The sequence below is a fragment of the Acinetobacter lwoffii genome, from assembly GCF_019048525.1.
GTDB lineage: Bacteria > Pseudomonadota > Gammaproteobacteria > Pseudomonadales > Moraxellaceae > Acinetobacter > Acinetobacter lwoffii_K.
On the sequence record NZ_CP077369.1, the window covers coordinates 2,247,170 to 2,362,512 of the forward strand.

A 115,343-nucleotide genomic window follows, 5' to 3' on the forward strand; every position below is an offset into this window, starting at 1 on the left:
TAACTGGAAAAATTCTGGCATTAGGTTTGGGCACCACAGGTATTCTTGTGGCAAGTTTACCAGCAGTGGTCGTATCGGCAGTAGCCGTCACCGCACTATCACGTTATAAGGCTGCTCATAAGTAATTAATCATTGAGATCTATCAATACAAAAAGGGAATCTGAAGATTCCTTTTTTTATCGTCGAGACTTTTAATTGAATAAAGTCAGTCCATAAAATTTGCTAAAATATACGGATAGTAAACAGATTGATTTTTATATGGCTTATCAACTTATTCAACTCTCGATTCAGGCCACCGATAATATTGCCTGTCCGCATTGTCAGCACAACGTGATTGATTGGGCAGAAGAGCAATATGTGCAACCTTGTGAACATACCCTGTTTATTGCCATGGATATAGGCTTTGAATATATGACCGATGAATTCGAGCACAGCATGCCGCGTTCTGTAGATGATTTGCATGCCAATGATGATCAGGTGAATATGCTGGATGAAATCACCCAAGCGACTTATTCAAATTATCTGATCTATAAGTCTGATCTGGGCATAGATGGGTATTTCCGCTATGTGGGTTTTACTGCATAGATCATCATCAATAAAAAAGCGCCAATCGGCGCTTTTTTATATGGAAAGATTAACTTTCTATTTCTTCTTCGATTTCATCATCCGTAGTATCCATGCCCAATTCTTTAAGCTTGCGCGTTAAAGTATTGCGACCCCAACCTAGAAGCTCTGCGGCATGACGTTTACGGCCACGGGTTTGTTGCAAGGCTGCATTGATCAAGGTGCGTTCAAACATTGGCGTCGCAACATCCAGAAGTTTCATTTCACCATTTTTGAGTTTCTGCATCGCCCATTGACCCAGCAATTCATCCCAGTGATGCGGTGCGATCTGGTTTAGCGTTGGAATTGGCGCACCCGGATCCTGCTGATGAATTGGAATCTGTTTCAGCTCAGGTGGCAAGTCTTCAGGATAGACTTCACGACCTGTGATCATGACAGTCAGCCAGCGACAGGTATTTTCAAGTTGACGCACATTACCTTGCCATGGCAATTTCTGCATATATTCTTGGGTTTCAGGACGTAATATCTTTGGGTTGACCCCAAGTTCTTTACCGGCACGTGCCAGAAAATGCTGCGCCAGCATCGGAATATCTTCACTGCGATGTGCCAGTTTTGGAATATGAATACGAATTACATTCAGGCGGTGATATAAGTCTTCACGGAAACGACCATCATGGACCAGTTTTTCCAAATCCTGATGTGTTGCAGCCACGATACGCACATCGACCTTAACCGGAATATGACCGCCAACTCGGTAGAACTCTCCATCGGCTAGGACACGCAATAAACGGGTCTGGGTCTCAAATGGCATATCGCCAATTTCATCTAAAAACAGCGTACCGCCATTTGCCTGTTCAAAACGACCTTGGCGCTGGGTATTAGCACCGGTAAATGCACCTTTCTCATGGCCGAAAAGTTCAGTTTCGATCAGGTCTTTTGGAATCGCCGCCATATTGAGGGCAATAAAAGGTTTTGAGCTGCGTGGTGAATGACGATGCAGGGCATGCGCTACCAGTTCTTTACCTGTACCAGACTCACCATTAATCAACACGGTAATATGCGATTGTGATAAACGGCCAATGGCACGAAACACTTCCTGCATGGCAGGCGATTCACCAATAATTTCGGTAGATTGAATTGGTGGAGCCGCTTTTGCTGATTCTTGTTGCTGTAGCTTGGTGATATGTAAAATTGCACGATTTACCAGCGCCAGTGCTTCATCAATATCAAAAGGCTTAGGCAGATATTCAAAAGCACCAGTTTGATAGCTAGAAACAGCCGATTCTAAGTCTGAATGCGCCGTCATAATAATGACAGGTAGGTCAGGATAACTGTGTTTAACCTTGCCCAGGAAGGTAAGTCCATCAATACCCGGCATGCGGATATCGGTCAAAATCACATCGGGTGCTTCCAGACTCAGTTGGTCTAGTGCAGATTGTGCTTCTTCAAAACTGGTCACATCCAGACCTTCCTCTTTAAAGGTCTTTTCCAGTACCCAGCGCATGGCGCGATCGTCATCAATCACCCATATTTTATTTCGCGACATGATTCGACTCCCAAGGTAAATATAAGCTAAAGACGGTTTTTCCAGCCACGGACTGACACTCGATCATGCCGTTGTGCTGATGAATAATATTTTGAGCAATACTGAGGCCCAGTCCGGTACCTTTTGCGCGACTGGTGACCAGCGGATAAAACACCGATTCGATAATCTCTTCCGGCACACCTGGACCGTTGTCTTCAATATCAATCCTTACTACAGAGCGGTGAATCACCCCGTTAATGGTAAAGAGACGCTGAATCCGGGTTCTTAAAATCAGTTCCGGTTGATGTTCGACAAAGAACTCCTTGTTCTCGGTCATGGCCTGTACGGCATTGGCGCAAATATTCAAAATGACCTGAATCAATTGGTCGCGGTCTGCCAGAACTTCCGGTAAGGACAGGTCGTAATCCCGGGTAATCTTGATTTTCTTTTTGGTCTGATTGGCAATCAGTGAACGCACCCGTTCCAGAGGTTCATGCACATTGACCAGTTCATAGCTCGGAAGCTGGCGTGAACCGAGCATGGTATCGGCCAGATTTCTGAGTCGATCCACTTCGCTAATAATAATGTCGGTAAATTCTTTGTATTGTGGATCATTCAAACTGCGTGCCAGGAGTTGAGTCGCCCCGCGAATGCCACCCAAGGGATTCTTGATTTCATGCGCAACACCGCGAATCAGCTGACGCGCTACCTGATGCTGTTGCAGCAGATTTTCTTCACGAGAGATTTTTAACATGCGATCGCGAGGATTGAGTTCGATGAGCAGTAGCGGATGATAAGGTTTGCCCAGATTTAGCTGAGAAACAGTGTAGTCAACATGAATGTCTTTAAAGTTGACCAGAATAGTGGCTTCGCGGCGTGTATAAGGCTGTCCCGTAGTTAAAGTATTATTCAGGGCTTCTTCGGTATTAAACTCATCTGTCGGGTTTTGCAAAATATTGAGCACGGATGTGCCGCTCGCGCGGAATAAGCTCACATCAAATAAGGCTTCACAGGCAGAATTCAGATAATAAATATTAAGATCGCGGTCTATCAATAAGATACACGTGGTCATATTGTCCACTAAAGCACGATAGTCGATCGGAATAATTTGATCCATTCGCGGGTTTGTTCCTGTATTAAAATGGCGCAATGGCATCTTCATAAAGCAATTTAATCAATTTTAAGTTCTGATTTGATGCAAGATGCACGCCAACTTTTATGACGAGAGATTATTTATTGCGATGAAATGCAGAAATGTGACAGAGCAACACAATTCATCTTAGATATAGCGGATTAAATTGAGGCTGTAAATCTAAAATGATTCATTTTGGTGCATGAGTGGGTATGTTGAATATTTTATGGCAATATTTTAGTGCATGATGCAAAGAGTCAGGTTTTCAACTATTTTTATGATGCGAAAAGACATACAATACGCGCATTCTAGTAGAGCGAAAATTCATGAAGTCCCCCAAAGTCGGTTTTGTATCTTTAGGTTGTCCTAAGGCATTGGTAGATTCTGAACGTATTTTAACCCAGTTAAAGACTGAAGGTTATGACGTCGCTTCGGATTATGACGGTGCTGATTTAGTTGTAGTAAATACCTGTGGTTTCATTGAATCCGCAGTGCAAGAATCGCTCGATGCGATTGGTGAGGCGATGAGCGCGAATGGTCGCGTGATCGTAACAGGTTGTCTAGGTAAAGACGAAGACAAGATTCGCCAAATGCATCCCAATGTCCTGAAAGTGACAGGTGCAGCGGCATATAAAGAAGTTATGGATGCGGTTCATCAATACGTACCTGAGCCGCCAAAACACAATCCATTTATTGATCTGGTTCCAGAGCAAGGCATCCGCCTGACGCCAAAACACTATGCTTATCTGAAAATATCTGAAGGCTGCAACCATCGTTGTACCTTCTGTATTATTCCAAGCATGCGTGGCGATCTGGTTTCACGTCCAGTTGGTTCTGTGCTTGAAGAAGCTGCAGCGCTGAAACGTGCCGGTGTAAAAGAAGTACTCGTGATCTCCCAGGATACTTCTGCTTATGGCCTGGACACGAAATACAAGCTGGATTTCTGGAATGGTCAGCCGGTTAAAACCAAATTCTATGACATGTGTGAAGCATTGGGTCAGTTGGGAATCTGGGTACGTTTGCACTATGTTTACCCATATCCGCATGTAGATGCAGTAATTGACCTGATGGCACAAGGCAAAATCCTGCCTTATCTGGATATTCCATTCCAGCACGCGAGTCCAAAAATTCTCAAACTGATGAAACGACCTGCGCACAGTGAAAATACACTGGAGCGTTTGAAAATCTGGCGCGAGAAATGTCCTGATCTGGTGTTGCGTTCAACATTTGTGGTGGGCTTCCCGGGTGAAACTGAAGAAGACTTCCAGATGTTACTGGACTGGCTGAAAGAAGCCCAGCTGGATCGTGTGGGATGTTTTACCTATTCGCCAGTTGAAGGTGCGACAGCAAATGATTTGCCAGATCACGTTCCTGAAGAAATTAAACAAGAGCGTTATGAGCGTTTCATGCAGGTTCAGCAAGAAATCTCGGCAGCCAAACTCCAAAAACGTATCGGTCAGACCATGACTGTGCTGGTAGATGACCTGGAAGATGAATTCCCGGTAGCGGTTGCGCGTTCTTATGCAGATGCACCTGAAATTGATGGTAATGTTTTTGTTGAAGATATCGATAAAAGCGTCATCAAGGCGGGGGATTTACTTGAAGTCGAAATTACTGATGCAGATGAATACGATCTGTATGCAAAACTCATTTCAATCAAGTCTGCTTAAGATTTTGAATTAAAAAAATTTAAATTGAATACTTTGGAGTTTGATGATGTTGGATTCTAAAAAGCCACGCTTTGGTCGCATCCTGTTAAAGCTTTCTGGTGAAGCGCTGGCAGGCAATAAAGACATGGGGATCGATGCACAAGTGCTCGATCAGATGTCACTTTCTATTGCGCACCTCGTGGGTTTAGGCGTACAAGTAGGTATTGTTGTGGGTGGTGGTAACCTGTATCGCGGTAGCCAGCTACAAAAAGATGGTCTAGTTGGTCGTGTAACTGGCGACCAGATGGGTATGCTGGCAACAGTCATGAACGGTTTGGCACTTCGCGACGCTTTGGTGCGCCGTAATATTAAAACCCGTTTAATGTCTGCATTGCCAATTGGTGCCGTGGTTGAGTCTTACTCAAGCCGTGATGCAATCCGTCACCTGACTCAGGGTGAAGTGTGTGTATTCGTGGCAGGTACAGGTAATCCGTTCTTTACGACAGATACAGCTGCCTGTTTACGTGGTATTGAAATCGAATCAGACTTGATCTTGAAAGCGACCAAAGTTGATGGCGTATATAATAAAGATCCAAGCAAATATGATGATGCGGTTAAATATGACACATTGACTTTTGACCAAGTTCTGGACGAAAAGCTGGGTGTGATGGACTTAACTGCAATCTGTTTATGTCGTGATCACAATGTGCCGCTACAAGTATTCGATATGAATAAATCTGGCGCATTGCTTTCCGTTGTGATGGGTGAAAAAGAAGGGACTCACGTTACCAATTAATGACGTGAGCACCAAAGCACTTTATACTACACGCTAATTTAGTAATAACCTCTTTTCAAGAATTAAGTAAGGAAGATCATATGATTAACGATCTTAAAAAAGACAGCGAAGACCGTATGAACAAAACTCTAGAATCTCTAGAGCATGGTTTTGCAAAAGTTCGTACCGGTCGTGCGCATCCATCAATTTTAAATAACGTGATGGTTTCTTACTATGGTTCAGACGTTCCATTGAACCAGGTGGCAAACGTAGGTGTTGAAGATTCACGTACTTTGTTAATCCAGCCTTTCGAACGTTCAATGGTTTCTGCAATTGATAAAGCGATTCGTGAATCTGATTTGGGTCTGAACCCAATTACAGCAGATGCGATTCGTGTACCAATGGCTGCGTTGACTGAAGAAACGCGTCGTGACATGCAGAAAGTGGCGCGTAATGAAGCAGAAAATGCCAAAGTGGCGATCCGTAACATTCGCCGTGATGTATTGGGCGATATCAAGGCTTTGTTGAAAGAAAAAGAAATTTCTGAAGATGAAGAGCGTCGTGCTGCTGACGAAATCCAGAAAATTACCGACAAATTTGTTGCTGAAGTTGACAAGCGCTTGGCTGCGAAAGAAGCTGAATTGATGAAGGTCTAATTCATCGATGACCGTTGCTGAAGAAAATCCCCGTCTTCCGAAACATGTTGCCATCATCATGGATGGCAACAATCGTTTTGCCAAAAAAAATCAGATGCAAAAAGGTGATGGACACCGTGAAGGAAAAACGGTTCTGGATCCGATTGTTGAACACTGTAAAAAAAGAAATATCCAGGCTTTAACTGTATTTGCCTTTTCAAGTGAAAACTGGAATCGTCCACAGTTTGAAGTTGAATTGCTCATGAAATTGCTGGTTGATACCATTCATGAACAATTGCCCCGCATGGAAAAATTCAATATTGCCTTACGCTTTATCGGTGATCGCAGCCGTTTGTCCCCAGAATTACAGGGACTTATGTTGCATGCCGAACAAAGGACTGCTAATTTCAATAGTATGACACTCACTATTGCAATCAGTTATGGTGGTATGTGGGATATGGCACAAGCTGCACAGCGAATTGCTAGCGATGTTTTAACAAATAAATTAGATCTTGATGCAATTAATACTGATGTATTTGGTCAATATGTCAGCCTCGGTGATTTACCTGCAGTTGATCTGCTGATTCGTACGGGTGGAGATTTCCGTCTTTCGAATTTCCTGTTATGGCAGGCAGCCTATGCAGAGCTTTATTTCACTGAGACGCTATGGCCAGAATTTACCGTTGAAGAACTTGATGATGCACTTGCCGTATTTGGTGGGCGTGAACGTCGTTTTGGTAAAACATCAGAACAGATTCATCAGGAAAAACTTGAGAATTAATACATGTTTGAGCGGATTATAACCGCATTGGTGTTGGTAGCAGTTGTACTGAGCTGTATGTTTGCTACCGAATCACATTATCCAATGTTTGTATTGATGGTTCTTGCTGCTGGGGTGGCCGGCTATGAGTGGTTCAAACTCATGCCGCGAAAATTTAAACATGTCATCAAACCTGTTGCTTGGGGATATGGAGTGCTCACTGCGGCACTTTCAGCTTTGGCATTGTATTTTGCCGAAGTTGCCTTATTGTTATGGGTAGCTTCTATAATTACCTGGTTGCTCAGTATTTACTGGGTTAAAACCTATCCTGAATATGATGGCTGGTACAACGCCAGCCTGCACGGAATCGGCGTAGTTCTGATCTCTGCTGCGGTTACTGCAATTTTCTCTGTCTGGCAAAGTTCACCGTGGTGGCTGATGTACCTGTTTTTACTGGTATGGGGCGCAGATAGTGGTGCATATTTTGTGGGTCGTAAATTTGGCAAGAAAAAGCTGGCGCCGAATGTTAGTCCTAATAAATCCGTAGAAGGGCTGTATGGCGGTATCGTTACTTCAATGCTGATCGTGACGGCAGTTGCCTTGCTTTATCTGGATATGACTTGGCCAGAACTGATTTTATTTCTGATTCTATCTGTCGTTACAGTATTTAGTTCGGTACTGGGTGACCTGTTTGAATCCATGATCAAACGTCGTGCCGGTATTAAGGATTCAGGTCGAATTTTGCCAGGACATGGCGGAGTACTGGATCGTATTGATTCTTTGCTTGCTGCAGCTCCAATCTTTGCAGCAGGTATGGCTGTTTTAAAACTTATTGGTGTAGATTTATAAATGTCACAAGCAGTTTGTATACTGGGTGCTACAGGTTCCATTGGTCAAAGTACTTTAAAAATCTTGCAGCGACATCCTGAAGCATACTCGGTTTTTGCTGTGACCGCGCAAAGTCGTATTGATGAGCTGGTCGAAATTTGCCAGCAATACCGTCCTAAAGTGGCGGTGGTACCGGCTGAAAAAGTAGATGAACTTTCAAAACTACTTCAGCAACATCATTTATCTGATATTGAAATTCTGCAAGATGAAGCCGGTTTAATTGCTGTGGCTGAACACGCGGATGTTGATATCGTCATGGCGGCAATCGTTGGTGCAGCAGGCTTGTTGCCGACACTGGCTGCAGTGAAAGCGGGTAAGCGCGTACTGCTGGCCAATAAAGAAGCTTTGGTGATGTCAGGTGACATCATGATGCAGGCAGCGCGCGATCATGGGGCATTACTGCTTCCCGTGGATTCCGAACACAATGCGATTTTCCAATGTCTGCCACAGCATTATTTTGAAGCAGAGCGTCATGGCAAGCCCAAACTGGGTGTGTCCCAGATTCTACTGACCGCTTCAGGTGGCCCATTTCTGAACCACAGCATGCAGCAACTTGAAGAGGTCACACCTGCCCAAGCTTGCAAGCATCCTAACTGGTCCATGGGTCAAAAAATTTCAGTCGATTCTGCTACCTTAATGAATAAAGGTTTAGAATTGATCGAAGCCTGTCATTTGTTTGCAGTTCAAGAACAATTTGTTACAGTTGTTGTGCATCCACAGAGTATTATTCACTCCATGGTTCAATACGTTGATGGTTCGACTTTGGCACAAATGGGTAATCCGGATATGGGCACGCCTATTGCACATGCATTGGCATGGCCTGAGCGTATCAGTACGCATGTGGCACCACTGGATCTGTTTATGCATTCACAACTTAATTTTCAAGAACCGGACATGCTCCGTTTCCCTGCATTAAAATTGGCCCGTCAGGCCATGCAGAGTGGCGGAATTGCACCTACGATTTTAAATGCGGCCAATGAAATTGCAGTTGCTGCATTTTTAAATCAACAGATCAGATTTACCCAAATTCCTCAGGTAGCTGAGCACGTCCTGAATCAGATGGACAATCAACCTGCACATGATCTGGAGGCTATCTTGCAAGCAGATCAAATGGCACGAGGTTTATCACAGCAATACGTTGTGAATAAAGGAAGTTAAGATATGAATGCCTTGTTTATGATTGCCGCTGCAATTCTCTTACTCGGTCCCTTAATTGCGATTCACGAGTTCGGTCACTATATTGTGGCGCGTAAACTGGGCGTTAAAGTATTGGTCTATTCGATTGGATTTGGGCCAACATTATTAAAATGGACCTCGAAAAAATCCGGAATTCAGTATCAGTTGTCTGCCTTACCTTTGGGTGGCTATGTCAAGATGCTGGATGAGCGTGAAGGTAATGTCGCTGAAGAGGACTTACCCAAAGCTTTCAATCGTCAGCATCCGTGGAAGCGGATTGCCATCGTGGCAGCGGGTCCATTCATCAACCTGATTTTTGCAGTTCTTCTATTTTGGGTGTTATTTTTACCAGCTCAAGAACAGCTCAATACCCGGGTAGGCAAAGTTTTACCAAATACACCTGCTGCAACAGTACAAATGCAGCCGGGCGACAAAATTATAGCTGTGGATGGTACTCAGGTAGAAACTTGGGAAAAACTCAGTTATGCCTTGGTGGATCGTGTTGGTGAAACTGGCGTGGTTTCTATTCAGGCAGATCGTGCTGGTGAAAACAAACTGTTCCAGTTGCCGATTCAAAACTATTTAAAAGATCAAAGTCAATCGCCACTTGAAAGTTTGGGTTTCTTGCCTTATCGGCCAGAAATTCCGGCTGTAATTAGCAAACTGAGTGAAGATGGTGCAGCCATCCGTCAAGGTTTGAAAGAAGGTGACAAGATTCTGGCTATTGACGGCGTTCAGATGAAAGACTGGTTTGATGTGGTGCAGGTGGTACAGGCATCTCCAGAAAAATTACTCAAAATGGATGTTTTACGCGAAAATAAGGTGGTTCAGCTAGAAGTCATGCCGCAAGGCAAACGTGACAATATGGGCAATGTGACCGGTATGCTGGGTGTACACAGTGATCCGGGTAAAATGACCATTCCTGCAGAATATAAACAGACCATTCATTACACGCCAGGTGAAGCGTTGGTAATGGCATTTGATAAAACAGCACATTTATCTTCGATGATTCTGAACTCGATTGTCAAAATGGTACGCGGTCTGATTGGTCTGGATAATTTATCAGGTCCAATTACCATTGCCAAAGTGGCAGGACAAAGCGCAGAAATGGGCTGGGAAACTTTTATTTCCTTTATGGCGCTAATGAGTGTAAGTTTAGGAATATTAAATCTACTGCCTATTCCAATGCTTGATGGCGGACATCTGGTTTACTATTTTGTTGAATTAATTCGTGGTAAACCTGTTTCCGAACAAATACAATTGGTTGGGTTAAAAATTGGTATGGTACTGCTCGGCAGTATGATGCTTCTGGCATTATTTAATGATTTTATGCGTTTATAACAACGTAAATGGAATAAATTAACAGCGGAAAAGACTGGCATGCAGCACACACATTTATTTATGCCTCTGGCACTCGTTAGTGCAATGGCAGTAGCACAACAAGTATATGCAGCAGATGAATTCATTGTACAAGATATAAAATTTGATGGATTAGTACGTTTAACTCCTGACAATGTGTATGGCCTAGTGCCAATTAACAGTGGTGATCGGGTCAATGATCCAATCATTGCCAATGCAATTCGTAGCATGTATGCATCAGGCCTATTTGATGACATTAAAGCCGTGCAGCAAGGCAATACTTTGGTTTTCCAAGTTGTTGAACGCCCGGTCATTTCAAAAATCGAATTGAAAGGCAATAAGTTGATTCCTAAGGAAGCACTTGAGGAAGGCCTGAAAAAAATGGGTCTGGCTGAAGGTGAAGTGCTGAAAAAATCAGCGCTGCAAACTATTGAAACTGAACTTGAACAGCAATACATGCAGCAAGGTCGTTATGATGCCGATATTACGGTCACCACGACGCCTCGACCAAATAACCGTGTTGAATTGCTAATTGATTTTATTGAAGGTAAAGCGGCCAAAGTTTTTGATATCAATATTATCGGGAATACCGTATTTAAAGAATCTGATATCAAGCAGGCCTTTGCAGTAAAAGAAAGTGGCTGGAGTTCAGTCATTTCGCGTAATGACCGTTATGCACGTGAAAAGATGGCGGCAAGTCTTGAAGCTTTGCGTGCCATGTATCTGAATCGCGGTTACATCAACTTTAATATTACCAATTCCAGTCTGAACTTGAGTGAAGATAAAAAAAATGTTTTTATCGAAGTTTCTGTGGATGAAGGCGAGCAATTTAAATTTGGTCAAACCAAATACTTAGGTGATGCGCTTTATAAGACTGAAGAATTGCAGGCTTTACAAATCTTCAAAGAAGGCGAAATTTATTCGCAGGAAAAAGTTAATGCGGTTAAGCAATTATTACAGCGTAAGTATGGTAATGCAGGCTACTACTATGCAGAAGTCAACATCGTTCCTCAAATTAACAACGAAACCAAACTGGTTGATCTAAATTACTATATTAATCCAGGTCAGCAAGTCACAGTACGACGTATTAATTTCACTGGTAATACTAAAACTGCAGATGAAGTACTACGTCGTGAAATGCGCCAAATGGAAGGTGCGCTTGCCAGTAATGAAAAAATTGACCTGTCTAAGGTTCGTCTGGAACGTACCGGTTTCTTTAAAACTGTCGATATCAAACCTGCACGTATTCCGGGTGCACCAGATCAGGTGGACTTGAATGTTGCTGTTGAAGAGCAGCATTCAGGGACCAGTACTCTTGCAGTTGGTTTCTCGCAAAGCGGTGGTGTAACTTTCCAGGCAGGTTTAAGTCAGACCAACTTCCTGGGTACAGGTAATAGTGTCTCAATCGATTTGTCGCGTTCTGAAACGCAAGATTACTATAACTTGAGCGTGATGGATCCGTACTTCACTATTGATGGTGTACGTCGCGGCTATAATATGTACTACCGTAAAACCAAGCTGGATGATGACTATAACGTCAACAACTATGTAACGGATAGTTTTGGTGGTGGGATTAACTTTGGTTATCCAATTGATGAAAACCAGAGTGTCAGCTTGGGTCTAAACGTCGATCAGACTGAAGTAACTACTGGTCCATATGTATCGACTTATGTACGGGATTATTTATTAGCTAATGGTGGTAAAAGTACTAGAGATGGTGCCTACTGTCCAAAAGACAGCGCTGGTAACTCACAATTAACTGTACCTATTTATGGACAAGATGGTACTACAGTAATTGGTTATGACTGCGCAGTGCCACAAATTACTTATGGAAATGAATTTAAAGGTGATTTCTTGACTTATAACCTGAATCTGGGTTGGTCTTATAATACCTTAAACCGTCCAATGTTCCCGACAACGGGCATGTCACACCGTGTTAATGCAGAAATTGCCTTGCCGGGTAGTGATGTGGAATATCAAAAAGTCACTTATGATGCGCAAGCTTTCTTCCCATTAGGTAAAGATTTTGTTCTGCGTGGATATGGTAAGTTGGGCTATGGTAATGACCTACCATTCTATAAGAATTTCTACGCTGGTGGTTATGGTTCAGTCCGTGGTTATGAAAACAGTACCTTAGGCCCTAAATATCCAGGTGTAACTTATAATGAATCACGAGAACAAGACTTTGGTCCAGAAGAAGTGGGTGGTAATGCCTTAGTCCAGTTTGGTACAGAATTAGTGCTTCCTGTGCCATTTAAAGGAGATTGGGCACGTCAGGTTCGCCCGGTACTTTTTGCAGAGGGAGCACAAGTTTTTGATACTCAGTGTGATGTGCCTCGCGGAAATTTATATCTCAATCCACAAAATACTGATGTAAATGCGAAGCAATACTGTAAAGATAACTTTGGTTTTGATGCAGGCAATATGCGTTATAGCGTAGGCGCAGGTTTCACCTGGATTACCATGATTGGGCCATTATCACTTAGCTATGCATACCCATTGAATGATAAAGATGGGGATGATACTCAAAATATCCAGTTTGAAATTGGACGTACTTTCTAAAATCGTTTTGACCTAGAAACTAAATTTTGCTCATAAAGCCTGCAGGTTTTGTGAGCAAATTTTTTTGAATGAGTAAGAATATGAAAAAAATGATTATGGCAATGAGCCTGGCTTTGGCAAGTGTTGCACCTTTAACTCAAGCGGCCAGTATGGGGGTAATTGACTTGGAGCGTGTGGTTGAAGGTAGTACTTATCTGAAACAACAAAACACGGCATTTCAGCAAAAAATTCAGCCACAAACCACCAAGATTGAGCAACTCAGCAAAGAGCTGGAAGCTTTGCAGCAACGTGCTCAATCCAATACCAAGCTCAGTGAGACTGAAAAACAGAAAATGTCTGCGCAATATCAGGCTAAGTTGCAAGAATTAAATCAGTTACAACAATCTGTACAGACGAATGTCCAAAGCTCGATTCAGCAGATCCGGACTGTATTTGATGCACGTGTAAAGCAAATTGCTGAACAATTACGTAGAGAAAATAACCTCGATGTGGTTTTAAATAAAAATTCAGCGCTTGCTTATGATGCTAAATATGATTTAACTGATAAAATGATTCAAAAGGTTAATGCAATTAAATAATCAATGAATCATCAACAGCTTCAGTTAGCTGATCTCGCTCGCCTGGTTCAGGGCGAGTGCATAGGTCAGACAGATTTACGTTTGAGCGCTTTGGCCAGTCTTGAACAGGCAACTTCACACGATCTGGCATTTGTGAATGCCGATAAATATGTAGAGCAGGCCAATCAAAGTCAGGCAGGTGCTTTAATTGTCACGGCTGAACTAAAACAACAGATAACTTCACATCAAAACTTTATTGTTGTGGCAAATCCCTATCTGGCTTTCGCGATTCTGACGCATGTCTTTGAGAAAAAACATCGCCAGCGCGGCATTGAGAGTACTGCTCAAATTCACCCGTCGGCAGTGATTGCGGACGATGCTTATATTGGTCATTATGTGGTGATTGGTGAGCATTGTGTCGTGGGTGCGAATACGATTGTTCAGGCGCATGTGCAGATCGATGATGATGTCGAGATCGGTCAGGACTGTTTTATTGACTCACATGTGACCCTCACCGGCGCAGCAAAAATTGGTAATCGGGTACGTATTCATGCCAATAGCGTGATTGGCAGCGAAGGGTTTGGTTTTGCACCTTATCAAGGGAAATGGCACCGTATTGCGCAATTAGGTTCTGTACGCATTGAGGATGATGTGCGTATTGGGTCAAATTGTAGCGTAGACCGTGGTGCGCTGGATGATACGATTTTGCAACAGGGTGTTATTATTGATAATCTTGTGCAAATCGCGCATAACGTTAAAATTGGTGCACATACCGCAATTGCTGCAAAAACTGCCGTTGCAGGAAGTGTTTCAATTGGCAAAAACTGTATCATTGGTGGTGCCTCTGCGATTTCTGGACACTTGAATATTGCCGATAATGTGACGTTGACCGGAATGTCAATGGTGACAAATAATATTTCTGAAGCTGGAAAATATTCATCCGGGATTGGTCTGTTTGAAAACCAGAAATGGAAACGTACCGTGGTTCGTCTCAGACAATTAGCAGATGTGCCATTGACCCAGGTGATCAAACGACTAGATCATATGCAATCTCAGATTGAGTCCATTGAATCAACATTTAAGTTGCGTAAATAATTATGATGACAGAGTCGAATTTGCCTACATTCACGAAGCCTGAATTGCCAATGAATATTCAAAAGATTCGTGAATATTTGCCCCATCGCTATCCATTTTTATTGGTTGATCGCGTCGTCGAAATTACCGATAATGGCATTGTTGGTTATAAAAACGTCTCAATTAATGAAGAGTTTTTACAAGGCCATTTTCCGAATTATCCAATTATGCCAGGTGTACTGATTGTTGAGGCACTGGCACAAATCTCTGGAATTCTGGGTTTTGTGATGAATAACGAAGTACCAAGTGAAGGTTCTTTGTTCTTGTTTGCCGGTGCGGAAAAAGTTAGATTTAAAAAACAGGTGGTTGCAGGTGACCAATTGGTTTTAAAATCTGAATTAGTGATGCAAAAGCGGGGCATTTACAAATATAATTGTATTGCCACTGTAGATGGCGTCGTCGCAACAACCGCGGAAATTATGGTTTCGCATCAAAAAGTCGAGCAGGCATGAGCAATAATCCCCTTATTCATCCAACTGCCATTATTGACCCGTCAGCAGTCATTGCTGCTGATGTAGAAATTGGCCCATATTGTATTATCGGGCCAAATGTCACTATTGGTGCGGGTAGCAAACTTCATTCACACGTGGTGGTGGGTGGCTATACGCGTATAGGTGAATATAATGAAATTTTCCAGTTCGCCAGTGTAGGCGAGGTGTGTCAGGATCTTAAGTATGCTGGTGAAGAAACCTGGCTTGAGATTGGCGATCACAACAAGATTCGTGAGCATTGCAGTCTGCATCGTGGTACGGTTCAGGACCAGAGCCTGACCAAGATCGGTAGTCATAACCTGCTCATGGTCAATACTCATATTGCACATGACTGTATGGTTGGAGATTATAATATCTTTGCCAATAACGTCGGTGTGGCTGGACATGTCCATGTCGGGGACTACGTCGTCATTGGCGGAAACTCGGGCATTCATCAGTTCTGTAAGATTGATTCTTATAGCATGATTGGTGGTGCATCACTGATTTTGAAAGATGTGCCGGCTTATGTGATGGTTTCAGGTAATCCTGCGCATGCATTTGCCATGAATATTGAAGGCATGCGTCGTAAAGGCTGGTCGAAGACCGTAATCAGCGGTTTACGTGATGCCTTTAAACTGATTTATAAATCAGGTTTAACGACTCAGGAAGCAATCGAGCAGATCCGTACAGGAATTTTGCCGGAAGTGGCTGAAGTACAACGTCTAATTGACTCTCTTGAACAGTCGAAGCGCGGCATTGTGCGCTAAATGTTTGAGGTAATAAAAAAGACACCTGAAGGTGTCTTTTTTATTTTGGGAATTTCTATTTTACTTAAGAAATTTAATTTCCTCAGCTTTCGGATAATTCTTCAATAGCTTTGTTTTGTATTGCGATGCAAGCGTAGTATTCTTTTCAACATCTTTGCTGATGTTATAAAGCTGATACAGGGCAGTGGAGGCTTTTGCAGAATTTGGGTAACGGTCAACGACAATCAGATAATTACGTTTCGCTTCAGTAAATTTTGGCGGGTCAATCGCCAGATTGAATTCCGCTAACCAGAAATAGGCATTGCTGATATAAACGCTATTCGGATTGTTTTTAATAAAGTTTTGCATCGGTGCAATGGCTTTGGCTGCACCGCCATTTTTATAAGCATCTAAAGCCACGGTATAAGCTGCTTTTTCCAGCTCAGCAGGTTGCTGTCCGCTGCTTGCTGTATTGACCTTATTTGTGTTTAGGCTGGGTGCAGTATCCTGTGGGTTTTCCTCCGTTGGATTGTCCTCAGCAGGTTCAATTTTTTGCTGTAACAGTTCAAGGCGCTGATCAAGATCGGCATAACGATTGGTCAGTTCATTTTTGAGCCGTTCAATCTCATTTTCCTGTTCTTCCATTTTACCGCGCAAAATCCGCAGGTCATTCTCGAGCTGCTGGTTCTTTTGCATGATTTGCCAGCTGGTATTGGTTTGAACGGCTGGAGTTGCACCAGCCGCAATTGCCGCTGGAGTATTCACTGCGGTCTGATTCGTAGCTTGGCTCAAGCCGCGCGATTCAATCGGAATATTGGCAAATAGAGGCATGGTAAAGAGTGCTGTCACTGCACACAATACGGTCTTTTTAAACATCATAAAATTTCCATAATTCTTTGTGAGATGCGGATCCGCTGCTCATCTTTTCAAAGTAGATCATTCATATACATTGCACACATTAAAAACGGCATTTTTAGAAAATGCAACAAGGTTTTACAAAGATCATGTGAATCTGAGTGTTGATGGATTGATTGTGAAGATCCCCTAAAAATCAGCAGAAATATCAATATTGTTTTTAAAATAATCAAACGGATAGCTTAAGGGATTATTTTGCGGAACAAGGCTTGCAACTTGATTAAAAATCTCTATAATCTGTTTTTGTAATGGTAGCCCTGCTGGTTACTTCGCAATTGTACTCTATGAACCCCGCCAGGACCGGAAGGTAGCAACGGTAATAGAACTATGATGTGCCGGAGCTTTGCTGGTAGGGTTGCCACCATATTCTTATTATAATAACAATACGAATTCATAGTTTTATTCTCAAGTCTCATTTCTTTCTAATATCGTCAAACAGCATTATCTTATTGTTTTAATGATTAAATCATCATTATCTTTTGCCGTGCTTTATTTTATTTTGCAGCTAATATTGAATTAAATATCCAATATGCTTATACATGCATTAAGACTTTCAAAGAATATAAGACTTAGTCTTCTGCTTTACGGTTAATCGCCTTGATAATCGCATCCATTTCAAAACCACGATACATTAAAAAACGGATCTGTTTGGCTTTGAGCTTAGGGTCTTTAGTGACTTCAATTCCATATTTTTTGACTTTTAGCTCGTAGGCCTGTTGTACCCAGTCAGTTTCTTTAAGTTCCTCCGAAATAAGCGCGGCATCAATCTTTTTGCTCTTGAGTTTCATTTTAATTTGATTGGGGCCTTTGCCTTTACGCTTTTGACTCGACAACATGGTTTCCGCCACGCGCTGATCACTTTGATAGTTCTCACGAGACAGTTCTTCCACTAAGTTAATGACTTCATCACGATGTTCTGCATAGAGTGCTAATTTCTCTATCAGTTCGGCTTTGGAATATTCCTTGCGCGTCATTACCGCAAAGGCATAAGAACGTAAGCGTGAGCCTGTCAGTCCCGGTTTCTTCTCATCCTGAGTTGGGGTAGAGGAAAACAAACGTTCTTCAGGATCAAATTCAGGAGCGTCTTGGATCGCACTTTTTGCAGGTTGAGCTTGATCTTCAGTATCACCAAATTGCTGTTTTAAAGTTTCATAATCGAGCAGTTTGCTGAATTTCGCGTCTGACATGATTCTCTCGGATTTTAGATTCCCTATATAATAACAAAACGCCCCGGAGGGCGCTGTGTATTGACGTTTAAAGATGATGCATCTAATAAGATCATGCATCTAAAAAGTCAGGTTCTTCCTTGCTATCGTCTTCTTCAACAACCACTGCTTTAGTCAGAAGCTGGTCACGAATCAGTTTTTCAATCGTCTGAGCCATTTCTTTATGCTCTTCCAGATAACGGATGGTGTTGTTCTTACCCTGGCCAATTTTGTCGCCTTGATAAGAATACCACGCACCAGCTTTCTGCACGATTTCTTGCTGTACAGCAAGGTCGATCAATTCACCTAGATGGTTAACACCTTTGCCATAAAGAATCTGGAATAAAGCTTCTTTAAACGGAGGCGCCATTTTGTTTTTCACGACTTTGACTTTGGTTTCAGAACCAACAATCTCGTCACCTTCTTTCACTTGGCCAATACGACGGATGTCCAAGCGAACAGAGGCATAGAATTTCAGTGCATTACCACCGGTTGTGGTTTCCGGGCTACCAAACATGACGCCAATCTTCATACGAATCTGGTTAATGAAGATCACCATACAGTTTGAGCGTTTGGCATTACCGGTAATTTTACGCAGTGCCTGGCTCATCAAACGGGCTTGCAGACCCATATGCGAGTCACCCATTTCGCCTTCAATTTCGGCACGTGGTGTCAATGCAGCAACAGAATCGACAACGATCATGTCGATCGCGCCAGAACGTACCAGCATGTCTGCAATTTCAAGTGCCTGTTCACCGTGATCCGGTTGCGATACCAGCAGATTGTCGATATCTACGCCAAGTTTGCGCGCATATTGAGGATCAAGTGCGTGTTCCGCATCGATAAATGCACACGTACCGCCTGCTTTCTGACACTCTGCAATTGCTTGCAATGTCATTGTGGTTTTACCTGAAGATTCAGGACCATAGATCTCGACGATACGACCTTTAGGTAAACCACCAATACCGAGTGCGATATCCAGCGTTAAAGAACCTGTAGACACGGCTTCAACTGCCTGAACGGTATTGTCACCAAGACGCATAACTGTATTTTTACCAAACTGTTTTTCAATCTGGCTTAAGGCAGCGTTGAGCGCCTTGTTTTTATTCTCATCCATCTTACAACCTCAATACGATGTCACTAAGTTAGTACTCAAGTGGATGTCTTAAATTAGAGCTTTGTTCCACAGGTGTATAGTGACAGAATTTTCCCTAGTGTTCTATAAAAGTCAGCGCATGTACGACATATTCTGACGCTTAAATTTATTCGTCATTATAGGACCATGACTGATCGAAATTCTGACTATTTTCATTTTTAAATCTACTGATGTCACGACGATCTTTCTTGCTTGGACGATGGTCGGGACGAGCTAGATTATGCAACTTTCTTTGTGACGTAATCAATTCCCGGCGCGCAATACTGACTTCGGTCTCTTCATACAGTTTTTGTGCCACGGGTGCAGGTCCACGAACATCAGAAAGTTCCTTAACCAGCACGGTTTTTTTGTCGATGCCTTGCTGAATCGTCAGTTCCATACCAACACGGACTTCGCGCGATACCTTGACACGTTCACCATTGTGATGGACTTTGCCACCTTCAATCGCATGTTTGGCAATCGAGCGGGTTTTAAAAAACCGTGCTGCCCACAGCCATTTGTCTATACGCATGCCTACCGCATCTTCGGGTAAAGACGATTTACGCATATTTTTTTTCTACCTCAGCCTGATTTAAATGAGTGATTAAATCTGTTAATTGGTGCAGCATCGGGTAATTACAAGTCTGACGTGCTAGTTTGGCTGAAGAGGGCTGCTGGATGCTGAACAGGTTCTGAATGCCATAGGCTTGAGCCCCATTCAGGACTTTTTCAGTATCATCAATAAAATAAGCATGTGCAGGATCAAATGGATGCAGTTCATTCAGGCCTTGCCAGAACTCGATAAATTCTTTGGCATGTCCGATCGTTTCTGAGCTGACGATGACATCGAAATAATCTCTTAAATTCAAATGATCCAGTTTAAATGCTAGACCCGCACAGTCAGCATTGGTGGCCAGCCAGATTGGATAGCCCTTATTTTTAAGATAATCGAGCAATTCGAGACAATGAGGGCGTAAGGCCACTTTATCTTTATGTTCAATTTGCATCGCCAGAACATCGACTTCGACTTTAGCCGTCCAGAAGCGTGAAGAGTACCAGTTTAAGGTATGATTATGTTCCTGATAGAATGCATAGAGTGTCGTCTGGCTGTGTTCCAGGCTACAGCCATGTGTGGCAGCATAACGCACAGGCAATAACTCGTTCCAGATGAAATCATCGTAGGCAAGATCAAGTAAAGTGCCATCCATATCGAAAATTATGGTAGGTTTTTCAGAGCATTTTGACATATTTAGGTTTTCTATGTTTAAAGCAACAGCAGCACCACAAGATCCAATGATTTTGCAGTTTGTGCCCATTTTGACACAAGCCTGTGAAATTTTGCGAGAAGAATATCAGCGTTATTGTTCTGGTGCGGCTTTTGATGTCATCAAAAAAAATGATAATTCTCCGGTGACTCAGGCAGATTTTCGGGTCAATACTTATCTGACCCAAGCTTTGGCAGAGATTTCCAGCTTGCCTTTACTGTCTGAAGAAGGACAGGAACATGAACGTCGCTCATGGTCAGAATTCTGGTTACTGGATCCGCTAGATGGCACTAAAGAGTTTTTGCACCAGCGACCCGAATTCACCATTAATTTGAGTCTAGTCAGAGGCAGTTTGACCACTTTTGCCATATTGGCGGTTCCGGAGCAGCAACTGATTTATTTCTGTCCTGAGCAGGGCTTGCCTTATAAATATGATATTCAAACTAGAACATGGTTTGCTTATGCAATGTCTTCGACATCTAAAATGATTGCTGTAGGGTTGAGCCAAAGTAGCCAGCAGAAACCGAAATATCTCGAATATTTACAAAGTTTGGCCAAGCTCACGGAATACACCGAATTTAAAGCGGGCAGTGCCTATAAATTTTGCATGATGCTGGAAGATCAGGTCGATATCTATCCACGCTTTCATCCGACCTCGGAATGGGATACCAGCGCTGGTCAATGTATGCTCGAACGGATTGGGGGTGGTCTGATCGATTTAGAAGGCCGTCCATTTATTTATAATCATCGGGATACCTTGCTGAATGGCGGATTCATTGCCTATAAGAATAATGATATGAAAATTATTGCATTGCAGGCAGTGTCTGATATGCAGGCCGAGCATTGAGCAAAATTCTGAGCGTGTTATAGTGGTGCTTAACCTATTACCAATCCAGAGTTGGCTGTAACGTGTCCCTGAAACTGCTTCCACCGAGTATGTTGAGTGCAATTGATTTATTGCCCGATGTACAGACGCCTGTTACCTTATTTACACGGCATTCGATTCGTGAAGATGTTCCGGGGCAGGGTTTGGCAGGCTATGATCTGCAACTGACCAGTCAGGGACGGGATCTGGCGCAGGAATGGGGTGCTTATCTAGCTGATCAAACCGATCGCGTGATTCATCACTGTATCTCGAGTCCGATTCAGCGTTGTATTGATACTGCTGCACTGATGATTGAAGGGGCAGATGCGGTTACCCCTGAGCAGAATACCCATCGTATTGAAATTATTGAACAGGGACTTCTGGTGGAGCCTGGCAGCTTTGTGCTAGATATTCAAAAAGCCGGACCTTATTTTGCCAAGCAGGGTGCGCTTGGTTTTATTAACAGTTTTGTCAATAATGCCTTGCCGGGGATGAAACAGCCGATTCATGGCGTAGTAGATGTACTGGAACTGATTTACAACACTCATCCACAAAATAAATATGGGCTGAGTTTGGCCGTTAGCCACGACACCATTTTGGCAGCAATGATTGCGGTGATGTCGGGACGTCAGGACGTCAGTCGGGAAGACTGGCCAAAAATGATGGAAGGTCTGTTTGTATGGTTTGAAGGTGATGTATTTTTAGAATCCAAACTGAAATGGATCTGGCGCGGTCAGGTACATGAACTGGATATTGCCGATTTTAAACGTTCCCAACTTTCTTAAATCAAATTGATCTATTCAAAACTCAATTGTTCGCAGCAATTGAGTTTTTTATTGGGGAGTTAGAAATTATGAAGATCGTATGGCGTTTCATATTGATCATTCAATAAAGTTCAGGCTAAAACGATAAAAATAAATTCTAAACTGCACCTTTTTACATTTATAGGGTGAAAATTCAATAATGTAAGTATAAAAATTATCTATGCTTAATAAATATAGAAATATTCATTTTGAGGAAAATTATGAAAGTTATCACAATTTTTAGCCTGATCGCGATTCTAGGTTTAACCGCATGCCAAAAACGGGATACTGATAATACGAAACAGGATAAGACTACTTCGCCATCCTCTATGGATAAAGATCAATAATCTAAAAAGGGAGGTGCGACTTATTTTTTTATCTCATCGTATTGGCAGGATGAGGGGCATCTAAACGGATTGTTTTTCTGATTTCTTGAAATTTCAGGCACAAAAAAAGCCCTAAAAAAGGGCTTTTTTCATTTGCGATTAGTTAGAAGCTAATGCTTTAACTTGCGCGTTCAAGCGGCTCTTATGACGAGCTGCTTTGTTTTTATGGATGATGCCTTTGTCAGCCATACGGTCGATTACTGGAACAAGCGATTTGTACGCTTCAGTAGCAACTGCATAGTCATTAGTGCTGATAGCAGCTAATGTACGTTTAAGATAGGTACGAACCATAGAACGCAAGCTTGCGTTGTGTTTGCGTGCTTTAACGTTTTGACGAGCACGTTTTTTAGCTTGAGCAGAGTTTGCCACTCGTGCACTCCTTGAAATAGATTGGTCTGGGCGGGCTGAAACTCAACTGAAAACCAACATCAGAGGAATTATCACCAGCCCGTAAACAAGTGCCATATTTTGATTAAACTAAGCACCGAAGTCAAGTCTTGACATGCTTTGACAACATTTTAGATGCAGAAAAATTCTAAAGAAAACGTTAGATTAGTATTCCACCTAGGAGATCGTATAAAAAATGACTAAATCACTGACTCATCCCATCGTGATAGGTGCCACCGGCTTGGTGGGAAAACAACTGATAAAACGTTTGCAAGCTGAGCCGACTTGCCAGCAGATTACTGCAGTGGTCAGAAAACATCAAAATGATCTGGATGCTTTGGATAAAGTTCAACAACTGGTACTGGAAGATTTCCTGATGTTGAATGATCAGGATGTCAGCAAGCATAGCCATGGTTTTAGCTGCCTGGGCAGCACCATGAAAAAAGCCGGATCCAAACAGGCATTTTATAGTATTGACTATACCATAAATGCTCACTTTGCAGAGCTATTACAGCAAACCTCAGCCCATTATCTTTTGCTAAGCGCAATGGGTGCCGATTCCCAATCACATTTTTACTATAATCGGGTTAAAGGTGAACTGGAGGAATATGTACAAACATTGACTCTGGACAGAATCAGCCTGATCCGACCTTCATTGCTCATTGGTGAACGTCCGGAGCAGCGTTTTTTGGAAGATATCGCGCAGCAGGTTTACCACAAAGTATCGCGTTTTATTCCAGATAGTTTTGCCTATAAGCCAGTGACAGCCGATCAGGTGGCTCATACTATGGTCGAGGCCGCGCTGACTCAGACGGTAAAATTTGAAATTTATGATAATTTACGCATACAAAAAATGAAATGAGGGGAAAACACCGTGTCTACAGCAGCATTTGTCACCTGTGACTTGTTAGATGATCATCCAGAATTAGAGCTTCAGGTAGTTACACCTTGCCTGGACGGTAAATTTTTCAAGAGTTATGGGGCGCGCAAAACCTTTGGCGGTCAGATTGTGACAGTAAAATGTTTTGAAGATAACTCACGGGTGAAAGAGTTATTGGCCACAGATGGAACAGGCAAGGTCCTGGTGGTGGATGGTGGTGCCTCCATGCGCTGTGCCTTGATGGGTGACCTGATTGCCGAATCAGCGGTAAAAAATCACTGGAATGGCGTCATTATTTACGGTTGTGTCCGTGATGTGGATGCGATTGCTGAACTTGATCTGGGAGTGCATGCATTGGCGGCTATTCCACAGAAGAGCAACCGTAAAGGCGTGGGTGAGGTCGATATCGCTCTCTGTTTTGGTGGGGTCACATTTAACTCTGGCGATTATGTCTATGCGGACAATAATGGTATTGTGGTGTCCAAAATAGCCTTAGTGGCTTAATCGGCCAGAATCTGCATTTCTGCATGAAAGAATAACAACAAAACTGATCTATACCCGAAAAGACAGAATGCTTACATTCTGTCTTTCAGTTTAATAAAACAAAAAACAGGAAAATAGTATGTTGGGTCATCAAATTAAAGTTGTACAAGCTTTGGCCTCTTCAATCGCTGAAGGTGGACGTGGGATGGTGGGTACACCGTTTCCAAATCAGCCTGAAAAAGCCTTGAAGCTCTATGAATACGAGGGTTCACCATTTTGTCGTCGGGTGCGTGAAGTCATGACCTTGCTAAATCTGGATTATGAAGTTTATCCATGTCCACGAGGGGGTACTCATTTCCGTCCTGAGGTGCAGCAATTGGGTGGAAAACTGCAATTTCCTTTTTTAGTTGATGAAAATACCGGTGATCGATTCTATGAGTCTCAGGATATTATCGATCATCTGTTCAAGCATTATGGCAAAACCGGCAAAACTCCCAAGAAATATGCTCACTATCCTAAAATTCCAGTGGCTGCAATTGCGGGAACCGTCCTCAATGGTTTACGCGGCGGAATGGTGAATCCCAAGATTAAGGATCGGCCAACACCTGAACTGTTATTAGAATTATGGGGCTTTGAGGCCAGTCCTTATACCCGAATTGTACGCGCCGTTTTGAGTGAACTGGAAGTGCCGTTTGTTTTTCATAATGTCGCTAAAGAGCGCTGGCAAGATTATGGACCGGCCAAATTGCGTTTAAAACCGGGAAAATATGAACCACTACCAGGCGGTAAGCGTGAACATTTGTTTGAAATGATGGGAAATAATATTCAGCTTCCCTATCTGGTCGATCCAAATACAGATACCAAAATGTTTGAATCGGCTGAGATTGTGAAATATTTAAAACAGCAATACGGTACTGCTTAAAGTAGACAGCTCGTATAACTTCAAAAGATTTTCTATCTTGAACTGCCATCTGCTAAACAGATGGCATTTTTTATGTCTATGATATGGAAAACGGGCGTAAGCGTTTCTCGCTGCTTAAAACTTCAGATAATAAAAAATAAATAAATCATGATTTTTAGTGTGATTTTGTTTATATTTTAATCTTAAAGGGGATATATAAAAATAAATATAAGGGGCGTGCTTATGACAGCATCGGAGGCAGTCTTGCCAGTACCAGTATTAATCGTTGAAGATGAATATGTCATCCAGCGCCGTTTAAAAATCATATTAAGCAATCTAGGTTATAACGAAGACGTTCTGCTATTTGCCAACACGGTTAAAGAAGCATATTCCATAGTTCATCAACAGCCGATTGCACTGGCCTTAGTAGATTTGGGGTTACCAGATGGGAATGGGATTTCAATTATTGAAAAAATCCGCGAACAGGACGCACAAGCGTTGATTCTGGTAGTGTCTGCCTGGAGTACCCAGGATAGTCTGTTTAGCGCAATTCAGGCCGGCGCAACCGGTTATGTGCTCAAAGAGCGGGATGATGTTGAAGTCGCTTTGGCTATTCGCAGTATTTTGCGTGGCGGTGCACCGATTGATCCCTTTGTTGCCCGTGAAATTTTAAAACAGATTTCTATTCCTGCCATTTCATTAACAGTAGAGCAGAACAGGCCAGCTGCGGATCAGGAAACGCTCACACAGCGGGAGCAGGAAATCCTGTCCTTGGTTGCGCAAGGTCTGAGTAATCGTGAAATTGCCGAGCAGCTCTGTGTATCACGCTATACCGTCGAAAGTCATATCAAGCATATTTACCGCAAACTCTCGGTCAGTAAACGTACCAAGGCGGTCAGTACCGCACGGCATCTGGGAATTCTGTAATGTCATCTGCCTGTTCCAGAAGCAGCAAACGGCAGCGACTGAAATGGATCGGTGTTTTTGTCCTGTGCAGCTGGCTTTGCTTGTTCTGTAGTATCAGTCAGGCACAAAACCATTTTCAGATTAATGATCTTTGTCAGGTGAAGATCGAATATATTCAGAAGGTTCAGGCTCAGGGTCCTACCGAGATGCCGACATCAGGCTGGCAAAGCGTACGTTTGCCGGATAACTGGCAGAATAACTGGAAGAATTATCATGGGGGTGCCTGGTACAAGATTGTCTGGCGTTGGTCATGTCAGGACAACATCCGCCTTGCAGAACCGGTTGCCTTTTCTATTGATTATATTAATTCGGCAGGTGCCGTGTTCCTGAATGGTGACTTGCTTTGGTCTGACCGGAACTTGCAAGAGCCCTTGTCGAAAAGCTGGAATATGCCGCGTTACTGGGTTTTCCCGATTAGCGGTTTGCGTAAAGACAGTAATGAAATCCTGATTTATGTAAATGGCTACAGTTTCCAAAGCGCGGGCCTGGGCAACATTCAATTTAATAATGTGCTGGTGAATAGCCAGCAGTATCTAGGCAAAATCTGGGATCGCCGTACTGTATTCCAGATTAATATGATTTTCTCTGCCACGATTGGGCTGATCTGTTTCATTATCTGGTTATTCCGGCGTTCAGAAACCACTTTTGGCTGGCTGGCACTCAGTTCACTGTTGTGGATTCTGTTTATTTCCAATGTCTTGACTACAGAAAATTTTCCATTTCGCTCCACGATTTCGGCAGCTAAAGCCAATATGCTTTTTTTTATTGCTTATATCCATTGTTTCTGTCTGTATCTGATCCGCTTTGTAAAACAGAAATTTAAGCAGTTGGAGCGAGGATTTATTCTGGTCAGCGTTCTGTCCAGCCTACTGGTGATGATCAGTCCCTTGAATTATCTGGAGCATGTGCTAGGTGGAGTGTTTATCTTCTATGTATTGTTCTTTGTTAGTTGTACTGTGTATATCAGCTATCAGGCCATCAGAACCCGAAATGGAGAATATCTCTTCCTGACCTTGTGTCTCTGGGGGATTCTGCTGTGTGTAATCATTGACCTGATCATGTTGAACCAAACCAAGGTCAATGAGTTTTCACCTTTATCTCCCTATACCTCACCAATTATTACCTTGTTTGTCGTGCTGATTATGGGCACACGCCTGAATCGTAATGTCAGGAAAATCGAAAAATTTAATACCCAGTTAGAACGTAAAGTCCAGCAGGTCAGTGCTGACCTGAATAAAAGCCTGAGCGATAAACATCAATTGGAGCTGACGAATGTTCGTCTGCAAGAGCGGATTAATCTGTCACATGAACTGCATGACGGGTTGGGAGGGTCTATTGTCCGTTCCATGATTCTGGTGGATCAAAGTAGCGAAACAGTTTCTAAACAGCAGTTTCTTTCCATGCTGAAACTGCTCAGAGATGATCTCAGACAAATCATTGACAGTGGTTCATCTATTGAAAATAAAGTCCCACAAACGCCGGTACTCTGGATCGCACCGGTACGTTATCGTTTTACCCAGCTGATGGAAGAAATGGGGATTGTAGTTGAATGGTCATTTCCAAAAGTCTGGCAGCGTGAACCGACGGCATTACAGTGTTTGACCTTGATCCGAGTAGTCGAAGAAAGTCTGACCAATATCATTAAGCATAGTCAGGCCAGTCAGGTAAAAGTCAGTCTGGAATATTCCCAGCCACATCAGCTTACTTTAAGCATTCAGGATAATGGCATCGGTTTCGATGCTGACATGGTGCAAAAAAATGGTCTGAGTATTGGAATGCGCAGCATGAAAATGCGGGTTGAGCGCATGGGAGGATTGTTCCAGATTGAATCTGAACAAGGAGATACGCTGATTCGTGTTGTATTAGAGCTGTATCAGCCTTAATTAGTTAGAATTCTAGACTCTAAAAATAAAAAAGAGGATCATGTGATCCTCTTAAAATTATTGCCTAAATAGAACCGTGGAAAGATTACTCGTCTTCTGGCGGTGGAACCAGCATCAACACGGCTTCATTTAATAATGCAGCAACATCTTCCAGAATTTCTTCATCAGCGAAGTCTTCACCGAATAACAGCGCTTCACCATCTGCAAGCTGTTTGAGTTTTGCGGTAAATGTCTCAGAGATGCACACACCCTCACCATTTGCCCAGAACAGAACGTCGCCGTCCGTTTCAGTATAAAGCAGGCGTGACGCAGGTTCGAGCATCAGGCTATAGCCCTGATCGAGTGCTTCTTCCAGATCACCTGTACCGATTTCTTCTGCTTCAGGCAGGTTTTCAGGATATTTAGGTTCGGACATCAAGCTCATGATGGCATCTTCGAGAACATTGGAATTATGCAGTTGCTGCATGATGTGTTCTTTCAGATATTCCAGCTCATTGCTGCTCACTTCACCGATAGCACCGACTTGATCACGGATGATATCCAGCAATGGGTTACGCAGCGTTTCATTTTCAGAGAATTTATCCCCGACACGATCCATCATGTCACTGATATTTGGCATGCGGAAACCGAATGAATAAGTCAGGCAGTCATCTTCAGCCACGCCGTAATGAGCCAGACCAGGCGGCACATAGAGCAAGTCGCCAGGTGCCAGCACTTCATCAAAGTTCACTTCTATTTCAGGCAATAATTTAAGCGGTTGACCCGGAACAAATGGAGTTTCGGTATCACACATTTGCCCAAGCTGCCAGCGACGATGGCCATAGCCTTGTACCAGAAACACATCATAGAAATCGAAATGCTTGCCGACTGAACCGCCTTGCGGTGCATAAGACACCATGATGTCATCGCGACGCCATTGTGGAATAAATGGGAATTTTTTCCAAAGTGCCGACAGGTCAAATGAATAGTGATCTACAGCCTGAACCAAAAGCGTCCAGAGCTTGGGCATTTTCTGGAAATCTGCTTTGAGCAAAGGTGAAGATTTCACGCTCCATTGATTCGGATCACGATCTTTCTGCTTGATGAGACGGGCAGTGACATGTTCTTCAAGCGCAAGTTCCATCACATCATTGGGTTCAAGCAAACTGGCGATTTCAGGCATTGCATTACGCACCAGTAAAGGTTTCTTTTGCCAGTATTCGCTAAGGAATTGTTCAGCGGTAATACCGCCTAGTACGTCTAAAGGTTGAGACATAGAGTAAAGCCTGAATTTAAAGGGAGAGATTAAGGAACCAAAATTTTTAATTCACGAAGAATATGACAGAGCTTGATCATTGGCATGCCCATCAGCGTGGTCTGATCTTGTCCGTTCATTTCTTCAAACAAGCTGATACCGAGGCTTTCACATTTGAAACTGCCTGCACAATGCAAAGGTTGTTCAATTTCGACATAACGCTCGATTTCGACCTGAGACAGTTTGCGGAACTTGACTTTATAGTGTTCAACCAGACTTTGTTCAAAACCGGTCGATAGCTGCTGCACACTGAGCGCAGTACTAAAATAGACAATCTTGTCCGAGTTGGCTTGTAGCTGGCGAATGGCCTTTTCAGTCGTTAACGGTTTACCAATAAAAATATCCGGCGCACCTTCACGCCATGCCACCTGATCTGAGCCGATCACAATCGCTTCTGGATTTTGTTCAGCAATATATCTGGCTTTCTCAAAAGCCAGTCGTTGTGCCAGATCATCTGCGTGATTTTCCCCGCGAGGAGATTCATCAATATCCGGTACCATGGAAATATAATTAATATGCAGACGATCCATCAGCGCTTTGCGGGTTTGACTGGACGATGCCAAGATAATCTGTGCAGAATTCATTAGACAGCATATTCCTCAAGAATATTTAACGGTACATACGCCAGAACAGCTTTGTGACAGGCTTGTAGCTTGATCGGTGGAGCTTGACCCGCTTCATAGGCTTCGACCCAGCGCGTTACGCAGATACACCAGAAATCGCCAGGTTGCAGGCCAGGGAAATCCAGTTCGGGCAAAGGCGTAATAAGGTCATTACCGACTTTTTGAGAAAAATTCAGAAATTCTGAGGTCATTTGCGCGCAAACCGTATGCTGGCCCAGATCGGTGGTCGCAGTATGGCAAAAGCCATTGCGGAAATATCCGGTAATCGGATCGAAGCAACAGCTGGACAAAGGCTCACCTAACACGTTCAAACGGTTAAGATTTGGATCAGGATGTATCGACATAGGGACTGAATCTAAAAGAGGCTTTTTTCTATCATAACAAAACTTTGGCATTCATAATGTTTTCTGCAAAAGATGCTAACCTTTTTCTGCATAATCATTTAAAATCGCCTGGTTTTAATATCTATAAAGTGAGCTCTACATGAACTTTCAGCGTATGACTGACCTCGATTTAGCAGGTAAACGTGTTCTGATCCGTGAAGATTTAAACGTTCCTGTTAAAAATGGTGTGATCACCAGCGATGCGCGTCTTCGTGCAGCATTGCCAACGATTAAAGCAGCACTAGAAAAAGGCGCTGCAGTCATGGTGTATTCTCATCTGGGTCGTCCGGTTGAAGGTGAGCCTAAAGCTGAACAGTCACTTGCTCCTGTAGCGGCTTACTTGACTGAAGCTTTGGGCCAAGAAGTGAAACTGTTTACTGACTATTTAGATGGCGTTGATGTTCAGCCAGGTCAGGTAGTTCTACTGGAAAATTGCCGTTTTAACGTCGGCGAGAAGAAAAACAATCCTGAACTTGCAGCAAAATATGCAGCATTGTGTGATGTATTCGTGATGGATGCCTTTGGTACAGCACACCGTGCAGAAGCATCTACTGAAGGCGTAGCGCGTCTGGCTAAAGTTGCAGCTGCAGGTCCTTTACTGGCAGCTGAACTTGATGCGCTTGGTCGTGCACTGCAAACCCCTGAAAAGCCAATGGTGGCGATTGTTGCAGGTTCTAAAGTCTCTACCAAGCTAGATGTTTTAACCTCACTTTCTGATATCTGTGATCAATTGATCGTTGGTGGCGGTATTGCCAACACTTTCCTTGCTGCGGCAGGCTATAACGTGGGCAAATCACTGTGTGAAAAGGATCTAATCGATACAGCAAAAGCCATTGCTGCAAAAGTATCAGTTCCACTTCCAACTGACGTAGTCGTTACAGATGCCTCTGAAATTAACTTTGAAGATTTCTTGGGTTCATTGGCTGCTGCGAAAGCGACGGTGAAAAACGTTGCAGATGTTGCTGATAACGACATGATTCTGGATGTAGGCCCGGAAACTGCGAAAGCATTTGCAGAAATCCTGAAAACCTCTAAAACCATTCTTTGGAATGGCCCAGTCGGCGTATTTGAAGTAGATCAATTCGGTGAAGGTACTAAAACTTTATCTTTAGCGATTGCTGAATCTGAAGGTTTTTCGATTGCGGGCGGTGGGGATACACTTGCTGCGATTGATAAATATGAAGTGGCTGACAAAATTGGTTATATCTCGACGGGTGGCGGTGCATTCCTTGAATTCGTTGAAGGTAAAACCCTTCCTGCTGTTGCAGTACTTCTAGAACGTGCTTAATTGTATGTCCTAAGCTAAAAAGCTGGCCCAGTGCCAGCTTTTTTTATGTCATTTTTTTGACAGTGAAAATTTACCCTTCATGGCTTCGTCATTAAAATGCAATAAATCTGTCATAAGATGCAGTCATTAAATCACCAAATGACGAGAATACGTGATGAAGAAACAGTTAACTATTGCAGTATTATTAGCAGCATCTCTGGCATTGACTGCGTGTGCAAAACAGGAAAGTGCACCAGAAGCTGAAGCAGAAAGCTCGGCAGCCGTGGCAGATCAGGCTGTAACTCCAGAACAGCAAGCTGCCATTGATGCCATTGACCAGCCAATTTTAGATGAAAAAAATACCGATATTCCAGCTGAAGTTGCCAATGCGCCAGCCGACGAAGCGACTGCAGACGAGTCAGTTGCTGCGACTTCAGAGCCTGTAGCACCTTAATCCGGTTAATGTGACACAAAATCCCTGCAAATGCAGGGATTTTTTTTAAATAGTGTTATTTGTTGCTGAATTGAAACCTTTGAACATGTAGAATATGTGGCATTCACTGGGAGGATATTATGGCTCTTATTTCATTGCGCCAGCTCTTGGATCACGCCGGCGAACATGCTTACGGCGTACCAGCATTTAACGTAAACAACTTAGAACAAATGCGTGCAATTATGCTTGCAGCAGATGCAACCAATTCACCTGTTATCGTACAAGCATCTGCGGGTGCGCGTAAATATGCAGGCGCTCCGTTCTTGCGTCACCTGATTTTGGCTGCAATTGAAGAATGGCCACATATTCCAGTGGTAATGCATCAAGACCACGGTACCAGCCCTGACATTTGTCAACGTTCAATCCAGTTAGGCTTTTCATCAGTAATGATGGACGGTTCACTGGGTGAAGACGGTAAAACACCAACTTCATATGAATATAACGTTGATGTGACTCGCCGTACAGTTCAAATGGCACATGCGTGTGGCGTATCTGTTGAAGGTGAAATCGGTTGTTTGGGTAGCCTTGAAACAGGTATGGCGGGTGAAGAAGATGGCGTAGGCGCAGAAGGCGTACTGGATCATTCTCAACTCCTGACTTCAGTTGAAGAAGCGCGTAGCTTCGTTGCTGATACCAATGTTGATGCGCTTGCAATTGCAGTAGGTACTTCACACGGTGCGTACAAGTTCACGCGTCCACCTACAGGTGATATTCTTGCGATTGACCGCATTAAAGAAATTCACGCAGCACTTCCAAACACACATCTTGTCATGCACGGTTCAAGCTCTGTGCCACAAGAATGGTTGGCAGTGATTAACCAGTATGGCGGCGACATCAAGGAAACTTACGGTGTTCCGGTTGAACAGCTGGTTGAAGCGATCAAACACGGCGTGCGCAAGATTAACATCGATACTGACTTGCGTTTAGCATCTACCGGTGCAATGCGTCGTATGATGGCAGAAAAACCAAGCGAATTCGATCCACGTAAATTCTTCAGCGCAACTGTAGACGCAATGAAGCAAATCTGTATCGATCGTTACGAAGCTTTTGGTACTGCAGGTAATGCAGACAAGATTCGCCCAATTTCTTTAGAGAAAATGGTGTCACACTATAAATAATTCCCAGTGAATCATTTATAAAAAAAGCCCACTGCAAATGTGGGCTTTTTTGTAGACTTATAAATACCAAGAATAAGAGCAGCATATGGAACTGATTTTCGCAGCAGCGCTATGTAGCGTTGCGGTCTCAATATTATTAAAAGTCGCCAAAAATAAGGGCTTGAGTCCGATACACATGATTAACTGGAACTATATGACAGCCAGTCTCTTATGTTTTTTCTGGTTCCAACCTGATATTCAACATATTTCAATGTCTCAGACGCCTTGGTTGCTTATTCTGGCTTTGGGTATTTTGCTTCCGAGTGTATTCCTGCTTCTGGCCAAGGCTTTGCAAACGGCTGGGATTTTAAAAACCGAAATTGCCCAGCGACTTTCTGTAGTCTTGTCACTGGCTGCGGCCTATTTTATTTTTCAGGAACAGTTTAATCAGCTGAAAATACTCGGGATCGCTTTAGGTATTGGCGCAGTGCTGTGCATCCTGTTTTCACATCGACAAAGTACAGGACAGGGCAGTCAGGGAATGTTATATCTGGGCTTAGTCTGGGTCGGTTATGCACTGATAGATGTATTGTTGAAATATACAACCAGTCTTGGCCTGCAATTCGCGGTGGCGCTGAATCTGATGTTTGTTTGCGCTCTGATCATTTCGATGGGCTATCTGTTACTCAAATATAAAAGCTTGGGCTCGATGCAGAATATCGGCGCTGGTCTGTTATTGGGTATCCTGAATTTTGCCAATATTGCTTTCTATGTCAAAGCCCATATGCTGCTCAAGGATTCACCGGCGATCGTCTTTGCCGGCATGAATATTCTGGTGGTGGTATTTGGTGTGATAGCAGGTCTGGTATTCTTTAAAGAGCGGCTCAAACCTGCAAGTACTCTAGGATTACTGCTAGGCTTGACTAGTGTGATTTGCCTAGCTTATGCAATGTCTGCTTGACATAAGAGGATGCAAATTCAATCGGATGTCGGAGCAGGTCACCTGCTTCGGCCAGTCCAAGCAATAAACCGGACTGTTGGCAGTCTGGACAGTGCGGATAACGATGCTGTTGCTCTTTATAGTGCTGGAGATAAATTTTATCGCAATGATGGCATTCAAATTTCAGGGATTTGGATGTAAGGAGCGACATAGATGACCTCTATTGTTATTCTATTAGATGTAAATTAAATAAAGCAAAAAATAGGCCCGAATTGACATGGAAAGGGGCGCTTGACCCCTTTTATAGCATAAATTCCTTACAGTTTGGTGAAAATATCTTCAGCGGCAAGACGTGATTTAGGGAGTTTGGCATTGAAATCATTTTCACTGCGATAGCCTAAAGTCAGCAATACAGAAGGGATCAAACCCTGTTCTGCAAGTTGTAATTCTTCACTAATCATCTCTTCGTCAAAGCCGCCAATTGGTGTGGCATCAACCCCTTCAATTCCGGCAGCCAAGAGCATTTGACCGAGTGCAATGAAGGTCTGGTTTTCAGCCCAACGCTGAATATCACCTTTTTCATTACGATAATAATGAATATAACCTGCACGGGTATTTTTCTGACCTTCTTTGGCTGATTCATCTTTAAAACGGCCACTGAGATCATCGCGGTTCAATAAGTTTTCTAGATGCAACTCATTAATATCGGCTTTGGTGCAGAATAAAATGGTATGGGATGAATCCAGAACTTTGGGTGCATTGTAGGCATAAGTACCAACCAACGCTTTGGCAATGCGCTGTTTGGCTGCATCATGATCGGCAATAAAAAAATGCCAAGGCTGAATATTGATTGAAGAGGGTGTCAGACGCAAAATTTCTAATAAGCGCTCGAACTGTTCTGCCGGGATTTTCTTGCTAGGATCATAGGCTTTAGTGGTATAGCGGGTCTGCGTGATCTTGAGTAAATCCATCAATGGGCTCCAATCTTTTTAAATAAACAGCGAGTAGAAGTTTTAAATATATACATTTTTCACATCCCCTGATTATTACAATAAAAAAGCATCAGGCAAAGCCTGTTTTGAGATGATCTTGAGCTGGATTCAAGCAAAACTTAGAGTTAAATCAGATTAAAATCCAGTTTTTGTCTATTGGCACTTTTAAGCGAGAAGCGTTTAATAAGAGGCATCGCCAGCAACATGCAAATAGGTTAGCGGATGCAAGTGACCAATTACTTTAAACACAAACTGAAAACCCAGCAGCAAATCGGCTTATGGATTGGATTGGCAGATGCCTATGGCACCGAGATTGCGGCAAATGCAGGTTATGACTGGCTGCTGATTGATGGTGAGCATGCACCCAGTGATTTGAGAACGACTTTGTCGCAACTGCAAAGTATTGCTGCTTATCCCTCGCAAGCAGTGGTACGACCACCCATTGGTAGCGTACAACTGATCAAGCAACTCCTTGATATCGGTGCACAAACGTTGTTGATTCCGATGGTAGAAACCGTGGAACAGGCCGAACTCATGGTCAGGGCAGTCCGTTATCCGCCTGAAGGAATTCGTGGCGTTGGTGCTGCACTGGCACGTGCCACCCGCTGGAACAGCATTCCAAATTATTATCAGACGGCACATGAAGAAATCTGTTTATTAATCCAGATTGAATCGGTCACAGGACTTGAAAATCTGGATGCTATTCTTCAGATCAACGGGATTGATGGCGTGTTTATTGGCGCCGTTGATCTATCTGCCACTATGGGTTATCAAGGTGATCCGAATCATCCTGAAGTACAAAAAGCTGTAATTGATGCAATCCAGCGGATTCGTTCTGCAGGCAAAGCTGCAGGAATTCTGTCAACCCAGCATGAAGTGACGCTAAAATATATCGAACTTGGCACTGAGTTTGTAGCAGTGGGCGTAGATACCAGTGTTTTGATGAATTCCTTGCGTGATCTATTGGGGAAATATAAAAAGGATATCAATGTGATTAATCCGACTAGCGGTTATTAATCAACAAGAGATTCTGAATGAATAGCTTGCTTAGATTTTTAGTTTATTTTTAACCGGAAATTCTTTAGATGAGCTATTCATTCAGCCATAAGAAAATCATAATGAACCTTCAAGAAGTAGAACAATTTTTACAAAAACAGCAGAACACCTTAAAGAATAAACGTCAGCAAAGAACTAGACGAGCGCAACAAGCTCTTTTATGATTCACGTACTGTTTGCAGCCTTAAATGCTATTCTTTTAATCCTTAATTATCAAAAGACAGGAGAGTGGAACTTGTTGTACCTCGCACTGAGTTTCATGTCTCTAATATTGATTTTCAAGTATTTAAAGACAGGTTTTGTTTATAAATATAAATGAAATAACATTAAAATGAATTTTAGATAATAAGAGTTAAAAGCCTAAAAATTAACAAAGCATGAGAAAAGTTCTTAAAAATCCCATTCTATTGTCATTACAATGTAATTTTGCTTTTGCTAGATAAATAGCTTACACTGGTTGCACTTCAAGCAAGTACTGTTCTTGCTTCTATTATTATTTTAAGCTGATTGTGATGTACTTTTCAGTTCAAGTATTTGAACTCAAATAAGATCTACTAACCATAGAACTATTATGTAAACTAGGTTGTTATTAATCTCTCTCCATATAGTCACAAAAAGCTCATATCGTGTGAGTAAATATTTTGATCAAAATCAATGAATGGCATATTGCCACTGCCGCTGATGGCAATGAAATTAACGTGAAACTGGTTCCATTAAAGCGTAAGCAAAATACAATGGACGGTTTTATCTGGGTTGAAGTCGGTAAAATGATTCAATTGCCAACGGGTGAGGAATTTCAGTTCAATCTCGATGGTAAAAGTTTCTATACTGGGGTAAACCAGCTTTATCGTCTGTGTTAAGCAGATCAATATCGTAAAAAAGTGGCTGATTAATATCGCCACTTTTTTAGTTTCAGGGTATCAAAACTCTGATCTTCCTGAATTTCCAGAATCTCTGCGCTGTCTTCTTTCCAGTCGCCCAGCACAATTCTTCTCTTTTGACCCAGTTCATGAATGGCTGCGCGATGCGTATGACCATGGATCAGTACATCTACATGCTGTAATGCCAGCTCAACTGCATGCGGGTTGACATCCATCACTTCATAGCTTTTAAACTGTTGTGCCTGATGGCTTTGCTGACGAAAGCGGTTGGCCAGTCTGGTTCGAAATGAAAGCGGGGTTTTTCTTAAGAAGCCCAGTAGCCAGGGATGACGAATAATCTTTTTAAAACGCTGATAAGAAATATCATCGGTGCATAGTGCATCGCCATGTTCCAGGCGAAAACGTGTTCCGGCAATAATCAGCTGATCGATTTCGGGAAGAAGCTGTCCGCCAAATCGAGCTAAAAATTTGCTTCCCAAGACAAAATCCCGGTTGCCGGCCTGAAAATAGACTTGATTCCCAGCCTGAGTAAACTGTTTTAATGCAGTGACAATTTCGTCCAGCCATGGAGAGGTATAGTCATCACCAATCCAGGCATTGAACCAGTCACCCAGAATATACAATTGGGTATTTTGATTTTGATATTCAGTTAATAAATCTAAAAACCCCCGAACAAGTCGAGGGTGATCAGGTGACAAATGTAAATCTGAGATAAACAGATAGGTCACGAATCTTTTCCTTTTATTCCTCTCTAGATCCCTCATTCATATGAGGGATTTTCCATTACACTGTTTTAAAGCGTTGCTTTAAAACTCATAAAAGAACGGAGAGGACGTTTTTTATTCAGAAATGATTTTTGCAGATTCGATTACTACGTTTTCTAGAGGAACGTCAGCGTGGTAGCCACGGTTGCCAGTACGTACGTTTTTGATTTCGTTCACAACGTCTATACCTTCAACGACTTTACCAAATACGGCATAACCCCAACCTTGAGCAGTTTTACCAGAGTGGTTAAGGAATGAGTTGTTTTTCACGTTAATGAAGAACTGAGCAGAAGCAGAATGCGGTGCTTGAGTACGCGCCATTGCAATCGTACCTTCGTCATTGGTCAAGCCGTTGTCTGCTTCGTTTTCGATTGCATCACGTGTTGCTTTTTCTTTGAAGTTTTCATCCATGCCGCCGCCTTGGATCATGAAACCATCAATAACACGGTGGAAAATTACGCCGTCATAAAAACCGTCACGTACGTATTCTAAAAAGTTAGCTACGGTTTTAGGTGCTTTTTCAGCATTGAGTTCTAGAACAATACGACCTTTATTGGTGTTTAATTCGACTTGAGGAAAACTCATTGTGTAATCTCCTGATCATGGACGAGTGCCATGGTTTTTTCTGAATGAGTGAAGCATAAGCAAACTACATTCGACAAGGCAAGTAAAAACATTATTTTCTTTGTTAAAAGCATAAAAATAATACCTTATTTATACGTTGATTTATCAAGGCATTTCAAATGCAGCTAGTCAGGGCGTTATATTTCGGACAGGCACTAATTGAATCATTTTCCAGTTTCGTAAAGTGTTGATATTTTAGTTTTGGGCAGCTTGCTGTATTTTCACTTTTTAAAATGAGTGAATTGAAATCAAATACCGTAGTTAGCGGTTGAGAGATTAAGCACCTATAGTTAAACTAAGGAACTTTGATAATGAATATACGTACAACTTGTACGATGAAATATTCGTTAATCCCTTTTTAACTTTAGAAGTGAATGATTGATCATGAAGCCAAATGATGTTGTGACATCTCTGCCCGAGAACCCGACCCAGAAGAACAATGCAGTCGATTCAGTGCAGCAGCAAGAACAACAACCAGGCTTGGACTTTGTACGTCAGGTCATTACTGATGATTTAGCCGCTGGTCGTACTCAACAGGTGGTGACGCGTTTTCCGCCTGAGCCGAATGGCTATTTACATATTGGCCATGTGAAAGCAATTTGCTTGAACTTCGGTATTGCTGAAGAATTTAAAGGTGTGTGTAACCTGCGTTTTGACGATACCAACCCGGATGCCGAAGAGCAGGAATATGTGGATGGTATTGCCAATGATGTGAAATGGCTGGGTTTCCAATGGGAAGGCGAGCCGCGTTATGCATCAAGCTATTTCGATCAACTTTATACCTGGGCAGTTCAGCTGATTGAGCAGGGCGATGCCTATGTGGATTTGCAAAGCCCTGAAGAGATCCGTTTGAACCGCGGTAATTTCGTTGAGCCAGGCAAAAACTCGCCACAACGCGATGCAACGGTTGCAGAAAACCTGGAGCGTTTTGAAAAAATGCGCAGCGGTGAATATGCAGAAGGTCAGGCTGTATTACGTGCCAAGATCGATATGACTTCACCGAACGTGCATATGCGTGATCCGATTCTGTATCGTATCCTGCATTCTGAACACCATCAGACTGGCGATAAATGGAAAATTTATCCAATGTATGACTATGCGCATCCACTTTCTGATGCGATTGAAGGCATTACGCATTCACTCTGTACCCTGGAATTCCAGGATCACCGTCCGTTCTATGACTGGGTGGTGGCAAAAGTTAAATCACCATCCGTGCCACGTCAGTATGAATCGAGCCGTTTGAATGTGGACTATACCATCACCTCAAAACGCAAATTGCGTAAGCTGGTTGAAGGTGGTCATGTAAATGGTTGGGATGATCCACGTATGCCAACTGTAGTGGGTATGCGTCGTCGTGGTTTCACACCTGAAGGTCTACGTGATTTCTGTCAACGTGTCGGTGTGTCGAAGGTTGATGGCAGTATCGTCGATGTAGCCATGCTGGAATACTGTATTCGCCAGTCTCTGGAAAATACCGCAGCTCGTGGTATGGCGGTGTTAAATCCATTAAAAGTGACTTTAACCAACTTGCCAGCCGATATGGACCTGACCCATTCACGTCATCCGAATGTCGATATGGGCGAGCGCGTTATTCCATTGACGACTGAGCTGTATATTGACCGTAAAGACTTTGAAGAAGAGCCACCAAAAGGCTTTAAACGTTTGATTCCAGGTGGTGAAGTCCGTTTACGTCATGCCTATGTGATCAAATGCGACGAAGTCATTAAAGATGAAAATGGCGAAGTGGTTGAGCTGAAATGTTCGATTGATCCTGAAACTTTGGGTAAAAATCCTGAAGGTCGTAAGGTCAAAGGTGTGATTCACTGGGTATCTGCGACAAAAGGCGTTCCTGCAGAAGTGCGTATTTACGACCGTCTGTTTACGGAGTCTGATCCAGAAGTGGGTGATGACTTCTTGGCAAACCTGAACCCTGAATCATTGAAGGTGGTTCAGGCCGTGATTGAGCCTCCATTAGCGCAAGCTCAGCCGGAGGATCGTTTCCAGTTTGAGCGTGAAGGTTATTTCGTGGCAGATCAATATGATCATTCCAGCGAAAAACCGGTATTTAACCGTATTCTGGATCTTAAGGACAGCTTTAAACCAGGCAAATAAGCTGGTTTAAGTCAGAATGTAAAAAGCCCAACTCTGGTTGGGCTTTTTCAATACAGCAGGGAAAATTGCATGATTGTGCGTGATAAGAATAATAGTTTGGGTTTACTGTTTGCCTGGCAGGGAACGATTCTGCCCAAGGTACTGCCAGCATTAATCTTGGTGGTTTTTATTTCAGCTTTGCTGGTGTATTTGAGTCAGGCGCATTTCGTCAGCCTTCCTGCTGTTCCGGCAATTGGCTTTACCATTTTTGGTGTCATTCTCTCGATTTTTTTAAGTTTTAGAAATACAGCCTGCTATGATCGCTGGTGGGAAGGGCGCAAACTTTGGGGCGCGCTGATTGCCACCACGCGTCATTTATGCCGTGATAGCCACGTTCTGGACGATCAAACCCGTGAAGTCTTATTGTACCGCATGATGTTGTTTACCCATCTATTACGTGACCGGTTGAGACAGCAAACGCCCAGTATTCAGACTTATCAAGCCACTACCGGTTTTGAACCCAAGTCATTCGAGCAATTGCCGATGCAAATCAATCCATCACAATGGGTGCTAGAACAGATGCAAATAGAGCTGGTACAACAGTATCAGCAGGGCAAGATCAGCGATATTATTTATAACAACCTGAATCAGCACACTGTGGCTTTGGGAGATATTCAGGCCGGTTGTGACCGGATTTTGTCAACGCCATTACCATTTTCTTATTCGGTATTGTTACATCGTGCGGTTTATTCTTTTTGCTTTATCCTGCCTTTCAGTTTGCAGGCGAATTTAGGCCTGTGGACGCCGATTCTGGTCGGGTTGATTGCTTATATGCTACTCGGGCTCGATGAGCTCAGTGCGGAGCTGGAAGAACCCTTTGGCTTGCAGGATAACGATCTACCGCTAGATTCAATTGTACGGCTGGTAGAGCGGGAAACCCTAAGCTCTTTAGGTAAAGCACTACCCGAGGCAATTCAAGCCAGAAAAGGCTATTTGACTTGATTCCTTATCAACATCATCAAAATGTAAAACACGAACTTAAAATTTCTTGCTCACAAAAAATCATCGGCAGGCTGAGCTTTAAATTAACGATGTTTAAGATTGGTCAGGTCTGACACTTTGGTTTTAGCCTGATCTTGCAATTCACGGTATTGTTGCAAACGCAGATTGGCTTTATCTCTGAGTTTTTTCTTGATGTACAGCGCCAATGCGAAACTGGTCGTGGTCAGGGTCAGGAACATGCTGTTCATAAAACTCATCATCGAGCTGATATAACCAATCGTCGTCAGGCGATTCATCATGTAAATTACTTGCGGACTACTTTCCATGCCGGTAATGGCCCAAGTACACAAATGCTCGCAATTATTAATAATCAGATGATAGTTATTTTCATGCATTCTGGACCGCATGCGGCGCACCACTTTACGACCTTTATATTTTGCCGAGTCATAATGCTGCATATGAATCGGTTTGCCATGACTGAATTTTTCAATCGAGGTGATTTCAATGGGGCGTTTCTTGAATAAATGCGCAAAGCCGGAATAATGAATGACACGACCACGTCCGGCGTAAATCCCATGATGGGTATAACCGAAATGTTTAACCATAAGATGTGCGCCTATGGGAAACCGTTTAGTCTGTTGCATATCAGAATTAAGCCATTTAAAAAAGCATTGTCGTTTAATAGGAAGTGTACTGTGTTTTGCTAAATTAATCGATGCCTTGCCTGAGTTTCAGATCAGAATTGAAGCGTTATTAAGCCAAGTTTAAAAGGATTAAAAGAAAGCAGAATTTAGAACATATTCTTCTGATGAAAGTGTTTGAATAGCCCAAGCAAGTACTAAAATTTCTTCAAAATTACAAGCAGGGATCAAATGAGTTGTTCAGCGTTTTCTGCCTGATCCCTCAGGCTTTAAAGTTGGAGTAAATGAATTATGATGAAATAGAGAAGACCAAACCCTTAAACTAAACTTTCAAGCATAAAAAAAGCACCTGACTACGCAAGTGCTTTTTTTATACGACTGTAACCTTGGCCGATTACTGCAATGGCAAGTGCTGAAGTTCATTCAGTTCTTTGCGGCTATAGCCGCGAGATACCAGAACCTTTTTAATTCCGATGATGATTTCTTCATCAGTGGCTTTAGAAAGTGCTGCAAGAAGCTGTTCATTTGTCTTGCAAGAGCAATCATTTTCAACACAAGCAATTTGATTCTTGTGTTCATTGTGTTGTTCATGAGAAAACAACTTTTGCCAAAAACTCATAGAGCCTTCATACAACAACCTAACATAGAGTGAAATATAGCCAATTAAATAAATAAAGCAATAGGACCTATGTGATAAAAGCAGCAGTTGGTCTTGAAAATTTCCGATAGAAGCCTGAAGGTCTAACGATATTTCTTGCTGTACAAGTCAGTATTCATTATTAAATACATGATTTGTAATATAAAAAATGGAGCTTCAAAAAGCTCCATTTTTGTAACAATATAATAAATTGAAACAAATTCTTTATACTTTTTCCAATAAGACACCTGTCTCAACATGGTGCGTATACGGGAATTGATCAAACATGGCGAACTTGCTGATTTTATGCGTTTGAGACAACTGTTTCAGATTGTCATATAAAGTATCTGGATTACAAGAAATGTAAATAATATGCTGGAAACACTGTAACAGTTTCAGCGTTTCATCATCAATACCAGCACGCGGTGGATCGACAAATACCGTATCAAAATCATAAGTCGAAATATCAATTTGTGCTTCCTGTAAGCGACGGAAAACACGTTCGCCATTATACGCTTGAGTGAATTCTTCAGCAGACAGACGCGCCACCTGAATATTTTCAATCTGGTTTTGCTCAATATTCCACTCAGCTGCATAGACTGAAGATTTGGCTAATTCAGTGGCCAAAACACGGCGGAATTTGGTCGAAAGCGGTAGGGTGAAGTTGCCATTGCCACAATAGAGTTCCAGCAAATCTTTATCTGATTGTTCCGCTGCATCACATGCCCATTCCAGCATTTTTTGGCAGACTTGTGCATTCGGCTGGGTAAAGCTGCTTTCGATCTGCTTATATTTATAGCGACGATCAAAAACAGACAGTTCTTCCACCACATATTCATCAGTCAGGACGAATTTCTGGCCACGGCTGCGGCCAATCAGTTTGATATTCAGCTTTTCCGCCAGGGCTTTCGCGGCAGGTTCCCAGCTTTCATCCAGCTTGCGGTGATAAATCAGGGATACCAGAACCTGACCACTTAAAGTCGCCAGAAAATGGACTTCAAATAAACGATGACCCAGATTGGCATCTGCCTTGAATGCTGCCAGTAGTTGCGGCATCAAGTCATTAATACTGCGGTCTGCAATTGGAAACTCATCAATCCGAATCACTTTTTTATTGTTGTTCTCGTCACGTTCAAACATGGCATAAAACAGATCATCTTCAGTATGCCAGATCCGGAATTCAGCACGCATGCGGAAATATTTTTCAGGAGACTGGAATACTTCTAAAGCAGGTGGTTGATATTCGGCAAACTGAGCGCTGATGCGTTCAATTTTGGCTTCAAGTTGTTGCTGATAAGATGAAGTCATATGCAGTAAGAAATCGCAAATATTTTAAAGCGCAAATGGTAGCAAAAAATTGCCGATCTGCCTAAGCCTATTGTAGTTGAGTCGCTTTAAAAGCTGCATAAAAAAGACCAAACCTTCTGAGGAGAGAGGTTTGGCCATCAAGAGGAAAGATTTAAGCTAAAAATGATGAGATGATTGGACTGATTTAGAGATTATCCATCGTCATCAAGCTGGCATTTCCGCCTGCCGCCGCCGTATTGATACTGATGGCGCGTTCAATCACAAATCGCTCGACCGGAATATCATAGTTGCCCGAACTTAAATGGGTGATACCAATAATTGCACCTTTTCGGCCTGCAATGCGTTTTTGAAAATCAATCAGTTCAGAAGAATCACCATGATGCAGGACGGCATCAAACGCGCCTGTTTCAATATCCCGGACCACTTTAAATTGCTTGCTGATCGCGGCTGGCATGGTTGGTAAATATTTCAGAATAAAAGTATTGTCAGCTAGGAATGCAGGACGACTGCCGACCGATAAAATTGCCAGAATTTGCTGAATCTGGTCTTGCTCCGTGTGTGCCAAAGATAGAACACTTTCTCGTGGCAAGATTAGGTACTGATTTTCCTCACCGGTTGGACCTTGCAGGCTAAAGCTTTGACCAGTCGCAATTTGCATAGGTGCTTTTAAAGATAAAGTTGGGAAAGTTTTAGCTACCCAGACTTTAAACTCCTGAACAAGTTTATTTTCAACAAGTGCTGGACCCGCTTGAACTGCATAAGGCTGCGCCAGTTTTTTCTCGGATACTTGATGCATTAAACGGTAGATATACAACGGGCCACCTGCTTTCGGGCCGGTGCCAGACAGACCTTCGCCACCAAAGGGCTGGACGCCCACGACCGCACCAACGATATTGCGGTTGATATACAGGTTGCCGACTTCCGCTCGTGCAATCACGGTTTGCATGGTTTCATCAATACGCGTGTGCAAGCCCATGGTCAGGCCATAACCCTTGCTATTGATCTGATCTAACAACTGTTCCAGTTCGCCATATTTATAGCTGATCAGATGCAGTACCGGGCCAAACACTTCACGTTCCAGATCATCCAGATTTGGCAGTTCAATCAGGGTTGGTGCAATGAATGTTCCTGGAGTTAATTCAGTCTGGTCCTGATTAAACATCAACTGATGAACTGTATGACCTTTGCTGCGCATCTGCTCAATATGCTTTTGGATATTTTGCTGGGCTTCTGCATCAATCACTGGACCAATATCGGTTTTCAGCAAGACCGGATTGCCAACGCGCAACTGTTGCATGGCACCTTTGAGCATGTTGCGAACAGCCTCCAGATTATCCTCTTGCACACAAAGGACACGCAGGGCAGAACAGCGCTGACCGGCACTGTCATAGGCAGAGCTCACAACATCCAACACCACCTGTTCAGTCAATGCAGATGAATCCACAATCATGGCATTTTGACCACCAGTTTCAGCAATTAGGGTGACGCTTTCTCCAAACTGGTTTATTCGTTCTGCCACGGTTTTTTGTAGAATTTGGGCGACCTCGGTGGAACCGGTAAACATGATGCCCTGAATACGTGGATCTGCACTGAGCTGTGCACCAATGGTTTCACCACGGCCCGGCAATAGCTGTAACACATCCTGCGGAATGCCGGCTTCCCATAAAATCTGTACGGCTTGTGCTGCAATGAGCGGTGTTTGTTCAGCCGGTTTGGCAATCACGGTATTGCCAGCGACCAGCGCTGCTGAAATCTGACCGGTAAAAATCGCCAGCGGGAAGTTCCATGGACTGATACACAGCACGGTGCCTAAAGGCTGGATCTGTACATTGTCACTGAGATCCAAAACTTGAGCTGCATAGTAACGCAAGAAATCTACCGCCTCACGTACTTCGGCAATCGCATTGGCATAGGTTTTACCTGCTTCGCGAGAAAGAAGAACCATGAGCGGAAGCAAACGCTGTTCCATCAGTTCTGCGGCTTTATTCAGGCAGGCAGCACGCTCATTTTTTGACAGATTAGCCCAGACACTTTGTGGATTGACGGCTTGAGTCAATGCAATTTCGGCCTGTTCAGAAGTTGCTTCATAGACTGTGCCGACCACATCCTGATGCTGCGCCGGATTGATTACGGGAACTGCATGGGTTGTATCCACGCTGCTAAATGCTGTTCCCATGGCTGCTGCCTGGAATTGGGTTGTCGCCAGACTGGATGCAACCTCATTTAAAACACTAAGTTCAGCATCATTGGCCAAATCGAGTCCTGAAGAGTTCATGCGTGCATCGGCATAAAGATCTTGCGGATAGGGAATATGAGGATGCTTGGCACCCATCACGCCTTCCTGTTTTGACGCCTTTAAAATGGTTTGCTGAGAATTTTCAATTAAATCTTCAATTTTCAAGGTCTTGTCGGCAATACGATTGACGAAGGACGTATTAGCACCATTTTCCAGTAAACGGCGCACCAGATAAGCCAATAAGGTTTCATGATTGCCGACTGGCGCATAGATCCGGCAGGGTACACCCAGTTTATTTTTCGATGGGTCGCCCACGACATTTTCATATAGCGGTTCGCCCATGCCATGCAGACATTGAAACTCATATTGGCCGGCATAGTATTGCTCGGGTTGCGCCAGTTGATAGATCGTCGCTACCGTTTGTGCATTGTGAGTGGCAAATTGCGGGTAGATGTAATCCGGTTCAGCTAGCAGCTTACGCGCACAGGCGATATAAGACAGATCGGTATGTACCTTACGGGTAAATACTGGATAATCCGACATTCCATCAATTTGGGCTTTCTTGATTTCGCTGTCCCAATATGCGCCTTTGACTAGACGAATCATCAAGCGTTTCTGGCTGCGCTTCGCCAGATCAATGATGTAATCCACGACATAGAAGCAGCGTTTTTGATAGGCTTGAATCACAAAGCCAATGCCTTTCCAGTCCTGCAATTGTGGTTCAAAACACAGGCGTTCTAACAGTTCCAGTGAAATCTCAAGGCGATCACTTTCTTCAGCATCGATATTTAAACCAATATTGTATTGCTTGGACAAGACCGCGAGTTTCAGTACTTTTGCATAGAGCTCATCATGCACGCGATCCATTTGCGAACGCTGATAACGGGGGTGCAGCGCAGAGAGTTTGATAGAAATGCCAGGCCCGTCATAAACATCTTTATCCTGTGATGCTTGACCAATGGCATGAATGGCTTGCTGATAATCCTGATAATAACGTTCAGCATCCGGATCGGTCAGTGCTGCTTCACCCAGCATGTCATAGGAATAGCGAAAGCCTTTTTCTTCCAGCGGCTCCGCATTTTTCAGTGCTTCATCAATGGTTTCACCCGTAACAAACTGCTCGCCCATCATGCGCATGGCAACATCGACGGCCTTACGGATAATCCCGCGGCCACTGCGTGCCAAAAGACCAGTCAACAAGCTAGACAGGCTCTTTTGCTGCGGGGTTTCCATCAGCTTGCCAGTCAGCATCAGTCCCCAGGCTGCCGCATTCACAAACATTAGCTGGCTCTGACCCAAATGTTCTTTCCAGTTACCTTGATTGATTTTGTCTCGAATCAGCAGGTCACGTGTGGCTTTGTCCGGAATCCGCAGCAAGGCTTCTGCCAGACACATCAGGGCAATGCCTTCCTGAGAGGATAAAGAAAATTCCTGCAATAAGCCTTGGACAATACCGGCTTTCCCAGTGGAACTTTTGCGTTCACGTAAGGAATGTGCGAGATCAAAGGCAAGCGCCTGAATCTTGTCACTCATTTCGGAAGAAATTTCACTATGGGCCAATAACTCTTCGACGCATTCAGTTTCAGCACGACGCCATGCCGTATTAATACGTTCTTCGTATTGGTTTTTGTGTTTAAATTCAGCAATATAATTCGAATGCTGGGCTGAATCTAAAATTGAATCTGGGCGGAGAGTGGTTGGCATAGTGACTTCCTGTACTGCGTCAATCAGTTCTTTGAGGTGAGTGAGTTTTAATCTATAATCACAGAATATTCGACAAATATCTCACTATAGTTTTCGCTTTTTTTAGAGAATAATTCTAATGCCAAGTCCTTATTTGAACCTTGACCGTATAGATATTCGTATACTGGGTTTATTGCAATCCGATGCCAAGCTGTCCAATATCAAACTGGCTGAACTGGTCAATCTGTCGCCTACGGCAGCCTTGGCGCGTGTACAAAAGCTGACCCGGGAAGGTTTTATTGTGGGCTATGAAGCGCGCCTCAATCCAGTCATGTTGAATAATGGTTTTGTGGTCTTTGTTGAAATTTTATTGGATAAAACCACACCGAATGTTTTAGATGAATTTTCCCATGCTGTGCGGCAGATTCCTGAAATTATCGAATGTCACATGATCAGTGGCGGTTTTGATTTTGTGGTAAAAATCCGATGTGCCAATATGGATGAGTTCCGGAAAATCTCTGGTCAGATCTTGTGGCAATTGCCCGGAATTAAAGAAACGCGCAGTTATCCGGTGATGGAAGTGATTAAAGAAAGTCAGCAGATCCATCTGAAAATGCCGGGAAAAGCCAAATAATTAGCAGTAAATTAAAATCAAAAAAAGGACTCGAAAGTCCCTTTAATTTATGCTGAAGAAAATATTTATTTTTTCATTTCCGCCATTTCTTTTTGATACTCGGCTTTAGCCATTTCAAAACGATGAACCACATCTTCGCTAGGTGCTTTATCCAGCAGGCTGACGATGATAATGCTGAGCGTGGCCAGAATAAAGCCCGGAATAATCTCATACAGACCGATATCACCCATATAATTTTTCCAGACAATTACAGTCACAGCACCAACAACCATACCCACAATTGCGCCGTTGAGGGTCATTCGTTTCCAGAAGAGAGACAGGATAATCAGTGGGCCAAATGCAGCACCAAAGCCGGCCCAGGCATAAGCCACTAGACCCAAAACCTTACTGTTCGGATTAATTGCCAGTGAAATGGCAATCAGGGCAATCACCAAGACCATGCCGCGACCGACCCAGATCAGTTCTTTTTGTGAAGCATTTTTACGCAGGAAACTCTTGTATAAATCTTCGGTCAAGGTCGTTGAACAGACTAGAAGCTGACAGCTTAAGGTACTCATGATTGCTGCCAGAATAGCAGCCAGAATGATTCCGGCAATCCACGGATTAAACAGGATTTTGGTCAACTCCATAAATACCGTTTCAGGGTTTTGATTCACCACCGAGGCCAATGTGGGATTGACACTGAAGTAGGCAATACCGATATAACCGGCAGCCACTGCACCGCCTAGGCATAGAATCATCCAGGTCATGCCAATACGGCGCGCAGCAGGAATGGTTTTGACCGAATCTGCTGCCATAAAACGCACCAGAATATGCGGCTGACCAAAATAACCCAAGCCCCAGGCCAGACTGGAAATAATCGCAACGGTGCTTAAACCTTCAAGCATACTGGAGGCATGTGGGCGAACCGATTCAAGGATGACACTCACTTGCTGGCTGTTGTCGCCCAGGGCCAAGAAGGTAATGATCGGAGTCAGCAATAAGGCAAAAATCATCAAACCGGCCTGGAATGTATCGGTCCAGCTGATCGCCAAAAAGCCACCAATACAGACATAAAGAATCGTCGCCATCGCACCAATCACAAGCGCCGTGGTGTAATCCCAGCCAAACAGGCTTTCAAACAGTCGTGCACCTGCGACCATGCCTGAGGCACAATAAATCGCAAAGAACACCAGAATCACCAAGGCAGACAAGACCCGTAAAATGCGTTTACGATCGGAAAAACGGCTGGTGAAATAATCCGGCAAGGTCAGGGCATTGTTCTGATATTCGGTATGGGCACGCAGTCGACCTGCCACCAGTAACCAGTTCAGCCATGCACCCATAATCAAACCGATCGCAATCCAGGCTTCTGACAGGCCAGACAGGTAAATGGCTCCCGGAAGACCCATTAGTAGCCAGCCACTCATATCCGATGCGCCCGCCGAAAGTGCAGTGACCACACTGCCCAGACTTCGTCCACCTAGAATATATTCGTCAAAATTGGAGGTGGCACGATAAGCATATAAACCGATTGCAATCATGGCGATAATATAAAACATGAAGGTAATCAGGGTGGGGTTTAAATAAGTCATAGGCAGGTCATCCTGTAAATATGGAAATCATCGTCCAAGATGATTTTTTGTACTGAGATCGCAAGGAGGTGATTCAAGCATGGTTTAAAAATTACACTCTGTAACAATTACACAGCTTTTATGTATGCCTATTGTAAACAGAGTGGTGATTCACTGAAATTGAATCAGGAATAACTTGAGCGGATAAAAGGTGATACGACGTCGAATTCAGGGGAAAAGTGGAAATTTTGAATAAATAATTAAAATATTTGAATTTTAGCCAGTTACTTACACAATCTTACAAAACTCACAGCTTTAGCGTATTGGTAATAAATCGTAGCAAATCTAGGTTAAAGTCTTCCTATTAGGCCTGTATTTGTTTGCTCATATTAATGTCACACCAAATACGGTGCATCGCCAAGAGTATTTTTTAGTGGACAATATGCTTCAAATCGAACTGACCCGCATTGAACGTGATTTATTGGGGGAAAAACAAATCCCGTTGCATAGCTATTATGGGATTCATACCTTACGTGCCATCGAAAATTTTAAGATTTCCGGATTGGCGGTAGGGCAACAAACGCATTTTATTCGTGCTTTGGCTCAAGTGAAAAAAGCTTCGGCACAGGCCAATCTGCATTTTCAGAAACTGTCCGAGCAGACCAGTACTGCCATTCAGAAAGCTTGTGATGAATTGATTCAGCATCCGGAAGCGTGGCAAGCGGCATTTCCACTCGATCCTTATCAGGGCGGTGCCGGAACCTCCATCAATATGAATGCCAATGAGGTGATTGCCAATATTGCCCTTGAAATGTCGGGCCATCAGAAAGGCAATTATCACATTCTGCATCCGAATGATCATGTCAATACTTCGCAATCAACCAATGATGTCTATCCAACGGCTTTGCGTCTGGCGACCTATAGCAGTCTGGATGAATTGTTGAGCGTGCTTAAAGCATTGATAGATTGTATTGATCATAAAGCTGCCGAATTTGAATATGTCATCAAGATGGGGCGTACCCAGTTACAAGATGCAGTTCCGATGACCATGGAACAGGAATTCCGGGCATTTGCCACCTTATTAAAAGAAGACCTGAAGCTGATTAGGCAGATGCGACAGTTGTTGCTAGAAGTCAATTTAGGCGCCACCGCCATTGGGACCGGGGTCAATACACCGCCGGGCTATGCCAAGCAGGTGGTGGAAATCTTGGCGCACCTGACAGGTTTGCCTTTAAAAGGTGCGGCAGATTATGTCGAGGCGACCAGCGATTGTGGCGTCTTTATTATCTTGTCGAGCAGTTTAAAACGTCTGGCAGTGAAACTGTCTAAAATCTGTAATGACTTGCGCCTGCTCAGCTCAGGGCCACGTACCGGTCTGGCTGAAATCCGTTTACCTGAATTACAGGCAGGTTCTTCGATCATGCCGGCAAAAATCAATCCGGTGATTCCAGAAGTGGTCAATCAGATTGCATTCCGGGTGATTGGTAATGACTTAACCATTACTATGGCTGCGGAAGCCGGGCAGCTACAATTGAATGTCATGGAACCTGTGATTGCCGTGGCGATGAATGAATCGATTCAGTTGTTGACCCAAGGCATGCAAACCTTGAATCAAAAATGTATTGCTGGTATTCAGGCCAACGAGCAGATTTGCTTAAGTTCCGTCATGCGCAGTGTCGGGATTGTGACCTTGCTTGAACCGATTCTGGGACATGCCAAATGTGATGAAATCGGCAAACAATGTATGCGCGAAAATAAAACTGTGCCACAAGTGGTATTAGAGTTAGGTTTATTGAGTGAAGCGCAATTAGAAGAGATTTTTGCATTTGAAAATCTGGTGTCTGAAATCCCTTCAGCAGAGAATCAGCTCGAACAGGTTTCTTAATATACATATAGCTATTAAATCGTCTGAAACAGCGAATTGCTGCTATTTTGATAATTTGCCTCAAGTTCAGGATGTGGATTTGAGGCATTTTCATCTAGACTATAAGCTGAACTATATTTGGCTGGGTAAATGGCGATGTTTGATAAAATCAGTGCATTATTTAAAAGTAATAAACCGACTACTGCACAGCTATATTTAGAAGAGCAGAATATCCAGTATGTAGAAGGTACAGGTTATATCGTCGATGGTATTCAACTCAATCAGGAATTGGGTGCACGATTAGAGTATTTGTCGAATCGCCGTTTAAAACAGTTTGATGATTTAAAAGCGTTATATGACACCGCGATGCTGATCAATGAAAAAATTGATCTGGAAATTGCCCATCAGCGTTTTAATGCAAGTTTGGGAAATACCGAAGAGAACCTGCTGCAATTTAAAATGATCCTCAAGAAGTTAAATGATTATTATCGTAACTTTCTGCGAGAGAAAAAATAAGTGTTAAAAGTGGCTTGAAATCGAAGCGTATGGATGTGGCAAGACTGCATAAAAATAACAAAATATCCTGAGATCATCGTGCTAGTATAAGCCTCAGGTTATTTAGACTTTAAAGCTATATCCATGTTCCAACAAGAAATTTCCCAACTCAATTTACCACAACTCAAAGCAGGCGAGAAACGCTGGTTAGGCAATCTGCAAGGTTCCTCGACGGCATTGTTGCTCAAAGAAATCGTGCAGCAGCAATCGCGTTTATTTATTGTGATTGCACGCAATAACCAGCATTTGGGTCAACTGGAAAGTGAACTGGAATTTTATGGGATTAAACCCACGATTTTTCCAGATTGGGAAATTTTGCCTTATGACCGCCTGTCTCCGCACCAGGATATTGTCTCGGAACGTCTGGCAATCTTATCCAATATGCCCAAAACTGGTGTACTGTTGTTGTCCGCCTCAACTTTGGCACAACGTGTGGCGCCAACCTCATGGATTCTGGGTGAGCATTTCGATATTCATGTCGGTCAGAAATTTGATCTGGAACAACAAAAGAAAAAGTTGATTCAGGCCGGTTATCATCTGGTCGATACCGTCTATGATCCAGGTGAATTCGCGGTACGCGGCAGTATCATGGATATCTACGCATCGGGACAGGAAGCACCGATTCGGATTGACCTGTTTGATGATGAAATTGAAAGCCTGAAATTTTTCGATGCCGAAACTCAGCGCACCACGCAAAGTTTGCAGCAGTTTACCGTATTGCCGGCACAGGAATTTCCGCTCAAGGAAGGTCGTGCCACTTTCCGTGACCGCTATGCCGAATTTTTCCCGACCGCGAATCCAAAGAAAAACCCGATCTATCAGGATGTGATGGATGGCATAGTCTCGCCGGGAATCGAGTTTTATTTGCCCTTGTTTTTCAGCGCGGAAGCCATGCAAGGCCAAAGTTCACTGATTTCGTACCTACCAAAGAATGGCATTGTCATTACAGATAAGGCTCTGGACGAAAGTCTCAGCCAGTTTTGGCAAGATGTGGTGCGCCGTTATGAAGATCGTCGCCACAATGTCGACCAACCGATCATGCCGCCTGAAAGCCTGTTTTTTCAGACCAATCAGGTGCTGGAGCAGCTGAACCAGTTTGCACGCATCATTGCCGCACAAACATCTTTTGATCAAAAAGCTGGGGTATTGAATCTTGATACCCAGTTGCCACCACGTCTGCCTGTCGATCCAAAACGTGAAAAACCATTTATTGAAGTCAAAAAATATATCGATCAGGCCAATCATCCGGTGCTGCTGGTGGCCGAGAGTGCCGGACGCCGTGAAAGCTTAAAAGATGCGTTACGACCAAGTCTGGGTGATATTCCGACGGTTGATAACTTTGAGAGTTTTATCACCTCCCTGTATGCGATTGCGATTACCAATGCGCCATTAGAGCGTGGTCTGGTGCTGACCGATCGTGTCAGCATCATTTCTGAAAACCAGCTCTATGAACATCGCGTGGTACAACGCCGCCGTAAACGTCAGCAGGAAGTTTCAGAAGAATTTCTGATTCGCAGTCTGACTGAACTGACCATGGGCGCGCCTGTGGTGCATATCGATTATGGAGTGGGGCGTTATGCCGGTCTGGTCACTTTAAGTATTGATGATCAGGATCATGAATTCTTGCAGCTGGATTATGCCGATGCGGCCAAAGTCTATGTGCCGGTGACCAATCTGCATTTAATCAGCCGATATAGCGGTGGTGATCCGGATCTGGCACCATTGCATAAGCTCGGGACAGATGCTTGGAATAAAGCCAAACATAAAGCGCTGGAACAGATTCATGATGTTGCGGCCGAGTTGCTGCATATTCAGGCACGCCGTGTCTCTAAACCCGGCATCAGTTTTGAAATTGATCAAAGTCTGTATATGCAGTTTGCCAGTGGCTTTGCCTATGAAGAAACACTGGATCAGGCCAATGCGATTGAAGCCACGCTGCATGACATGCAACAAGCCAAACCGATGGATCGACTGGTCTGTGGTGATGTCGGCTTTGGTAAAACGGAAGTGGCGATGCGTGCTGCATTTGTTGCGGTACAGAATAACCGGCAGGTGGCGATTCTGGTGCCAACCACCTTGCTGGCACAACAGCATTATGATTCATTCAAAGACCGCTTTGCCGATTGGCCAGTTCGGATTGAAGTGCTGTCACGTTTCGGTTCTTCCAAAGCACATACCAAGACCATTGACGACCTGATTGAAGGCAAAGTGGATATCGTGATTGGTACGCATAAAATTTTACAGGAAAATGTCCAGTTTAAAAATCTTGGCCTGATGATTGTCGATGAAGAACATCGTTTCGGGGTGCGCGATAAGGAACGGATTAAGGCCATGCGTGCCGATGTCGACATGCTGACACTGACTGCGACCCCAATTCCGCGTACGCTAAATATGGCCTTTAGTGGCATGCGTGATCTGTCGATTATCGCCACACCGCCGGCACGCCGTCTTGCGGTGAAAACCTTTGTGCAAGAACATACCGATGACACCATTAAAGAGGCAATCCTGCGTGAATTGCTGCGTGGTGGTCAGGTCTATTTCCTGCACAATGAAGTCGATACGATTGACCGTGCCGCAGCGCATATTCGTACATTGGTGCCGGAAGCCCGGGTGATTGTGGCACATGGCCAGATGCGTGAACGTGAACTGGAGCAGGTGATGCAACAGTTCTATCACAAGGAATACAATGTTCTGGTGTGTTCGACCATTATTGAAACCGGGATTGATGTCCCAAATGCCAATACCATTTTGATTGAACGTGCCGACAAGCTCGGACTGGCGCAACTTCATCAGTTGCGTGGCCGAGTCGGGCGCTCGCATCATCAGGCCTATGCCTATTTAATGGTGCCGTCTTTAAAAGCCTTAAAAGGCGATGCCGAAAAACGTCTGGATGCGATCCAGCGTGCTTCGACCTTGGGAGCCGGATTTATGCTGGCCACCGAAGATCTGGAAATTCGCGGGGCAGGTGAATTACTCGGTGAACAGCAGAGCGGTTCAATGCAGGCGATTGGTTATAGCCTGTATATGGAAATGCTGGAAAAAGCCACCAAAGCCATTCAAAAAGGCAAAACTCCAAATTTCGATGCACCCTTGTCACTGACTGCAGAAATTACCCTGCATATGCCAGCGCTCATTCCGGATGATTATCTCGGAGATGTGCATCAGCGTCTGTTGTTCTATAAGCGTATCAGTAATACTGATACTCAGGAGAAGCTGGACAATATCCGGATGGAATTGATCGACCGTTTTGGCATACCGCCACAACCAGTCAAACAGCTCTTTGCCGTACATCAAATTCGTCTCAAAGCCGAGCAGCTTGGCATCACCAAAATTGATATTAGTGCTCAAGGTGGGCATGTGGAATTCGCGCCAGATACCCCGGTTCAGGCCATGACCATTATCCAGATGATGCAGAAACATCCAACCTATTTCCGGATGAATGGCGGGCAACGTCTTAAGGTCATGGTCATGCTGGAAGATTACCAAAAGCGGATTCAGTTTATTCAGGATTTGCTGGACAGTCTATTGAAAGAAGTGGGCTAATTTGATTTAGACTAAATCAGTTTGAAACTTCATGATACATTTCATTTTCATTGAAATTTTCAGGAATGATAAACCAGATTTTTTAATGAAATGTTCGAACAAATTCTTGTGATGCGCCTTGCAACAAATCATGAGAATTTGTCTTTAAACCCATTGCTTTCAATATTCAGCTTCGGTTGGATATGTTAGTATTAGCCATCATTCTAATTTTGCATCATTTATAAAGATATGTTTAGTTTGCATCCACAACTTGCTCAAGATACTTTTTTTGTAGGCGACTTTCCTTTGTCAACATGTCGTTTGATGAATGATATGCAATTTCCCTGGCTGATCCTAATTCCACGTGTGCCGGGTGTCTCTGAATTATATGAATTGAGCCAAGCTGACCAAGAGCAGTTTTTACGTGAATCAAGCTGGTTATCAAGCCAGCTGGCACGTGTTTTCCGTGCGGATAAAATGAATGTCGCGGCATTGGGCAATATGGTTCCGCAATTGCATTTTCATCATGTGGTTCGTTATCAGAACGATGTAGCATGGCCGAAGCCTGTTTGGGGTACACCAGCTGTTCCTTATAGCAGTGAAGTATTAGCACATATGCGTCAAACACTCATGCTGGCGCTACGTGGTCAAGGCGATATGCCATTTGACTGGCGTATGGACTGATTAGCCCCAAGTATTCCGAGATCTATGAACGATTGCGGATTTCAGGGAGTGACTGAATGCAATTAGACGACTGGATTCAAAAAGAACCACAACAGTTTGAATATTTTCATCGCTTGATGGGCTATATCATGCTGTCTCTGGTTTTGGTCGTCTTTCATTACACTGAACCGGATACTCAGTATCAGCTCTTTGTTCCTGTGTTTTTATTCCTGATTTTATTGATTAGCTCGAAACTGTCGCGCTGGTTGATCTATCGCCATGATTATCGTATTCGGCGCAATGTTCTTTTTCTGATTGATGTTATTGTCATTGTAGTGGTTTTAGCCGCAGTACAGCTGGATTTGGTATTGTCCTTGCTGGGTTTGGTGGCAATACTCTATACCGCGATCAGTAATAAAATTTCATTGATGATGGCTTCTCTGGCCAGTCTGGTCGGGATCACCGTTTTTTATCTGGCCAATATTCTGGTCTTTGGTTTTGGGACTTATTTTGAACCGACAAGCAGTGAACTAACGGTTTTAGGCTTCATCTGCCTGATTACCTATTTTGGTGTCGGAAGTTTTTATCAGAGTGGTCGTGTGCAGTATATGACCCAGAAGAAAAATCATTATTTTGAACAGATGAACCGTTATATGGAATTTGCCAATCAGCTGAGTCGTTATGCGCCTGTGCAGTTGTGGCAATCCATCATGAAAGGTGAATCTGAAGCGAAAATTGAATATAAACGTAAAAAGTTAACAATTTTCTTCTCGGATATTCAAGGCTTTACAGAACTGTCTGAAACGCTTATTCCAGATGATTTAGCATTCTTGCTCAATGATTATTTGCGGCATATGACCGAAATCGCCAAAAATTATGAAGCGACTGTCGATAAATTTATGGGTGATGCCATCCTGATTTTCTTTGGTGATCCAAACTCTGAAGGCGTAGAGCAGGATGCCAAGAACTGTATGGAAATGGCGATTGCCATGCGTCAGCAAATGAAACTGCTGCGTGAGCGTTGGATTAAAATGGGTTATCCGCCACTGCATATCCGTATGGGTATTTCGACCGGTTATTGCCACGTCGGGAATTATGGTGCGACGCATCGGATGGCCTATACCATTGTAGGACGGGATGCCAATCTGGCAGCGCGCTTACAGAGCGCAGCTGAAGTGGATGAAATCCTGATTTCAGAAGATACTCATAATCTGATCAAAAATGATTATTTATGTGCGCCGAAGAAACCAATTTTCTTGAAAGGCATTAAAGCACCGGTAAGAACTTGGCAGCTAATGGAAAAATATGCATCGCAGAAAGTTGAGTATCAACGTTGGTTCGACTATGAATATAAAGGCTTTCATTTACTGCTGAATCTGGATGAAGTGCGAAACTTTGAATATCCTGAGCTGATTCATGTACTAGAAAAAATGATTAAACGCATTGAAACTCAGCAGAAAATGACCAATTCACAAGGTATTGTCAAATTGAAGCTTGAGGATGAAGTAATTGAACACATTTAAAGTTCATGTAAATTTACTTTAATTGTTTCTTATAAAGAGAAAAAACCACGCCTGAGCGTGGTTTTTTATTTTAGCCTGCAACGAAAATCTTAGTGATTTTCTGACGCATGGTTAATGGTGTATTTTGGAATTTCAATTTCCAGATCTTCATCGTCCAGTTTAACCTGACAAGAAAGACGTGAATCAGGTTCTAAACCCCAGGCACGATCGAGTAAGTCAGCTTCAACATCATCCATTTCTTCCAGGCTGTCAAAACCTTTGCGTACCACTACATGGCAGGTGGTACACGCTGCTGACATATCGCAAGCATGTTCGATTTTAATGCCATTTTTTAGCAGGCTTTCGCAAAGATTGGCATTTTGTTCGACTTCAAACTCAGCACCTTCGGGGCAAATCTGCGCATGTGGAAGAACTTTAATACGTGGCATAGTCGTTACCTTAAATTAGTTTGAGTTTGACCAGTCGTCGAGTTTAGTGCCCTTAAGAGCTGCATCAATATGTTGATTCATACGTGCTGCTGCAAAAGCATCACTATGTATTTTAAGCTGTTCAACGGCAGATTCAATCGCTTTGATATCTGAACCCTGAAGCTGAGTTTCAAGTTGTGCTTGCGCAGTTTGCAGTGCTGCAAGTTGATCTTCAGTCAACAGACCGGCATCCGCTTTGAGTGCCTGAACCAGTGCTTCCAGCTCACGCTGTGCTTCCACTTTGGTTTCATTCAAATGACGAAGATTCTTATCTTCTTCAGCGAACTTATAACCGTCTAGCAACAGACGTTCAGTATCTTCACCCGATAAACCATAAGATGGTTTGATATCGATTTGAGCCGTCACGCCAGAGGTGGTTTCTTTGGCAGATACAGTCAGCAAGCCATCTGCATCGACCTGGAACGTCACTTCAATACGTGCCTGACCGGCAGTCATTGGTGGAATGCCATGCAGGACAAAACGCCCTAAACTACGGCAATGCTCAACCAGATCACGTTCACCTTGAACCACATGAATCAACATGGCAGTCTGGCCATCTTGATAAGTCGTAAATTCCTGACGACGAGCGACTGGAATCGCAGTATTACGCGAAATTAATCGTTCAACCAGTCCGCCCATGGTTTCAAGACCAAGAGACAGAGGCGTCACGTCTAATAGTAATGAGCCATCAGTTGAGTTGCCAATCAATTGGTTCGCAGTAATTGATGCGCCAATCGCAACCACTTCATCCGGATTAATAGTGCATAGTGGTTCTTGATTGAATACTTCACGCACGGCTTTTTGTACTGCATAAGAACGGGTTGAGCCACCGACCAAAACGACATTTTGAATGTCATCCAGTTCAAGCTTGGCATCACGCATCACACGCTTACATACGCTGATGGTCTTATCCAAAGCAACTTTAATGATCTCTTCAAATGTCGGACGGTCAAGCGTCAATACCTGATCAAGCAATTTGAGTTGAACTGAATCTGCATCAGACAAAGCTTCTTTGGCTTTACGTGCTGCAACCACAAAATGTGCATATTCTGCATCATTCAAGGTGTCAATATTCAGTTGTTTCTTGGCCCATTTCAGGATCAAACGATCTAGGTCATCACCACCGAGGGCAGTGTGGCCACCGGTTGCCAGAACTTCAAACACACCTTGACTAAAACGCAGAATCGAAACGTCAAAGGTACCACCACCCAAGTCGTAGATCACATAGTTGCGATCTGTACTTAAGTTGCTTTCCTGATCGAGACCATAAGCAACAGCAGCAGCGGTTGGCTCATTCAACAAACGTAAAACATTCAAGCCAGCAAGTTGAGCAGCATCACGGGTTGCCTGACGCTGTGCTTCATCAAAGTAGGCCGGAACAGTAATAACGGCACCATTGACCGGATTTTGCAGACTGGCTTCAGCGCGGTCTTTCAACTGCTTTAAAATTTCTGCAGAAATCTCAACCGGCGTCTTACGGCCTTGTGCGGTTTCAAAAGCCGGCATTTCATTCGCTTCACCAACCAACGCATAAGGATGCTGGAATTTGATGTCAGCTTTCGAGCGACCCATAAAACGTTTTACAGAAACGATGGTGTTTTTAGGGTCAGTAGTAATGAAAGGCGCAGCTTCATTGCCGTATTGAGTCTGTTGTTCTGCATAATGCACGATAGAAGGAAGTAGCACACGACCTTGTTCGTCATTAAGTACTTTGGCTTTACCTGAAAGAACCGTGGCAACCAAAGAGTGGGTGGTGCCTAAATCGATACCAATCGCAATGCGGTGTTCATGTGGTGCACTTGATTGACCTGGTTCTGCAATTTGCAAGAGAGCCATAGTGTTACATCCTTTGCACGTTAAATATTAAATACTAAAAATTAGAAATCATCATCAAGATCAAAGCTGTCATCGTCCAGGAAGCGGTCTTCCGCTTTGTCGATATCGGCCATGACTTTAACGAAGAAGCGTAGTTTGCGCACTGTATCGCGTGCTTCGGCCCAATCTTCATCCGCATAATCAATTTTGAACTCGCGAACTAAGCCTTCAATCCATTGCTGGACTTCGACTTTTAGTGAAGTTAAATCTTCAGCAGAAGTTGCATCGTCAAGTTGTTCACGAATTTCCAGAGCGTCCTGCAAGAATTCAAAATCACTGATCGACTGATCTAAGTGATAATCCTGTTTCTTGAGAGACAGTAAATACGCTGCACGGCTATCGACCGCTGACAAGGCTTTAAATGCCTGATTGATATCACTTGATTTAATCAGAGCCTGATCTTTGTCTTCAGCTTTATCTGGGTGATATTGTTGCTGCAACTTTAAAAATTCAGTCTTTAAAGCCGCCAAATCAATATCGAGTGCTACAGGAAGGTTGAACAACTCAAAATGATTCATGGGAGATGGGATCCGCGATTAATGTGCAAAAATAACTGTATAAATGCAATTAAAACAGTGTGAAACACACTGTTTTAATGTCAAAAGAGAATAACTGCCGGGTTTATACAGTGAAGGATTCACCACAACCGCATTCGCCTTTTTTGTTAGGGTTGTTAAATTCGAAGCCTTCGTTCAAGCCGTTTTTAACATAGTCCATCTCCATACCTTCAAGATAAACTAGACTTTTCGGGTCAACGAATACTTTAACCCCAAACTGCTCAAAGGCTTGGTCATGTGTATCGACTTCATCGACGAACTCGAGCACATAGGCCAGACCAGAACAGCCTGAAGTTTTCACACCAACGCGAATGCCTTCACCCTTACCGCGATTTTTTAAATAATTGCTGATATGAGTTGCAGCATTTTCAGTTAAATGGATCATGAAAACTCCGTTAAAATTTCAAAACGTGGAACAATTAAGTTTTAACTTTCTTGCTACGGTAGTCTTCTACAGCTGCTTTGATTGCATCTTCAGCAAGAACAGAGCAGTGTACTTTTACTGGTGGAAGTGCAAGTTCAGTTGCAATATCAATGTTCTTGATCGCTTGAGCTTGATCCAAAGTTTTACCTTTGAGCCATTCGGTCACAAGTGAACTTGATGCAATGGCAGAACCACAACCATAAGTTTTGAAACGTGCTTCTTCAATCACACCTTCGTCGTTTACCTGAATCTGTAAACGCATCACGTCACCACATGCTGGCGCACCAACCATACCAGTACCAACGTTTTCAGCATTTTTGTCTAAAACGCCAACATTACGAGGGTTTTCGTAATGATCAATTACTTTTTCGCTATAAGCCATGTTGCTTCTCCAAACCTCGGGGTCAGCCTTAGTATTAAATATGGGGGTAAAAAAACTTTTCTCAATGAGATAGCAACGGATTTGTCACTATCTCAGAATGAAAATTAGTGCTCAGCCCACTCAACTTTAGAAAGGTCAATACCTTCCTTATACATATCCCAAAGCGGAGAAAGTTCACGTAACTTCTCAACAGCAGCTTTAGTGATAGTCAATACGTGATCGATATCTTCTTCAGTGGTGTATTTGCCGAAGCTGAAGCGGATCGAACTGTGTGCAAGTTCGTCTGAAAGACCCAATGCACGAAGTACATAAGATGGTTCAAGTGTTGCAGATGTACATGCCGAACCTGAAGATACCGCAGCATCTTTCAATGCCATCATCAATGATTCGCCTTCAACGAAGTTGAAGCTAATATTCAGGTAGTTCGCTACGTTTTGTGTTGGATGGCCGTTCAGGAACACTTGTTCAAGACCTTGTAAACCATTCCACAGCTTGTCGCGAAGTACACGTAAACGAGTCTGTTCAGCTTCCAGGTTTTTGCCTGCAAGTTCAAAGGCTTCACCCATACCTACAATCTGGTGAGTCGCAAGGGTACCTGAACGCATACCACGTTCGTGGCCGCCACCATGCATTTCAGCTTTAAGGCGTACACGTGGGCTACGACGTACAAACAGTGCGCCAATACCTTTAGGGCCATAGATCTTGTGCGCAGAGAAACTCATCAAGTCTACTTTTAAAGTTGAAAGATCAATTTCAACTTTACCTGCCGCCTGAGCTGCATCTACATGGAAGAAAATCTTGTTGGCGCGAGTGATTTCACCAATCGCTGCAACATCAGTCACAGTACCAATTTCATTGTTCACCATCATCAGGGAAACAAGAATCGTATCTGGACGGATCGCTGCCTGTACGATTTCTGGAGTAATTAAACCGGTTTGAGGTTGAGGCTCAATATAGGTAATTTCAAAACCTTCAGACTCAAGCTCACGACAGGTATCTAAAACTGCCTTATGTTCGATTTTAGAGGTAACGATATGTTTACCTTTAGATGCATAGAAATGAGCCACACCTTTAAGCGCAAGGTTGTCTGACTCGGTCGCACCCGAAGTCCATACGATTTCACGTGGATCAGCTTTAATTAAATTCGCAACTTGTTCACGTGCATATTCAACTTTTTCTTCTGCTTGCCAACCATACGCGTGTGAACGAGATGCCGCATTACCAAAGGTACCATCGAATGTTAAGCATTCCATCATACGTTCAGCAACCTGAGGATCTACAGGAGTTGTAGCTGCATAATCAAGATAAATCGGACGTTTCATGTCAAATACCTGTAACCGATAAAAGGGCTGAATCTAAAGGTGCTGATTTTTGGCGTAATGACACAGTCTGGACGTTGTCACGTGCAACCAGATCAGCAAGCGAGATTTTTTCTAAATAATCGGCGATGTGATGGGAGAGTTCCTGCCATAAATCATGAGTCAAGCACATCGCGCCATTCTGGCAATTGCCTTTATGGTCACAGCGAGTCGCATCAACTGTTTCGTTTACAGCTTCAATAATTGCTAACACAGTAATTTCATCTGCATTACGTGCTAAATGGTAACCACCATTTGCGCCACGAACACTAGAAACTAAACCATGACGCTTGAGCTTCGCAAATAACTGCTCAAGATAAGCAACAGAAATAGTTTGACGTGCTGCAATTTCAGCGAGCGTTATCGTTTTTTCAGAAGGCTGCAAAGCTAGATCAAGTAGAGCAGTCACAGCGTAGCGACCGCGAGTGGTTAGGCGCATGATTCGATACACATGGTTAGACTAGATGTGTAGATTTTATGAATCCCGACTAAATTAGTCAAGTTATTTTTAGTAGACCTTAGTGGGATTTAATTTTTGGAGAATGAAAGATTTACATGCTCAGCCAATTATACACTAATAACGTAATCAAAAGTACGCTGCTTAAGCCAAAAATGATGTTAATGCGCTTTTGACGGCGTTCAACCCGTTTCAGGCGGTTTTTATACTGTTTGACTTCCACTTGCAGGGTATTGATCTTGGAACGCTGCTCTTCAATTTTCTTTAGAAGCGGCGCAATACGCTTTTTAGAGGCAATAATTTCTGCTTCATTGGTCGGCACTTCAGATAGCCAGTGTCTCCAGTCAGCCAATACTTTTGGTAAGCTCAATACGGTTAACAGATCACGAAACTCATCTTTTAAAACTTGATGACCATCAATGCGCATGCTGCGAATGCTACGACGATTACCAAAAATGAAAATTTTAATCAGATCGGGCAGTGTAGTACGCACATCCAGGTCGACAATACGCCCCGGTGCTTTATGGTCAAATAACAGTCCATTCGGGGTGAATTGCACATAAAAGTCGAAATACGGAATATAGCTATTGATTTTAACCGAGATGTTTTCATCTACAAACTTTTTGGCCTGTAATGCAACGACATGATCATGCTTGAGAATGAAGGTAAATATTGTCTCTAAAACAATTAACGTCATCGTAAGCAACAAATGCGGTTGATTTTGACTTTGTTGCGATTCGCTCATATACAACCAATCCTTACCTGAAATATAAAGTGAAAAAGCTTCCTGCCTGTGAAGAGATTTCAGGGTTAAATCAAATTAGACTTGAAATAAATTGCTTTGTAGAACAGTTTATCAAATCTATCAAGTACTAAATTTGCTATTATGCAGTGGTTTTGTAGAAGAATTTATAATAATTGCGCAGAAAACAAACAGGAGCCGTGCACATGGACAAGTCAAAAACAGCACAAGACTCAGCTGAAGCTTCGAATGAGAAAATGCTGAAACCCAAGTCTAAATCTGCCTCGGAGCGCAAATCGGTTCTTGATTTTCGTAAATACACCAAACAGATCTGGCTGGCTGGACTCGGGGCATTTTCACGTGCAGAAGAAGAAGGCAATAAACTGTTTGACTCGCTGGTCAAGGTCGGGGAAGAACTTGAGTCTAAAACTGCAGATATTGCCGATCAAACTGTAGAGAAGGTTTCAGAAAAGGCCAAAGAGTCCGTCACAGACACCAAAGACAAAGTGGAAAAATTAATCGACAACTCTGTTCATCACTCATTGAATCGTATAGGATTAGTCACACTGAAGGATGTACAGTATTTGGAACGTTTAATTCTTCAGTTGCATACCAAGGTTGATCAGTTGACTGCGGAACAAGAAAAAATGAAAGAAGAATTGTCGAAAAAACTTAAATAAAATGACTTTATTTATTATTCAATGTTTTTTTCGCATATTTTTTGAAAAAAAAGAGGTTCTTAAGTATTGCGTTTATACCTAAAGCATTGCTATAAAGGCGTTATGGCATGTTAAACCAATTCTTGAACCTTAAATAAACGATATTAAGAGGACGTAATCTTCATGAATAAATCAGAATTAATTGATGCAATTGCAGAAAAAGGGGGATTATCTAAGGCTGACGCAGGTAAAGCTTTAGATGCTACAATTGCTTCTGTTACTGAAGCTTTAAAATCGGGTGATACAGTAACTTTAGTGGGTTTTGGTACTTTCGGTGTGAAAGAGCGCGCTGCACGTACTGGCCGTAATCCACAAACTGGTGCTACTCTTGAGATCAAAGCAAGCAAAGTACCTAGCTTCAAAGCAGGTAAAGGCTTAAAAGACGCTGTAGCTTAAGCTTACCCAGCGACGAAACGCGCCTTCTTTGGCGCGTTTTTTATTGATAAATTTAATTGTGATGATTAACACATTCATTCAATGGGTATTTTCGGTTAAAATCCTTTGCAAATAAAATATTGGAATACTTATGGAAGCTTTTCGTAAAGTTATTAAGGGTTGGTTGGGCAAAGTCTTGCTCGTTCTGTTTTTGACCCCGTTAGCACTTGTAGGTATTGAAGGATATTTTAGCAGCGGAAACTCTGATGCGGCAAAATCAGTGAACGGGACTGAAATATCTCAAAAAGAATTAGAGTCACTGACCAAATCATTTAAAGAACAATATCTCAGTTATGCCAATGGGGATGAAACTTTACTGAATCAAAGCTTCATTGACCAGAAAGCCATGGATACTCTGGTTGCACGTACTTTATTGCTGCAACAGGCTGAAGAATTAGGGATCAGTCTGAGTGACCAGCAAATTGAACAGATGATTGCTCAGCAGCCTACTTTCCAGCAAGATGGCAAGTTCTCGAATGCTTTATATGAAAATTATCTGAAATCAATTGGCATGACTAATCGTGCTTTGATTGAAAGTTTACGTAAAGATCATGCGCTGAAAATGCTGTCATCGACTTTCCTGGATTATCCGCTGGTAAGCCCAGTCGAAATGCAGCAGATTGCCGATTTACAAACTGAACAACGTCATATTCATATTTCCAGCATTAATCTGGACAGCTATAAAAAAGATGTCAAAGTCACTGATGCAGACATTGCTGCCTATTATGAAAAGCACAAAACACTGTTTAAGCAGCCGACCAGTGTAGATGTCGACTATGTCGTGTTAAAGCCAAGCGATATTCAGGTGCAGAGTTTAGCGGTTACAGATGCTGAGCTTCAGGAAGCCTATACCGCCTTTGTTGCGACACAAAAACAGGCAGTTAAACCAGATGTGAAGCATATTTTAATTACGGCGGACAGCCGTAGTGATGCTGAAGCAAAAAAACTGGCGAGCGACATTGCAGCCAAAATTAAAGCCGGTACCACTTTTGCTCAGGCAGCAGCACAATATTCTGAAGACCCTGATTCTAAGTCTCAAGGTGGTGCGCTTGCTGTCTATGAAGAAGGTGTATTCGGTACTGCATTTGACCAGACGGTTAGTTCTTTAAAATCGGGTCAGGTGTCTGCACCGGTGAAAACAGATTATGGATACCACATTATTTCTGTGCAAACGCCAGATGTTGCGGTTCCTTCTTTTGAATCACAAAAAGCACGTTTGTCTGAAGAAGCCTTAGCTGCTAAAAAATCCAATGCTTTCTCTGATACGGTCAATACGCTAAATGATATGGTAGTAGGAAGTGATTCTCTGGATGTCGTTACACAGGAAGTTAAAGGTGTACAAGTCCAGAAAGCCCAAGGAGTAAAACTTTCGACTCGTGATCCAGTGCTGAGCGATGCTAACCTCAAGGTTAAACTGTTTAATGACGATGTTAAAAATGGTGATCGTAATGCTTCATCAAGCATTCAGTTGGCCAATGGTGATGTAGCCTGGATCAAGGTGCGTAATTATCATGCTGCTGGCGAACAAACACTGGCAGAAGCAAAACCGCGTGTTAAGGCTCAGTTGATTGAAGACAAAGCAGCTGCTTTGGCAAAAGCAAAAATTCAGAAAGCTTTGGATGAGTTCAAAACCAAACCGGCTGCAGCAGTGGCGAAAGGTGATTTGATCTTTGAAGATGCTGGCGTTTACACACGTGCTGAAGGTTTACTAAAACGTGATGTACAGCGTGCGGCCTTTAGTCTGCCGACACCAAAAGCAGGCCATTGGTCAGTGACCACAGCGAAAATGCCGAATGAACTGGTTGTGGTTGCGGTATCAGAAGTGAAGAAAAATCCGGTGGATGTATTAAGTGCAGAACAGCGTAGTGAGTTGGTGAAGTTATATCAGCAACTTCGTGGTCAGCAGGAATTTGATGACTATACGCGTTACCTGAAATCTCAGGCAAAAATCAAATAAAATTGTTGTATAAAAAAACCAGCCTGCGGGCTGGTTTTTTGTTTTCTAGGCAAATAATGGTTTAAGCACGAATAATCAGTTGATAACCGGTATATTTGCGCATATTAATCACGCCAGTATCCAGAATTAAATACTGACCCTTGATGCCTTGTAATTTGCCACGAATCACAGGAGTTTTATCCAGATTATGCGATTTAATCTTTTCCGGATATTGTTCTACCGGATAAATAAATTCTCGTGCGAATTCATCTTCTAATACTTTAATATTTTCATTAAATTCTAGATTCTGATTAAATTCTTCACGAATGCTTTGAATTTTAGGCGCGAATTCTTCTAGCAGCTGTTCACGCACTTCAATCAGATTCAAAGGTTCTGCTTCACCTTTGAGCAGCTTGCGCCAATCAGTTTTATCAGCGACCTGCGTACCAAACATGACTTCGAGCTTTCCTGAAAGACGACGCGAGCCAACTTTCATAATCGGCAGGGCTTGGGTAGCACCCTGATCAAGCCAGCGAGTCGGCATTTGGCTGGTACGGGTAATGCCGACCTTTAATGCGCTAGAATTAGCCAAATAGACAATATGTGGCTGAAAGCAGACATTCTGTGCAAACTCATCTTCGCGGCAAGTGCCCAAATGATAATGGCAAGTCTCTGGTTTCATGATGCACATATCACATGAAGCATTGGTTTTAAAACATTTAAAACAGTGACCTTGCGAAAATGATTTGGAAGTTTTGTTGCCACAAGACACGCAGTAAATATTACCGGTCCATTCAATCTCGATTTCTTGGCCTAAATTAAACGGAAGATCAATTTCTGCACGATCTAAAATTAATTTATATTCAACATTTGCCCGCTGTATCTGTTGATCAGTTACACTAAGGTCCTTGAGGCCGACGTGCATTTTATGACAAATGCCCTGAAGTTCCATAAAAGTTACTCACTTAAATCATAAGGATGCAGTTATGGCTGAGCAGAATGTCATTACTTCGATGCTAGACGATTTCGCACAGGAACAGCCAATTCATACTGCTATTTGTATTGGGCAGGACTTGAGCCAAGTCCAGTTTCAGCCAGCTATTCAATGGTCCTATTTTAGCGTATCTGACTTTTTAAATCTGCCTTTTCAGCAACGTTATGACTTGGCTGTGGTGATGCTGGATACTGCAGAAACAGAACATTTGTCTGAACAGATCATGAGTCAAATTCTGGTGAAATTACGTGATTTGTTTGCCAAACGATTGGTAGTGATCAGTCGGCTACAAGATGAAAAGTTATTGAGACCTTTAGGATTTACCCAGTTGATTGACAAGACCACACATGAGGCCGATTTTGCGCTGTGGCAGTTTAATATTTTAACCTATAAACACGTGCCAGACTGGTTTAACTCCAAGTTTTGGGCCAATCCGGAAAACTGGGATAAATTTCGCTGGTAAGCCGAAAACCTGCTTAACTAAGATTGCAAATATTAACACAATCTTGCCTAGACAATATGAGGGCAGGCCGTATTCTGTAATTAAGATGCACATAGGATATAGGACATGACAAACCTGAGTAGTATTGTGGAAATATTAGCAAAGCATGCATTGGGTGACGGGCAGTCGCAGCAGAAATCCTCACAACAAGGTGGCTTGGCAGATATCCTGGGGTCTGTGCTAGGGCATTTAAACCAGTCAAATCCTCAGCAAAATCAAAATACTCAAAACCAGCAAAATCAAACCGGCCAGCAGAATCGACAAAATGGTCTGGGGGCAATTTTAGGTTCAGTACTAAGTCAGTTTGGTGGTAGCAATCAAGGATCTGCTCAGCCTCGTTCAGGACTAGGTGGTTCTACCGGTAAAACCTTATTAATTGCAGTACTGCCTTTGGTGCTGGCCTGGATTCAAAAACAGGGCGGTTTACAGGGTGCATTAGACAAGCTCAAAGGACAGGGGCTTAATAGCCAGGTCGATGATTGGGTGTCGACCGGTCCCGGTGAAAATGCAAATGTCGATCCGCAGCAGGTGCAAAAACTGTTTGATGAGCAAGAAGTTGAAGAAGTTGCACAGCAAACCCATGCACCGAAACAGGATGTTTATAGTGCGATTTCACAGGTCTTGCCGCAGATTATTGATTCGCTTACTCCACAAGGTGAGCAGACCAGTAAGCAAGAAGCCAATAATGATATTCAAAATGTATTGAATATGGTTTCAGGACTTCTTAAAAAATAAATCTAAACATTAAAAAAATCCCGATATCTGTCGGGATTTTTTAATAACTATTAAATGATTTAGAATTTAATCTAGATTCATGCTAAACAGCTGATTAGATTTACAAATTTTCTTGGCAACATAATGAGATTTTCTCATGCGAATCAGGATAATCTGCGACTGAAACCCGAGTTCACCAAACTCAGGTTCTACCTGTACATAATGTAGTTGTCCATACTCATCCCGTACCCGTGCTTGAGCAGAAAAACCGGGACGGGCATTGCCACTGGAAATCGTCGCCAGACGACCAAGTAGATTGACATTGTTCTTTTTATATTTAGGGGGAATGACCTGATCCAGACAGTGAATCATAAAAATAGTAAAAAAAGTCGCAATGATCAAAGCTGGAATAATCAGATAATAGGCAGGCAGAAATTTAAATTCCTGAGAATAGATCAGGAACTGTAAAACATAGCCGGCAAAGCTAAAATTCATCAGGAAGAAAAACACAATCAAAGTTTTGGAGAATTTGACGTTTAGTAGATCCATCTGCTGAAAGTCATAAGGTGAAATTTTTTGCAGAAACTTGCTGGGTCTGAGTCCAAAATAGAAACCAATGGTTTTCACCACACCAAACAGAATAATCGCCAATAAACTCAGATGAAAAGGCATCAGGTTATAGTCTAGAAAAAATGCAGGCATGGTGAAGTCCGTTTTCGTCTTATTCTGAGAGGTAAATTCCACCATCAGAATGCACGGTAATCTCTACTTTTTCAAGTGCTTGACCTTGGCAAGGCCCAGAAATGCATTCACCGCTTTCTACCAGAAACAAGGCGCCATGCGTGGAGCATTCAATAAATTCCTGATCACGATCCAAAAACTGGTTTTCCAGAAATTCCAGTTCAACCTGCAAATGCGGACACAGGTTTTGATAGGCATAGAAGGCACCGTCACGCTGTGTGATAAAGATATTGTCTCCATCAGGAAGCTCAAAAGAGCGTGCTTCGCGCTCTGGAACGTCTTCGGTCATGCAGATTTTAAACATTAAGCACATTCCTTTTGAAAGTCTTGTAATAATGCCGCATAGTCTTCAACTGCCAGGCGCGGACCAAATTGTGAAACCACTTGGCTCGAAATGAGAATCGCCAGTTCAGCCGCAGCTTGAAGACCCAAATTAGCATTCAATCCGTACAGGAAAGCCCCGGCAAAAGCATCACCGGCACCGTTGGCATCTACTGCAGGCACTTTACGGCCAGGAACAGTAAATGTATTTTGATAATCCGAAATCAGTGCGCCTTCAGCTGACAATGTAATGACAACGTGCTGACTGATTGTTTTTAATTTAAGCAGGGCTGCCTCAAGATTATCTGTTTCTGTATACATCAGCGCTTCTTGCTGGTTACATAACAGCAAGTCTACACCATCTGCAATCATTTCATCCAAACCGGCACGCGCGTATTGCACCATGGCAGGATCAGATAAAGTTAGGGCAATTTTAACGCCATTGGCACGGGCAATATCACGTGCTTGTTGTACGGCATGACGTGCTGTGTCAGAAGTTGATAAATAACCTTCGAGATATAGCCATTTCGCGCTATTTAGTGCGCTGAAATCAATTTGTTGATCAGTCAGTTCGGCCGTAATACCCAGATAGGTATGCATGGTACGTTCAGAATCAGGGCTGACCAGAACCATACATGTCCCTGTTACGCCTTCACTGATCGATTGGGTGGTGGTCTTAATACCTGCATCATTCAAACCCTTCAGGTAGATGTGCCCCAGTTCGTCATTTCCGACCCGACAGCCATAAAATGCAGAACCACCGAGCGCAGAAAATGCCACGGTAGTGTTGGCTGCTGAACCGCCTGAAGCCTGACCCTTATACACTTGAGTCGCTTGAAGATTTTGATAAAGAGTGGCCTGAGTCTCACCATCTGCAAGTTGCATGGTGCCTTTTTGCAAGTGATGTGCAGTTAAAAAGTCATCAGAAACTTTAAATTCTTGGTCAATCAGCGCATTACCAATCGCAAAAAGATCAACAGTTGCCATGTTCAAATATCACATTAAAAATGAAAGTCCTAAGTTTACACGATTGCTTGGGATAGCTGTAGTTTGCTGAATCATTTTCAAATAATTTAAAAAAATGCTGTATTTTGTTCAGCAGCTATCTTTGGTCTAAAAACTGACTTATTTTTATGCACTGGTGCGCCGCAGCATTGATTTAAGGATCATATTTTATTTATAAAGAGATATCGCTCCTGGCATGATACTTTAAGTCGCTTGGCAACAGTCATTCTTCACAACAATTTCAAATAGTGTGCGTATATGAATATTAAAATTGTAACAGCCGAACAACTCCCGGATCAGATCGAAACACTGGCAACTCTGGCACGTAAAGAAGGCTATAATTTGGTAGATAAGTTAATAGAAGAATATCGCACCGGGAAAAACTGCTTTAGTCACGCCAATGAATATCTGGTAGTGGCACATGATGGCAAGAAACTGGTTGCCTGTGGCGGCTTAAACCAGCAATGGGGAGATAACGGCATTGAAGAGCGGATTGGTCGGGTACGCCGTTTCTATGTGCATCCGAAATATCGTCAGCATGGCGTAGGCAAACAGCTTTTGGCTTATTTGGAACAGTTGGCACGTCCGCATTATTCAGCTTTATGCTTACAAACAGATACCCGACTGGCCGCCAGTTTTTATCAAAAGCAGAATTATGTATTTGTGGAAAACAATCCAAGCTATAACTATTTTAAATATCTGATTTCTTAAGCTTGTAAATACTTATCTAGATGCAGGAAGTAAATTTGATGATTTAATTTTCAAATGATCAAGTTTACTTAATTCGATCAAAATCCTCGGTTTTCAACGTGAATAATTTAGATAACTAAAGCTATAATGCGCTTAGTTATTTTAATTAAAGCATTAGGAGATCGCATGACTGTAGATGTCACTGAAACCATTTCTCAAACTGTACATCCTGCGTTTCAGTTGGTACGTCAACAACATGTTGAAGCTTTAGACATTTTCGTGTCTGAATATAAACATAAAGTGACTGGCGCCACACATTATCATCTGGCGACCAATCACGACGAAAATGTCTTTCTGGTGGCGTTTCGTACCCAGCCGATGGATTCTAAAGGCGAAGCACATATTCTGGAACATACTGCGCTGTGTGGTTCAGAAAAATTCCCGGTGCGTGATCCATTCTTCCTGATGATTCGCCGTTCACTGAATACTTTCATGAATGCCTTTACTGCGGCGGACTGGACTGCGTACCCATTTGCGACGCAGAACAGCAAGGATTTCCAGAACCTGCTTGAAGTGTATATGGATGCAGCATTTGCTGCGAACCTCAATCCACTAGATTTTGCCCAGGAAGGCATTCGCATTGAGCTGGAAAATGGCGAGCCTGTCTATAAAGGCGTGGTCTTTAATGAAATGAAAGGTGCGATGAGTTCGCCTTCAGATCAGTTGTATCACACGCTGGCGCATCATTTATTCCCAAATACGACCTATCACTATAATTCGGGTGGTGATCCTAAAGATATTCCTGACCTGACTTACCAAGAGTTGGTTGATTTCTATAAGTCACATTATCATCCAAGTAATGCAGTCTTCATGACCTTTGGCAATAAGACCGCATTCGAATTGCAAGAGCAGTTTGAACATCTGGCATTGTCTAAATTTGAAAAAGGTCAGACGCTGTATCCAACACCTGAAACCCGCCTGACTGCACCATTGACGGTTACAGACAGCTATGCGGTCGATGCCGAAGATCTACAGGACAAGACCTATCATGTGCTGTCATGGTTATTACCGGAAGCCAGTGACATTAAACTGCGTTTGGGCATGCGTTTAGTTGAAGGTATCTTATTAGAAGATTCAGCATCGCCACTGCGTCATTATCTGGAAACTTGTGGTTATGCAGATGCAACAGGTCCATTCATGGGCGTGGATGATTCTAATTTTGAAATGACTTTCTACTGCGCGGTACAGGGTTCAAATCCTGAACATGCAGAAGAATTTAAAAATGGTGTGTTTAAGGTTCTGGAAGATGTTGCCTCTAAACCAGTTGATCAGAGCATGGTCGATGCGATCCTGCATCAAATTGAATTGCATCAGCGTGAAATCAATGGCGATGGTACGCCGTATGGTTTGAGCTTGATTCTGAGCGGTCTGGGTAGCGCGATTCATCATCGTGATCCGGTCGAAGTTTGGGATGTGGACTCTGCGATTGCCGCAGTCAAAGAAGAGCTGCAAGATCCAATGTGGCTTTCCAATCTGATCAAAGAGCATTTGCTGGATAATCCGCATCGTGTCCAATTGACACTGGTTCCGGATGCGACTAAATCTGCCAAAGAAGCAGCGGATGAAAAAGCGCGTCTGGCTGAAATTGGCAAGAATCTGACTGAAGAACAGAAAGCTGAAATTATTGCGCAGACTGAAGCATTGAATGTGCGTCAGGACACGCCGGATGACTTGAATTTATTGCCGAAAGTCGGTCTGGAAGATGTCCCTGCGGAATTGCAAATTGTTCAAGGCCAGTTGCGTGAGATTATCTGTAACCGTGTTGATACGCCGTTGAACCTGTATCATGCCGGCACCAATGGGATTTATTATCAACAGGTTCTGGTCAATATTCCGGATGAAGTGGTGCAGTCGCCTTACTTTAACCTGCTTTCAATCCTGATGGGTGAGGTGGGTGCGGGTGAGTATGATTATCTTGAGTTCCAGCAACTGCAAACAGCGGTAAGTGGCGGTCTGGGCATGGGCGCATCTTTGCGTTCTAAAGTCGATGACAAAAACAAAATTACTGCCTGGTTGACGTTGACCACCAAATCTTTGGTGAATCATCTGGATGCAATTCGTCTGTTAAAGATCGGTTTTGAACAGCTTCGTTTTGATGAGAAAGACCGTATTGTTGAACTGTTACAACAGCGTAAAACGCGCTGGCAGTCACGTATTTCTGGTTCTGGACATAGCTATGCAATGCAAACGGCTTCACGTCAGCATAGTGCATTGGCTTTGCGTGATTATCACAATACCGGTTTGGGTGCATTAAACTGGCTGATCGAGCTGGTGTCTAAGATCGAAAAAGATCCGGCTGAATATGATCTGCTGATTGATGAATTAAAACGGATTCATCGAGTCTTGTTGCAAGCACCAAAGCAATTCCTGCTAGTGTGTGAAGAACCACAATCTGAGCATCTGATCGAAGAAATCCAGAATGTCTGGGACAAGCTTGCGGTGGATTCTGCACCAGTTGCCCTGACTCAAGTCGAAAAAGTAACCCATGATCAGCACGAAGCCTGGTTGATTCAAGCCAATGTCCAGTTCTGTGCGGCTGCTTATCCAGCAGTTGAAGTCTCACATCCTGATGCTGCTGCATTGATGGTACTGGCGGGTTATTTGCGTAATGGCTTCCTGCACAGCGCCATCCGTGAAAAAGGCGGTGCTTATGGTGGTGGTGCTAGCTATGACGGCAATGCCTGTTCGTTCCGTTTCTACAGCTATCGTGACCCACGTCTGGCAGAAACTTTCCAGGATTTTGATGCAAGTATTCAGTGGTTACTTAATGCACCACAACAGCCACACCAGTTGGAAGAAGCCATTCTGGGTCTGATTGCCAGCATGGATAAACCAGGTTCACCGGCAGGCGAAGCCATTACTGCATGTTATTCCTACCTGCATCAACGTACGCCAGCGTTCCGTAAAAAATTACGTGAACGTTTATTGAATGTCACACTGGATGATTTGCAGCGTGTTGCACAGACCTATCTGGTCGAGCAGCAGGCGACGAAAGCCATTGTAGCGCCAGTGGCAAAACGTGAAATGCTGGAACAGCTTGGTTTTGTAATTCAACAAGTTCTATAAATAAAAAAAAGAGGATAATGGATGGCGCTTAATTCGTTTAAGCGCTCAACTCTACAGCTGAGCGTTTTGCTGGGCTGTGCAGTTGGGACGCAAGTGAATGCGGAAGAAACAGTAGTCAACAGTCCCACGCCGGCAACGGCTGGAGCCTGTGCTGCACTGGAAATTAGTGCAGAGCGTCTGGCCTGTTATGATACTTTATTTAAAATTCCGGTTGCTGATAAGCCTGCAATCGTTTCTGAACGTCGTGCAGCAGCAGAAATTGCGCCTGAACCCGACAATTTAAAAGCGAAAATTGGTCAGACTGTTTCCAATATTTACGCTTCTGAAGGATCAAAGCTGACGCCGAATCTGTCTTTGCTGGATAGCCGCTGGGAACTCTCTCCGGAAAGTAAATTAGGCACCTGGAACATTCGTTCTTATCAGCCGGTGTATTTGATGCCAGGTTTCTGGACATCAAACAAGAATGAATTACCCGAGAGTGAAAATCCCAACAATATAGAGACAGAGAAACAGAATCTCACCTCAACTGAAGCTAAGTTTCAACTGTCTTTAAAGACCAAGGCGGTTGAAAATATCTTGGGAGATAATGGCGATCTCTGGCTTGGTTATACTCAGTCTTCGCGTTGGCAGGTGTATAACTCGGAAGAATCACGTCCGTTTCGTGAGACCAACTATGAACCCGAAGCCAGTTTAATCTTCCGTACCAACTATGATCTTTTGGGTCTGAATTGGCGTATGTTGGGATTGACCATCAATCATCAGTCCAATGGTCGTTCTGATCCGTTATCACGTAGCTGGAATCGGGTGATGCTGAATCTTGGTTTTGAAAAAGACAATTTTGCCTTGATGGTTCGTCCTTGGTATCGCTTTGAAGAGAAGCGAGAAGACGATAACAATCCAGAGATCAAGAACTATATCGGCCGTGGAGACATGACCGCATTTTATCGTTATAAGGAGCATGATTTTTCATTAATGCTGCGACATACCTTAAAAGGTGGAGATGAAAATCGTGGAGCCGTACAGTTCGATTGGTCATTCCCGATCAGTGGGCGTTTGCGTGGCCAATTCCAGCTATTTGATGGCTACGGAGAAAGTCTGATTGATTATAATCACCGTGCCACGTATGTCGGTTTAGGTGTCTCATTGATGAACTGGTTCTAAGATTCCAAGTTTCATGACCTTATAATGAAAATAAAAAACCATGCCGATGCATGGTTTTTTCTAGGTAGATTAACCAATCTGGATTTCTGAAGGCGGATGTTTGAGACGACTCTTTTTGGGAGTCGCAATAAAATAAGCAAGCGTCAGTGGCCCTAGACGCCCTGCGAACATTAACAGCATCAGAATGATCAAACTGGCAGGTTGTAGCTCCTCAGTTACCCCTCGGGACAAACCGACGGTACAGGCCGCAGACACGGCTTCAAACAACAGATCCAGAAAATCCTGCTCAGGTTCCAGGATTAATAAGCTCATAAAACCCATCATGATCAACGCTGCAGTAATACACACGACGGCCAATGCTTTAAACGTAGTTTTTTCAGGAATAGAGTGATTAAACAGCCGGATCTCATCTTCGCGTCTTAAAAAACTGATTACGCTGATGACCACAATAATAAACGTACCGACCTTAATGCCGCCCGCCGTACTTAAGGAACCTCCACCAATAAACATTAGAAATATGGTAACTAGAGTGGATGCATCACTCATTTGTTCCATTGGCAAGCTATGAAAACCTGAAGAGCGGGGAACGGTGGCATGGAACCAGGCATTCACGGCCTGATCGCCCAAACTCATGAGACCTAAGGTCTGTGGATTGGAAGCCTCCAATAGCCAAAGTACGATAAAAGCACTTAGGTTCAGACCCAGAATCGTTGAGAGGATTAGCTTGCTGTTGGTACTCAACTTACGCCAGCGCTTATGTTCTTTGACGTCCATCAGCACCAGAAAACCGATACCGCCAATGATATACAGCATACTGATGGTAAAGGTAATCAGATACTGTCCTGAAAAGCTCATCAAGCTATTTGGAAATAGTGAAAATCCACCATTATTAAAAGCGGAGACGCTATAAAAAGCTGCATAAAATAGTGCATCGCTAAACTGATATTCTTTGAGCCAAGCCAAAGTCAGAATCAGCGTACCGATTGCTTCAAATAATAGAGAATATAAAAACACGGCTTTAATGGTAAAACTGACTTTTTTCAGGCTAGTTTGTCCAATGGACTCCTGTGCCATGACTTGTTGTTTTAGCCCCAGTTGCGGTGCCAGACTCATCACTGCCAGAATGGCAAAGGTCATAAAACCCAAGCCGCCGCATTGCAACAAAAACATAATCACGATTTGACCAAATACGGTATAGGCTTCACCGACATTCACCACCGATAGCCCGGTAATGGTCACAGCAGAAGTTGCTGTAAAAATCGCCTCCAGCCAGCTGATTTCTCCATGATGTGCAATAGGCAGCATCAATAGCAGTGAGCCGATCAGAATTAATCCGAGAAAACCCAAAGCCAGTAAGCTTGGAGGACTGAGGTTAATCGTCCTGTGTTGCTTTAAATCAGAACTTTTCATAGATGTTTAAAATATTTAGCAAGACGGCGCAAAGGTTCCAGCAATCCTTCAACCAGTAAAATATCGCCTTCCTGAAGAATCTGATTGGCATCTACGTGATATTGCAATGTAGATCCGCGTTTATGTAATAAGGTCGTGATTTCAGGAGCATGCTTCATCAACTGATTCAGTGGCGTACCATGATGATCCGCATGAATTTCAATTTTGACAATATAATGATCATCCTCAAGCGCCATATAACGACTGACCATCGGATAGCTTAATGACTGGGCCACCCGAACGCCCATATCTTCTTCAGGGTGAATGATTTTTTCAACATTGAGATGGGTCAGAATCATGTGGTGGGATTTGGATTTGGCCTTTACCCAGATTTTCTTCACGCCCATATTTTTTAAATGCAATACACATAGAATGCTGGCCTCAATATCCTCTCCAATCGCAACGACAACGGCATCACAGCGCTGAATATTCAGCTCGTCTAGTACATGTTCATCGGTTGCATCGGCAATCACAGCATGGGTTAGTTGATCGGAAATATTTTCGACATATTTTTTATTCAGATCGATCCCTATCACTTCATGCTTCAGACTGATCAGTTGCGTGGCCACGGTCGCACCAAAACTACCAAGCCCAATGACTGCAAATAATGCCATTTGCTATCCTTAATTATTCTAAATAAAGTATTTTGAGTTATGTTAGCGTTAATCTAATCCAAGATGTTTGAAGTTTTACATAATTGATATAAATCGTTTATTTAGAAAGGAAAAGAACTAAATGGTTGATAATTGTGTGCTTGATTGGGGAGCTATAGCAACGATTGCTGCCGCAATTTTAACGGTTATCGTGGCTTACTGTATTTCAAAGCAATGGAAAACACAAAAGAGAGTTGAGAGAGTTTCAAATATTGCAAAGGAAGTCCATCTGGATATTACAAAATTTGATAAATATTTTGCCCAATATATTGCTTCGCATATTGATAATTTAAATGAAGGACCTAATGAGGGGAATGTATACTATGGTATTGAAAAAGAATTGAATCCGATTATTTATGATTTATATGTAGGTATGATTTCTAATTTAGAGATCATTCTTGAAGTAGAAAAAGATAAAGATCTTGAACAGCTAAAGGGAAGATTAATTAAAACTTACGAAAAACTTGATCAGCTTCAAAATGATATTTTACATTTAGCTATATTTAGTAAAGATAAAATTTTAGATGATGATCGCAGGAGATATCACAGTATTGATATTAAAGTTGCACACGAAGTTTTAACTACAACTCTAAATAGTTTAAAAAATCATTAATAAAATTTATTGTATATAAATAAAAAACCGCCTCGAAAGGCGGTTTATGTTTGAGAGAATTACTTCAAGAAACGTTGATAACCCAGATTATTGGTAATTTCCTGATATGGATAGGTAATGGTTTCGAGAGTTTCGATCAAACCGTCCGGATTTTGTTGTGCATCGGTCGCTTCAAGACCCACCAGAACACGTCCTTCAGCAGCGCCGTGGTTACGGTAGTGGAACAGGGTAATGTTATGGGTCGGGCCCAGACGTTCCAGGAACATCAGTAAAGCGCCAGGACGCTCCGGGAATTCCACTCGGAACAGGCGTTCATTTTCAATATCGGCATGACCACCGATCAGGTAACGGATATGCAGTTTGGCCACTTCGTCATCAGACAGATCATCAACGTCATACTGGAACTTTAAGGTTTCATAAATTTCTTGACGTTCTTTCTCGCCATTTTTTAGACTAATACCGACAAAGACCTGTGCCGCAGAAGCATCGCTGGCACGGTAGTTAAATTCAGTAATATTACGACCTTGCAAGGCACGGCAGAAGCTCAGGAATGAACCTTTCTGTTCTGGAATGGTTACGGCAAAAATCGCTTCTTTTCGTTCACCCAATTCGGTACGTTCAGCGATATAACGTAAACGGTCGAAGTTCATGTTGGCGCCGCAGACAATCGACACCATGTTTTTCCCTTCGATACCATGTTCAGCTACGTACTTTTTGATGCCGGCCAGTGCCATTGCACCAGATGGTTCGACAATGCTACGGCATTCGTCATAAGTGTCTTTAATCGCTGCACAGACTTCATCCGTATTCACCAGCACCACATTGGGTTCAACGATCGGGCCTGAATTGTCCGACTTTTGCAGACGAATCACATCAAATGGTTTTTCACCAATTTGGGCTACAGCTGTACCATCAGCAAATAAACCTACAGATGGAAGAATCACACGCTCATTGGCTTCTAAAGCAGCTTTTAAACAGGCAGATTCGTCGTATTCCACGGGAATGACTTTCACATGTGGTGCGACATCACCTAAATACGCTGCAACACCTGCGATCAGGCCGCCGCCGCCTACTGCAACGAAGACATAATCGACGTCGCGCCACTGACGCAGAATTTCATTAGCAATCGTACCTTGGCCAGCAATCACCAGTTCATCATCATAAGGCGGAATGAAGGTCATGCCATCTTCCTGGGCACGTTGAATCGCATACTTGTTGGCGACATCAAATGAATCACCATGCAAAACCACTTCGCCACCAAGACGCTTAACCGCCTGTACCTTGATATCAGGTGTGGTTTTAGGCATCACAATAATCGCGCGAATACCCAGCTTTTTCCCTGAGAGTGCCACGCCCTGTGCATGGTTACCCGCTGAAGCAGTAATAACGCCACGTTCCATTTGTGATTTCGGTAATTGACTAATACGGTTATAGGCACCGCGTAGCTTGAATGAAAAAACCGGTTGTAAATCTTCACGTTTAAAGCGGATATTATTATTGAGTCGTTCGCTAATTCGTGGCGCTGCTTCGAGTGGAGTTTCGATTGCAACATCGTAGACCGTTGCTTGTAAAATTTGTCGAACCAAACGAGACAGCATGTTAATTTTCCATCTAACAGTTTAAAATAGGGGCTTATTGTAACAAACCACACGGCTTTGCGGTTTAAAAAAGCTGCAAAAGTCCAAAATAGTTGAGTGAAGCCATGAGTCTATATGCAACCCAAGATGAGAAAAAACAAGCAGCAGCCAAAGCCGCTTTAAAACACTTGCCAAAAGGGGGCATTTTAGGCGTAGGTACAGGCAGTACTGTAAACTTTTTAATTGACTTATTGCCTGAGCTGCAATTGGAAGCTGCGGTAGCCAGTTCAGAAGCAACTGCACAACGCTTGAAAAAACTCGGCATTGAAGTGGTAGATATGAACTCTGTCAGTGGTCTGGATGCTTATGTTGATGGTGCAGATGAAATTGATCGTCATATGCATATGATCAAAGGTGGCGGTGCAGCGCTGACACGTGAAAAGATTGTTGCCTCTATTGCGAAAAAATTTGTGTGTATCGTGGATGATTCTAAATGGGTTGGACAATTAGGGCGTGAGTTCCCGCTTCCTGTAGAAGTGATTCCAATGGCGCGTTCTGCAGTCGCGCGTAAAATCGTATCTTTAGGTGGCGATCCTGCGTACCGTGAAGGTGTGGTCACTGACAACGGTAATGTGATTTTAGATGTGTACAACCTGAATATTCTAAATGCACTTGAACTGGAAAAAACCTTAAACGATATTCCGGGCGTGGTATGTAACGGTATCTTTGCGATCAACAAAGCAGATATCGCCATTGTCGCGACTGATAACGGAATTGAAGAGCGTACAGCGGTTTAATTAAACTTTCTAGAAAAAATCCCTCTAAATCTCCCTGAGCGAAGTTTTGAAGCACTGCTTTAAAACAAGTGCAAGAGGGGAGACTTTTAAAAGCCCCTCTTTGAAAAAGAGGGGGTTGGGGAGATTAAAAAAACTATAATGACCTTATCCGATCTACCCGAAATCCAAATCACCCGAAATGTCCGTTCAACCCGGTTACGTTTGCGTGTCGATGCGACCCAGATTCGCCTCACAGCCCCGGTTTTTTGCAGCAAAAAACAGATACGGCATTTTATTGAACAATCTGAAAGCTGGCTGATTAAAACCTGGCAATCCCAGCAGGAAAAAATCGAAAATATTGACCGGACGCTACCGAGTGAGCTGCGGTTATTCAATCTAAAAGCACCATTAAAAATTTCTTATCAAAGCCAGAAGAACAACTTCATTTTTGATCATGAAGATCTACAGCTTTGGATCAGTGACCGACATCCTGAAGAATATTTAAAAGCTTTCGTGATTGCCTACGCAAAAGAACATCTTCCTTCATATTTAAATCTCGTCTCACAGCAATGTCATTTGCCTTTTAAAAACTGCAACATTAGACATCCCAAAACCCGATGGGGCAGTTGTTCTGCCAAACATGACATTATGTTGAACAGCGCGCTGGTATTATTTCCTGAACAAGTCGCGCGTTATGTCGCTGTCCATGAACTGGTACATACAAAGCATTTTGATCATAGTCCACGGTTTTGGGCAGAAGTTGCCAAGCATGATCAGCATTTCCAGCAGCATCGTATAACGCTGAAAAATACGCCGTTGCCATATTGGTGGGGTGCCTAAAAGCATAATTAATAAGTCCATATAACTCTATTAAAATAGCCTAAGCAAATTAAAAGTTTCATGATCAAAATCGGACTTATCCTACTGATCAATTAAAAAACCAGCAAACCCCAGTGAAATGGTTTAGAAAACCTCAACTTCCTGTCATACTAGGCTGTATAAAGGAAACATTTATTTGAGGTAATCATCGTGATTTCAGTGGGTATTGTGGGTGGTACGGGTTATACAGGCGTTGAACTTTTGCGTCTTTTGCTACGACATCCAGATGTAAATGTAACAGCACTGACATCACGTACTGAAGCAGGCCGTCGTGTAGATGACATGTTCCCGAGCTTGCGCGGGCATACCGATCTTAAATTTTCCGATTTAAGTCTGGATTTATTAAAATCATGCGATGTGGTGTTCTTTGCAACGCCGCATGGTGTCGCAATGAAACATGCCGAAGAGCTGGTTGCTGCAAATACAAAAGTGATCGACCTAGCTGCTGATTTTCGTTTACAAGATCTTGAACATTTTGAAAAATGGTATGGCATGCAACATGCATGTCCAGAACTGTTAAAAGATTCTGTATACGGTTTATCTGAATTGAATCGTGAAGAGATTAAAAAAGCCAATGTGATCGGGAATCCGGGGTGTTATCCAACCACAGTTCAGTTAGGTCTGGCGCCAGTTTTAAAAGCGGCTGAAGTATTGGTGAAACCTGAAAGCATTATTATCGATGCCAAGTCGGGTGTATCAGGTGCAGGTCGTAAAGCTAGTCTGGGCATGATTTATTCTGAAAATGCTGATAACTTTAAGGCCTATGGTGTAGCGGGTCATCGCCATCATCCTGAAATTGTCGAAGCACTGGAAAATATTTCAGGTCAAAAAAATGTGTTTGATCATATTTTATTTGTACCGCATTTGGTGCCAATGATCCGTGGTATGTTGTCGACCATCTATATCGATTTAACTGAAGCAGGCCAAGCAGCAGATTTACAAGCGCTATATGAGCAGTTCTATGCCAATGAAGCATTTGTGGATGTTATGCCGGCGGGTAGCTCACCAGAAACCCGTTCAGTGCGTGGAGCGAATCAGTTACGTATTGCCTTGTATAAGCCACAGCCAACGAAACTGGTAATCCTGGTTGTACAAGACAATCTGGTAAAAGGCGCAGCAGGTCAGGCTGTGCAGAACATGAACCTGATGTTTGGTTTTGCTGAAGACGCTGGCTTAAATAATATTGGTTTATTACCATAAAAAACGTATTAGAACTTCACACACATTTAGATTTGGATTTAAATGTGTGTCTTGATTAAAGCAAACAAGAGATCAAAATGCCGAATAACGAGTCAAATACGACGCTTCCTCAGGAACCCGGTACTAAGAAACCATTCATGAAAGGCAATACGCCCTTGGCCATTGGTGCTGCTGTATTGATCTTAAGCAGTGGCGTACTCGGATATACCGTAGGACATCGTCAGGGTTTGACTGCGGCGGGTTATGATGCAGATGCAGAGCAACTGGTCGATGTAGTACAGACTCAGAAAGCCAGTCTGGAAACACTGAACAAGACGCTGAATACTGCGGTTCAGGAGCGTGATCTGGCGGTTAGCAATGCCAATGATCTGTATCTGGCTATGACCAAGGCACGCGATGAACAGGTTCAGGCTGAAAGTGTAGGAACCATTTATCGCGAGATTTTGCGTCAGCGTGGCGGTTTGGCATTGGCGGTTCAAAACCTGTCGATTAAACCTTTGCCGGAAAATGCCTTTGAATATCAGATTGATCTGGTTCAGGTCAGTCCGGGCAAAAGCCGTGCTTCAGGTAGTGTGGAATTGCGCCTGATTAAAGGGACTGAAATTCTGGTGGTGCCACTGGAAGATAAAAACTTTAATTTCGAAAATTATGAGCGACTCACTGGCCGCTGGAGCATGCCTAAGGGCTTTAAGCCAGAATTTATTGAAGTGCGTCTTACTGGTGCCAAACCTGTGATTCGTCGTTTTAGTTGGGAACAGGGCAAAGCAGTAGAAAATCAGTCTGCCACCTTGTCAGAAATCCCGAAAACCGAAGCAAATGCAAATTAAGTGTGAAATATAAATCTTATGCCAAGCAATAAACGTCAAATGTGTTTAAGTGATATTAAAAATTCTTTTAATGAGTCTGGAATCGTTGATTGGCATATCAGCCCACGTTTAGCAAATGAACCCTCTGAAGACGGCGATTCTGACCTAGCTGTACAGACCGCACCGCCAGAACTAAAACGTCCACCGTTCTATGCTGTTGTTTTATTAAATGACGACTATACGCCGATGGAGTTTGTAATTGAAATTTTACAACAATACTTTGCAATGAATCTTGACCAAGCTACACAAGTAATGCTAACTGTACATTATGAAGGAAAGGGTGTAGCTGGGGTTTATCCTCGAGACATTGCGGAGACCAAAGCGAACCAAGTCAATAATTATGCTCGATCACAAGGTCATCCGTTACTTTGCCAAATAGAGCCTAAAGATTAAGGGGGTTACATGCTCAGTCGTCAATTAGAAGTATCACTACGTTTGGCTGTCAGCATGGCTCGTCAAAAGAGACATGAGTTCCTGACCGTAGAACATTTATTGTTAGCCTTGCTCGACAACGATTCTGCCGTGAATGCACTCAAAGCATGTGGTGCGGACATCATCGTGTTGCGTAAGGAATTAGAAGAGTACGTAGAACAACATACCCCTAAACTTGGTGAAAATAGTGATCAGGCACCACACCCTACAGAAAGCTTCGACCGGATCTTGCAACGCGCGATTTTTCACGTGCAATCAAGCGGTGGCGATCGTACTGTAGAAGGTGCTGATATTCTGGTTGCCATGTATTCTGAGCGTGACTCATTTGCAGTCTATCTGCTTAAACGTCATCAAATTAACCGTCTGACCCTGACTCAGTACCTGTCTCATGGTACGCGTAAAGAAGATGTACAGTCTGAAGAAGAAATCGAAGATCTAGATGGCGAATCAGCATCTTCAGCAAGTTCAGGTCCACTTGAACTTTATACCACTAACCTGAATATTGAAGCACAAAAAGGTAAGACCGATCCACTGATTGGTCGTGAAAAAGAAATCGAGCGTGCCGCGCAAATTCTTTGCCGCCGTCGTAAAAATAACCCACTCCTTGTCGGTGATCCAGGTGTCGGTAAAACCTCGATTGCTGAAGGGCTGGCTTGGTTAATTGTCAATGGTAAAGCGCCAAAACCACTGGAAAATGCTGAAATTTTCAGTCTGGACATTGGTGCTTTGGTGGCAGGAACCAAATACCGTGGCGACTTTGAAAAACGCTTGAAACAGCTTTTAAATGCGTTGAAAAAGAAACCTGAAGCAGTGCTGTTTATTGATGAAATTCACATGATTATTGGTGCAGGCTCGAGTATGGGCAGTACCATGGATGCATCGAATCTGATCAAACCGGCGCTGGCAAATGGTTCTTTACGCTGCATTGGGTCAACCACATTCCAGGAATACCGTCAGGTCTTTGAGAAAGATCATGCTTTATCGCGTCGTTTCCAGAAAATTGATGTGAATGAGCCATCTATTTCTGAAACTATTGATATCCTACGTGGTCTGAAATCGAAGTTTGAAGATTTCCATCATGTGGAATATGAAGATCAAGCCTTAGTGTCTGCGGTAGAACTTTCTGCGAAATTTATCAACGACCGTTTCTTGCCAGATAAGGCGATTGATGTCATTGATGAGGCCGGTGCTCAGCGCCGTTTAAAAGCGGAGCAAGACGACAGTTTGATTACTGTGGAAAATATTGAAGACATCGTCTCTAAAATTGCGCGTATTCCACCAAAAACTGTTTCTAAAGATGATAAGAGCGTGCTGGAAAATCTTGAGCGCGATCTGAAACGTGTGGTCTTTAGTCAGGATGAAGCGATTGAGGCCTTGGCATCTGCGATTAAACTGTCACGTGCCGGTTTGAAGTCTCCAGATAAGCCTGTAGGTAGTTTTGTCTTTGCGGGTCCTACAGGTGTTGGTAAAACCGAAGTGACCAAGCAGCTCGCGAAACAGATGGGTGTGGAACTGGTTCGTTTTGATATGTCGGAATATATGGAACGCCATGCAGTGTCTCGTTTAATCGGTGCACCTCCGGGCTATGTCGGTTTTGATCAAGGTGGCCTGCTCACCGATGCGATTCACAAAAATCCGCATTGTGTGCTGTTGCTAGACGAGATCGAAAAAGCGCATCCAGATGTGTTTAATCTGTTATTGCAGATTATGGATCATGGTTCATTGACTGATAACAACGGGCGTAAATCTGATTTCCGTAACGTGGTCTTGGTACTCACCACCAATATTGGGGCTGAAAGTATTTCGCGTGTCAGCATTGGTTTTATGGAACAGGACAATAGTAACGATAATCAGGAAGCGATGAAGAAAGCCTTCTCGCCGGAATTCCGTAACCGTCTCGACGGCGTGATTCAGTTCAAGGCATTGCCAAGCAGCATTATTGAAAATGTCGTGGATAAATTCCTGACTGAACTTCAAGCACAACTGGATGACAAAAAAGTCATACTGGAAGTGGATCAGAGCGCACGTGAATGGATGTCTGAACATGGCTATGACCGTTTGATGGGTGCACGTCCAATGCAGCGTCTGATTCAGGAACACCTGAAAAAACCGCTGGCTGAGATGATCCTGTTTGGTGAACTGGCTGAAAATGGCGGCAATGTTGCAGTATCGGTGAAAAAAGAAAATGGTAAAGCGGTTGGCTTAAAACTTGAGGTTTTTGAAGATCAGACTGCTGAACCAGCCTAATTAAAAAGAAGGATCAAACCCGTGCTTGCACGGGTTTTTTCATGCACTCATATTTTAAATTATCAAATTTATATCATTTAAAAGATAAATTATGGATATTCAAGTTACCAAGCTGTTCACGACATTTTTACTGTTTTTAGTCACGGCATTGATGGAAATTTTAGGCTGTTATTTTCCCTACCTGATTTTAAATCAGGGGAGAAGCCACTGGTTATGGATTCCGACAACTCTGGCTTTGGCGGCTTTTGTCTGGCTGTTAACCTTGCATCCAGCTGCTTCAGGACGAATCTATGCCGCTTATGGCGGTATCTATATTTTTTCAGCGCTAATGTGGTTGCGCTTCGTTGATCAAGTGACTCTATCGCGTTGGGATCTGCTTGGTGGCATGGTGGTGATACTGGGTGCGTTGATTATTATTTTGCAGCCGCAGGGTCTGGTGCGTTAGCAGGATATAACAACAAACCTTATCAAAAAGGTAGCCACGGCTACCTTTTGTTTTCAGGATTTTTGAATCCTGAATCGAAATAAATGTCTTATGTGTTTAGATTATTTTAATTTGCAATCTTTCTGGGAAATATCCGTTTTATATGTTTGTGTCTGCGAGTTCAGGCTGAGTTCAACCTTGTAAGGGTTCTCAATCTGATAGCGATGCTCAAAGAAAATTTCACAATTATTGAGCAGATTATTGCGAATGACTTTCATCACTTCTTTGCGCCCCAAGTCTTTTTCAAACTGGCTAAAATCGGGCGTGATGATCATGCCTTTCAGTGTGGTTTTATTGGCACTTAACTGTAATTGTTCAATAATCGTATTTTGATCAATCTGCAATGGTAAAGTTCTGGAATCCTCTGCACTGAGCACTGCGAGCAATTCATTCAGCTCAGCTTTTTTCTGAATTTTAAATTTGCTGTCAATAATATTTTTTTCTTGAAGATATTGGTCAAATTCAGAAGCATGCACCGGTAAGGCGACACTGCTAAAACCAGTCAAGAGTGCCAAAGCCCAATATTTTTTTTGCATTGTATAAAATCACTTTTTATTCCATTTCAACAATGATTATAAGAGCTGAGACAAAAAAAGCACCAGAGATTGGTGCTTAATTTGTGAAGATTCATCTTAAAAAATTAGTCTTTTTTCAGATTTTCATTAATCAGGAATTCAACCAAAGCTTTTTGCGCGTGCAAGCGGTTTTCAGCTTCATCCCAAACTACGGCATTTTTATGGTCAAGCAGATTTTCTGAAATCTCTTCGCCACGATGCGCAGGCAAGCAGTGCATAAACAAGCAATCCGGATGTGCAAGATCCATCAGACGTTCATTCACCTGATAATCTGCAAAGGCTTTTTCACGGATCTTTTGTTCTTCTTCCTGGCCCATGCTTGCCCAAACGTCAGTCACGATCAGATCAGCATTCACCGCTGCATCTTCAGCAGAAGGAACCAGTTCCACACAATGGGCAAATTCAGACAGGAATTTTTCTTGTGGCTCATAGCCTTTTGGCGCTGCAATTTTCAGATTAAAGCCCCACATATGTGCAGCTTCAATATAAGAGTTACACATATTGTTGCCATCACCAATCCAGGCAACAGTTTTACCTTCGATTGAGCCACGTTGCTCTACATAGGTTTGCATGTCAGCAAGTAACTGGCAAGGGTGGTGGTCATCAGTCAACGCATTAATCACTGGAACTTTTGAATAAGATGCAAAACGCTCCACGATATCATGGCCGAAAGTACGGATCATCACAATATCCAGCATGCTTGAAATCACACGTGCAGAATCTTCAATCGGTTCACCACGACCTAACTGGGTATCGCGTGAAGACAGGAAAATCGCGCTACCACCAAATTGGCTCATGCCAGCTTCAAACGAAACACGCGTACGGGTACTCGATTTTTCAAAAATCATGCCCATCACTTTACCAACAAATGGTTGGAACACTTCATTGTTATGCTGTTTGCGCTTAAGCTCAATTGCGCGTTGCAAAATCTGGTTAAGTTCTAAAGTTGATAAATCGCGTAAGGTGAGAAAGTGACGGAGAGCCATTCGTTACTCCACAATAATTGCCGAAAAACTCGATCAACAATCAGTTGTTGGTTAGTTTAAGAAAAAATACGGAATCGGCTAATATACTATAAGCAATGAAAAATGCAAAAAAACTAGACTTTTTGATGACCGTCTAAAAAGCGATCCACACAATAACTGATGTATTTGTCGATTTCCTGATCATCTTCCTGTACCGGAATTCCCATCAGAATACGCCATTCCAGATTGCGCAAAATACCAAAATACAGCTGCGCCGAATATTGTGGATTTTCGCAATGCAATAAACCTTGCGCATCTGCCTGTTCTAAAGCCTTGGCAATGGCACTTTGCACATGCACTGGGCCTCGCTCATGAATATGCTGAGCAAGTTCAGGATTACGCTGGCTTTGTTCCAGCACCAGACGCATAAAGGCCGAGTTTTCCGGTTGCATAATCTGGTGATAAAAATTAAGCAACGTGTGTACTAAATAACTACGAAAATCCAGTGCCATCAGTTCGATCGGAATACTGTTATCTTCAAAAAACTTGATACGACGATAATCGCAAATGGCTTTAAACAAGCCTTCTTTATTGCCAAAGTACTTATAAATAGAGGCTTTAGAGCCACCGGCATGCTGGACGATATCATCCAGAGACACAGCATCATAACCCCGTTCCAGAAATAGCTCGGTTGCACTGATCAGCAGCGCAATACAACGCTCATGACCACGTTTGGTCTGTGGCAGATCTTTGGCGAGCGGTTCTAGGGCGAGGTCTTGCATAGGAGATAGTACATCAACATGTCAATAGAGATTGAAACGCCATCATAGCAAATATATGCACATATTTCATAATTGCGCCAGATAAGTGCGCCAGATAAGTGCGCTATTTGCTAATTAGGTAAAGCAAAACTTAAAAATTTGACTAAAGTTTTAGAGTATTTGTTCTATCGGGTTATGGAATGAGCAAGCCAAATGAGTATACTCGAATTTCAATAATTATAGCCAAGACTGTGGAAAAGGAAGATGACAGAACAAATGTCTGCAGGTTTAAGATTTAGACAAGCGCTTGAAGTCGAGAAACCATTGCAAATTATGGGCACAGTAAATGCCTATGCTGCCATGATGGCCAAACAGGTCGGTTATAAAGCCATTTATTTATCAGGTGCGGGTGTCGCGAATTATTCTTATGGTTTGCCTGATCTGGGCATGACCAGCCTAGATAATGTTCTTGAAGATGTACGCCGGATCACTGAGCGTGTGGATACACCTTTGCTGGTCGATATCGATACCGGTTGGGGCGGTGCATTAAATATTGCCCGCACGATCAAACAGATGACTGCTGCAGGAGCCGCTGCGGTTCATATTGAAGATCAGGTGGCACAGAAGCGTTGTGGTCATCGTCCAAATAAAGAAATCGTATCGCAGCAGGAAATGGTCGATCGTATCAAAGCGGCTGTAGATGCGAAAACCGATTCAAACTTCGTGGTGATGGCGCGTACCGATGCGCTACAAAAAGAAGGCTTGCAAGCAGTGATTGATCGTGCTTCTGCCTGTGTTGAAGCGGGTGCAGATGCGATCTTTGCTGAGGCGATGACCGATATCACCATGTACCGTACAGTGTGTGATGCGGTCGGTGTGCCAGTCTTGGCAAATATTACCGAATTTGGTGATACACCGTATTATACGGTTGATGAACTGGCGGAGCAGGGCATTGGCATGGTGCTGTATCCGTTATCAGCGACACGTGCAATGCAAAAAGCCGCACTTGAAGTGATGCGTTCAGTACGCGAACATGGTACTCAGGTAAATGTGCTGGATATTATGCAACAACGAAAAGAACTCTACGAATTTTTAGATTATCACAGCTTCGAAGACACATTAGATAAACTGTTTAAACAGGAGAATTAAAAAAATGGCTGAAGGAAAAGTACTCACTGGCGCAGGATTGCGCGGACAAGTGGCAGGTAAAACCTCACTTTCAACAGTAGGCAAAAGTGGCGCAGGTCTGACCTATCGCGGTTATGACGTGCAGGAGCTGGCTGAACATTGCCAGTTTGAAGAAGTCGCTTATCTGATTTTCTTCGGAGAATTGCCGACAGCAGAGCAATTGGCAGCCTACAAAGCCAAACTGAAATCCTTGCGCACTTTACCTCAGGCATTAAAAGAAGTCCTTGAGCGTATTCCAGCCGATTCCCACCCAATGGATGTGATGCGTACAGGCGTTTCCATGCTGGGCAATCTTGAAACTGAGCAGTCTTTTGAGCGGCAACAGGATATCGCAGACCGTATTTTGGCGACGCTACCGGCCATCATTTGTTACTGGTATCGTTATAGCCATGACGGCGTGCGTATTGAAGAAAATACCAATGACGATTCAATCGGTGCACAGTTCCTGCATCTTCTGCATGGTGAAAAACCAAATGAGCTACATGAACAGGTAATGAATGTTTCCTTGATTCTGTATGCAGAGCATGAATTCAATGCTTCGACTTTTACCGCTCGTGTGTGTGCATCAACGCTGTCAGATATGCATTCCTGTATTACCGGTGCAATCGGTTCCTTGCGTGGCCCTCTACATGGCGGTGCCAACGAAGCTGCGATGGACATGATCGAAAACTGGACGTCGCCTGAAGAAGCTGAACGTGAAATGCTGGGCATGCTGGAACGTAAAGAAAAAATCATGGGCTTCGGTCATGCGATCTATAAGGACAATGATCCGCGTAATGGCATTATTAAAGTCTGGTCGGAGCGTTTAGCCAAAGATGTCGGTGATACCGTACTTTATCCAGTGTCAGTGCGCTGCGAAGAAGTCATGTGGCGCGAGAAGAAATTATTCTGTAATGCCGATTTCTTCCATGCGTCTGCTTATCACTTTATGGGCATTCCAACCAAGTTGTTTACCCCGATCTTTGTTATGTCACGTGTGACAGGCTGGGCAGCGCATGTGATGGAACAGCGTGCTGACAACCGTATTATCCGTCCAAGCGCAGACTATACCGGACCAGAACTACGTAAAGTAGTGCCAATCGCTGAGCGTTCTACAGCGGCTTAATCCGTAAATGTCCTAGAATAAAAATAAGGTCTCAATTGAGACCTTATTTTTTTAGTGAATTCTGTTATCGGCTTAACAGTGCCGGATCTTCAATGCTATAACCTGTTTCAAAAGGAATACCCAGATACTTTACTACTACTAGGGTCTTATTGTGTCGCGGGACTTTATAGGCCTGGCTAATTTTCAAGCCTTGCTGATAACTGACTGCTTGCTGAACCGGACTTTTTTGTGAGCCAGATTTCACTTGATATTGATAGGTCCATTTTGGCACTTTTTCCTGAGGATCATGCCAAGCAGGTGCGCTACCTTTTGTTGTCTTTAAAACCTTAAGCTGTGGCTTTGATTTTTGAATCGGATTTAATGGAACTAAACGTTTTTTGATTTTGGCAATGTCCTGATCAAACTTGCGACTGTCTTGATCATAATCGATGCGCTTGGTTTTAGGATTGATATATAAGGAACTGACCTGAATCAATTGATTTGGTTTTTGGGATTTAAAATTATAATAATACAGTTGAGGCAAGCGTCCACGACCATCAAGATAGTGACGCATGATATAAAGCTTCTGTTCTTTAACTTCATAGCCTAGAACTTCAATATTTTGTGGGCCGCCTACGGTAGCGAAAGTCAGAGTGGGCAAGATCAGAGGGAGCAGAAGCAGTGCGGTTTTAATATTCATGGTCATTCCACCCTCAAAAAAAATAGATTGGCATTTGATCATGCCAATCTATCTTAAAATACGGTAGAAATAATGAAGCTTATTCAAGCTACACAGTAACTTTGAAAGCTTAGCTGTTATTCAACAGATTGATCATGTCATGTGCAACCACAGCTGACAGTTTGTTGAGGCGTTCAAGTGGCGAGCCTTTGAGATAATACTGGAACTGATGGATTTGCGTGCCATCATTAATGGCCACAAAAAATGTTCCTTCCGGTTTCTCTGGTGTCGCGCTACCACCTGATTTAAGCAATCCTGTACAGGCGATAATCCAGTCAGCATCACGGAACATTTTTTTACCTGCTTCCGCCAGAGCAACCGTTACCGGCATAGATTCCGCGGTATGACTATTGATCAGATTCTTGGAAATGCCCAATACAGAAGTCTTGACACTTACATCGTAGCAGATCAAACCACCAATCAGAATTTCGGCACCTTCTCCTTTACAAATGGAGAACTGGCTACTGAGATATCCAGAACTTGCGCTTTCGATAAAGGCAATTTTTATGTTTTTCTCTTCGAGTAAGCCGCAACAGGTTTTTATCATAGTCTCTATATTTTCTTTTCTTTGTGGGAGTGATTTTAGATCAATTTAGACAGATTTTTTCTGTCGATCAACTCCAAGTATATTTATATTTTTATGAAAGTTAAAATTTTTTTCATAGATTAGTGTAATTTCATGTTGATCTGATCGCAAAATCTGAATGGTTAAAGCTTGGGCTATTTTCAAAAATAGAGGTTTCTTCTCAGGCGGAACAGTGGTAAAAATAAAAATAAAGTGCTTAGTGAAAGTAGGGTGTTGGAATGAAAACCACAGTAAAATATGTAGTCTTAAAAAGTCTTGACTATCAATTGGGTACACCATTATTTCAGGAAGAAATTGACGCTGATGGTCAATATTTTGATCAGATACCAAGCACAATTTCTTATCAGAACTTGCAGTTCAAAGTAAAAAGCAAAGAGCTTAAACGTTTGCATCTGGCCGAAGAGCAGGAAGATACTCAAACAATTATCGTCAAAGTGGTCAATATCTAATAAAAACTGAATAGAATAAGCCTCTTTTAAAGGGGCTTATTTATTATAAATAGATTAATAAATATAATTACAAACAATGATTTGATCTAAGTTTATACCAAAATAATAAGTAAAAATATTTGAATTAAAGTCAAGGTAAATTCGAAACAGCTTAAGTTTTATTGGTGAGGTCATGTTAAGTATCGTATTTCTTCACAGTTAATAATATTCAAAAAGAATTGTATTTTTAATGTTTTATTTAATTTTTTAAAAATATAGAAGATTTAGATTTATTTGTATATATTTATAAATATCAATAGTATAGTTATTAAGTGGTTCTGTTTAATAACGCTTTTTAAATTTTATTAAAAATTTTCCTATATATGAAATAGGACTTAAGTTATTCCTTTTATTGGATAATAAATTTTTGACCTATAAAGTCTTTCATTATGTTTCTGTTGCATTATATCAGGTAATTTATGTTGCGCATTAATCTCCACTTCAAGTACTTATCTTACTATTTTTTACATTGAATTAATCTGTAACAGGTTAAAGGTTGGCGAAATCTGAAAAATGCGTAGAGTAGATATTAAGTCGAAACCTATCGGCTTTTAATTTAAAGCAAATAGTAAGGAATACCACCATGGCTAATAATCAACAGCAAGACCAACAGAAACAGCAGCAACAACAGCAACAGCAAAATCAACAGCGCAATCAAGATCAGCAGCGTCAACAAAACAACCAGCAAAACCCAAATCAGCAACAAAATAACCAGCAACAACAACAGCCGCAGGGTGGTCAACACAACCAGCAACAGCGCGACCAGCAGCAACAAAACCAGCAAGGCCAACAGCAACAACAGCCACAGCAAAACAGTAACCAGCAACAACAACGTTCACGTAATCAATAAGATCAGTGAAAGCCACAGCGTTAATCTTTTTTAAGATATATGCTCTTCATAAAAAAACCGCCTGATTCAGGCGGTTTTTTTTATATTTCATTGCACGATTAGACTAAGTATTTATTAACACTGAATATTGGCTTTTAGCTTGTAGAAATTCAAGGCATTGTCTAGGTCTGTGAGCAACTCTTTTTCTGTATATTCCTTGGGTGCAAGTTTTAGCAGAGCAGGCATGTAGTTATTTTTATATTCTTTAGGATATTGTTCACACAGGATGCGTGTTCTTTCTTCCAGACTAATTGTTGAAGAGTCGAGTTTGTCCAGATAAGCACTGAGTTGATTATCTGACTGTTCAAACTGCGCTTTAATATTTGCAGCAGCCTCGGCTGAATTCTCTGCTTGCTGTTTTTGGCAGCCGCTTATTGCCAGACTCATCAATAAAGTAATTAGTATGCGATTTTTCATGCTGCCAAAATATTGTTATTGCTCATATGAAAACTTATAGAGAGAAAAGACTAAAAAGAAAGCAATGATCTATAAACTTTATGAGACATTGAACATTCATAACATCCGATATTGACTGAAATAAGGAATTTTCTTCTAAAAATCTAAATTAACCCATTCTCACTTATAGGTTTAGCAATTCTTCTTGGGTTTTGGTTATTTAGTAATCTTATTTTCTCATTAAAAATATTTTTGGATAAATTACAGTCATTTAATTAACAAAAGTAATGGTTTTTTCATATTTTGAAACATTGCATCTATATATCCTACACAGATCGGCTGCATGGCTAGTGATATCTTGGCGTCATTCTAAGAACTTAATGAAAATAATTAAAAATCAGCACATTATAAGGCCTGTTTAATTTAGGAGAGTTAAACAGGCTTTTTCTTTTCCGTCTTAAATCTGGTTTTTTCTTTGCTGATTGTATTTTTTGCTCACTCTCTTTCACATAAGTTTTCATACACAACATAAAGCCTGAAAATTCCCTCAGGAGAGATACATGAATAGATGTTATTTATATATCTCTTTTCACGAAAAGACAGGACAAAGCTATGATGAGATGTATATGCGCATTTGGCATGGGCGTAATGGTTGGCTGTTGTTTTAAATCTTGCAAAGAGAAAATGTGTCAGATGATGAGCAGCAAGCATTGTAAAAGTGATCATTGTAAAAAGGATCAGACGACTCAAGCTGAAGAGCCTGTACGAACTTAGTCCAAAAGCTTCAATTTTACTGAAGGGCTAAGAGAGCTGAGTACTGAAGTTGTTCTAGATCGCTGATCCAATCATTTTGTATTGAGTCATTCTATATTTAAAGCAATAAGGCTTGATCCTGAATCGAGCCTTGTACACTCAGGAGAAAAACATGATGCAATTTATATTTTGTTTATTTGGTCTTCATGGTGCGACTGAAATTAACTACACGTGTGACCATGATGAGGTCAAACAGTGTCGTGATTGCTTGAAAAATATTGAATAATGTGCCAAATCATCAGACATCTTAATGAAGATCAATCCCCGTTCAATCATCAGTTGGCGGGGTTTTTCTTTACTGATGAAATTTTTGGATCTAAACATAATTTCTCACAAGGAATACTTTATAAAAGAATCATTTCAATAGGATTACGTTTTGATAAATTCTTAGCTGCTTAGAACTGGAATACAATAAAATTTATGCGTGTGATCACCCATGCTCGAATTCTTGAAGCAATTCAAAAGAGGCCACAGGCTGAAACTGCATTAGCTGGTGGGGATTGACTGATTAAGGCCAAGCATCCTAAAGGTTTTGCTGAGATGAAAAGACTTTTTCCGGCAGTGGGTAAGGTTAGAAAATTTCATGTATTTGATATCGGCGCGCACGCGAATTCATATTCTCTGCTGTACCGTCTACGATCAGGCTGAATAGCTTATTTGCTCAGATGGACTTCAGGAATTATGTAATGTAAAAGAGCACTTGAAGGAAAGTTTGTTTCTTTAGAAAACTGAATGTACAACATAAATAACATTGATGTTTAGCAGCAGATGTCATATTTATCTCTTAATAGATATATGAAGGAGATACATATGACAAATAAGCCAGAGCAAGAATCAAATCCGCATAAAGAATCAAATGATGACAAGGGTAATCAGGCATCTTATAAGCATGTCAAACCAGAGAAGAAACCCAATGCAGAACCGGAAAATCCATTGAGAGAGCAAAAATAGCTTTTTCACATGGACGAAGCCCTAACTTGGTTTAGGGCTTTTTAATTTCCCGATAAACGTTGATCTCTAGGCTTTGCAATAAACTCATCTTTCATTTCAAAGAAAAATTCATGGGCTTGTTCATGATCGCAGTGCAACCAGTCATGTCGTGATTCTTCCGGAATTACAATAATCGAGCGTTTTTCGTCATTCGGGTCATGAAACTGTTTCATAAAGGGATGTTGATCTGAATTTATGGTTAGCATCGAAAATGATCTGATCTTCTCACCATCAATGTGTGCGTCATCATAAATCGCCGCAACGGTAAAAGGATTGCCATCTTCACGTGAAATACCAAACCAGTGCGGTTTACCCTCTATATATTTAGGTTCATAGAATGTATCGACCGGTACTAAAGCAAACTGGTTGTTTTTCCAGGCATGTCGAAAACTTGGTTTGGATGCTACTGTTTCTGTCCGTGCATTATAAGTATGCCGGCCATATTTTAGTTCTTTCGCCCAGGTTGGAATCAGTCCGAAACGTGCGATATCCAGCTCATACTCGTCAGCACCACGCATAATGATTGGTGCGGGTGCTAAAGGATAAATATGCGTTTTCATGCCCAGTTCGAGTTGCTCTTCATGAATATCTAATAAGGAAAGACGTTTTTTTGAGGGGAATTCATAGTTCGAGCACATAAATAACCTCTTTCATTCTAATTATTGTCTGCTAAAGAACTAAGGTATAAAAATGATGGGCTCAAAACAATTCGAAAGCGTAAGTGTAGTTTTAACACAAAGTAAGAATACGGATTAACATTAGTTTATCTTCTTTATAGAATAGTATTCCTTTAAAGGACTATTCTATAAATATGAAGATTAAAATATTTACGTTTTTAATGATTAAATGCAAAAGCTCACCAAGTTATTTTGTAGGGCAGGTGCTCAAAGCTTTTCCTTGTCCAACTGAATTGATAAAGTTTCCAATCAGAAATTCACTCTGTCTTAAGGAATCACGATGATCTCCATTTTTGACGAGATGGAAGACGATAGATTTTTGCTTTGTACATACCTGCTGGTAGTAAGCATAAGTACCACGATAATCGACCAGTTGATCTTTCTCACCTTGTACCAGCAGAACCGGCACAGTCGGTATCATATTCTCAATAGACTGTTCTTTTAAATAATTTGTCAAAGGTGCCAGATTTACATTTGATTTAAAGACAGTCTTAGGTGCTTGTTTTAGGTCCGATTGTAATTCTGACAAACAGCGACTGCGTGCATGATTAAGAATTTCTCCCATTTCTAGGCTAACTAAATTTGCTGGAGCAAGCATCGGGTCTGCAGCTTCTGCTCCTAAAAGCACAATTGGAAAAAATGCGGCGACATCAGTCGTGATTTGCGAATTGCTAGCAACATATTCAGCGATTCCTTCATATTGATAACCGCCTGGTGCCAGTGCAATTGCCCCGCGAAGATCAAATTCAGGCGCATCTTTTTGACCGGATGCTGCAACTTTAAGAGATGCTGCACCTCCTTGACTATGACCCATAACATACCAATTTTTACTAAAGTTATAAGGCTTTAAATGGTGGATCGCTCGTACAGCATCAACGACAGTATGCAACTGGCTTCGCGCATTCATATAAGGATGACCGCCCGGAGTGCCTAAACCTTGATAATCAGGTGCAACGACTGCATAGCCGCGAGCGAGCCAGGCATTCAATGCCTTAGCTGCGATTTGTTGATAGACATGGACTGGCCCACCCATATAATCGCCAGAGGGTGCACATGTATCAGCAACGCCAGTTGTACCATGCGCCCAAGCCAGAACAGGCCATCCATCTTTAGGGACTTTGCCTTTAGGTAACAGGATATAGCCTGAAGTGACGATGGGCTCGGATTTTGTGCCACGACTGCGATAATTAATTAAGAAACGTTGTGAGGCATTCGTAAACAGATCAGTATCTTGTTCTTGTATAGATAATATTGTACCCGGTATTTTTTCCGAAATATGAGATGCTTGGATTTTGCTGTTATCGGGAAGTGGAGGAGAGGCTATTGCATATGTTGAACCTAAACATAAACAGCTCATGATCAATTTAATAATAGGAGGTTTAATTTTCATCACTGAAACCATTTTCCTTTTTATAATGTCATTTTTAATGTAACAGCTTTATTTATGTTTCTAAATTAACTCTGCACAAAGTTTGTAAATTAAAGCTTTTAAGTTAAGGCGAATGAGCAGTACAACTGGTTATTTTAGTCTAGCTGATAGCTTCATATAAGCACTTATATTTTAATGTGGTTCTGATCTGTGAGTAGAATTCAAATCATGTCTAAGCTGACTAATACGATCATAAATCACTTTTCGCATTCTGTTTATTACTCCTAGAGGTTTGTGCTCTGGTAGTGTATGCCATGGTGTAAAAGAGAGGTTTTCACAAAACTTGTTTTGTTCAGGCGTATCAAAAACTTGTTGAGGAATCCGGATAGTGGCTACCTTGTAAAAAGGTGCCTCACTTTCTTGCCATTCAGTCATGGAATCTTCGACCGACATGCTGTTTGATGTTCTAGGCTGTACCAGAAACTCCATACATGCTTCACTTTTTTGCAAATGTTGGCGCAGTTTTTCTCTTAGAAAATTATGATGCGGAGCATGTGGAAGAGGATCTGTCACTGTCGAACATGCTTGAGCTGAATACTTTATAGCTTGACGATCAGTGCCAATTCCTAATTGATAGGGCACCATAGACCAATATCTAGTTTGCAAAGGATTAGAAATTTTATTTCTCGTATTTAAGGCAATCCAGGTTCCTTTAGCTCCTAATGCAAAAGGAATATGGAGCTTATTGAAAAATCTATCGCTATTTATATCTTGCATAAATGATATATATCGGACTGGATCATTCACAAAAAAGACAGGATGATTGATCATAATGAAATCTTGAGTAGAGGTTTCATCATCTAAAAGCTTTTCTCCCGGTACAGCCAGAAGTTTTATCGCCATGCCACGGGCATCTTTTTTAATATCTGCTTGTTGGCCATCTTTAGAACCATTAGAGAAACGAATCCAGGCTTGATATGTTTTTCCCGGAATAAAAACACCTTGAACCAAGTTTTTAGGAAGAACTTCATCTACTTTGAATTCTGCACGTACACAACCATGTGCTTTGGGATGGGCATCACGTAGCGCGATACCTGTGGAATATTCTTTCCGAATCGATATCTCAATTATATCTGCGATTTTTTCAGTTATGTTTGCTTCATCAGGATAAAGACTTTCACTTAAATGATGATCTATATTGGGATGAATATTATCTTTTGGAGAGTTAGATACTATAGGGGAAGTGTTAGCATATGCAGCACTACAAATACTTATTGCCATTAGAGGGAGGAAGACTAGACCCGAGCATATAGGTTTTATAAAGTTAGGCATTGATTTTCTCCTTGCTATAAAGCTAGAGTTAGTTTTAATTTTTTAGCCTATGATCTGAAAATTCTTTGGACATACTTTAGCCATAAAATAATGATAATGTCTGTGTAATTATCGATCTTCAGATTTAAAGTCCATCCAACTCCTTTCTAAAAATGTTTCCATTCTTTATCGTGTGCTCAATATAGAAGCCGATTTATGTTCTTACTTTAATTTAACTCAGCACAGAGTTTTTTACTTTAGCAAAATTTAGCCATAAACTTATGAAAATTTATTTTTAGAATAATGCGAGATGCTCGTAGAAAAATCAAGAGTCGTCGAATACAGTGCTATAGAAATTTATTGAGTTTAAAATTTTGAAAATATTAGGATATATAAATCAATGCCAGTTCTAGCAATCCAGCATAGACTCAGTGGATTTTACTTTTTTTACTATGCCATTGTTGGGGCATTCATGCCTTTTTGGAGTCTGTATCTTGAAGATCAAGGCTTCAATTATCAGGAAATCGGGATTTTATCTTCTATTGCGATTGTTACCCGATTCTTTGCTCCCTTAATTTGGGGCTGGATTGCAGATAAATCCGGTAAACGCATGCTGCTGGTGCGTATTGCCACCTGGATGGAAGCCTGTATCTGGTTCATGATTTTTATCATTCCCAATAGCTTTCAGTCCGTAGCTTTACTGATGCTGATTTTTAGTTTCTTTCAGAATGCCATTCTGGCACAGTTTGAAGGGGTGACTTTGTTCTGGCTCGGGGAAAAAAGAGCAGAACTCTATGGCAAAGTACGAAAATGGGGATCTGTCGGTTTTATTATTGGTGTATTCGGCTTAGGCGCCGTCTTTGAAATTATTAGTATCAGTATGTTGCCAGTGTTGTTGCTGTGTATTTCATTTCTGGCCTTTCTCTGGTCATTTACCATTAAAGAACCCACGACAGCACCTACCGCACAGAAACAGCTCGAACCCTTATGGCCGATATTCAAACGCCCAGTCGTCTATAGCTTTTTCCTGATTGAATTGATTCTGCTATTTTCACATGCGCCGTTTTATAGTTTTTATAGCAATTATCTCAGTCAGGCGGGATTTAGCACCACTCAGATCGGCTTGCTGTGGTCAGTCGGGGTCATTACGGAAATTATCATGTTTGCCTATGCGACGTTCTTTCTGACACGCTGGTCATGGCGTCATCTGGTCACGCTATGCTTGTTAATGACTGGATTAAGATGGTTAATCGTCGGGGTCTTTCCTACTTCATTCATGGCACAGTTTTTTGCTCAAACGATTCACGCTTTAAGTTTTGGTTTATTTCATATGATCGCGATGCGGGTGATTTTTCAGAACTTCTCTGCAGGGCAGCAAGGGCGTGGACAAGCGCTATATAGCACGATGTGGGGCATTGGTGTGGCGAGTGGCAGTATTCTGGCCGGCCATTATTGGGATCAAGTCGGCGGCACATCTATTTTTATCGCTGCTGCAGCATTGACCTTGCTTGGCTTGTTACTGATTTTCGGATTGCCAAATAAAGTCGAACTGCAAAAACAGGCTTGAAAATATTATCTCAACATTAAATACGGATTTTGGCGTATTGCCCAAACCACGGTTGTGCCTGCTCCAATTGGGCTGCCAGTTGTAGTAGCAGATCCTCACGGGCAAATGGTGCAATAAACTGTGAACCGAGCGGCAGGTTTTGTTCATTCCAGTACAGCGGTACAGACATCGCCGGGAGTCCGGTAATATTGGCCAGTTGCGTGAAAGGCACCCATTTTAGATTTTCTTTCACAATCTGGTTTACTAGTTTCCCTTGCGCCAGCAAATGTGCTTTATTTAGTTTCAATAAAGCTTTAAGAATCGGTTTCTGCCAGTTTGGTGTTTTGACCTCACCATTTTTCGGCGCCACTGTCGCCGTTGCAGGCGTTAGATAGAGGTCATAATTATCAAAGAAATGATTCATCTGGGTCACATACTGGCCCCAGTTATTCAGGTTCTGGATATAATCAATCGCGCTGGTTTTGGCCCCAAAAGCCGCCAGTGCTAAAGAGTCCAATTCAAAATCATTTGTTTTAGACGGATAGCCTTTCTGGATTTCATCCAGCATAAATGAAAATTGGCTAAACCAGGTGGTAATAAAATCCTTGGCCAGTTGCATTCCATCAATGGCTGGGCGGTCTTCGACCACCTCATGGCCCAAAGATTCTAGCAATTTGGCTGTTTTTTCAATGGCTTTAATGGCATCCTGGGAAACAGGTGTGCCAATCGTAGAATAAGTGCTAAACGCAATTTTCAGTTTTTTTGGCGGTTGCTGAATCACATCCAGATAATGATGCTGTGGACGCTGAATCTTAAACAGTGAACTATGATCTTCACCATGGGTGGCATCCAGCATTGCAGCACTATCACGCACCGTTTTGGTTAATACATGCTGAATCGCAGCGCCATGCATAGCTTCACTCATTTGCGGTCCCCAAGGCGTGCGGCCACGACTCGGTTTTAGGCCAAACAGGCCACAATAGGAGGCAGGGATACGGATCGAACCGCCACCATCACCAGCACCCGCAATTGGTACAATTCCGGCCGCCACAGCAGAAGCTGAACCACCTGATGAGCCGCCGCTATTATGCTGTAAATTCCACGGATTTTTACAGCTGCCCCAGGCATCCGGTTCAGTAATCCCTTTAATGCCAAATTCAGGGGTATTGGTACGTCCAAAAGTCACAATCCCGGCTTTTTCCCAGCGATTGACAATCTCGGCATTGGTTTCGGCAATATAACCGATCCGTTTTAAGCCCTGACAGCCATAAGAAGTCGGATAACCGGCATATTCCTGAAACAGGTCTTTAACCAGAAAAGGCACACCGGCAAAAGGTCCGGACAGATTTTGCTGGCTCCGTTTCAATGCATGCTCATGCATCGGAATAATAATTGCATTTAGCTCGGGATTGGCAATTGAGCTACGCTCTAGTGCAGCAGATAAAAGTTCACTTGAATGTACTTGTTTATTGGCGACCAGATCAGCCAGTCCTAAACCGTCATATTGCAGATATTCTTCAAATTTCATTGCCATTCCCTAGTGTTGCTGATTCAAGGTTGTAGATCATTTAGGCTCAAGATGCAAGCACCACCTGATTTCGCCCACGATGTTTGGCCTGATACAAGGCTTGATCTGCAATATTGATCAGGTTTTGCAGGTCTTGGGCCTGCGGTTCATTTTGATGAGTGATGCCCACACTCACGGTAATATACAGGGGCGATCCATCTGATTGATAAATCGGGGTTTTTTCCACCAGATCACGAATCCGTTCTGCAATAAGACGTGCTTCTGATGGTTCGGTATTCCAGAGTAACAGCACAAATTCTTCCCCACCAATTCGTGCAAACAGATCTTCAGCACGTAAATTGCAGCGAATGATTTCCGCAAAATGTTGCAGCACCTTGTCACCGACATGATGGCCAAAATCATCGTTCAGACGTTTGAAATGATCAATATCCAGCATGATGACCGAAAATTCCATTCTGTTGGCATATTGCAGTAAATATTCACCTTTCTGAAAGAAAAAATGACGGTTCATGGTGCGGGTCAGACTGTCATGATTGGCCAGATAGAGAACCCGTTTAAACAGCTCATTGCGGTTTTGACTAATAATACAAAGAATAAGCGGCGATAAGGCCAGCATAAACAGCCCGATCCGGAGCGAAATATAAATCGTAGAATCTGCCAAGATGTCATGCGTTGTGGCATAAAACCGCGTCAGGCTGTAATAGGTTAAAATAGTCACAAACGCATTAATCAGTGTCATGCTAAACAGGCGATAGGTTAATGCGGCCCAGATCAGCGCAGCCAAAGGATAGAGCAGGGTGCCCGGACCTGAAAAAATATTGGTGATGATGACACAGAGTACGACTGTAGCTGCGGGCAGAAAATAACTGAAATGATGACGCTTTTGACGGCGGTTTTTAAACAGATACTGCATATCCTTGATTCTGGGAAAGGCCAGAAGCAAAGGTAATACCACGATATAATTGACCATCTCGCCCGTCCACCATAGACCAAAATTAATCCATAAGTTTTCTTTGGTCATGAATGTATTGGGTAAGTTTGGCAGGGTGGCAACTGCAAAAGCAGCGCTGGCCAGACAGCCCGCAAAAGCGAAGATGCCAAATAAATGAACGAATGTATAACCAGTATTATAGTATTTGTAATTAATCTTGAAATATCGAATAAAAAATATCGAGACAATAGTGCTGATCAGATTAGACAGGGTAAGAAACAAGCTTTGTAATAGGCTGTTTCCGGTGACGAGATCTGCAAACATAAAAGCACTGAATGCACCAAGCCAACCTCCCACATTATTTAAATGTGGAAAGCGTAAGAACAGGGCTAACAAGGCAGCATTGGCCGGCCACAATAAGGCCAGGTACTCAATCGGTCTGGTTGCGATCCCAATAAAACAACAGACTAAAACAGCGAAAACAATGACAAAATAAGCATAGGTTTCATGATTTAATTGTTGTTCTGTTATTCGAGCTAATTGCAAATTTAAAATCCTATTCAAATTTCTAAGTGTGAATGATCACTTTGTTCAGCAACTAAGTTTGACCTAAAATATAATTTTATTGTTTGATTAATCTGTTATTAATACGAACTATTAAGATTCTTATATACGAAATATATACAAAAACAGTCAGAAAGGAAATCCATGTTTTTAAACAATGTGATAAATAATTTCTGACTCTGTATTGAAATTGCGTTAGAGCGGGACACGATCCCAAAAAATATGATAATTTAGAATCAATTGTTAACAAGATGCCGGTAAATATGAAAAAAATATGTCTTAGCCTTATCTTACTCATGAGCTCACCTTGGCTAATGGCGACAGAAAATAAAAAACCAGCGAATGCTCCTGCTAAAGCTGCTGAAATCCCAAATACATTTACTGTGAAAACCCGTCCGGAAATTGTCGGATTGTGGGGAATGGAAATCCCGAATAATAAAAAATGTATCGAATATTATAATTTTAAAGGCAATAATAATGTGGTGATTAAAAGTGGCGATGAGTGGACGTCGGGGCTATATGACTATCAGCCGGCACAGGATCCTTCGCAGCAGATTCCAGCGCTGATTCTGCAAGTAAAATATGACAATAATGAAAAAGACTGTTCAGGCAATCAGGTGGATCAGTCTGGTGAAATTTCGCAGTATTTTGTCAAATGGCAAAACCCTTATACCATTAACTTCTGTGCCAATGAAAAAGCCGAGCAATGTTTTGCCGTGCTCAGACGCGTATTGCCTTAAATTGCACACAATAAAAAACCGCTGAATGACAGCGGTTTTTTATGAGCTTTGATTTAAGCTTTGTCTTCAGCACCTTCAAGCTGCTTTAATAAATGCTTCTCTAGGTAATGAATATCCATTGCCTGTTTGCAGAAGTTTTTATCCTGAAGGATTAAATCTTTGTGTAAAGGAATATTGGTTTTAACGCCAGTCAAAATCATTTCTTCCAAAGCATTTCTCATTCGAGAAATAGACGTCTCACGATCCTTACCATGCGAAATCAGTTTGGCAATCATTGAATCATAATACGGTGGAATGCTGTAGCCTGGATAAACATGCGAATCTAAACGGATACCTGCGCCGCCTGGTGCATAGAAGTTGTCAATCTTGCCTGGTGAAGGCAGGAAGGTCGATGGATCTTCTGCGTTAATACGGCATTCAATCGCATGTCCTAAAACCTTGACGTCTTCTTGCTGAATATCGAGACCTAAGCCGCCAGCAATACGCAATTGCTGTTCGATAATATCGATCCCCGTGACCATTTCAGTCACCGGATGCTCAACCTGAACACGCGTATTCATTTCAATGAAGAAGAACTCATCATCTTCAAACAGGAATTCGAATGTACCTGCACCACGGTATTGCATCAATTTACACGCATTGACACAGGCTTCTAGAATATCAGCACGTGCTTGCTCTGGTAAGTTCGGTGCTGGTGCTTCTTCCAGTACTTTTTGATGGCGACGCTGTAGCGAACAGTCACGATCATACAGATGAATCGCATGGCCATTACCATCAGCCAGTACTTGCACTTCGACGTGACGTGGCTTTTGCAGGAAACGTTCCATATAGACCGTATCATCACCAAACCACATTTCCGCATCACGCTGTGCAGCCTGAACAGATTCAAGCAGGGTATCGACATTTTCTACGATACGCATACCACGACCACCACCGCCAGAAGCAGCTTTTACAATCAGTGGAAAACCGATCTCTTTGGCTTCAGCGAGTGCATTGTGAATCGTTACGGCATGGTCGCAGCCTGGTACTGTTGGTACACCAGCTTTTTTCATGGCAATAATGGCAGAAACCTTGTTCCCCATTAAACGGATATGTTCCGGACGTGGACCAATAAAGATAAAACCAGAATTTTCCACGATTTCTGCAAATTCTGCATTTTCAGCGAGGAATCCATAACCAGGATGGATTGCATCTGCGCCGGTAATTTCAGCAGCTGTAATAATCGCAGGAATATTCAGGTAGCTGTCACTGCTCGCACCAGGGCCGATACATACTGCTTCATCACAGAAACGTAAATGCATCAGGTCCTTGTCTGCGTCAGAATAGACACCTACAGTTTTGATCCCTAAAGTTCTGCAAGCACGGGTGATGCGTAACGCAATTTCACCACGGTTTGCAATTAAAACTTTTTGCAACATTATAAATCCCCGGGGTGATTAAGCGCGGTAGCGGAAAAGTGGTTGACCGAATTGAATCACTTCACCATTTTTCACCAGAATTTCTTCAATCACACCGCTTTGAGTTGCTTCTATCGGGTTCATGATTTTCATTGCTTCGATAATACCGAGCGTATCGCCTGCAGAAACGGTCTGGCCAACTTTAACAAAGGTCGGCTCACCTGGGCTTGGTGCTGCATAGAACACGCCGACCATTGGTGAAGTTTCAACAGCACCGCGAGGAGATTTTGCTGCTGGCGCTTCGGCTGCTGGTGCAGGCATCGCAGGAACAGCTGCTGCAACCACTGGATTACGACGAGTTAATGCAATCGATTGATCGCCTTCTTTAACTTCGATCGCCTGTAAGTCAGATTCAATCATCAAGTCGATGAGTTTCTTGATTTTACGGATATCCATGAGACAGTATTCCTAATTAAGATTGTGTAGAAGGTTGTATTTTTTCAATGATATAGTCGAGGGCAGCAGCATAGCCTTTTGCACCTAGACCACAGATCACGCCGATGGCTTTATCGGACAAGTATGAATGATGTCGGAATGCCTCACGTGCATGCACATTAGACAGATGGACTTCAATGAAAGGAATGGCAACGCCAAGGAGGGCATCGCGAACAGCAACAGAGGTATGGGTCAATGCTGCTGGATTAATAATGATATATTGAATGCCGTCTTGCTGGGCTTGATGAATTCGGTCAACAATGGCACCTTCCCAGTTGCTCTGGAAAGTATCGAGTTGTAAGGTAGCTTGTTGAGCCTGAGCAATCAGCTGCTGGTTAATATCGTCAAGACTAAGGTGACCATAAACTTCCGGTTCGCGCTTCCCAAGCAAGTTTAAATTCGGTCCATGAATAACCAAAATGGTCGAACTCATCCAGCATGCTCCAATTAAAAAGTATCGGGGTTTGTTTGCAAGATGTCTGCAAACTCTGCTTATTATTGCATGATTTTCTACATTACTATTTATAATTTCTTTGAATTAACGTAGAAAGCATATAGCAAACAGTGGCGCTATAATGAAAACTTTGCAGAGATTTGGCAATGTTAAAAAATTACAATTCGCTGGGTATTCAGATTATTTTCATTGTAAACCCAATTGGCAAAAACAGTTAATATCCTTTATGTAACTGTATCTTCATGTTAACGCTAAATTCTTCCTTTTAGTGATATTTTTAGTTTTGAACAAGAGTTGTCTGGCTGATTTTACTGCAATGTTCGACTTCTATAGCATAGAAAACTCTTTACATTCTGACTTTAGAGTTGTGCTGATGATCCTCTTTATATATAAGCTATCGACCGTTTCTCAAAACTTGACGAAAATTTAAAAATATAAGATAAGACAATATGTTAATGATATTTTCTCTTATTGTACTTGGATTTTCCTAGGTCTATTCTTCCAATATATTGGAATTAATTACATCATTTTCAATTCAAGTATTCATGACAGACACTGTACAAGAATCTATTTCTTCTTCCGGAGATAAAGGTTAAATCTCAGCGGGTTTAAGATAAAACGCTCGACTTATATGCCTCGTATTTATAGACGCATGAAATGACGAATGTGTTCATCTTCAAGCCTTCTACACAGTGAAGCCATTAATCGCCTAACGCTTAGATAGTGGCAAAAACACATACATTTGTTGATATTTTGCTCGTCATCATCTTTGCAGAAGAGTTCAAAAGTATTGAAGAGCGTAAAGATTGAACCAAATAGGTCTGATTGAAGCGGAATACGGGCTTAAAGCAAAATTTGCTCTGTAGTTGCCTCATCTAAATTAACTTCTTGAGCTAATCTTTATATAATCATGCGATTCATCTCAAACAAGACTTTCTATGACACCTGCATGCAAACTATTAAAAGCCAATAAAATTGAATACAGCATTCATGAATATGAACATGATGCCAATGCCAAAAGTTTCGGGCTAGAAGCTGCTGAGAAATTGGGGCTTTCGGTGGAAGAAGTCTTTAAAACTTTATTAGTCACGGATGATAAACAGTATTTTGTTGCCATATTGCCGGTACATCATCAGTTAAATCTGAAAAAAGTAGCCCAGGCTGTGGGATGTAAAAAACTCCAGATGGCAGATCCTAAACATGCAGAACGTTTGACCGGTTATCTGGTTGGCGGAATTAGTCCCATTGGCCAAAAGAAACGTTTAAAAACAGTGATTTGTAGTAGTGCAAATCGACTTGAAAAAATGTATGTAAGCGGTGGAAAAAGGGGACTTGATATTGGATTAAAACCGGCTGATCTTGCCAAAGTGCTCAATGCACAGTTCGTCGATGTGCTGGATACATAAAATCAAAGTACGATGATCACCTAAATTCATAGAACCTGAAGTAATAAATTTAAAATAGCTGCATATTTTTTGGTCGGAAATAACAGTAAATCATTTTATACGTTTGTATATTAGATAAGTTAAAACACAGCCTGGCTGTGTACACAACAAGGAATGAAAACAAAAATATAAATTATTATGCAGAGCATAATGGATGAAAATTCAAAATAAAAAATGGCCACGGTTCTGTCTGACATTATCTGCGATGGCGATGCTATCTGCGTTGCCAAGTGTACAGGCCGCTTCTGCGCCTTCAGCTGTACCTGCCAATTCACAGCAGGTTTTCTTTGTCGGAAATAATTGGGATGGCACGGTAACCGTGATTCGTCCATCGGGTGATTTTGGCAAAATTGGCGTCATTAACATGATTCCTGATCGTAAAGAGCGCCTTAAAGAAATTCACCTGAATCCAATCAAACTGATTGCTTATACTTATATCCAGACCACAGCCGGTGAAGGCAATGACCAACTGGTAGATGATATCTACTCGACACCAGACGGGCAGTCAGTCGTTGCATCACGCCCAAGTTTCGCCGATGTGGTATCGATTAATATCAAAACCGGCAAGATTAACTGGCGGACGCCTGTAGAAGGCTTCCGTGCCGACCATATGGCGGTATCACCAGATGGGCAGCGGGTCGCCGTATCTGCATCTTCAGGAAATGTGGTGCATGTATTGGATATCCATACCGGTAAAGAGTTGGGCCGTTTCAGCACTGGCGACAAACCGCATGAAAACATTTACTTCGATGGAGGCAACAAGATTCTGAACTCTGCTATCGGCAATGTGGAAACATCGATGGATGCACAGTGGCAAGATTTTACTAAAGGTAAGCGTTTTATCACTATCGCAGATGCCAATACGCATCAGGTGGTAAGAAAAATCGATTTCAGACCTGCACTGGATGCATTTGGCCGCAAAGATTTATCCAATTCAGTGAGACCGATGGTATTTAGTAAGGATGAAACCAAACTGTATGCCCAGGTTTCATTTTTTAATGGTCTGATTGAATATGATCTGAATCAGAACAAGATTAGCCGGATCGGACAACTCTCTGGCAGTGACAGTATTCCGAAAGACCGGACAAAATGGGTCAATGATTCGCGTCATCATGGCCTATCAATCAGTGCTGATGGTGAAAAGCTCTGTGTCGCTGGTACCATGGATAACTACGCTACGATTGTAGATCGCAAGACGCTGACTGCCGGGAAACTGATTTCTGCAGGTAAACCTTATTGGGCAACACGAAGCCCGGATGGTCGTAGCTGTGTGATTTCAGAAAGTGAAACCGATGTGGTCACAGTGATTGATTTTGCCACAGGCAATAAAGTGCTGAGTGTGCCTGTAGGAAATCATCCACAACGCGTCCGGATTGGATATGCACCAGCAGACTGGTCAACGCCGTAGTCAATCGTCGATTAGCGAAAAAGACAGCTTTTTGATAAAGGTTGTCTTTGTTGAGCTGAGGACATAAAAATGAATGATAAAACAATTCTGTTCTATGTAATACTCGGATTGCTATTGTTTGGGACTTTAGTCGGTATTGGCTATCAGGTACGACAAGAAATCTATCGGACGAATTTTACTGATCAGACCCATTCTGATCCGGTCCTGCCAGCTGAAAAATCGGCAAGCTATATATCTGTTAACTCTCCTGAGAATAGTCAAACTACGAATAAGGAACAGAATGATACGGTTGCAAAGCAAAGCGAATTATCAAAGCAACAAGAACAGTTATATCTGGACTTTACTCAGATCATTAACGCTTTAAGTGAGGGACAACGACCAGATCCTCACCAAGTCAGTTTGTTGATCACTCAGCAGCAAAAACTGGTAGAGGCCCAACTGGTGAGCAAGGCCGAAGCGAAAGCACAAATTGATTTTCTGATTAAGGTTCTGCCTGAAATGGATCATGAATTGCATCGGGCATTGCGAGTATTAGAACAAACTCGAATTTGAAAAATTAGATCCAGATGCATCTTTCATTATTCTAAGCCTAAAAATTGCTCTCATAAAAAAGCCCAAAATATGATTTGGGCCTTTAAATACATACTTTAAAAAGCTAAGTATCTTTATAAACAGTTCGCAGGCTTGGGTACACCAGCCAAACGGCTTAAGTGACGGGCCACCAGACCAGTATTAAACTTTTCTTGAAGCATGGCATTATTGATATCGGCACTGACAGTTTTCATTAAAAATTTAATCAGTGGTCGTGTTGCTGGTGAATGACCAAACTGCTGATAGAACTGACGTACCGCTTGCAGAATTTCAAAATGCCAAGGAGTTAAGCTCAGTTTCAGACTATCGGCCAGCACTTGAGCGACTTCTTCATTCCAGATGGTATAGTCAACCAGATGGCCATCTTGATCCAATTCTAAATTCATATCTAACTCATTTATTATTTCATTGAAATGCAGCGATTAAACTCGAGGCAAAGATCTGCAAAATCCGCATAATTCAAAAGCTTTATCTGATCAGGCAAAGGCTGTACTAATAACTCCGCATCATTTTTCAGTATGTGAATTTTCGGCAAGCTTTGAAGAAATGAATGCTCTAGCAGCAAAACCGCTTCACCCATCAGCACGACCTGATCACCCATTGTATAAGTTTGAGCCAGTTGCTCTAGGATCTGCGCTGTTGCCGAATAGCTGGATTGGATCAGGTAAAGTGTATGATTTGACATTTGTATATCCTTCTTACCAATACAACACATGATCAAAGCTTTGAATAAATTCAGAATTAAGCTCAATAAATTCGATTTCTTGTTCGCTCTGTGTCACAAATGGGGAATTCTGGTTTTTCTGCTCAATCAGAAATGGAGTGAGATCATAAAACTCGAAACTGTCGACCATATTTGATGCCAGTTTGAATGCATGATGCACCTGGTCAAATTGCAGCTCTGAACGCAGCAGACTAAGGGCAGCACCTTGTAGCAGGACTTTAACTTCTGCGCCAAAGGTTGCCAGGACCATGGTAGCTGACAGGCTTTCATGCACCTGCAGGCTGGTCAGATTGGCTTGGGTTAATATAACAAGTACAGATTTCACACAAGATTCCTTGGAAAAGCAACACATTCTAAAAAATGAAACATCTAGAATTGAATGAGACGTTGTGAGGACTGAACAGCATCGGCAAGTTCACCTAAACCGACCAATTCAAAGGCATCTGCCAGATTATGCTGCTGAATATTGTGACGTCGAGCATTGTCCAGATCTGTAATTCCACGTGCCAATGCTGCACTTACACAGACCGGGAGGCGAATCTGTAGCGCTTGCCATGCATGTGTAAGATGACGTTGATCGTCGGGTACCCATTGCAGTGCATTTGCGACCGATACGCCGTCCTGATAGAAGAATACACGGAATGCTTCCTGTTTATCTTGCAAGGCCTGAGCCAAACCCAGGGCATGCCAGGCATAAATGGAAGTCGGTGCGGAGGTAACAAGAATTAAGGTGCTCATCGAAATTCACTACAGGCTTGATCAATAGCAACAGATTGATCTTGGCTTCATCAGAAAGTAGGTAGTATAAATGATTTTAGTGACGGGTGGATTAGGCTTTTTAGGCTCACATATTGCTTTAAGTCTGTTAGCACAAGGACTAGAGGTCATTGTGGTCGATAATTTGGCCAATGCTAACTTACAGATTCTGGAGCGCCTCGAATTTATTTCTGGTATGTATGTACCTTTTATCAAAATTGATATTCGCAATACGCCAGCATTGAACAAAGTCTTTGAGCAGCATTCGATTCAGGCTGTGGTGCATACCGCAAGTTTTAAATCATTGGAAGAATCAGTATTAAAACCACTTGAATATTATAATGATAATGTTAGCTGTATTATGAGTCTCATGCGTGCCATGCAGCGTACCGGCGTGCGTCATCTGGTACATTTATCCAGTCTGGCGGTATATGGACAATCTGGTGCAGACTTAAGCGAAGATCTGCCTTTTAACTTCACTTATCCGAATCCCTATATCAAATCGCAACAAATGGTTGAGGAAATTATCCGGGATACTGCCAAAACTGATAATGAATGGCGGATTGCGATCCTACGTCTGTCCAATATCGCCGGCGCCTTTGAACACGGTGTGCTGGGGGAAGCGGTGCCACCTTTACCGAAAAATATTTTGCCTTTGGCGATGCAGGTCGCTGCACAGCAACGTGAATATCTGGAATTACGCCGTCAGGCCCATACTGCGGATGGCACAGTAGAACGCAGTTTTCTGCATGTCGCAGACTGTTGTGATGCCGTGATCAAGTCCTTGCAATGGCTATCACAACAGCAGGAATTAAAATGTGAAGCCTTTAATATTGCCGGTGAATTGATTTCCATACAGGATTTACTAGATCAGCTGGCTGAAGTGACTCAGTCTGCAATCAAAACCATGGATGCTCTGCCATACCCACATGCGGAAATGGATCAATTGGGGGCGAACATTGGAAAAGCGCGAAATATCCTACATTGGCAACCTCAGCGTTCACTCAGAAAGATGCTTGAGGATGAATGGTTGTTTTATCAGAATATGCTCAGAGGGCAGTAAGTAAGAGTATTCAACTCATATTTGATAATAATTATCATTTACATGGTTGCTGTAATCAATTACTTTAAATAAATAGATTAAATCATTGATATAGAAATTCCTAAGATCAGTAACAGGCAAGAAGAATTGAGGTTGAACATGCAAACACGTATTGAACATGACACGATGGGAGAAGTAGCTGTACCGAGCGAGGCTTTATGGGGCGCTCAGACTCAGCGTAGCTTGCAAAATTTCAAAATTGGAAATGAGCGTTTGCCACGTCCAATGATTCGTGCCATGGGACTCGTCAAAAAAGCTGCGGCTTTAACCAATGCTGAGCTGAACCAGATTCCCCCAGAACTGTCACGCTACATCGTAGATGCTGCAGATGAAGTCATTAGCGGAAAATGGGACAGTCAATTTCCACTGGTGGTCTGGCAAACCGGTTCAGGTACGCAAAGTAATATGAACTGTAATGAGGTGATTGCCAATATTGCCAACCAGAAACTGGGTAATCATTTAGGCGCGCAAAAGCCTGTTCATCCGAATGATCATGTCAACCGTGCCCAATCTACTAACGATTCATTTCCGACGGCGATTCATGTGGCTGCGAGCTTGCAGATCAATGAACTCTTAATTCCGGCTGTCACACGTTTACGCGATACCTTATATGCCAAATCTCAGGATTTTGCCGATATTGTAAAAATTGGCCGGACACATCTACAAGATGCTACGCCTTTAACCTTGGGGCAGGAATTCAGCGGTTATGTCTCTCAG

Annotated in this window: 117 protein-coding genes and 1 other RNA gene (2 of these 118 running past the window's edge); 65 read left to right on the forward strand and 53 right to left on the reverse strand. The window is 42.5% G+C overall.

Annotated features, from left to right (window positions below):
* Positions 1-125 carry the end of a 3-(3-hydroxy-phenyl)propionate transporter MhpT gene (mhpT, locus tag I6L24_RS10560; RefSeq protein WP_005263070.1) on the forward strand. Its footprint begins 1,081 nt before the window's first position, so the window shows 125 of its 1,206 coding nt (coding positions 1,082-1,206); its start codon lies off the left edge, out of view; it ends in the stop codon at positions 123-125.
* 133 nt (positions 126-258) lie between these two features.
* On the forward strand, positions 259-585 hold the full coding sequence (locus I6L24_RS10565; protein ID WP_005246639.1) for a hypothetical protein: 327 nt from the start codon (positions 259-261) through the stop codon (positions 583-585).
* A 49-nt stretch (positions 586-634) separates the two neighbouring features.
* Here I6L24_RS10565 and glnG read toward each other — a convergent pair whose 3' ends face one another.
* Together glnG and glnL are read right to left on the reverse strand one after the other, a co-directional pair.
* Complete coding sequence (gene glnG, locus I6L24_RS10570) at positions 635-2,110, reverse strand: nitrogen regulation protein NR(I) (RefSeq protein WP_004279889.1); 1,476 nt, start codon at positions 2,108-2,110, stop codon at positions 635-637.
* On the reverse strand, positions 2,097-3,206 hold the full coding sequence (gene glnL / locus I6L24_RS10575) for a nitrogen regulation protein NR(II) (protein WP_005107202.1): 1,110 nt from the start codon (positions 3,204-3,206) through the stop codon (positions 2,097-2,099). Before glnL ends, glnG begins: the two co-directional genes overlap by 14 nt.
* Positions 3,207-3,547: 341 nt before the next feature.
* Here glnL and rimO point away from each other — a divergent pair, with 341 nt between their 5' ends.
* The 12 genes from rimO to lpxA all read left to right on the forward strand — a co-directional run bounded on the left by rimO (position 3,548) and on the right by lpxA (position 15,953).
* The gene (gene rimO, locus I6L24_RS10580) at positions 3,548-4,891 is read left to right on the forward strand and encodes a 30S ribosomal protein S12 methylthiotransferase RimO (RefSeq protein ID WP_005263068.1); all 1,344 of its coding nucleotides are present in this window, start codon (positions 3,548-3,550) and stop codon (positions 4,889-4,891) included.
* A gap of 46 nt (positions 4,892-4,937) precedes the next feature.
* Positions 4,938-5,666: a UMP kinase gene (gene pyrH / locus I6L24_RS10585; protein ID WP_004279886.1), complete on the forward strand. Its 729-nt coding sequence runs from the start codon at positions 4,938-4,940 to the stop codon at positions 5,664-5,666.
* Positions 5,667-5,746: 80 nt separating this feature from the next.
* Positions 5,747-6,301, forward strand: a complete 555-nt coding sequence (frr, locus tag I6L24_RS10590; RefSeq protein WP_004279885.1) for a ribosome recycling factor — start codon at positions 5,747-5,749, stop codon at positions 6,299-6,301.
* Between the two features lie 7 nt (positions 6,302-6,308).
* A complete protein-coding gene (uppS, locus tag I6L24_RS10595) occupies positions 6,309-7,061 on the forward strand; it encodes a polyprenyl diphosphate synthase (protein ID WP_005263065.1) in 753 nt (250 codons plus the stop codon).
* A 3-nt stretch (positions 7,062-7,064) separates the two neighbouring features.
* Positions 7,065-7,889 carry a phosphatidate cytidylyltransferase gene (locus I6L24_RS10600; protein ID WP_004279883.1) on the forward strand — a complete coding sequence of 275 codons (825 nt, stop codon included), beginning with the start codon at positions 7,065-7,067 and terminating at the stop codon, positions 7,887-7,889.
* Complete coding sequence (ispC, locus tag I6L24_RS10605; protein ID WP_004279882.1) at positions 7,890-9,086, forward strand: 1-deoxy-D-xylulose-5-phosphate reductoisomerase; 1,197 nt, start codon at positions 7,890-7,892, stop codon at positions 9,084-9,086.
* Between the two features lie 3 nt (positions 9,087-9,089).
* Positions 9,090-10,445: an RIP metalloprotease RseP gene (gene rseP, locus I6L24_RS10610; RefSeq protein ID WP_085064675.1), complete on the forward strand. Its 1,356-nt coding sequence runs from the start codon at positions 9,090-9,092 to the stop codon at positions 10,443-10,445.
* 84 nt (positions 10,446-10,529) lie between these two features.
* Positions 10,530-13,025, forward strand: coding sequence for an outer membrane protein assembly factor BamA (bamA, locus tag I6L24_RS10615; RefSeq protein ID WP_392389744.1), 2,496 nt, complete (start codon positions 10,530-10,532; stop codon positions 13,023-13,025).
* Positions 13,026-13,105: 80 nt separating this feature from the next.
* Complete coding sequence (locus tag I6L24_RS10620; protein ID WP_216985963.1) at positions 13,106-13,603, forward strand: OmpH/Skp family outer membrane protein; 498 nt, start codon at positions 13,106-13,108, stop codon at positions 13,601-13,603.
* 3 nt (positions 13,604-13,606) lie between these two features.
* Positions 13,607-14,677 carry a UDP-3-O-(3-hydroxymyristoyl)glucosamine N-acyltransferase gene (gene lpxD, locus I6L24_RS10625; RefSeq protein ID WP_005266607.1) on the forward strand — a complete coding sequence of 357 codons (1,071 nt, stop codon included), beginning with the start codon at positions 13,607-13,609 and terminating at the stop codon, positions 14,675-14,677.
* A 5-nt stretch (positions 14,678-14,682) separates the two neighbouring features.
* The gene (gene fabZ, locus I6L24_RS10630) at positions 14,683-15,168 is read left to right on the forward strand and encodes a 3-hydroxyacyl-ACP dehydratase FabZ (protein ID WP_026055766.1); all 486 of its coding nucleotides are present in this window, start codon (positions 14,683-14,685) and stop codon (positions 15,166-15,168) included.
* Positions 15,165-15,953, forward strand: a complete 789-nt coding sequence (gene lpxA, locus I6L24_RS10635; protein ID WP_004279876.1) for an acyl-ACP--UDP-N-acetylglucosamine O-acyltransferase — start codon at positions 15,165-15,167, stop codon at positions 15,951-15,953. The genes fabZ and lpxA overlap by 4 nt, the downstream gene beginning before the upstream one ends.
* Before the next feature lie 60 nt (positions 15,954-16,013).
* Here the strand turns inward: lpxA and I6L24_RS10640 are convergent, their stop codons facing one another.
* Positions 16,014-16,811, reverse strand: coding sequence for a YbgF trimerization domain-containing protein (locus tag I6L24_RS10640; protein WP_216985964.1), 798 nt, complete (start codon positions 16,809-16,811; stop codon positions 16,014-16,016).
* 294 nt (positions 16,812-17,105) lie between these two features.
* On the opposite strand from I6L24_RS10640, the gene ffs reads away from it, so the two are divergent.
* An RNA gene (ffs, locus tag I6L24_RS10645) (signal recognition particle sRNA small type) lies at positions 17,106-17,202 on the forward strand.
* A gap of 214 nt (positions 17,203-17,416) precedes the next feature.
* Here the strand turns inward: ffs and I6L24_RS10650 are convergent.
* The 4 genes from I6L24_RS10650 to I6L24_RS10665 all read right to left on the reverse strand — a co-directional run bounded on the left by I6L24_RS10650 (position 17,417) and on the right by I6L24_RS10665 (position 20,434).
* Positions 17,417-18,034, reverse strand: coding sequence for a regulatory protein RecX (locus tag I6L24_RS10650; RefSeq protein ID WP_216985965.1), 618 nt, complete (start codon positions 18,032-18,034; stop codon positions 17,417-17,419).
* A 91-nt stretch (positions 18,035-18,125) separates the two neighbouring features.
* A complete protein-coding gene (gene recA / locus I6L24_RS10655; RefSeq protein WP_004279873.1) occupies positions 18,126-19,169 on the reverse strand; it encodes a recombinase RecA in 1,044 nt (347 codons plus the stop codon).
* Between the two features lie 145 nt (positions 19,170-19,314).
* Positions 19,315-19,755 carry an RNA-binding S4 domain-containing protein gene (locus tag I6L24_RS10660; protein WP_005246619.1) on the reverse strand — a complete coding sequence of 147 codons (441 nt, stop codon included), beginning with the start codon at positions 19,753-19,755 and terminating at the stop codon, positions 19,315-19,317.
* Positions 19,748-20,434, reverse strand: coding sequence for an HAD-IA family hydrolase (locus I6L24_RS10665; RefSeq protein WP_216985966.1), 687 nt, complete (start codon positions 20,432-20,434; stop codon positions 19,748-19,750). The genes I6L24_RS10660 and I6L24_RS10665 overlap by 8 nt, the downstream gene beginning before the upstream one ends.
* A gap of 13 nt (positions 20,435-20,447) precedes the next feature.
* Here I6L24_RS10665 and I6L24_RS10670 point away from each other — a divergent pair, with 13 nt between their 5' ends.
* From I6L24_RS10670 to I6L24_RS16755, 3 genes are all read left to right on the forward strand, one after another.
* On the forward strand, positions 20,448-21,299 hold the full coding sequence (locus tag I6L24_RS10670; protein WP_216985967.1) for a 3'(2'),5'-bisphosphate nucleotidase CysQ family protein: 852 nt from the start codon (positions 20,448-20,450) through the stop codon (positions 21,297-21,299).
* A gap of 62 nt (positions 21,300-21,361) precedes the next feature.
* Complete coding sequence (locus tag I6L24_RS10675) at positions 21,362-22,102, forward strand: histidine phosphatase family protein (protein WP_216985968.1); 741 nt, start codon at positions 21,362-21,364, stop codon at positions 22,100-22,102.
* Between the two features lie 239 nt (positions 22,103-22,341).
* The gene (locus I6L24_RS16755; RefSeq protein ID WP_004646731.1) at positions 22,342-22,467 is read left to right on the forward strand and encodes a hypothetical protein; all 126 of its coding nucleotides are present in this window, start codon (positions 22,342-22,344) and stop codon (positions 22,465-22,467) included.
* A 138-nt stretch (positions 22,468-22,605) separates the two neighbouring features.
* Here the strand turns inward: I6L24_RS16755 and rpsT are convergent, their stop codons facing one another.
* Positions 22,606-22,875, reverse strand: a complete 270-nt coding sequence (gene rpsT, locus I6L24_RS10680; RefSeq protein WP_004279868.1) for a 30S ribosomal protein S20 — start codon at positions 22,873-22,875, stop codon at positions 22,606-22,608.
* Between the two features lie 214 nt (positions 22,876-23,089).
* Between rpsT and I6L24_RS10685 the strand changes: the two genes are divergently transcribed.
* From I6L24_RS10685 to I6L24_RS10705, 5 genes are all read left to right on the forward strand, one after another.
* Entirely contained in the window at positions 23,090-23,755 is a 666-nt protein-coding gene (locus I6L24_RS10685; protein WP_114540760.1) for an NAD(P)H-binding protein, read from the forward strand.
* A 12-nt stretch (positions 23,756-23,767) separates the two neighbouring features.
* Positions 23,768-24,277: a ribonuclease E activity regulator RraA gene (gene rraA / locus I6L24_RS10690; protein WP_005251595.1), complete on the forward strand. Its 510-nt coding sequence runs from the start codon at positions 23,768-23,770 to the stop codon at positions 24,275-24,277.
* Between the two features lie 118 nt (positions 24,278-24,395).
* Positions 24,396-25,178: a glutathione S-transferase N-terminal domain-containing protein gene (locus tag I6L24_RS10695; RefSeq protein ID WP_005251597.1), complete on the forward strand. Its 783-nt coding sequence runs from the start codon at positions 24,396-24,398 to the stop codon at positions 25,176-25,178.
* 222 nt (positions 25,179-25,400) lie between these two features.
* On the forward strand, positions 25,401-26,084 hold the full coding sequence (locus I6L24_RS10700; protein ID WP_216985969.1) for a response regulator: 684 nt from the start codon (positions 25,401-25,403) through the stop codon (positions 26,082-26,084).
* Positions 26,084-28,006 carry a sensor histidine kinase gene (locus I6L24_RS10705; RefSeq protein ID WP_216985970.1) on the forward strand — a complete coding sequence of 641 codons (1,923 nt, stop codon included), beginning with the start codon at positions 26,084-26,086 and terminating at the stop codon, positions 28,004-28,006. The genes I6L24_RS10700 and I6L24_RS10705 overlap by 1 nt, the downstream gene beginning before the upstream one ends.
* 85 nt (positions 28,007-28,091) lie before the next feature.
* On the opposite strand, the gene I6L24_RS10710 is transcribed toward I6L24_RS10705, so the two are convergent.
* From I6L24_RS10710 to I6L24_RS10720, 3 genes are read right to left on the reverse strand one after another with little or no spacing between them, the layout of a single operon-like run.
* On the reverse strand, positions 28,092-29,261 hold the full coding sequence (locus I6L24_RS10710; protein WP_004279861.1) for a ribosomal protein uL16 3-hydroxylase: 1,170 nt from the start codon (positions 29,259-29,261) through the stop codon (positions 28,092-28,094).
* 29 nt (positions 29,262-29,290) lie between these two features.
* Positions 29,291-29,884 carry a Maf family protein gene (locus I6L24_RS10715; protein WP_216985971.1) on the reverse strand — a complete coding sequence of 198 codons (594 nt, stop codon included), beginning with the start codon at positions 29,882-29,884 and terminating at the stop codon, positions 29,291-29,293.
* Positions 29,884-30,267, reverse strand: coding sequence for a DUF2237 family protein (locus I6L24_RS10720; protein ID WP_004279857.1), 384 nt, complete (start codon positions 30,265-30,267; stop codon positions 29,884-29,886). Before I6L24_RS10720 ends, I6L24_RS10715 begins: the two co-directional genes overlap by 1 nt.
* A gap of 139 nt (positions 30,268-30,406) precedes the next feature.
* On the opposite strand from I6L24_RS10720, the gene I6L24_RS10725 reads away from it, so the two are divergent.
* From I6L24_RS10725 to I6L24_RS10740, 4 genes are all read left to right on the forward strand, one after another.
* Complete coding sequence (locus I6L24_RS10725; protein WP_044110106.1) at positions 30,407-31,594, forward strand: phosphoglycerate kinase; 1,188 nt, start codon at positions 30,407-30,409, stop codon at positions 31,592-31,594.
* Between the two features lie 154 nt (positions 31,595-31,748).
* Entirely contained in the window at positions 31,749-32,027 is a 279-nt protein-coding gene (locus tag I6L24_RS10730; RefSeq protein WP_004729831.1) for a hypothetical protein, read from the forward strand.
* Positions 32,028-32,146: 119 nt separating this feature from the next.
* A complete protein-coding gene (gene fba, locus I6L24_RS10735) occupies positions 32,147-33,184 on the forward strand; it encodes a class II fructose-bisphosphate aldolase (RefSeq protein WP_004279853.1) in 1,038 nt (345 codons plus the stop codon).
* An 85-nt stretch (positions 33,185-33,269) separates the two neighbouring features.
* Positions 33,270-34,124: an EamA family transporter gene (locus tag I6L24_RS10740; protein ID WP_044110104.1), complete on the forward strand. Its 855-nt coding sequence runs from the start codon at positions 33,270-33,272 to the stop codon at positions 34,122-34,124.
* On the opposite strand, the gene I6L24_RS16585 is transcribed toward I6L24_RS10740, so the two are convergent.
* The gene (locus tag I6L24_RS16585) at positions 34,087-34,314 is read right to left on the reverse strand and encodes a hypothetical protein (protein ID WP_004646744.1); all 228 of its coding nucleotides are present in this window, start codon (positions 34,312-34,314) and stop codon (positions 34,087-34,089) included. The two genes, I6L24_RS10740 and I6L24_RS16585, sit on opposite strands and share 38 nt — an antisense overlap.
* Positions 34,315-34,420: 106 nt before the next feature.
* Positions 34,421-35,074 (reverse strand): oxygen-insensitive NAD(P)H nitroreductase, encoded by a 654-nt coding sequence (gene nfsB, locus I6L24_RS10750; RefSeq protein WP_044110102.1) that lies wholly within the window; start codon positions 35,072-35,074, stop codon positions 34,421-34,423.
* 243 nt (positions 35,075-35,317) lie between these two features.
* On the opposite strand from nfsB, the gene hpaI reads away from it, so the two are divergent.
* Positions 35,318-36,112: a 4-hydroxy-2-oxoheptanedioate aldolase gene (gene hpaI / locus I6L24_RS10755; RefSeq protein ID WP_216985972.1), complete on the forward strand. Its 795-nt coding sequence runs from the start codon at positions 35,318-35,320 to the stop codon at positions 36,110-36,112.
* 680 nt (positions 36,113-36,792) lie between these two features.
* Entirely contained in the window at positions 36,793-37,011 is a 219-nt protein-coding gene (locus I6L24_RS10760) for a hypothetical protein (RefSeq protein ID WP_004279847.1), read from the forward strand.
* A gap of 29 nt (positions 37,012-37,040) precedes the next feature.
* Here the strand turns inward: I6L24_RS10760 and I6L24_RS10765 are convergent, their stop codons facing one another.
* On the reverse strand, positions 37,041-37,760 hold the full coding sequence (locus I6L24_RS10765) for a UDP-2,3-diacylglucosamine diphosphatase (protein ID WP_044110097.1): 720 nt from the start codon (positions 37,758-37,760) through the stop codon (positions 37,041-37,043).
* Positions 37,761-37,871: 111 nt separating this feature from the next.
* Positions 37,872-38,381 (reverse strand): peptidylprolyl isomerase, encoded by a 510-nt coding sequence (locus I6L24_RS10770; RefSeq protein ID WP_044110095.1) that lies wholly within the window; start codon positions 38,379-38,381, stop codon positions 37,872-37,874.
* Between the two features lie 423 nt (positions 38,382-38,804).
* On the opposite strand from I6L24_RS10770, the gene I6L24_RS10775 reads away from it, so the two are divergent.
* Entirely contained in the window at positions 38,805-40,532 is a 1,728-nt protein-coding gene (locus I6L24_RS10775) for a glutamine--tRNA ligase/YqeY domain fusion protein (RefSeq protein ID WP_216985973.1), read from the forward strand.
* A gap of 69 nt (positions 40,533-40,601) precedes the next feature.
* On the forward strand, positions 40,602-41,513 hold the full coding sequence (locus I6L24_RS10780; RefSeq protein WP_216985974.1) for a bestrophin family protein: 912 nt from the start codon (positions 40,602-40,604) through the stop codon (positions 41,511-41,513).
* Positions 41,514-41,596: 83 nt separating this feature from the next.
* On the opposite strand, the gene I6L24_RS10785 is transcribed toward I6L24_RS10780, so the two are convergent.
* From I6L24_RS10785 to putA, 4 genes are all read right to left on the reverse strand, one after another.
* The gene (locus I6L24_RS10785; RefSeq protein ID WP_216985975.1) at positions 41,597-42,157 is read right to left on the reverse strand and encodes a lecithin retinol acyltransferase family protein; all 561 of its coding nucleotides are present in this window, start codon (positions 42,155-42,157) and stop codon (positions 41,597-41,599) included.
* A 391-nt stretch (positions 42,158-42,548) separates the two neighbouring features.
* On the reverse strand, positions 42,549-42,773 hold the full coding sequence (locus I6L24_RS10790) for a hypothetical protein (protein WP_216985976.1): 225 nt from the start codon (positions 42,771-42,773) through the stop codon (positions 42,549-42,551).
* A 243-nt stretch (positions 42,774-43,016) separates the two neighbouring features.
* Positions 43,017-44,099, reverse strand: coding sequence for a tRNA (uridine(54)-C5)-methyltransferase TrmA (gene trmA / locus I6L24_RS10795; protein ID WP_216985977.1), 1,083 nt, complete (start codon positions 44,097-44,099; stop codon positions 43,017-43,019).
* 184 nt (positions 44,100-44,283) lie between these two features.
* Positions 44,284-48,039 carry a trifunctional transcriptional regulator/proline dehydrogenase/L-glutamate gamma-semialdehyde dehydrogenase gene (gene putA / locus I6L24_RS10800; RefSeq protein ID WP_216985978.1) on the reverse strand — a complete coding sequence of 1,252 codons (3,756 nt, stop codon included), beginning with the start codon at positions 48,037-48,039 and terminating at the stop codon, positions 44,284-44,286.
* 118 nt (positions 48,040-48,157) lie between these two features.
* On the opposite strand from putA, the gene I6L24_RS10805 reads away from it, so the two are divergent.
* Positions 48,158-48,652: an Lrp/AsnC ligand binding domain-containing protein gene (locus tag I6L24_RS10805; protein ID WP_004279833.1), complete on the forward strand. Its 495-nt coding sequence runs from the start codon at positions 48,158-48,160 to the stop codon at positions 48,650-48,652.
* Between the two features lie 65 nt (positions 48,653-48,717).
* Here the strand turns inward: I6L24_RS10805 and putP are convergent, their stop codons facing one another.
* A complete protein-coding gene (putP, locus tag I6L24_RS10810; RefSeq protein ID WP_216985979.1) occupies positions 48,718-50,226 on the reverse strand; it encodes a sodium/proline symporter PutP in 1,509 nt (502 codons plus the stop codon).
* Between the two features lie 421 nt (positions 50,227-50,647).
* Here putP and aspA point away from each other — a divergent pair, with 421 nt between their 5' ends.
* The 5 genes from aspA to I6L24_RS10835 all read left to right on the forward strand — a co-directional run bounded on the left by aspA (position 50,648) and on the right by I6L24_RS10835 (position 58,332).
* Entirely contained in the window at positions 50,648-52,090 is a 1,443-nt protein-coding gene (gene aspA, locus I6L24_RS10815) for an aspartate ammonia-lyase (protein ID WP_216986625.1), read from the forward strand.
* A 129-nt stretch (positions 52,091-52,219) separates the two neighbouring features.
* Complete coding sequence (locus I6L24_RS10820; protein WP_216985980.1) at positions 52,220-52,585, forward strand: hypothetical protein; 366 nt, start codon at positions 52,220-52,222, stop codon at positions 52,583-52,585.
* A gap of 123 nt (positions 52,586-52,708) precedes the next feature.
* Complete coding sequence (gene mfd / locus I6L24_RS10825) at positions 52,709-56,167, forward strand: transcription-repair coupling factor (RefSeq protein ID WP_216985981.1); 3,459 nt, start codon at positions 52,709-52,711, stop codon at positions 56,165-56,167.
* Positions 56,168-56,395: 228 nt separating this feature from the next.
* On the forward strand, positions 56,396-56,830 hold the full coding sequence (locus tag I6L24_RS10830) for an HIT domain-containing protein (RefSeq protein ID WP_004646760.1): 435 nt from the start codon (positions 56,396-56,398) through the stop codon (positions 56,828-56,830).
* Positions 56,831-56,886: 56 nt separating this feature from the next.
* Positions 56,887-58,332: an adenylate/guanylate cyclase domain-containing protein gene (locus I6L24_RS10835; RefSeq protein WP_216985982.1), complete on the forward strand. Its 1,446-nt coding sequence runs from the start codon at positions 56,887-56,889 to the stop codon at positions 58,330-58,332.
* 89 nt (positions 58,333-58,421) lie between these two features.
* Here I6L24_RS10835 and fdx read toward each other — a convergent pair whose 3' ends face one another.
* The 8 genes from fdx to I6L24_RS10875 all read right to left on the reverse strand — a co-directional run bounded on the left by fdx (position 58,422) and on the right by I6L24_RS10875 (position 64,597).
* The gene (fdx, locus tag I6L24_RS10840) at positions 58,422-58,760 is read right to left on the reverse strand and encodes an ISC system 2Fe-2S type ferredoxin (protein ID WP_004279821.1); all 339 of its coding nucleotides are present in this window, start codon (positions 58,758-58,760) and stop codon (positions 58,422-58,424) included.
* A gap of 15 nt (positions 58,761-58,775) precedes the next feature.
* Entirely contained in the window at positions 58,776-60,635 is a 1,860-nt protein-coding gene (hscA, locus tag I6L24_RS10845; protein WP_005107162.1) for a Fe-S protein assembly chaperone HscA, read from the reverse strand.
* Between the two features lie 41 nt (positions 60,636-60,676).
* Entirely contained in the window at positions 60,677-61,192 is a 516-nt protein-coding gene (gene hscB / locus I6L24_RS10850; protein WP_005107161.1) for a Fe-S protein assembly co-chaperone HscB, read from the reverse strand.
* A gap of 103 nt (positions 61,193-61,295) precedes the next feature.
* Positions 61,296-61,616: an iron-sulfur cluster assembly protein IscA gene (gene iscA, locus I6L24_RS10855; protein ID WP_004279817.1), complete on the reverse strand. Its 321-nt coding sequence runs from the start codon at positions 61,614-61,616 to the stop codon at positions 61,296-61,298.
* Between the two features lie 34 nt (positions 61,617-61,650).
* Positions 61,651-62,037, reverse strand: a complete 387-nt coding sequence (iscU, locus tag I6L24_RS10860) for a Fe-S cluster assembly scaffold IscU (RefSeq protein ID WP_180038712.1) — start codon at positions 62,035-62,037, stop codon at positions 61,651-61,653.
* A 104-nt stretch (positions 62,038-62,141) separates the two neighbouring features.
* On the reverse strand, positions 62,142-63,359 hold the full coding sequence (locus I6L24_RS10865; protein ID WP_216985983.1) for an IscS subfamily cysteine desulfurase: 1,218 nt from the start codon (positions 63,357-63,359) through the stop codon (positions 62,142-62,144).
* A 1-nt stretch (position 63,360) separates the two neighbouring features.
* Positions 63,361-63,834, reverse strand: coding sequence for an Rrf2 family transcriptional regulator (locus tag I6L24_RS10870; RefSeq protein ID WP_004279811.1), 474 nt, complete (start codon positions 63,832-63,834; stop codon positions 63,361-63,363).
* Positions 63,835-63,946: 112 nt separating this feature from the next.
* Positions 63,947-64,597: a hypothetical protein gene (locus tag I6L24_RS10875; protein WP_004279809.1), complete on the reverse strand. Its 651-nt coding sequence runs from the start codon at positions 64,595-64,597 to the stop codon at positions 63,947-63,949.
* A gap of 203 nt (positions 64,598-64,800) precedes the next feature.
* Between I6L24_RS10875 and I6L24_RS10880 the strand changes: the two genes are divergently transcribed.
* The 3 genes from I6L24_RS10880 (at position 64,801) to I6L24_RS10890 (ending at position 67,705) form a co-directional block, all read left to right on the forward strand.
* On the forward strand, positions 64,801-65,274 hold the full coding sequence (locus I6L24_RS10880) for a phasin family protein (protein ID WP_044110072.1): 474 nt from the start codon (positions 64,801-64,803) through the stop codon (positions 65,272-65,274).
* A 162-nt stretch (positions 65,275-65,436) separates the two neighbouring features.
* On the forward strand, positions 65,437-65,709 hold the full coding sequence (locus I6L24_RS10885; protein ID WP_004279807.1) for an HU family DNA-binding protein: 273 nt from the start codon (positions 65,437-65,439) through the stop codon (positions 65,707-65,709).
* Between the two features lie 130 nt (positions 65,710-65,839).
* A complete protein-coding gene (locus I6L24_RS10890; protein ID WP_216985984.1) occupies positions 65,840-67,705 on the forward strand; it encodes a SurA N-terminal domain-containing protein in 1,866 nt (621 codons plus the stop codon).
* A gap of 61 nt (positions 67,706-67,766) precedes the next feature.
* On the opposite strand, the gene I6L24_RS10895 is transcribed toward I6L24_RS10890, so the two are convergent.
* Complete coding sequence (locus I6L24_RS10895; protein ID WP_216985985.1) at positions 67,767-68,636, reverse strand: DUF2797 domain-containing protein; 870 nt, start codon at positions 68,634-68,636, stop codon at positions 67,767-67,769.
* A 34-nt stretch (positions 68,637-68,670) separates the two neighbouring features.
* On the opposite strand from I6L24_RS10895, the gene I6L24_RS10900 reads away from it, so the two are divergent.
* Together I6L24_RS10900 and I6L24_RS10905 are read left to right on the forward strand one after the other, a co-directional pair.
* Positions 68,671-69,141, forward strand: a complete 471-nt coding sequence (locus I6L24_RS10900; RefSeq protein ID WP_216985986.1) for a DUF6231 family protein — start codon at positions 68,671-68,673, stop codon at positions 69,139-69,141.
* Between the two features lie 105 nt (positions 69,142-69,246).
* A complete protein-coding gene (locus I6L24_RS10905) occupies positions 69,247-69,915 on the forward strand; it encodes a YidB family protein (protein WP_216985987.1) in 669 nt (222 codons plus the stop codon).
* Positions 69,916-69,981: 66 nt separating this feature from the next.
* Here I6L24_RS10905 and I6L24_RS10910 read toward each other — a convergent pair whose 3' ends face one another.
* From I6L24_RS10910 to I6L24_RS10920, 3 genes are read right to left on the reverse strand one after another with little or no spacing between them, the layout of a single operon-like run.
* Positions 69,982-70,596: an OB-fold-containig protein gene (locus I6L24_RS10910; RefSeq protein ID WP_004279798.1), complete on the reverse strand. Its 615-nt coding sequence runs from the start codon at positions 70,594-70,596 to the stop codon at positions 69,982-69,984.
* Between the two features lie 19 nt (positions 70,597-70,615).
* Complete coding sequence (locus I6L24_RS10915) at positions 70,616-70,924, reverse strand: Rieske (2Fe-2S) protein (RefSeq protein ID WP_004279797.1); 309 nt, start codon at positions 70,922-70,924, stop codon at positions 70,616-70,618.
* A 14-nt stretch (positions 70,925-70,938) separates the two neighbouring features.
* On the reverse strand, positions 70,939-71,943 hold the full coding sequence (locus tag I6L24_RS10920) for an adenosine kinase (RefSeq protein WP_004646774.1): 1,005 nt from the start codon (positions 71,941-71,943) through the stop codon (positions 70,939-70,941).
* A gap of 276 nt (positions 71,944-72,219) precedes the next feature.
* On the opposite strand from I6L24_RS10920, the gene I6L24_RS10925 reads away from it, so the two are divergent.
* From I6L24_RS10925 to I6L24_RS10935, 3 genes are all read left to right on the forward strand, one after another.
* Positions 72,220-72,672: a GNAT family N-acetyltransferase gene (locus I6L24_RS10925; protein WP_005246552.1), complete on the forward strand. Its 453-nt coding sequence runs from the start codon at positions 72,220-72,222 to the stop codon at positions 72,670-72,672.
* Between the two features lie 165 nt (positions 72,673-72,837).
* On the forward strand, positions 72,838-75,777 hold the full coding sequence (locus I6L24_RS10930; RefSeq protein WP_216985988.1) for an insulinase family protein: 2,940 nt from the start codon (positions 72,838-72,840) through the stop codon (positions 75,775-75,777).
* 21 nt (positions 75,778-75,798) lie between these two features.
* Entirely contained in the window at positions 75,799-76,938 is a 1,140-nt protein-coding gene (locus I6L24_RS10935) for a phospholipase A (RefSeq protein ID WP_216985989.1), read from the forward strand.
* Positions 76,939-77,007: 69 nt separating this feature from the next.
* Here I6L24_RS10935 and I6L24_RS10940 read toward each other — a convergent pair whose 3' ends face one another.
* Together I6L24_RS10940 and I6L24_RS10945 are read right to left on the reverse strand one after the other, a co-directional pair.
* Complete coding sequence (locus I6L24_RS10940; protein WP_216985990.1) at positions 77,008-78,348, reverse strand: TrkH family potassium uptake protein; 1,341 nt, start codon at positions 78,346-78,348, stop codon at positions 77,008-77,010.
* Entirely contained in the window at positions 78,345-79,001 is a 657-nt protein-coding gene (locus I6L24_RS10945) for a potassium channel family protein (protein ID WP_005246545.1), read from the reverse strand. The genes I6L24_RS10940 and I6L24_RS10945 overlap by 4 nt, the downstream gene beginning before the upstream one ends.
* 121 nt (positions 79,002-79,122) lie before the next feature.
* On the opposite strand from I6L24_RS10945, the gene I6L24_RS10950 reads away from it, so the two are divergent.
* A complete protein-coding gene (locus I6L24_RS10950) occupies positions 79,123-79,653 on the forward strand; it encodes a hypothetical protein (protein WP_216985991.1) in 531 nt (176 codons plus the stop codon).
* 59 nt (positions 79,654-79,712) lie between these two features.
* Here I6L24_RS10950 and ilvA read toward each other — a convergent pair whose 3' ends face one another.
* On the reverse strand, positions 79,713-81,251 hold the full coding sequence (gene ilvA, locus I6L24_RS10955) for a threonine ammonia-lyase, biosynthetic (protein ID WP_004646781.1): 1,539 nt from the start codon (positions 81,249-81,251) through the stop codon (positions 79,713-79,715).
* Between the two features lie 104 nt (positions 81,252-81,355).
* On the opposite strand from ilvA, the gene rpiA reads away from it, so the two are divergent.
* The 7 genes from rpiA (at position 81,356) to I6L24_RS10990 (ending at position 88,075) form a co-directional block, all read left to right on the forward strand.
* Positions 81,356-82,027, forward strand: a complete 672-nt coding sequence (rpiA, locus tag I6L24_RS10960) for a ribose-5-phosphate isomerase RpiA (protein ID WP_004279784.1) — start codon at positions 81,356-81,358, stop codon at positions 82,025-82,027.
* Positions 82,028-82,165: 138 nt separating this feature from the next.
* Positions 82,166-82,846 (forward strand): M48 family metallopeptidase, encoded by a 681-nt coding sequence (locus I6L24_RS10965; protein WP_216985992.1) that lies wholly within the window; start codon positions 82,166-82,168, stop codon positions 82,844-82,846.
* Between the two features lie 183 nt (positions 82,847-83,029).
* On the forward strand, positions 83,030-84,085 hold the full coding sequence (gene argC, locus I6L24_RS10970) for an N-acetyl-gamma-glutamyl-phosphate reductase (protein ID WP_216986626.1): 1,056 nt from the start codon (positions 83,030-83,032) through the stop codon (positions 84,083-84,085).
* A 77-nt stretch (positions 84,086-84,162) separates the two neighbouring features.
* Positions 84,163-84,912, forward strand: a complete 750-nt coding sequence (locus I6L24_RS10975) for a DUF6776 family protein (RefSeq protein ID WP_216985993.1) — start codon at positions 84,163-84,165, stop codon at positions 84,910-84,912.
* Positions 84,913-84,930: 18 nt separating this feature from the next.
* On the forward strand, positions 84,931-85,344 hold the full coding sequence (gene clpS / locus I6L24_RS10980; protein WP_216985994.1) for an ATP-dependent Clp protease adapter ClpS: 414 nt from the start codon (positions 84,931-84,933) through the stop codon (positions 85,342-85,344).
* A 9-nt stretch (positions 85,345-85,353) separates the two neighbouring features.
* A complete protein-coding gene (clpA, locus tag I6L24_RS10985; protein ID WP_216985995.1) occupies positions 85,354-87,630 on the forward strand; it encodes an ATP-dependent Clp protease ATP-binding subunit ClpA in 2,277 nt (758 codons plus the stop codon).
* 91 nt (positions 87,631-87,721) lie between these two features.
* Positions 87,722-88,075 (forward strand): YnfA family protein, encoded by a 354-nt coding sequence (locus I6L24_RS10990; protein ID WP_005246534.1) that lies wholly within the window; start codon positions 87,722-87,724, stop codon positions 88,073-88,075.
* A 101-nt stretch (positions 88,076-88,176) separates the two neighbouring features.
* Here I6L24_RS10990 and I6L24_RS10995 read toward each other — a convergent pair whose 3' ends face one another.
* From I6L24_RS10995 to I6L24_RS11005, 3 genes are all read right to left on the reverse strand, one after another.
* On the reverse strand, positions 88,177-88,650 hold the full coding sequence (locus I6L24_RS10995; RefSeq protein ID WP_004646787.1) for a hypothetical protein: 474 nt from the start codon (positions 88,648-88,650) through the stop codon (positions 88,177-88,179).
* A 104-nt stretch (positions 88,651-88,754) separates the two neighbouring features.
* The gene (gene argF, locus I6L24_RS11000; protein ID WP_004280178.1) at positions 88,755-89,675 is read right to left on the reverse strand and encodes an ornithine carbamoyltransferase; all 921 of its coding nucleotides are present in this window, start codon (positions 89,673-89,675) and stop codon (positions 88,755-88,757) included.
* 113 nt (positions 89,676-89,788) lie between these two features.
* On the reverse strand, positions 89,789-90,436 hold the full coding sequence (locus I6L24_RS11005) for a TetR/AcrR family transcriptional regulator (RefSeq protein ID WP_216985996.1): 648 nt from the start codon (positions 90,434-90,436) through the stop codon (positions 89,789-89,791).
* A 243-nt stretch (positions 90,437-90,679) separates the two neighbouring features.
* Here I6L24_RS11005 and prpB point away from each other — a divergent pair, with 243 nt between their 5' ends.
* Complete coding sequence (prpB, locus tag I6L24_RS11010; protein ID WP_005107135.1) at positions 90,680-91,564, forward strand: methylisocitrate lyase; 885 nt, start codon at positions 90,680-90,682, stop codon at positions 91,562-91,564.
* Positions 91,565-91,568: 4 nt separating this feature from the next.
* The gene (gene prpC / locus I6L24_RS11015; protein WP_216985997.1) at positions 91,569-92,708 is read left to right on the forward strand and encodes a bifunctional 2-methylcitrate synthase/citrate synthase; all 1,140 of its coding nucleotides are present in this window, start codon (positions 91,569-91,571) and stop codon (positions 92,706-92,708) included.
* Between the two features lie 64 nt (positions 92,709-92,772).
* On the opposite strand, the gene I6L24_RS11020 is transcribed toward prpC, so the two are convergent.
* Positions 92,773-93,393, reverse strand: coding sequence for an aminotransferase (locus tag I6L24_RS11020; RefSeq protein WP_216985998.1), 621 nt, complete (start codon positions 93,391-93,393; stop codon positions 92,773-92,775).
* A 103-nt stretch (positions 93,394-93,496) separates the two neighbouring features.
* A complete protein-coding gene (locus I6L24_RS11025) occupies positions 93,497-93,973 on the reverse strand; it encodes a CinA family protein (RefSeq protein ID WP_216985999.1) in 477 nt (158 codons plus the stop codon).
* A gap of 257 nt (positions 93,974-94,230) precedes the next feature.
* On the opposite strand from I6L24_RS11025, the gene I6L24_RS11030 reads away from it, so the two are divergent.
* Positions 94,231-94,461, forward strand: a complete 231-nt coding sequence (locus I6L24_RS11030; protein ID WP_004280185.1) for a hypothetical protein — start codon at positions 94,231-94,233, stop codon at positions 94,459-94,461.
* Positions 94,462-95,083: 622 nt separating this feature from the next.
* The gene (locus tag I6L24_RS11035) at positions 95,084-95,350 is read left to right on the forward strand and encodes a hypothetical protein (protein WP_216986000.1); all 267 of its coding nucleotides are present in this window, start codon (positions 95,084-95,086) and stop codon (positions 95,348-95,350) included.
* A gap of 114 nt (positions 95,351-95,464) precedes the next feature.
* Here I6L24_RS11035 and I6L24_RS11040 read toward each other — a convergent pair whose 3' ends face one another.
* On the reverse strand, positions 95,465-95,806 hold the full coding sequence (locus I6L24_RS11040; protein WP_005107130.1) for a hypothetical protein: 342 nt from the start codon (positions 95,804-95,806) through the stop codon (positions 95,465-95,467).
* A gap of 1,602 nt (positions 95,807-97,408) precedes the next feature.
* On the opposite strand from I6L24_RS11040, the gene I6L24_RS11045 reads away from it, so the two are divergent.
* Positions 97,409-97,549, forward strand: a complete 141-nt coding sequence (locus tag I6L24_RS11045; protein WP_005107128.1) for a hypothetical protein — start codon at positions 97,409-97,411, stop codon at positions 97,547-97,549.
* 41 nt (positions 97,550-97,590) lie between these two features.
* Here the strand turns inward: I6L24_RS11045 and I6L24_RS11050 are convergent, their stop codons facing one another.
* The 3 genes from I6L24_RS11050 to I6L24_RS11060 form a co-directional block, all read right to left on the reverse strand.
* Complete coding sequence (locus tag I6L24_RS11050) at positions 97,591-98,226, reverse strand: SOS response-associated peptidase (RefSeq protein WP_086044868.1); 636 nt, start codon at positions 98,224-98,226, stop codon at positions 97,591-97,593.
* A 226-nt stretch (positions 98,227-98,452) separates the two neighbouring features.
* Positions 98,453-99,667 carry an alpha/beta fold hydrolase gene (locus I6L24_RS11055; RefSeq protein WP_410549890.1) on the reverse strand — a complete coding sequence of 405 codons (1,215 nt, stop codon included), beginning with the start codon at positions 99,665-99,667 and terminating at the stop codon, positions 98,453-98,455.
* A gap of 159 nt (positions 99,668-99,826) precedes the next feature.
* Positions 99,827-100,966 carry a catalase family protein gene (locus tag I6L24_RS11060; protein ID WP_216986002.1) on the reverse strand — a complete coding sequence of 380 codons (1,140 nt, stop codon included), beginning with the start codon at positions 100,964-100,966 and terminating at the stop codon, positions 99,827-99,829.
* A 379-nt stretch (positions 100,967-101,345) separates the two neighbouring features.
* Here I6L24_RS11060 and I6L24_RS11065 point away from each other — a divergent pair, with 379 nt between their 5' ends.
* A complete protein-coding gene (locus I6L24_RS11065) occupies positions 101,346-102,512 on the forward strand; it encodes an MFS transporter (protein WP_216986003.1) in 1,167 nt (388 codons plus the stop codon).
* A 16-nt stretch (positions 102,513-102,528) separates the two neighbouring features.
* On the opposite strand, the gene I6L24_RS11070 is transcribed toward I6L24_RS11065, so the two are convergent.
* A complete protein-coding gene (locus I6L24_RS11070; protein ID WP_216986004.1) occupies positions 102,529-104,019 on the reverse strand; it encodes an amidase in 1,491 nt (496 codons plus the stop codon).
* Between the two features lie 46 nt (positions 104,020-104,065).
* A complete protein-coding gene (locus I6L24_RS11075; protein ID WP_216986005.1) occupies positions 104,066-105,496 on the reverse strand; it encodes a sensor domain-containing diguanylate cyclase in 1,431 nt (476 codons plus the stop codon).
* Between the two features lie 314 nt (positions 105,497-105,810).
* On the opposite strand from I6L24_RS11075, the gene I6L24_RS11080 reads away from it, so the two are divergent.
* Positions 105,811-106,254, forward strand: a complete 444-nt coding sequence (locus I6L24_RS11080) for a hypothetical protein (RefSeq protein WP_005100815.1) — start codon at positions 105,811-105,813, stop codon at positions 106,252-106,254.
* A 53-nt stretch (positions 106,255-106,307) separates the two neighbouring features.
* Here I6L24_RS11080 and accC read toward each other — a convergent pair whose 3' ends face one another.
* The 3 genes from accC to aroQ are packed head-to-tail and all read right to left on the reverse strand — an operon-like array spanning position 106,308 to position 108,579.
* On the reverse strand, positions 106,308-107,672 hold the full coding sequence (gene accC / locus I6L24_RS11085; RefSeq protein ID WP_216986006.1) for an acetyl-CoA carboxylase biotin carboxylase subunit: 1,365 nt from the start codon (positions 107,670-107,672) through the stop codon (positions 106,308-106,310).
* An 18-nt stretch (positions 107,673-107,690) separates the two neighbouring features.
* On the reverse strand, positions 107,691-108,107 hold the full coding sequence (accB, locus tag I6L24_RS11090; RefSeq protein ID WP_005107117.1) for an acetyl-CoA carboxylase biotin carboxyl carrier protein: 417 nt from the start codon (positions 108,105-108,107) through the stop codon (positions 107,691-107,693).
* Positions 108,108-108,123: 16 nt separating this feature from the next.
* Complete coding sequence (gene aroQ, locus I6L24_RS11095) at positions 108,124-108,579, reverse strand: type II 3-dehydroquinate dehydratase (RefSeq protein ID WP_005246503.1); 456 nt, start codon at positions 108,577-108,579, stop codon at positions 108,124-108,126.
* Between the two features lie 959 nt (positions 108,580-109,538).
* Here aroQ and ybaK point away from each other — a divergent pair.
* The 3 genes from ybaK (at position 109,539) to I6L24_RS11110 (ending at position 112,005) form a co-directional block, all read left to right on the forward strand.
* Positions 109,539-110,006: a Cys-tRNA(Pro) deacylase gene (gene ybaK, locus I6L24_RS11100; RefSeq protein ID WP_044108365.1), complete on the forward strand. Its 468-nt coding sequence runs from the start codon at positions 109,539-109,541 to the stop codon at positions 110,004-110,006.
* A gap of 193 nt (positions 110,007-110,199) precedes the next feature.
* Complete coding sequence (locus tag I6L24_RS11105; RefSeq protein ID WP_216986007.1) at positions 110,200-111,453, forward strand: YncE family protein; 1,254 nt, start codon at positions 110,200-110,202, stop codon at positions 111,451-111,453.
* Positions 111,454-111,522: 69 nt separating this feature from the next.
* On the forward strand, positions 111,523-112,005 hold the full coding sequence (locus I6L24_RS11110) for a hypothetical protein (protein WP_005246495.1): 483 nt from the start codon (positions 111,523-111,525) through the stop codon (positions 112,003-112,005).
* A 113-nt stretch (positions 112,006-112,118) separates the two neighbouring features.
* On the opposite strand, the gene I6L24_RS11115 is transcribed toward I6L24_RS11110, so the two are convergent.
* From I6L24_RS11115 to tusD, 4 genes are read right to left on the reverse strand one after another with little or no spacing between them, the layout of a single operon-like run.
* The gene (locus I6L24_RS11115) at positions 112,119-112,430 is read right to left on the reverse strand and encodes a TusE/DsrC/DsvC family sulfur relay protein (protein WP_005246493.1); all 312 of its coding nucleotides are present in this window, start codon (positions 112,428-112,430) and stop codon (positions 112,119-112,121) included.
* A gap of 14 nt (positions 112,431-112,444) precedes the next feature.
* Positions 112,445-112,729 (reverse strand): DsrH/TusB family sulfur metabolism protein, encoded by a 285-nt coding sequence (locus I6L24_RS11120; RefSeq protein WP_004646886.1) that lies wholly within the window; start codon positions 112,727-112,729, stop codon positions 112,445-112,447.
* 13 nt (positions 112,730-112,742) lie between these two features.
* Positions 112,743-113,093, reverse strand: a complete 351-nt coding sequence (locus I6L24_RS11125) for a hypothetical protein (RefSeq protein ID WP_071851348.1) — start codon at positions 113,091-113,093, stop codon at positions 112,743-112,745.
* 44 nt (positions 113,094-113,137) lie between these two features.
* Positions 113,138-113,506, reverse strand: coding sequence for a sulfurtransferase complex subunit TusD (gene tusD, locus I6L24_RS11130; protein ID WP_004280211.1), 369 nt, complete (start codon positions 113,504-113,506; stop codon positions 113,138-113,140).
* A gap of 70 nt (positions 113,507-113,576) precedes the next feature.
* Between tusD and I6L24_RS11135 the strand changes: the two genes are divergently transcribed.
* The gene (locus I6L24_RS11135; RefSeq protein WP_071851346.1) at positions 113,577-114,587 is read left to right on the forward strand and encodes an NAD-dependent epimerase/dehydratase family protein; all 1,011 of its coding nucleotides are present in this window, start codon (positions 113,577-113,579) and stop codon (positions 114,585-114,587) included.
* A gap of 138 nt (positions 114,588-114,725) precedes the next feature.
* Positions 114,726-115,343 carry the 5' portion of a class II fumarate hydratase gene (gene fumC / locus I6L24_RS11140; RefSeq protein WP_071851344.1) on the forward strand. The gene runs 777 nt beyond the window's last position, so 618 of the gene's 1,395 nt are visible here — the first part of the coding sequence; its start codon is at positions 114,726-114,728; its stop codon lies off the right edge, out of view.

Excerpts from the sequence above, each read along its gene's own strand:
- I6L24_RS10975 (WP_216985993.1), top strand. The coding sequence starts at position 84,163 with ATGCCGAATAACGAGTCAAATACGACGCTTCCTCAGGAACCCGGTACT.
- I6L24_RS11120 (WP_004646886.1), bottom strand. The coding sequence starts at position 112,729 with ATGTCAAATCATACACTTTACCTGATCCAATCCAGCTATTCGGCAACA.
- rimO (WP_005263068.1), top strand. The coding sequence starts at position 3,548 with ATGAAGTCCCCCAAAGTCGGTTTTGTATCTTTAGGTTGTCCTAAGGCA.
- clpA (WP_216985995.1), top strand. The coding sequence starts at position 85,354 with ATGCTCAGTCGTCAATTAGAAGTATCACTACGTTTGGCTGTCAGCATG.
- rpiA (WP_004279784.1), top strand. The coding sequence starts at position 81,356 with ATGAGTCTATATGCAACCCAAGATGAGAAAAAACAAGCAGCAGCCAAA.
- I6L24_RS11110 (WP_005246495.1), top strand. The coding sequence starts at position 111,523 with ATGAATGATAAAACAATTCTGTTCTATGTAATACTCGGATTGCTATTG.
- I6L24_RS10940 (WP_216985990.1), bottom strand. The coding sequence starts at position 78,348 with ATGAAAAGTTCTGATTTAAAGCAACACAGGACGATTAACCTCAGTCCT.
- rseP (WP_085064675.1), top strand. The coding sequence starts at position 9,090 with ATGAATGCCTTGTTTATGATTGCCGCTGCAATTCTCTTACTCGGTCCC.
- I6L24_RS10700 (WP_216985969.1), top strand. The coding sequence starts at position 25,401 with ATGACAGCATCGGAGGCAGTCTTGCCAGTACCAGTATTAATCGTTGAA.
- accB (WP_005107117.1), bottom strand. The coding sequence starts at position 108,107 with ATGGATATCCGTAAAATCAAGAAACTCATCGACTTGATGATTGAATCT.
- glnG (WP_004279889.1), bottom strand. The coding sequence starts at position 2,110 with ATGTCGCGAAATAAAATATGGGTGATTGATGACGATCGCGCCATGCGC.
- I6L24_RS11045 (WP_005107128.1), top strand. The coding sequence starts at position 97,409 with ATGACAAATAAGCCAGAGCAAGAATCAAATCCGCATAAAGAATCAAAT.
- I6L24_RS10925 (WP_005246552.1), top strand. The coding sequence starts at position 72,220 with ATGAATATTAAAATTGTAACAGCCGAACAACTCCCGGATCAGATCGAA.
- I6L24_RS11105 (WP_216986007.1), top strand. The coding sequence starts at position 110,200 with ATGAAAATTCAAAATAAAAAATGGCCACGGTTCTGTCTGACATTATCT.
- I6L24_RS11070 (WP_216986004.1), bottom strand. The coding sequence starts at position 104,019 with ATGAAATTTGAAGAATATCTGCAATATGACGGTTTAGGACTGGCTGAT.
- I6L24_RS10710 (WP_004279861.1), bottom strand. The coding sequence starts at position 29,261 with ATGTCTCAACCTTTAGACGTACTAGGCGGTATTACCGCTGAACAATTC.
- tusD (WP_004280211.1), bottom strand. The coding sequence starts at position 113,506 with ATGAGCACCTTAATTCTTGTTACCTCCGCACCGACTTCCATTTATGCC.
- putA (WP_216985978.1), bottom strand. The coding sequence starts at position 48,039 with ATGCCAACCACTCTCCGCCCAGATTCAATTTTAGATTCAGCCCAGCAT.
- aroQ (WP_005246503.1), bottom strand. The coding sequence starts at position 108,579 with ATGAGTTCGACCATTTTGGTTATTCATGGACCGAATTTAAACTTGCTT.
- I6L24_RS11135 (WP_071851346.1), top strand. The coding sequence starts at position 113,577 with ATGATTTTAGTGACGGGTGGATTAGGCTTTTTAGGCTCACATATTGCT.
- aspA (WP_216986625.1), top strand. The coding sequence starts at position 50,648 with ATGCTTCAAATCGAACTGACCCGCATTGAACGTGATTTATTGGGGGAA.
- I6L24_RS10640 (WP_216985964.1), bottom strand. The coding sequence starts at position 16,811 with ATGATGTTTAAAAAGACCGTATTGTGTGCAGTGACAGCACTCTTTACC.
- prpB (WP_005107135.1), top strand. The coding sequence starts at position 90,680 with ATGACAGAACAAATGTCTGCAGGTTTAAGATTTAGACAAGCGCTTGAA.
- I6L24_RS10770 (WP_044110095.1), bottom strand. The coding sequence starts at position 38,381 with ATGAGTTTTCCTCAAGTCGAATTAAACACCAATAAAGGTCGTATTGTT.
- I6L24_RS10600 (WP_004279883.1), top strand. The coding sequence starts at position 7,065 with ATGTTTGAGCGGATTATAACCGCATTGGTGTTGGTAGCAGTTGTACTG.
- I6L24_RS10820 (WP_216985980.1), top strand. The coding sequence starts at position 52,220 with ATGGCGATGTTTGATAAAATCAGTGCATTATTTAAAAGTAATAAACCG.
- prpC (WP_216985997.1), top strand. The coding sequence starts at position 91,569 with ATGGCTGAAGGAAAAGTACTCACTGGCGCAGGATTGCGCGGACAAGTG.
- I6L24_RS10620 (WP_216985963.1), top strand. The coding sequence starts at position 13,106 with ATGAAAAAAATGATTATGGCAATGAGCCTGGCTTTGGCAAGTGTTGCA.
- I6L24_RS11055 (WP_410549890.1), bottom strand. The coding sequence starts at position 99,667 with ATGGTTTCAGTGATGAAAATTAAACCTCCTATTATTAAATTGATCATG.
- I6L24_RS10565 (WP_005246639.1), top strand. The coding sequence starts at position 259 with ATGGCTTATCAACTTATTCAACTCTCGATTCAGGCCACCGATAATATT.
- glnL (WP_005107202.1), bottom strand. The coding sequence starts at position 3,206 with ATGGATCAAATTATTCCGATCGACTATCGTGCTTTAGTGGACAATATG.
- I6L24_RS11030 (WP_004280185.1), top strand. The coding sequence starts at position 94,231 with ATGAAAACCACAGTAAAATATGTAGTCTTAAAAAGTCTTGACTATCAA.
- clpS (WP_216985994.1), top strand. The coding sequence starts at position 84,931 with ATGCCAAGCAATAAACGTCAAATGTGTTTAAGTGATATTAAAAATTCT.
- I6L24_RS10935 (WP_216985989.1), top strand. The coding sequence starts at position 75,799 with ATGGCGCTTAATTCGTTTAAGCGCTCAACTCTACAGCTGAGCGTTTTG.
- I6L24_RS10785 (WP_216985975.1), bottom strand. The coding sequence starts at position 42,157 with ATGCAACAGACTAAACGGTTTCCCATAGGCGCACATCTTATGGTTAAA.
- I6L24_RS10900 (WP_216985986.1), top strand. The coding sequence starts at position 68,671 with ATGGCTGAGCAGAATGTCATTACTTCGATGCTAGACGATTTCGCACAG.
- I6L24_RS10990 (WP_005246534.1), top strand. The coding sequence starts at position 87,722 with ATGGATATTCAAGTTACCAAGCTGTTCACGACATTTTTACTGTTTTTA.
- I6L24_RS10740 (WP_044110104.1), top strand. The coding sequence starts at position 33,270 with ATGGAACTGATTTTCGCAGCAGCGCTATGTAGCGTTGCGGTCTCAATA.
- I6L24_RS10870 (WP_004279811.1), bottom strand. The coding sequence starts at position 63,834 with ATGCGCCTAACCACTCGCGGTCGCTACGCTGTGACTGCTCTACTTGAT.
- I6L24_RS11115 (WP_005246493.1), bottom strand. The coding sequence starts at position 112,430 with ATGAATTTAGAATTGGATCAAGATGGCCATCTGGTTGACTATACCATC.
- I6L24_RS10930 (WP_216985988.1), top strand. The coding sequence starts at position 72,838 with ATGACTGTAGATGTCACTGAAACCATTTCTCAAACTGTACATCCTGCG.
- I6L24_RS11060 (WP_216986002.1), bottom strand. The coding sequence starts at position 100,966 with ATGCCTAACTTTATAAAACCTATATGCTCGGGTCTAGTCTTCCTCCCT.
- iscA (WP_004279817.1), bottom strand. The coding sequence starts at position 61,616 with ATGATCCATTTAACTGAAAATGCTGCAACTCATATCAGCAATTATTTA.
- uppS (WP_005263065.1), top strand. The coding sequence starts at position 6,309 with ATGACCGTTGCTGAAGAAAATCCCCGTCTTCCGAAACATGTTGCCATC.
- ilvA (WP_004646781.1), bottom strand. The coding sequence starts at position 81,251 with ATGCTGTCTCGTTTGGTTCGACAAATTTTACAAGCAACGGTCTACGAT.
- I6L24_RS10910 (WP_004279798.1), bottom strand. The coding sequence starts at position 70,596 with ATGCCTGCATTTTTTCTAGACTATAACCTGATGCCTTTTCATCTGAGT.
- I6L24_RS10670 (WP_216985967.1), top strand. The coding sequence starts at position 20,448 with ATGTTTAAAGCAACAGCAGCACCACAAGATCCAATGATTTTGCAGTTT.
- I6L24_RS10725 (WP_044110106.1), top strand. The coding sequence starts at position 30,407 with ATGAACTTTCAGCGTATGACTGACCTCGATTTAGCAGGTAAACGTGTT.
- I6L24_RS10660 (WP_005246619.1), bottom strand. The coding sequence starts at position 19,755 with ATGCGTAAATCGTCTTTACCCGAAGATGCGGTAGGCATGCGTATAGAC.
- I6L24_RS10835 (WP_216985982.1), top strand. The coding sequence starts at position 56,887 with ATGCAATTAGACGACTGGATTCAAAAAGAACCACAACAGTTTGAATAT.
- I6L24_RS11065 (WP_216986003.1), top strand. The coding sequence starts at position 101,346 with ATGCCAGTTCTAGCAATCCAGCATAGACTCAGTGGATTTTACTTTTTT.
- frr (WP_004279885.1), top strand. The coding sequence starts at position 5,747 with ATGATTAACGATCTTAAAAAAGACAGCGAAGACCGTATGAACAAAACT.
- fdx (WP_004279821.1), bottom strand. The coding sequence starts at position 58,760 with ATGCCACGTATTAAAGTTCTTCCACATGCGCAGATTTGCCCCGAAGGT.
- I6L24_RS10915 (WP_004279797.1), bottom strand. The coding sequence starts at position 70,924 with ATGACCGAAGACGTTCCAGAGCGCGAAGCACGCTCTTTTGAGCTTCCT.
- ybaK (WP_044108365.1), top strand. The coding sequence starts at position 109,539 with ATGACACCTGCATGCAAACTATTAAAAGCCAATAAAATTGAATACAGC.
- I6L24_RS11025 (WP_216985999.1), bottom strand. The coding sequence starts at position 93,973 with ATGATAAAAACCTGTTGCGGCTTACTCGAAGAGAAAAACATAAAAATT.
- I6L24_RS11035 (WP_216986000.1), top strand. The coding sequence starts at position 95,084 with ATGGCTAATAATCAACAGCAAGACCAACAGAAACAGCAGCAACAACAG.
- I6L24_RS10885 (WP_004279807.1), top strand. The coding sequence starts at position 65,437 with ATGAATAAATCAGAATTAATTGATGCAATTGCAGAAAAAGGGGGATTA.
- accC (WP_216986006.1), bottom strand. The coding sequence starts at position 107,672 with ATGTTGCAAAAAGTTTTAATTGCAAACCGTGGTGAAATTGCGTTACGC.
- I6L24_RS10830 (WP_004646760.1), top strand. The coding sequence starts at position 56,396 with ATGTTTAGTTTGCATCCACAACTTGCTCAAGATACTTTTTTTGTAGGC.
- I6L24_RS10890 (WP_216985984.1), top strand. The coding sequence starts at position 65,840 with ATGGAAGCTTTTCGTAAAGTTATTAAGGGTTGGTTGGGCAAAGTCTTG.
- I6L24_RS10790 (WP_216985976.1), bottom strand. The coding sequence starts at position 42,773 with ATGAGTTTTTGGCAAAAGTTGTTTTCTCATGAACAACACAATGAACAC.
- I6L24_RS10965 (WP_216985992.1), top strand. The coding sequence starts at position 82,166 with ATGACCTTATCCGATCTACCCGAAATCCAAATCACCCGAAATGTCCGT.
- I6L24_RS10780 (WP_216985974.1), top strand. The coding sequence starts at position 40,602 with ATGATTGTGCGTGATAAGAATAATAGTTTGGGTTTACTGTTTGCCTGG.
- nfsB (WP_044110102.1), bottom strand. The coding sequence starts at position 35,074 with ATGGATTTACTCAAGATCACGCAGACCCGCTATACCACTAAAGCCTAT.
- I6L24_RS11005 (WP_216985996.1), bottom strand. The coding sequence starts at position 90,436 with ATGCAAGACCTCGCCCTAGAACCGCTCGCCAAAGATCTGCCACAGACC.
- I6L24_RS11040 (WP_005107130.1), bottom strand. The coding sequence starts at position 95,806 with ATGAAAAATCGCATACTAATTACTTTATTGATGAGTCTGGCAATAAGC.
- I6L24_RS10705 (WP_216985970.1), top strand. The coding sequence starts at position 26,084 with ATGTCATCTGCCTGTTCCAGAAGCAGCAAACGGCAGCGACTGAAATGG.
- I6L24_RS10685 (WP_114540760.1), top strand. The coding sequence starts at position 23,090 with ATGACTAAATCACTGACTCATCCCATCGTGATAGGTGCCACCGGCTTG.
- hpaI (WP_216985972.1), top strand. The coding sequence starts at position 35,318 with ATGCAAGTGACCAATTACTTTAAACACAAACTGAAAACCCAGCAGCAA.
- mfd (WP_216985981.1), top strand. The coding sequence starts at position 52,709 with ATGTTCCAACAAGAAATTTCCCAACTCAATTTACCACAACTCAAAGCA.
- I6L24_RS10950 (WP_216985991.1), top strand. The coding sequence starts at position 79,123 with ATGGTTGATAATTGTGTGCTTGATTGGGGAGCTATAGCAACGATTGCT.
- I6L24_RS10880 (WP_044110072.1), top strand. The coding sequence starts at position 64,801 with ATGGACAAGTCAAAAACAGCACAAGACTCAGCTGAAGCTTCGAATGAG.
- I6L24_RS10720 (WP_004279857.1), bottom strand. The coding sequence starts at position 30,267 with ATGTCGATACATCCTGATCCAAATCTTAACCGTTTGAACGTGTTAGGT.
- I6L24_RS11050 (WP_086044868.1), bottom strand. The coding sequence starts at position 98,226 with ATGTGCTCGAACTATGAATTCCCCTCAAAAAAACGTCTTTCCTTATTA.
- I6L24_RS10730 (WP_004729831.1), top strand. The coding sequence starts at position 31,749 with ATGAAGAAACAGTTAACTATTGCAGTATTATTAGCAGCATCTCTGGCA.
- I6L24_RS10775 (WP_216985973.1), top strand. The coding sequence starts at position 38,805 with ATGAAGCCAAATGATGTTGTGACATCTCTGCCCGAGAACCCGACCCAG.
- I6L24_RS11080 (WP_005100815.1), top strand. The coding sequence starts at position 105,811 with ATGAGCTCACCTTGGCTAATGGCGACAGAAAATAAAAAACCAGCGAAT.
- I6L24_RS10665 (WP_216985966.1), bottom strand. The coding sequence starts at position 20,434 with ATGTCAAAATGCTCTGAAAAACCTACCATAATTTTCGATATGGATGGC.
- iscU (WP_180038712.1), bottom strand. The coding sequence starts at position 62,037 with ATGGCTTATAGCGAAAAAGTAATTGATCATTACGAAAACCCTCGTAAT.
- I6L24_RS11020 (WP_216985998.1), bottom strand. The coding sequence starts at position 93,393 with ATGACCATGAATATTAAAACCGCACTGCTTCTGCTCCCTCTGATCTTG.
- recA (WP_004279873.1), bottom strand. The coding sequence starts at position 19,169 with ATGGATGAGAATAAAAACAAGGCGCTCAACGCTGCCTTAAGCCAGATT.
- I6L24_RS10805 (WP_004279833.1), top strand. The coding sequence starts at position 48,158 with ATGCCAAGTCCTTATTTGAACCTTGACCGTATAGATATTCGTATACTG.
- I6L24_RS10920 (WP_004646774.1), bottom strand. The coding sequence starts at position 71,943 with ATGGCAACTGTTGATCTTTTTGCGATTGGTAATGCGCTGATTGACCAA.
- trmA (WP_216985977.1), bottom strand. The coding sequence starts at position 44,099 with ATGACTTCATCTTATCAGCAACAACTTGAAGCCAAAATTGAACGCATC.
- I6L24_RS10995 (WP_004646787.1), bottom strand. The coding sequence starts at position 88,650 with ATGCAAAAAAAATATTGGGCTTTGGCACTCTTGACTGGTTTTAGCAGT.
- putP (WP_216985979.1), bottom strand. The coding sequence starts at position 50,226 with ATGACTTATTTAAACCCCACCCTGATTACCTTCATGTTTTATATTATC.
- I6L24_RS10895 (WP_216985985.1), bottom strand. The coding sequence starts at position 68,636 with ATGGAACTTCAGGGCATTTGTCATAAAATGCACGTCGGCCTCAAGGAC.
- I6L24_RS16755 (WP_004646731.1), top strand. The coding sequence starts at position 22,342 with ATGAAAGTTATCACAATTTTTAGCCTGATCGCGATTCTAGGTTTAACC.
- ispC (WP_004279882.1), top strand. The coding sequence starts at position 7,890 with ATGTCACAAGCAGTTTGTATACTGGGTGCTACAGGTTCCATTGGTCAA.
- I6L24_RS10650 (WP_216985965.1), bottom strand. The coding sequence starts at position 18,034 with ATGTCAGACGCGAAATTCAGCAAACTGCTCGATTATGAAACTTTAAAA.
- I6L24_RS10875 (WP_004279809.1), bottom strand. The coding sequence starts at position 64,597 with ATGAGCGAATCGCAACAAAGTCAAAATCAACCGCATTTGTTGCTTACG.
- lpxD (WP_005266607.1), top strand. The coding sequence starts at position 13,607 with ATGAATCATCAACAGCTTCAGTTAGCTGATCTCGCTCGCCTGGTTCAG.
- hscB (WP_005107161.1), bottom strand. The coding sequence starts at position 61,192 with ATGAATCATTTTGAGTTGTTCAACCTTCCTGTAGCACTCGATATTGAT.
- I6L24_RS10945 (WP_005246545.1), bottom strand. The coding sequence starts at position 79,001 with ATGGCATTATTTGCAGTCATTGGGCTTGGTAGTTTTGGTGCGACCGTG.
- lpxA (WP_004279876.1), top strand. The coding sequence starts at position 15,165 with ATGAGCAATAATCCCCTTATTCATCCAACTGCCATTATTGACCCGTCA.
- hscA (WP_005107162.1), bottom strand. The coding sequence starts at position 60,635 with ATGGCTCTCTTGCAAATTGCAGAACCAGGTCAATCAAGTGCACCACAT.
- I6L24_RS10865 (WP_216985983.1), bottom strand. The coding sequence starts at position 63,359 with ATGAAACGTCCGATTTATCTTGATTATGCAGCTACAACTCCTGTAGAT.
- I6L24_RS10695 (WP_005251597.1), top strand. The coding sequence starts at position 24,396 with ATGTTGGGTCATCAAATTAAAGTTGTACAAGCTTTGGCCTCTTCAATC.
- fba (WP_004279853.1), top strand. The coding sequence starts at position 32,147 with ATGGCTCTTATTTCATTGCGCCAGCTCTTGGATCACGCCGGCGAACAT.
- fabZ (WP_026055766.1), top strand. The coding sequence starts at position 14,683 with ATGACAGAGTCGAATTTGCCTACATTCACGAAGCCTGAATTGCCAATG.
- I6L24_RS10905 (WP_216985987.1), top strand. The coding sequence starts at position 69,247 with ATGACAAACCTGAGTAGTATTGTGGAAATATTAGCAAAGCATGCATTG.
- bamA (WP_392389744.1), top strand. The coding sequence starts at position 10,530 with ATGGCAGTAGCACAACAAGTATATGCAGCAGATGAATTCATTGTACAA.
- pyrH (WP_004279886.1), top strand. The coding sequence starts at position 4,938 with ATGTTGGATTCTAAAAAGCCACGCTTTGGTCGCATCCTGTTAAAGCTT.
- argF (WP_004280178.1), bottom strand. The coding sequence starts at position 89,675 with ATGGCTCTCCGTCACTTTCTCACCTTACGCGATTTATCAACTTTAGAA.
- I6L24_RS16585 (WP_004646744.1), bottom strand. The coding sequence starts at position 34,314 with ATGTCGCTCCTTACATCCAAATCCCTGAAATTTGAATGCCATCATTGC.
- I6L24_RS10715 (WP_216985971.1), bottom strand. The coding sequence starts at position 29,884 with ATGAATTCTGCACAGATTATCTTGGCATCGTCCAGTCAAACCCGCAAA.